Annotated in this window: 65 protein-coding genes and 6 pseudogenes (1 of these 71 cut by a window edge); 48 read left to right on the forward strand and 23 right to left on the reverse strand. The window is 38.2% G+C overall.

Annotated features, from left to right (window positions below):
* The 4 genes from EP737_RS12540 to EP737_RS12555 form a co-directional block, all read left to right on the forward strand.
* Window positions 1-258, forward strand: partial view of a tyrosine-type recombinase/integrase gene (locus tag EP737_RS12540; RefSeq protein ID WP_129728318.1) — the end only. Its footprint begins 918 nt before the window's first position; the window shows 258 of its 1176 coding nt (coding positions 919-1176); its start codon lies beyond the left edge, outside the window; the stop codon is at window positions 256-258.
* A gap of 371 nt (window positions 259-629) precedes the next feature.
* Window positions 630-2405, forward strand: a complete 1776-nt coding sequence (locus tag EP737_RS12545) for a PhoX family protein (RefSeq protein ID WP_129728319.1) — start codon at window positions 630-632, stop codon at window positions 2403-2405.
* Between the two features lie 860 nt (window positions 2406-3265).
* Window positions 3266-4219, forward strand: a complete 954-nt coding sequence (locus EP737_RS12550; protein ID WP_129728320.1) for a sugar ABC transporter substrate-binding protein — start codon at window positions 3266-3268, stop codon at window positions 4217-4219.
* A 517-nt stretch (window positions 4220-4736) separates the two neighbouring features.
* On the forward strand, window positions 4737-5327 hold the full coding sequence (locus EP737_RS12555) for a hypothetical protein (RefSeq protein ID WP_129728321.1): 591 nt from the start codon (window positions 4737-4739) through the stop codon (window positions 5325-5327).
* 479 nt (window positions 5328-5806) lie between these two features.
* Here the strand turns inward: EP737_RS12555 and ltrA are convergent, their stop codons facing one another.
* Window positions 5807-7624: a group II intron reverse transcriptase/maturase gene (ltrA, locus tag EP737_RS12565; RefSeq protein WP_129728322.1), complete on the reverse strand. Its 1818-nt coding sequence runs from the start codon at window positions 7622-7624 to the stop codon at window positions 5807-5809.
* A 1130-nt stretch (window positions 7625-8754) separates the two neighbouring features.
* Here ltrA and EP737_RS12570 point away from each other — a divergent pair.
* From EP737_RS12570 to EP737_RS12580, 3 genes are all read left to right on the forward strand, one after another.
* Entirely contained in the window at window positions 8755-9393 is a 639-nt protein-coding gene (locus EP737_RS12570) for a TetR/AcrR family transcriptional regulator (protein ID WP_129728323.1), read from the forward strand.
* A 72-nt stretch (window positions 9394-9465) separates the two neighbouring features.
* Complete coding sequence (locus EP737_RS12575; protein ID WP_129728324.1) at window positions 9466-12660, forward strand: bifunctional cytochrome P450/NADPH--P450 reductase; 3195 nt, start codon at window positions 9466-9468, stop codon at window positions 12658-12660.
* Between the two features lie 315 nt (window positions 12661-12975).
* Window positions 12976-13599, forward strand: a complete 624-nt coding sequence (locus tag EP737_RS12580) for a Gfo/Idh/MocA family protein (protein WP_129728325.1) — start codon at window positions 12976-12978, stop codon at window positions 13597-13599.
* Window positions 13600-13817: 218 nt separating this feature from the next.
* Here EP737_RS12580 and EP737_RS12585 read toward each other — a convergent pair whose 3' ends face one another.
* The 4 genes from EP737_RS12585 to EP737_RS12600 all read right to left on the reverse strand — a co-directional run bounded on the left by EP737_RS12585 (window position 13818) and on the right by EP737_RS12600 (window position 17696).
* The gene (locus EP737_RS12585; RefSeq protein WP_129728326.1) at window positions 13818-15011 is read right to left on the reverse strand and encodes a hypothetical protein; all 1194 of its coding nucleotides are present in this window, start codon (window positions 15009-15011) and stop codon (window positions 13818-13820) included.
* A 415-nt stretch (window positions 15012-15426) separates the two neighbouring features.
* Window positions 15427-16173, reverse strand: coding sequence for an amino acid ABC transporter ATP-binding protein (locus EP737_RS12590; RefSeq protein WP_129728327.1), 747 nt, complete (start codon window positions 16171-16173; stop codon window positions 15427-15429).
* A gap of 15 nt (window positions 16174-16188) precedes the next feature.
* Complete coding sequence (locus EP737_RS12595) at window positions 16189-16848, reverse strand: amino acid ABC transporter permease (RefSeq protein WP_129728328.1); 660 nt, start codon at window positions 16846-16848, stop codon at window positions 16189-16191.
* Window positions 16849-16913: 65 nt separating this feature from the next.
* The gene (locus EP737_RS12600) at window positions 16914-17696 is read right to left on the reverse strand and encodes an amino acid ABC transporter substrate-binding protein (protein ID WP_129728329.1); all 783 of its coding nucleotides are present in this window, start codon (window positions 17694-17696) and stop codon (window positions 16914-16916) included.
* A gap of 301 nt (window positions 17697-17997) precedes the next feature.
* Between EP737_RS12600 and dacB the strand changes: the two genes are divergently transcribed.
* Both dacB and EP737_RS12610 read left to right on the forward strand, forming a co-directional pair.
* Window positions 17998-19452, forward strand: a complete 1455-nt coding sequence (gene dacB, locus EP737_RS12605; RefSeq protein WP_425455903.1) for a D-alanyl-D-alanine carboxypeptidase/D-alanyl-D-alanine endopeptidase — start codon at window positions 17998-18000, stop codon at window positions 19450-19452.
* A gap of 185 nt (window positions 19453-19637) precedes the next feature.
* Window positions 19638-27971 carry a glycoside hydrolase family 94 protein gene (locus tag EP737_RS12610; RefSeq protein ID WP_129728331.1) on the forward strand — a complete coding sequence of 2778 codons (8334 nt, stop codon included), beginning with the start codon at window positions 19638-19640 and terminating at the stop codon, window positions 27969-27971.
* A gap of 357 nt (window positions 27972-28328) precedes the next feature.
* Here the strand turns inward: EP737_RS12610 and EP737_RS26265 are convergent.
* Both EP737_RS26265 and EP737_RS12615 read right to left on the reverse strand, forming a co-directional pair.
* Window positions 28329-28730, reverse strand: a pseudogene (locus EP737_RS26265) (hypothetical protein); the annotation flags it as partial.
* Between the two features lie 17 nt (window positions 28731-28747).
* Window positions 28748-29788 carry a LacI family DNA-binding transcriptional regulator gene (locus tag EP737_RS12615; protein WP_129728332.1) on the reverse strand — a complete coding sequence of 347 codons (1041 nt, stop codon included), beginning with the start codon at window positions 29786-29788 and terminating at the stop codon, window positions 28748-28750.
* 690 nt (window positions 29789-30478) lie between these two features.
* Between EP737_RS12615 and EP737_RS12620 the strand changes: the two genes are divergently transcribed.
* From EP737_RS12620 to EP737_RS12705, 19 genes are all read left to right on the forward strand, one after another.
* Window positions 30479-34285, forward strand: a complete 3807-nt coding sequence (locus EP737_RS12620; RefSeq protein ID WP_129728333.1) for a GH32 C-terminal domain-containing protein — start codon at window positions 30479-30481, stop codon at window positions 34283-34285.
* A gap of 284 nt (window positions 34286-34569) precedes the next feature.
* Window positions 34570-36366, forward strand: a complete 1797-nt coding sequence (locus tag EP737_RS12625) for a cache domain-containing sensor histidine kinase (RefSeq protein ID WP_129728334.1) — start codon at window positions 34570-34572, stop codon at window positions 36364-36366.
* Window positions 36341-37939, forward strand: a complete 1599-nt coding sequence (locus EP737_RS12630) for a response regulator transcription factor (RefSeq protein WP_246040243.1) — start codon at window positions 36341-36343, stop codon at window positions 37937-37939. Before EP737_RS12625 ends, EP737_RS12630 begins: the two co-directional genes overlap by 26 nt.
* A 31-nt stretch (window positions 37940-37970) precedes the next feature.
* On the forward strand, window positions 37971-39305 hold the full coding sequence (locus EP737_RS12635; protein WP_129728335.1) for an ABC transporter substrate-binding protein: 1335 nt from the start codon (window positions 37971-37973) through the stop codon (window positions 39303-39305).
* 598 nt (window positions 39306-39903) lie between these two features.
* Window positions 39904-40809 (forward strand): ABC transporter permease, encoded by a 906-nt coding sequence (locus tag EP737_RS12640; protein ID WP_246040248.1) that lies wholly within the window; start codon window positions 39904-39906, stop codon window positions 40807-40809.
* Window positions 40810-40826: 17 nt separating this feature from the next.
* The gene (locus EP737_RS12645; RefSeq protein WP_129728337.1) at window positions 40827-41708 is read left to right on the forward strand and encodes a carbohydrate ABC transporter permease; all 882 of its coding nucleotides are present in this window, start codon (window positions 40827-40829) and stop codon (window positions 41706-41708) included.
* Window positions 41709-41766: 58 nt separating this feature from the next.
* A complete protein-coding gene (locus EP737_RS12650) occupies window positions 41767-43389 on the forward strand; it encodes an ABC transporter substrate-binding protein (RefSeq protein ID WP_129728338.1) in 1623 nt (540 codons plus the stop codon).
* 119 nt (window positions 43390-43508) lie between these two features.
* Window positions 43509-44987 carry a glycoside hydrolase family 32 protein gene (locus tag EP737_RS12655; RefSeq protein WP_129728374.1) on the forward strand — a complete coding sequence of 493 codons (1479 nt, stop codon included), beginning with the start codon at window positions 43509-43511 and terminating at the stop codon, window positions 44985-44987.
* A 151-nt stretch (window positions 44988-45138) separates the two neighbouring features.
* Window positions 45139-46134 carry a carbohydrate kinase family protein gene (locus EP737_RS12660; RefSeq protein WP_129728375.1) on the forward strand — a complete coding sequence of 332 codons (996 nt, stop codon included), beginning with the start codon at window positions 45139-45141 and terminating at the stop codon, window positions 46132-46134.
* Window positions 46135-46197: 63 nt separating this feature from the next.
* Complete coding sequence (locus EP737_RS12665; RefSeq protein ID WP_129728339.1) at window positions 46198-47313, forward strand: Gfo/Idh/MocA family protein; 1116 nt, start codon at window positions 46198-46200, stop codon at window positions 47311-47313.
* A gap of 175 nt (window positions 47314-47488) precedes the next feature.
* Window positions 47489-49261, forward strand: a complete 1773-nt coding sequence (locus tag EP737_RS12670; RefSeq protein ID WP_129728340.1) for an ABC transporter ATP-binding protein — start codon at window positions 47489-47491, stop codon at window positions 49259-49261.
* Entirely contained in the window at window positions 49242-51026 is a 1785-nt protein-coding gene (locus tag EP737_RS12675; protein ID WP_129728341.1) for an ABC transporter ATP-binding protein, read from the forward strand. Before EP737_RS12670 ends, EP737_RS12675 begins: the two co-directional genes overlap by 20 nt.
* Before the next feature lie 125 nt (window positions 51027-51151).
* On the forward strand, window positions 51152-51418 hold the full coding sequence (locus EP737_RS12680) for a phosphocarrier protein HPr (protein ID WP_129728342.1): 267 nt from the start codon (window positions 51152-51154) through the stop codon (window positions 51416-51418).
* A gap of 1182 nt (window positions 51419-52600) precedes the next feature.
* Window positions 52601-52705: a DUF2961 domain-containing protein gene (locus EP737_RS26560; RefSeq protein WP_281278894.1), complete on the forward strand. Its 105-nt coding sequence runs from the start codon at window positions 52601-52603 to the stop codon at window positions 52703-52705.
* Window positions 52706-52730: 25 nt separating this feature from the next.
* Window positions 52731-53114, forward strand: a complete 384-nt coding sequence (locus EP737_RS12685; RefSeq protein WP_281278895.1) for a DUF2961 domain-containing protein — start codon at window positions 52731-52733, stop codon at window positions 53112-53114.
* 36 nt (window positions 53115-53150) lie between these two features.
* Window positions 53151-54503: an ABC transporter substrate-binding protein gene (locus EP737_RS12690; RefSeq protein ID WP_246040244.1), complete on the forward strand. Its 1353-nt coding sequence runs from the start codon at window positions 53151-53153 to the stop codon at window positions 54501-54503.
* Window positions 54504-54734: 231 nt separating this feature from the next.
* Entirely contained in the window at window positions 54735-55625 is an 891-nt protein-coding gene (locus EP737_RS12695) for a carbohydrate ABC transporter permease (RefSeq protein WP_129728343.1), read from the forward strand.
* 21 nt (window positions 55626-55646) lie between these two features.
* Window positions 55647-56543, forward strand: a complete 897-nt coding sequence (locus tag EP737_RS12700; protein ID WP_129728344.1) for a carbohydrate ABC transporter permease — start codon at window positions 55647-55649, stop codon at window positions 56541-56543.
* A gap of 381 nt (window positions 56544-56924) precedes the next feature.
* Window positions 56925-58268, forward strand: coding sequence for a NosD domain-containing protein (locus EP737_RS12705; RefSeq protein ID WP_129728345.1), 1344 nt, complete (start codon window positions 56925-56927; stop codon window positions 58266-58268).
* A 189-nt stretch (window positions 58269-58457) separates the two neighbouring features.
* On the opposite strand, the gene EP737_RS12710 is transcribed toward EP737_RS12705, so the two are convergent.
* Complete coding sequence (locus tag EP737_RS12710; RefSeq protein ID WP_165350777.1) at window positions 58458-58760, reverse strand: integrase core domain-containing protein; 303 nt, start codon at window positions 58758-58760, stop codon at window positions 58458-58460.
* A 98-nt stretch (window positions 58761-58858) separates the two neighbouring features.
* On the opposite strand from EP737_RS12710, the pseudogene EP737_RS12715 reads away from it, so the two are divergent.
* The 11 genes and pseudogenes from EP737_RS12715 to EP737_RS26275 form a co-directional block, all read left to right on the forward strand.
* Window positions 58859-59470 (forward strand): annotated as a pseudogene (locus EP737_RS12715) (transposase); the annotation flags it as partial.
* A gap of 13 nt (window positions 59471-59483) precedes the next feature.
* Window positions 59484-61214, forward strand: a complete 1731-nt coding sequence (locus EP737_RS12720; protein ID WP_129728347.1) for a sensor histidine kinase — start codon at window positions 59484-59486, stop codon at window positions 61212-61214.
* Window positions 61215-61250: 36 nt separating this feature from the next.
* A complete protein-coding gene (locus EP737_RS12725; RefSeq protein WP_129728348.1) occupies window positions 61251-62804 on the forward strand; it encodes a response regulator in 1554 nt (517 codons plus the stop codon).
* Window positions 62805-63389: 585 nt separating this feature from the next.
* Window positions 63390-64010, forward strand: a complete 621-nt coding sequence (locus EP737_RS12730; protein ID WP_129728349.1) for a YesL family protein — start codon at window positions 63390-63392, stop codon at window positions 64008-64010.
* 377 nt (window positions 64011-64387) lie between these two features.
* On the forward strand, window positions 64388-65410 hold the full coding sequence (locus tag EP737_RS12735) for a LacI family DNA-binding transcriptional regulator (protein ID WP_129728350.1): 1023 nt from the start codon (window positions 64388-64390) through the stop codon (window positions 65408-65410).
* Window positions 65411-65454: 44 nt separating this feature from the next.
* Window positions 65455-66774 carry an ABC transporter substrate-binding protein gene (locus EP737_RS12740; RefSeq protein ID WP_129728351.1) on the forward strand — a complete coding sequence of 440 codons (1320 nt, stop codon included), beginning with the start codon at window positions 65455-65457 and terminating at the stop codon, window positions 66772-66774.
* Window positions 66775-66843: 69 nt separating this feature from the next.
* Window positions 66844-67725 carry a carbohydrate ABC transporter permease gene (locus tag EP737_RS12745; protein WP_129728352.1) on the forward strand — a complete coding sequence of 294 codons (882 nt, stop codon included), beginning with the start codon at window positions 66844-66846 and terminating at the stop codon, window positions 67723-67725.
* 19 nt (window positions 67726-67744) lie between these two features.
* Window positions 67745-68641 carry a carbohydrate ABC transporter permease gene (locus EP737_RS12750; RefSeq protein ID WP_246040245.1) on the forward strand — a complete coding sequence of 299 codons (897 nt, stop codon included), beginning with the start codon at window positions 67745-67747 and terminating at the stop codon, window positions 68639-68641.
* Window positions 68625-70037 (forward strand): glycoside hydrolase family 172 protein, encoded by a 1413-nt coding sequence (locus EP737_RS12755; protein ID WP_246040246.1) that lies wholly within the window; start codon window positions 68625-68627, stop codon window positions 70035-70037. The genes EP737_RS12750 and EP737_RS12755 overlap by 17 nt, the downstream gene beginning before the upstream one ends.
* A 311-nt stretch (window positions 70038-70348) precedes the next feature.
* Window positions 70349-70591: pseudogene (locus tag EP737_RS26270) on the forward strand (glycoside hydrolase family 32 protein); the annotation flags it as partial.
* Window positions 70592-70834, forward strand: a pseudogene (locus EP737_RS26275) (ROK family protein); the annotation flags it as partial.
* A 100-nt stretch (window positions 70835-70934) separates the two neighbouring features.
* Here EP737_RS26275 and EP737_RS12765 read toward each other — a convergent pair.
* Window positions 70935-71458 (reverse strand): annotated as a pseudogene (locus EP737_RS12765) (IS6 family transposase); the annotation flags it as partial.
* Between the two features lie 141 nt (window positions 71459-71599).
* On the opposite strand from EP737_RS12765, the gene EP737_RS12770 reads away from it, so the two are divergent.
* The 3 genes from EP737_RS12770 (at window position 71600) to EP737_RS12780 (ending at window position 75617) form a co-directional block, all read left to right on the forward strand.
* A complete protein-coding gene (locus tag EP737_RS12770) occupies window positions 71600-73150 on the forward strand; it encodes a spore germination protein (protein WP_165350778.1) in 1551 nt (516 codons plus the stop codon).
* A gap of 76 nt (window positions 73151-73226) precedes the next feature.
* Window positions 73227-74438 carry a Ger(x)C family spore germination protein gene (locus tag EP737_RS12775; RefSeq protein ID WP_129728355.1) on the forward strand — a complete coding sequence of 404 codons (1212 nt, stop codon included), beginning with the start codon at window positions 73227-73229 and terminating at the stop codon, window positions 74436-74438.
* Between the two features lie 30 nt (window positions 74439-74468).
* Entirely contained in the window at window positions 74469-75617 is a 1149-nt protein-coding gene (locus tag EP737_RS12780) for a GerAB/ArcD/ProY family transporter (protein ID WP_205650933.1), read from the forward strand.
* Here the strand turns inward: EP737_RS12780 and EP737_RS27025 are convergent.
* Both EP737_RS27025 and EP737_RS12785 read right to left on the reverse strand, forming a co-directional pair.
* Entirely contained in the window at window positions 75614-75850 is a 237-nt protein-coding gene (locus EP737_RS27025) for a YczF family membrane protein (protein WP_484068189.1), read from the reverse strand. The two genes, EP737_RS12780 and EP737_RS27025, sit on opposite strands and share 4 nt — an antisense overlap.
* Before the next feature lie 474 nt (window positions 75851-76324).
* On the reverse strand, window positions 76325-77422 hold the full coding sequence (locus EP737_RS12785) for an ABC transporter ATP-binding protein (RefSeq protein WP_129728357.1): 1098 nt from the start codon (window positions 77420-77422) through the stop codon (window positions 76325-76327).
* A 907-nt stretch (window positions 77423-78329) separates the two neighbouring features.
* Here EP737_RS12785 and EP737_RS12790 point away from each other — a divergent pair.
* The 4 genes from EP737_RS12790 (at window position 78330) to EP737_RS26895 (ending at window position 82343) form a co-directional block, all read left to right on the forward strand.
* Entirely contained in the window at window positions 78330-79319 is a 990-nt protein-coding gene (locus tag EP737_RS12790; RefSeq protein ID WP_129728358.1) for a sugar ABC transporter substrate-binding protein, read from the forward strand.
* 358 nt (window positions 79320-79677) lie between these two features.
* Window positions 79678-80943: a glutamate/aspartate:proton symporter GltP gene (gltP, locus tag EP737_RS12795; RefSeq protein ID WP_129728359.1), complete on the forward strand. Its 1266-nt coding sequence runs from the start codon at window positions 79678-79680 to the stop codon at window positions 80941-80943.
* Between the two features lie 377 nt (window positions 80944-81320).
* The gene (locus EP737_RS12800; protein WP_129728360.1) at window positions 81321-82010 is read left to right on the forward strand and encodes a transposase; all 690 of its coding nucleotides are present in this window, start codon (window positions 81321-81323) and stop codon (window positions 82008-82010) included.
* Window positions 82011-82016: 6 nt separating this feature from the next.
* On the forward strand, window positions 82017-82343 hold the full coding sequence (locus EP737_RS26895) for an RNA-guided endonuclease InsQ/TnpB family protein (RefSeq protein WP_129728361.1): 327 nt from the start codon (window positions 82017-82019) through the stop codon (window positions 82341-82343).
* A 500-nt stretch (window positions 82344-82843) separates the two neighbouring features.
* Here EP737_RS26895 and xerS read toward each other — a convergent pair whose 3' ends face one another.
* From xerS to EP737_RS12850, 9 genes are all read right to left on the reverse strand, one after another.
* Window positions 82844-83941: a tyrosine recombinase XerS gene (gene xerS, locus EP737_RS12810; RefSeq protein ID WP_281278896.1), complete on the reverse strand. Its 1098-nt coding sequence runs from the start codon at window positions 83939-83941 to the stop codon at window positions 82844-82846.
* A gap of 537 nt (window positions 83942-84478) precedes the next feature.
* A complete protein-coding gene (locus EP737_RS12815; protein ID WP_129728362.1) occupies window positions 84479-84787 on the reverse strand; it encodes a nucleotidyltransferase domain-containing protein in 309 nt (102 codons plus the stop codon).
* Complete coding sequence (locus tag EP737_RS12820) at window positions 84784-85185, reverse strand: nucleotidyltransferase substrate binding protein (RefSeq protein WP_129728363.1); 402 nt, start codon at window positions 85183-85185, stop codon at window positions 84784-84786. Before EP737_RS12820 ends, EP737_RS12815 begins: the two co-directional genes overlap by 4 nt.
* A 667-nt stretch (window positions 85186-85852) precedes the next feature.
* Window positions 85853-87874, reverse strand: a complete 2022-nt coding sequence (locus EP737_RS12825) for a YhgE/Pip domain-containing protein (protein WP_129728364.1) — start codon at window positions 87872-87874, stop codon at window positions 85853-85855.
* 414 nt (window positions 87875-88288) lie between these two features.
* A complete protein-coding gene (locus EP737_RS12830; protein WP_129728365.1) occupies window positions 88289-90004 on the reverse strand; it encodes an IS200/IS605 family accessory protein TnpB-related protein in 1716 nt (571 codons plus the stop codon).
* A 417-nt stretch (window positions 90005-90421) separates the two neighbouring features.
* Window positions 90422-91372: a TRM11 family SAM-dependent methyltransferase gene (locus EP737_RS12835; protein ID WP_129728380.1), complete on the reverse strand. Its 951-nt coding sequence runs from the start codon at window positions 91370-91372 to the stop codon at window positions 90422-90424.
* A gap of 265 nt (window positions 91373-91637) precedes the next feature.
* Complete coding sequence (locus EP737_RS12840; RefSeq protein ID WP_129728366.1) at window positions 91638-91838, reverse strand: cold-shock protein; 201 nt, start codon at window positions 91836-91838, stop codon at window positions 91638-91640.
* Window positions 91839-92254: 416 nt separating this feature from the next.
* Window positions 92255-93196, reverse strand: coding sequence for an aldo/keto reductase (locus EP737_RS12845; RefSeq protein ID WP_129728367.1), 942 nt, complete (start codon window positions 93194-93196; stop codon window positions 92255-92257).
* A 19-nt stretch (window positions 93197-93215) separates the two neighbouring features.
* Window positions 93216-94211: a Gfo/Idh/MocA family protein gene (locus EP737_RS12850; protein WP_129728368.1), complete on the reverse strand. Its 996-nt coding sequence runs from the start codon at window positions 94209-94211 to the stop codon at window positions 93216-93218.
* A 123-nt stretch (window positions 94212-94334) separates the two neighbouring features.
* Here EP737_RS12850 and EP737_RS12855 point away from each other — a divergent pair, with 123 nt between their 5' ends.
* Window positions 94335-95183, forward strand: a complete 849-nt coding sequence (locus EP737_RS12855) for an AraC family transcriptional regulator (RefSeq protein WP_129728369.1) — start codon at window positions 94335-94337, stop codon at window positions 95181-95183.
* 403 nt (window positions 95184-95586) lie between these two features.
* A complete protein-coding gene (locus EP737_RS25590) occupies window positions 95587-95751 on the forward strand; it encodes a hypothetical protein (protein ID WP_165350779.1) in 165 nt (54 codons plus the stop codon).
* 399 nt (window positions 95752-96150) lie between these two features.
* Here EP737_RS25590 and EP737_RS12860 read toward each other — a convergent pair whose 3' ends face one another.
* The 3 genes and pseudogenes from EP737_RS12860 to EP737_RS12870 form a co-directional block, all read right to left on the reverse strand.
* Window positions 96151-97653 carry a malate:quinone oxidoreductase gene (locus EP737_RS12860; protein WP_129728370.1) on the reverse strand — a complete coding sequence of 501 codons (1503 nt, stop codon included), beginning with the start codon at window positions 97651-97653 and terminating at the stop codon, window positions 96151-96153.
* Window positions 97654-98285: 632 nt separating this feature from the next.
* Window positions 98286-99875: a phosphoenolpyruvate carboxykinase (ATP) gene (gene pckA / locus EP737_RS12865; RefSeq protein WP_129728371.1), complete on the reverse strand. Its 1590-nt coding sequence runs from the start codon at window positions 99873-99875 to the stop codon at window positions 98286-98288.
* A 61-nt stretch (window positions 99876-99936) separates the two neighbouring features.
* A pseudogene (locus EP737_RS12870) lies at window positions 99937-100137 on the reverse strand (type I glyceraldehyde-3-phosphate dehydrogenase); the annotation flags it as partial.

Consider the following 100137-nt stretch of genomic DNA (forward strand, 5'->3'; position numbering starts at 1 on the left):
CGAATACTCTCCAATCAAGTAACGGAGATGGTAGCAAAAACAGGATTAGAATTCTTAAAATATCGAGAGAATCCTGTAACAGCCCATACATTTCGGCATGCATTCGCAATTATGTCCGTAGAAGAAGGGAATGCAGATTTGTATCATTTAATGCACACCTTGGGACATGAAAGTATAAAAACAAGTCAAATTTATTTAGAGAAGTATATGAAACGTAAGAATAATGTGGGTGTGGGATTTGCTGATAAGCTTAAATAATGAAGTTGTTTTCCTATACTGAAATGTTTCCACACTCGGCGCATGTGGAATCCTGTTCACTACTTATTAGAGTAAGTTAATTAAAGATGTAACAGTAGCATAAAGGTCCCATTCTGAGGGACCTTTATTTAAATAGGGAATCCTTGCATCAATGGCAAATCAATTGGTAGTTCAATTCTATGAATTGGATTGCTTTTTTTGTTTGTACGCCAAGCATGTCTGTATATATGGTGTGTGTAATGTAAATTACAAAAAGTTTTATGAAACATTTACATTATGTTTATCATTATATAACAGGTGATTAATACTAGTCTTCTAAAATTGGAGGGAAGCAAATGATTGGAAAAACTATAAACTAGGAGTGAAGAGAATTGAAAAAGTACCTTATACCTACACTGGCAGCATCTTTTTTACTTTCTTCCGTCGGTTCCATTTTAGCTGCACCTGCTCAACCACAGAAAATCAAATCGGTAGAATTCATTGGAATGGATGCACCAAAAACGGATGATGAGAAAAATAACCTGATGTATTCAAAGGCTTCTGTAGAAGTTACATATGTTAATGGAAGCAAGAAAACACTTCCTCTAAGCTATGAAACATTGTTCAGGCCTGGTGATGTCATCAATGGTAACACAGCCGGTGTCACGATAAATGCAAAGGGTCAAATTATGACTAAGGCAGATGGTACACCGTATACATCAACTGCACCTGACATGAATAGTTTAATGAAGGTACCTGGGTTACCAGCAAACACGTATTATTTAATCAGCCACTATGAATCAATGCCTAAAAACCAGAATGGGCTTGAAAACCCGGGAACGATGAGTCTAAGTACTGTAAAAATGGATCCGGAAACGGGCGAACTTACAGTTGTTGATATTAAACCAATTGATTTTTCTTCCGTTCACGGCATTTGGAAACCTTGTGCCGGATTGTTGACTCCTTGGAATACGCATCTTGGTTCCGAAGAGACCGATCCGGATGCAAGGGCACATGAAGCGAATCCGAAAACATCATCGGTAACCAAGTATATGCAAAACTATTATAACGATCCAACCATTGTAGGTAATCCTTATTATTATGGCCATGTCCCAGAAGTTACTGTAAATGCAAATGGGGATACAAGTGTTGTAAAGCATTACAGCATGGGTCGTATGGCATTTGAGCGGGTGAAGGTGATGCCTGATAATCGAACGGTGATTTATGGCATTGACAGCAATCCGGGCGGATTCTTTATGTATGTGGCTGACAAGGAAAAAGATTTATCAGCCGGTACACTATATGCTGCAAAGTGGATTCAGACTGGTACAGACAATGGCGGCTCGGCAAATCTTGAATGGATTAAGCTTGGTCATGCAACAGATGCAGAAATTCAAAAAATGGCTGATACCCTTAAATTCAGTGATATTTTCGACGTGACTGATGATGCAGTTAAAGGACAAGCAGAAGGGTACACACCAGTCAAAACACCTGCTAACGGCAAAAAAGTGGAATGGTTGAAAGTGAAGCCGGGAATGGAAAAAGCGGCTGCTTTCTTAGAAACACACCGCTATGCGGCTTACGTTGGTGCAACAGTAGAATTTAATAAGATGGAAGGTCTCGATTTCAACGAAAAAGACAATAAGGCATACGTGGCCATCTCCTATCAGGAAAACACAATGCTTGCTGAACCGACCGCACCTGCTGATGATATTCAATTACCGAAAATCAGTGCAGGCGGAGTATATGAGATTTCCTTCAAACCAAATCGTAAAACAAATGATGGCGGAAAAATTGACAGTCATTATGTGCCTGTAAGTATGGCAGGTCTTGTAATGGGTGAGGACTTAGTTACTCCAGATCAAGATGGGAATACAGCTAACGTAGACAAGATTGCCAACCCGGATAACATTGTCTATTCTCAAGAAATGAGAACTTTATTTATTGCTGAAGATTCTGATCATCATGAAAATAATTATACCTGGGCTTACAATGTAGATACCAAGAAGCTTTCCCGAATTCTTTCCGTTCCAGGCGGCGGGGAATCCACTGGATTACAAATGGTCGAAAATCTGGATGGTCATACTTATCTCATGAACAGTTCACAAAACCCGGGATATGTAGGGTACATCGCTGGGCTTCCATCTTTGGATGTAGACAATAAGTAAAAAAACGCTAAATAAGTATATATTTTGAGCAGTCTTGTAATTGTAAGCAAGACTGCTCCTTTTTTTATAGGGATGAAAACCTTAGGCTAGGCCTAGGGTTTCAAAAAGCTTTCAACGTGGTTTTACGTCAAAAAACAATAATAGCTTAGCAACTTGGAATTGTTTATTTACGAAATAAGGGTAAGTACCCAATAGGGGATTTCCTTATTTGAATAGTTGTATTTTATTAGATTATAATTAATTAAACAAGAAGATTGTGAATACTTTCACTAATGGGGTTTTAATGCCAAAAGCATCAATCCTAAATAAACAGATTATAAACAATAATTAATTTATAAATTATTCCCACCAACATCTCATGTGTTGCCGCACCCTGGACATGTGGAGTGCTGTTCGCTGCTTGTAAGAAAAGATTAATAAGGGATGTAATAGTGAGTAAGGAGGCTTTCCATTCAAGTGAGTGCGATTTGTGATGTGAATCAAGAACTTTTAAACAAAATTGGTAAGCAGGAAGGAATTAGCTAGAAGAGGATGTCTCAAAAGGTAGCGCTATGATCTACCTTTTGAGATATCCTCTTTACGTTTAGGAGATTTGTAAAAAGTTAATGTTTTTAAAATTTTAGCTTGTCCGAAAACGCTTCCTGTTGATAAAGTCATAGGAAGGTATTGAAGAAACATTTCTGCCCGAACTGAGGTTGCATCCACACATAAATTGTCGGAAGTAGTATCATAACCACAGTTGAAAGGGATATCGAGATTCTATACTTCTAAAAAATCATATTTGCATCTGAATCTGCTTGTCCTCAACGTGATAAAATCGAAAAAATTTAATGATATCCCTTTTAGGAGGAAAATAAATAATGAAAAAGAAATGGGTCATCCTATTAATTAGCTCGATTCTTCTAGCTACTGTAATAGGATGTATAGTCAAATTCCTTAAAAAAGACAATCGACCTAAAGTGGTTGTTGTTTTACAAGACCTAGATACACAGTATTGGAATATTGTGAAAGCAGGAGCGGAAAAGGGATTTCAAGAGTTTGATATAGATGGTAAAGTTGTGGCACCTGGTTTCAAATCAGAAAAAGATGTACAAGAGTATGTTTTAAAAAATGTTCTTAAAGAACAGCCGGATGCATTAATTGTCTCTCCATTCCAATCACCTGCAGTCATGTCTGCCTTAAAGAAATTTGCTCAACATAAGATTCCCGTATTACTAGTAGATACAGATATTCCTTTGGAACATAAAACTGCTTATATTGGTACCAATAACCTTGAATTAGGCAAAAAGGCAGGGGAACTATTAGCTTCAGGGCTGCAGCCTGGAGACGAAGTGGCCCTTATTGGCGGGTCTTTAAACGGTCCAGTTTCAGTTGAACGGATACAGGGAGCTACATCTAGTTTAGAAGATGCAGGAATTAAAATTGTAGCAAAACAAGTGGATTTACCAAATGAAGCTTTGCCGGCTAGGAAAGCAATGACAACAATTTTACAGAATTATCCTGATGTAAAAGGTATCTTTGCTACAAGTGACATTCTGGCGCTAAGTGCTGTAAAGGTAATTAAGGAGCAAGGATATAAAATACCAGTCATCGGAGCAGATGGAATTATTAAAATGAATGAGTTAATAAAAGATGGAACATTACCTGGTACAGTAGCACAAAACCCTTATGATATGGGGTATATAAGTGTTGAAACTGCACGGAAAGTGCTAGAGGGAGAACAATTTAGAAAAAGTGTTGATACTGGTGTAGATCTTATTACCAAAGATAATGTGAAGCAGAAACTGGATTTCCTGAAAGAATTGTTGAAGTGAAGTATCGCCATTGGGCATTCATTAATACAGTTATGAGGTTTTTATTGGAAGTAACTAGGTTAGATCAGGAAGTAACACATAAGGGGTGTATATCGCGAAAACCGGGATGTGATAGCTTCGCAATTCAGCTATGACACTTGTTTAAAAACCGTAAGTCCCAGTAGGGTAAACCCTGTTGGGACCTTTTTGTTTTCATGATTTGGTAATAACAGTTATCGTATCGAACATACAATAGGGTGTATTTCATATTTGTGCTACCAAAATTGTACTAACGATACCAAGGTAATGTTTGCTTCCATCACATTTACGAAGTGTCAAAGACAGGTGGATGTTTTTAGCCATTATTTACAAGAAGCCGTATCCCTCTTTTCTAGCCCTTCTCTTTACATGGATTTGTTTATAAAAAAGTTTTAGCGCTATGCATTTCTATATTCCATTTTTATTACCTCTCTTTATATAAACAAAAAACAGCAATTGAGAAGAGGATACGGAAGCTTGTTTATTCAGGGGGGAGTCGATGTTATTAATTATAAGTATATTAATAGTATTAGGTTATACTGCTTACTTGATTTGCAAAATTTATTTCAATACAGATAAATTAATAGGAACGACAGGGATGATTATAGTGATGTCATTGGGAATGGTGTCTAGTTTGGTTATTGGATTAATCTCTGGCATTGTTTATAACAATAATTTAACTACTTCAACGATGATTGCAATCATTTCAAGTTTGATTGTTGGATACTTTTTAGGCAACAAGTTAGGCTTATTGGTTACAATTGAAGGAATGGCAGCTTCACTTATGGGTAGCATGATGGGAGCAATGCTGGGAGTAATGTTGCCTTCAGGGAAATATCAGATAATGTTAGTATTTATGGATTTCCTATATATTATTGTTGCATCTTTAATCTTTCTTCTAATTAGTAATATTGTAAGAAAAAGTAGTGATAAAGCTCCGACTATTATTAATTCTTACACTTTAATATCCATAATGGTTATTTTATCAGTTATTGTATTGATAGCTGCTTTTTATAATGGTAATTATTTCAAAAAACAGATTAATGATCGCCCTGTGGAAAGCAAAATGTATGAGCATTCTCATCATTAAAAGGACAATAGCTTAATTTTATTCAAAAAAAGAAGCTAAATCAGATGACTATACTGTACTCGTTAACCATAAACATATGAACTCATTTAAAATTTTCACCTCTATGTAAAATTGTATCATAAAGGGAAGTTATAGATATATAGATTTTGAGCAATGTTTTGATACGAAGTAAAAGTTATTAAATCGTTACAAATTTGCTTAAAATAAAAAATCTCAAAAACAATCGTTTTTGAGATTCATAACACAGATAAAATGTCACCCTTAAACTTACTTTAATGTGGCTTTTTATTTCGAGAGTCGAATATTCAAGAAACGCGCCCGATTGTTGAAGATCGTTATTATAGTGATAGGTAAGCTTTTGAAGTTATCGCCAGCTTTTCCCTCACCTCACACCGTACGGGCGAGTTTCCTCGCATACGGCGTTCCAACTAATCCAATTCATTCAATATTTTTATGTGTATGCAAGATGAAATGTAGAATCAGATTGCTTCGTTCAGACATTGCTCACGCAATTTATTGACCTCTTCGAGTTGCTTTTTATTTAACTTGAGTACACTTAAAAGCACTTGTATTTTCTCTTGATTACTCATATGAATGAGGTGGTGAACAGATTCGTGCAATATCATTAAATTCCCGTATGAATCATCTTTTGTGAGATGGTACGGTGTTTTATGATGACAATGCCAATCGTTCGGTCCTAATTCAATTCCTGTGACGGCACATTTCCCGTATTGTGCGATAAACCGGCTAATCCGATTATCATTGTATTCGATGGAACGGCTCGGTATAAATTGTTTCATCACATAGGTGAGTGTGTGTTTATTAATTGCCCGCAAGTTTTGATGAATTTTATCTCTACCTGCGGTAGTATAATTACAGATTGTTTGAGAGAAATTTAGATTTACCTTACATCGTTGGGCATGGATTGGAACAAGCACTATTTCTTTTATTTTATAGAGCTTACATTCATATCCTTTATACCGTTTCTGTAAGGATTTTGTGAGGTCTTGAAACGTTGCCTCTTTTCTCATTTCTTTTAAACGATTATATAATGCTTTATTAAGACGATTGTTCAACTCATTTAAGTCTTTCGTGATGTGTGACGCTGCGGAATAATAATTTTGAATCCCCATTATAACCGTATTAAAACGCCAAACATTCTCAGCTGATTGATGTTTCTGAATGGCTTTGATTGCTTGTTTTAATTTTATCTGTGCATTTTTGAGAGCTTTCTTTGTCATGTGTGAGCGGGCAACATAGAGAATTCTTTTATTCGTCCTTTTCCGATGTGCTTTAAGACGGTATCCTAAAAACTCTGATGAGTTTTTCTTTAGATTTACCACTTTTGATTTTTCTTCACTAATCTCAAGATGTAACCTTTTTTGAAGGAAATCCTTGATTGCATAATACATTTTAATCGCTTGTGAACGAGTACGACAAAGAATTTTGAAGTCGTCCGCATATCTCACAATATAGCAGTGTTTTAATTTGGTTTGTTTCAAGGCGTTATATCTGCCACTATGTGATTGGTAGGATTTCTTTGTATCAAGACTTTCCCATTGATTACTGACCCACCAATCTAATTCGTTTAGTACGATGTTAGATAATAGAGGTGATAAAATACAACCTTGCGGTGTACCTTTCGTTGGGAAGCCTTCTCCAATGATTTCAGCTTTTAAAAGACGCGAAATAATAGACAACAGTGCTTTATCTCGAATGCCTAATGACCACATTTGTTTTAACAATTTAGCATGGTCCACATTGTCGAAAAATCCTTTTATGTCAACATCTACACAATGATATAAGCATGCCCTGTTAATGAGCGTTTCAAATCTAGCTTTCGCATGATGTGTATTGCGATTCGGTCTAAAACCATAGCTATGTTTATAAAATCTTGCTTCACAAATCGGTTCAAGCACTTGTAAGATACACTGTTGGAACAGCCTATCCCAAATAGTCGGAATCCCTAAGGGACGTGTTTTTCCATTTGCCTTAGGAATAAAGACCCGCCGAACGGCTTGGGGTGTGTAGTGTTCAAACATTCGTTGTATCGTCGATATGACCTCTGATACAGATAGTCGCTTTATATCTTCAATCGTTAATCCATCATATCCAGCCGTTTTACTACCAGTATTTCGTTTAATATTGCGATAAGCTAACCGAATATTTTCATCGGATTGTATTAAATCGAGTAAACCATAAAAATTTTGACCATTAGCACTTCGAGCATATAAGGAATCCAAATGACTTTGCATATCATAATACTCGTTGTGTCTCAGTTTCTTTCGTTTTAACAAGTCGGTGGCTCCTTTCGGAGCTGAACCTCTATTAGTCTTACAAGAACCTTATTAATCGTTTAAGAACTGTCTTGCATGGTTGAATGAGTCTTTTATTAGTCTAGTGGCTATCCCTCCACGTTCATTACACGCTTCATTGGTACTGTACCACCACTTTCACTGATATGAAGAAAAGTTATACAGTCGCTATTCTCACGCCTATTTTCCTTTCCAACGCCTCATTGAGAGTAAGCTCTCCGCGTTATCAGCTTACAACGTTGAGTTACATCTATTATGGAACAAACTTAGGTGCTTCCTATGAGCCTGTTAGCCTTGCATGTGCCTGTAACACAAGATGGATTTTCATATTCTTCATTCTTACTCATCCACAGCTAACCCTACATTTAGTAGTAAATACATTTCTATATAACGCGCGTCTAGACCCGTACATTCAGAAGTTCGTCAGCAATACAGCATCTTATTGTATTTACATTGCATTCTCACCATATCTGTTCAACCCAAGCACCATGATTTACACCACCCCATCGGGTAGGCTTTCGTCAGCCGGACTGTTACGGTAAATTCTCATGCCTATTAGCCGAGCTTATAACACACTTTTTCTTACTAAACAGCGTGCTATTCGACGCAGGGGGAGCCTTTCAGAGCGTTACCTCCTCATTCGACTCCTCGACATAACCCTTCAGTTTTAGAAATCTAAAACTGCCTGACCTTTACCAAAATTGTGTGTCCACATTTCATTTGAGCCAGGAACATTTCGCACAAAGTAAAGCACCCGTTCAGTTCACGCGGAAACATAGCTCCACTGCTTGCAAGTTGTAATACTAGAAGGACCATCGTGAGGAATCGGCTTGGATTGCCCAATCCTATACCCAGCATCATAATCATGAGCATATAGGGAAAGGATAAGGACGGAAGTAAGATGAATAATTCCATATGATTAACTTCTAATTCCAATCCTTTTACATCAATATGTCCATGATTTCATACCATCTACCTCCTCTTTTACTTTCGGTTTGATTCGTTTATAAAGATGGAACTTTCGTATTTCTCTTGACTTTATTAATCATTTGATTAATAATAAACATAATATTAATTAATCGATTGATTAATTATAGAAAGGAACTTCTATTATGAATAATGCTGATATTAAAAAAGCACCCGGAAGACCTGTCAAAGATAAAGAAGTGGCAAAAATGGAGCTTTTAGACTCTGCTACTAAGCTTTTTTCCACAAAGGGATTTGAGGAAACGAGTCTTCGCGAAATTGCCCTGGATGCTAATGTAAATATGGCTCTTGTAAAGTACCATTTTGGCTCAAAATTAGACTTATGGAAAGAAGTGATATCAAAACTCTCCCATAAGGTGCTGCAAACCAATGATTTCACTTTAGAGGATGTAAATGATGCTTCTGATATGAGAGTCTTATTAGTCGAATTGTTTGACAAGCTGGTTGACATGAGTTTTCAACATCGAGAATTCAGTTTGTTTATCATTAACGAAACCGTTCAACAAGGTGAAAGATTTGACCATTTATTTGCTAGATTAATCAAGCCTTTTCACGAACAAAATTATCCTTTTATTGTAAAAGGGATTGAATTAGGTGTTCTCGCGGACCAGCATCCGGAGGAACTCATTGTCATGTTGTTGTCATCCGTTGCATACCAGCAGGCCACCCCTCATGTTATGAGAAATTTCACGGATATAACAAAAGATGAAGAGAAATGGAAACAAGTGATTAAGCACAGCTTAAAAGTAAACTTTATCAAGTAATACCGATAGTCAGAGGTTTTCAAATAAAGATAATTAATAAAAACAACATACTTTTTTGAAAGGGTGGTTTTAATGGAAAAATTGACTGCTATCCCTCAACCGAAAACCTATGGCCCGCTTGGTAATATTCCATTAATCGATAGAGATAAACCGATTTTATCGTTTGTCAAACTAGCAGAAGAGTACGGTCCCATTTTTCGACTTCAAACTCCAGGAGGTACCGCCATTATTGTTTCTGGACATGAACTGGTAGCAGAAGTCTGTGACCAGTCACGGTTCGATAAAAGTGTAGAAGGTGCTTTAGCAAAGGTTCGTCCCTTTGGTGGAGACGGGTTATTTACAAGCGGGACCCACGAGCCTAACTGGAGAAAAGCCCATAATATTCTGATGCCTACATTCAGCCAGCGGGCAATGAAGGATTACCATGCCATGATGATCGATATTGCCGTACAGCTCGTTCAAAAATGGGCACGGCTTAATCCGAATGAAGAGGTGGATGTCCCGGAGGATATGACCCGTCTTACATTGGACACGATTGGTCTATGCGGTTTTAATTACCGATTTAACAGTTATTATCGTGAGACTCCTCATCCTTTTATCGTCAGCATGGTCCGTGCTCTAGATGAAGCGATGCATCAATTACAGCGACTGGATATACAGGACAAACTCATGGTGAGAACGAAACGTCAATTTCAGCATGATATCCAAACCATGTTTTCTTTAGTGGATCAAATTATTGCTGAACGTAAGGCCAATGGAAACCAGGAAGAAAATGATTTGCTTTCCCGTATGTTAAATGTGAAGGATCCAGAAACAGGCGAAAAACTGGATGATGAAAATATTCGTTTCCAAATCATCACCTTTTTAATAGCCGGGCACGAGACAACAAGTGGATTGTTATCCTTTGCAATTTATTTCTTATTGAAAAATCCGGATAAATTGAGAAAAGCCTATGAAGAGGTAGATCGTGTATTAACAGGTCCCACTCCGACATATCAACAAGTTCTGCAGCTTAAGTATATCCGGATGATTTTAAATGAATCGCTGCGTCTATGGCCTACCGCACCAGCATTCAACCTTTACGCAAAAGAAGACACGGTGATTGGCGGGAAATACCCAATTAAGAAAGAAGAAGATCGCATTACCGTTCTTATTCCAAAGCTGCATCGGGATAAAGACGCATGGGGAGACAATGCGGAAGAATTTCATCCTGAACGGTTTGAAGACCCAAACAAAGTCCCTCATCATGCTTATAAGCCATTTGGAAATGGCCAACGGGCATGTATCGGTATGCAGTTTGCCCTTCATGAGGCCACTCTCGTACTGGGAATGCTTCTCCAGCATTTCGAATTGATCGATTATCAAAACTATCAGCTGGATGTCAAGCAAACATTAACGCTAAAGCCAGGTGATTTTAAGATAAGGATTCGATCCCGAAATCAAGCTGCCATCCGTCCATCTGTCCTAACACCTGTAGCGGAGACGCCGGAGAATCACAAGTTGGAACAGCAAGTTCAGAATGCAGCTTCTCTCCAAGGACTCAATAATCGTCCGCTTCTTGTTCTTTACGGTTCTGATACTGGAACTGCTGAAGGTGTAGCACGGGAACTTGCGGATACAGCGAGTTTGCATGGCGTACGGACTGAAGTATCGCCTTTAAATGACCGAATTGGTAACTTACCGAAAGAGGGGGCAGTTCTCATTGTTACTTCCTCTTATAACGGAAAGCCACCGAGCAATGCTGGACAATTCGTACAATGGCTTGAAGAACTACAACCTGGTGAGCTACAAGGTGTTCATTATGCGGTGTTTGGCTGTGGAGATCATAACTGGGCCAGTACTTATCAGCATGTCCCGAGATTCATTGATGAGCAGCTTGCCCAAAAAGGAGCAACCCGATTTTCGGCACTCGGGGAGGGCGATGCAAGCGGAGACTTTGAGGAGCAGTTTGGCCAATGGAAACGCAGCATGTGGTCGGATGCGATGAAAACTTTTGGATTAGAGCTCAATGAAAATGTAGAAAAAGAACGCAGTACCTTAAGCCTTCAGTTTATCGGTGGTCCTGGAGGGTCTCCTCTTGCTCATTCGTACGAAGCAGTGAATGCAACTATTGTGGAAAATCGCGAACTCCAATCAGCTGGCAGTGATCGGAGCACTCGGCATATCGAGGTGACCTTACCGCAAGGAGTTACTTATCACGAAGGAGACCATCTCGGAGTGCTTCCGCACAACAGTGAGGAAAATGTCAGCCGCATTCTCCGTAGGTATAATTTGAATGGAAACGATCAAGTAGTGCTGACAGCAAGTGGACGAAACGCAGCTCATCTGCCACTCGATGTGCCTGTTAGTTTACATGATCTTCTTAGCTATAGTGTGGAAGTGCAGGAAGCAGCAACCAGAGCACAAATACGGGAACTGGCGTCGTTTACGGTTTGTCCTCCGCACAAACGCGAATTAGAAGATTTAGTGGAAGAGGGAATTTACCAGGAGCAAATATTAAAGAAACGTATTTCCCTGTTAGATCTTCTCGAAAAGTACGAAGCATGTGAAATGCCGTTTGAGCGGTTTTTAGAACTTCTCCCTGCACTCAAACCACGTTACTATTCTATTTCAAGCTCACCACTCGTTGCCCAAGATCGCCTGAGTATTACAGTCGGTGTTGTAAGCGGACCTGCATGGAGTGGACGAGGCGAATATAAAGGGGTCGCTTCTAACTATTTAGCTCAACGTCACAACGAAGACAATATTGCTTGTTTTATTCGTACTCCACAATCCGGTTTTCAGTTGCCAAAAGATCCAGAAACGCCAATTATCATGGTTGGACCAGGAACTGGGATTGCACCATTTAGAGGTTTTTTACAAGCCCGCCGTGTTCAAAAACAAAAAGGGGTAAAGTTAGGAGAAGCTCATCTATATTTCGGTTGTCGTCATCCCGAACAAGATTATCTTTATCGTACAGAACTGGAAAAAGATGAAATGGATGGCTTACTATCCTTGCACACAGCTTTTTCTCGCTCAGAAGGACATCCCAAAACATATGTACAGCACTTAATGAAACAAGATGGAGCTAAATTAATTTCATTATTAGATAATGGAGCTCACCTCTATATATGCGGTGATGGAAGTCGAATGGCTCCAGATGTAGAAGATACTCTTTGTCAGGCTTACCAAGAACATCATGGGGTCAGTGAACAAGAGGCAAAAAATTGGTTGAATCAGTTACAACGTGAAGGACGATATGGAAAAGATGTTTGGGCTGGAATCTAATTTTTCTTATTAAATAAGTAATTTACTCAAAGTCCCGTATACTTTATTGAATACGGGATTTTTGTTTACTCTTCTTTAGCTAACCCCGTTACTTTAAGTACATTCCTTCACAATCTTTTCTATATAATTTAACCTAAATACACAATTTTCTTTTTTAGGGTTATTCCACAATCTGGCCCGATTGCTGAATAATTGGTATTTTCCCAGGTGACCCCTCAACCCTCGAATCGTTTCCAAACCCCTCTTTACATTTTTTTCTATCTATCATGCCGTTTTTGGACTTATCTCGGACTTACCCCTATTAAAGCTAAAGAATTGCTAGATCGAAATGAAATTGGGAAACTGTTGACCTTTCGTACATTCCTAGGTGTTGGTGATAAAGAGGAGTCCGTCAGTGAAGATTGGAAAAGTTCCATTGCCGAAGTGGGATCCCACCGAATTGACTTAATGCGCTATCTCATCGACTCGGATGTTAAAAGAGTATTCGCTCATTTAACAAATTTAAATCCAAATTTAAAAGCCTCGGGTGATGATAACGCGATGACTATTCTGGAATATCAAAACGGTGTAAGAGGTGTGCTCATTTCTAGCCGAACAAGTTATAACGGTAATGATCGCATGACTCAATTGTTTGGCACGGAAGGAGCGATTACCCTATATGGGGAAAAGCATTCTGTGATCGTGGAGAAGGAAAATGGAGAAAAAAATGTTTATACCTTTGCAAATGAACTGCCCCAATCTGTCATGGAACCAACTACTATTGTCGGAGAATTTCTTGATGCCATTGAAAATGATACAGAACCAATCATTACGGGAAAAGATGGGCTAGCGGTTATGAAGACATTGGATGCTATTTATCTTTCGAATTCCGAAGAAAGATGGGTTGATTTAGATGAAGTTGAAATAGAAACTGATCTTACTAGTCGAGAGAGAAAATGACTTGAGAATCAATGACCAAACTAAATTATTGTCATACATGATCAATCGTGTAAAAGCAGCTTATGATCAAATTCCAAGCAATCGGTTAATGATCGCACCCGGATGTGCTTTGCCAAATGGGTGTTGACATGCCTGCACCCCAATTGTTAGACAAAAAAAGCTAACGATTGGGGTGCAGTTCAGAATCAAGTTTGCCTTTTTAATGGTTACCTATCAATTTATCTATATTTCTTTAGCGGTGCAAAAAAAGCTTCAGATTTATCTAGGCTTACTTGTTCTTCCTTAATCAGATTGGTTTTTCCAGATGCGAAGTCGACAATCTTATATGTAAATACTTCGTAGTAGGTTTCAACATCAGCATTATTGTACCAGGAGATGATGAAGGTATCCTTACTGATTGGATAAATATGGTCTCCGCTGTGAGAAAAGTCGCTGGTACCATCAGAGTTTTTCACTTCCACCATTTTTCCATCATGGATATAGAATATCTTGCTACTATAAGAATTGGAGGCCTCCGTCTGATTCACAACGATTAGGTTTGGAGCATCTCCAATCACCTCACCGCTGTTCTTGTTCATGTTAAACACCCAATCTCCAATTTTAACGTCTTGAGGGATGTCGTTAATCAACAGTTTATAGCTACCCTCGCGAATAGTGTCCCCTTCCTGTGCACCTGCCCAAGACATATCTGAAAGATACGTTTTATCTTGCTCGGCCACGATTTTCACATTTGCTCTCTTCCCATTTGTATCCTTCACATTATCCCAATTATATACTTCTTTTGTGGGATCAATTTTTGATGATTGTGCGGCTGCATTTCCGGACTCTTGCAGTGATTTTAGCTGTGAAATGACCTCTCCATTTTTATCAATATATGCAAGCAAACCGATATTCTTCGCATAGTATGTACGACCCCCATCGTCTGCTTCAATCACCACAACATGTTCAAACTTCCCTGCCGGTGTTTGATAAGAGTCTAGTAGTTCAGCGATTTTATAATTGGTGCAATCCTCCGGGTCCGTACATACTTCCCATGAAGCACCAACTTTAATAGGATAAACAATCGCAGTGTAGCCTTCACTATCGACAATCCCAACAAAAAGACCTTCATTACTCTCCTGATAAATATTTTGCTGTGTACCGGATTCACCTAAGTCCATATTCCATATTTGTTCACTGCCATTATCTTTTTCAATTGTTTCAATTGAAACGTATCCATTACTATATTCATATGTATATGTTTTACTTGGATCTCGTAGGAATGATGCTTCTTTAAACGGGTCCGTCTCTTTTACTTTTGGTTTTTCAACAGTTTGTTTTTTCTCCGATGTGTTCTGAATTGTTACCTTGTTATTACAAGCTGTGAGTACCATTACTAGAATCAATAGTAATGGAAATAATCGTTTTTTCATTCTGTTACTCTCCATCCCTTTAAAAAGTTATCAAATCATCATTAAATATAGTAACAAGAATATACACTCAACGCTAGAGAAAAAGTACCAAGTACCTAGTGGATATGTTTTCCAAAAATTATATTTGCATCAGAACCCTATTTAATCCCCTTTGAATAGAATGTACTGTTCATACAATTCTTAACTGCATGAGAGAGGGGGTACTTTGCACTCCAGCCTTTTATATGTTTCCTTGCACTCTAGCCTTTTATATGTTTCCTTGCACTTTAAGCGAAAAAGGGCAGATTTCACGAACGGGTGAAATCTGCCTGAAAATGTAGAAAAACCGATTTGGGTTACATATTGAATCTAGTTGAGGTATAAATCTATGAAGCAATCTTTGTGCTTGCTTGCTTGTCCCAAAACGCGGCAGCAATTATTTCAAACTGCGGTTTAGGAACGTTTTTGTCCGGTCAAATTGCGGTTTCATAAACAGCTGTTCAGGGGACCCAGATTCGACAACTTCTCCATTGTCCATGAACATGACCTTATTTGCAACTTCCTTGGCAAAGCCCATCTCATGGGTTACGACAATCATTGTCATTTGCTCTTGCGCAAGATCCTTCATTACTTGTAATACTTCACCAGTTAATTCTGGATCCAAGGCTGAGGTAGGCTCATCAAACAACAAGATTTCCGGGTTCATCATCAGCGCCCTTGCAATGGCAACCCTTTGTTTTTGGCCACCAGACAGGTTCGCAGGATAAGCTGCTGCCCGGTTAGTGAGACCGATTTTTTCCAGCAGCTCTTGGCTTCGCTGTTGAATCTCAGCCGAAGTTTCCTTTTTTAGCATTTTCGGAGCAAGCTCCAAGTTTTCTTTGACAGTCAGATGAGGAAAGAGGTTAAAATGCTGAAACACCATTCCCATTTTTCCTGTGATTTGTTTAATCTCATGAGGCTTTGCGTATACGCCATCTTTCACCAAATGATTGCCGGACAAACAAATGCTGCCGCCGTCAATTTCTTCAAGGTGGATCAGACTGCGAAGCATCGTGCTTTTGCCAGAACCAGAGGGACCGATGACTGCTACTACATCGTTTTTATTTACATCAAAGGTAATTTGTTTTAATACATCAAGCTTACCGTACGACTTTTTTAAATTGGATACCTCAATGATCGCCATATTCATCACTCCTTCTTATTCAAATTTGAACCGGTTCTCAAGCCATTTAAAGAACAACGTTAATACGAGGGTCATGAACAAATAAATAAGACCGGCAAGGAAAAATGGCATAATAGTAAAGTCGCGGTTAACAGCCGTTTGGGCAAAGTGCAGCAATTCAGGTACAGCAACCGCATAAAGCAACGCCGTATCCTTAACGAGTGTGACAGATTCATTTGCTACAGCTGGCAGGGCAATGCGGAACATTTGCGGCAGGATAATCTTTATCATCGTCTGCCATTTGTTTAAGCCGAGAACCTGAGATGCCTCATATTGACCTTTATCAATAGCCAGGAGACCGCCACGAAAGATTTCTGCAAAGTAGGCTGCATAGTTTAAAATAAAACCAATACAGGCAGCGACAAAACGATCCAGTACCAAATATTCGCCAACTACAGGCAGCATCGGCAGCCCGAAACAGATAAATAACAGCTGGAGCAAGAGCGGGGTTCCGCGCAGCAGATAAACATAGCCCTGAGCAAACAGGGAAAGAGGTTTAAATTGGCTCTTTATAGCGAGTGTTAATAAGAACCCTAGCGGAATTGACACTACAATGGCAATCAAAAATAAGAGGATTGTCATTTGTGCCCCTTCCAAAAGGGGTGCAAGAATTGAAGTAACATAATCAAAAGACATAAAGAGATTCCTCCAAAAACAAAACAGGGTTTCCAAAGGAAACCTGTTTTGTCTTATATTCATTATTACTTTAATACTTTATCTTCACCAAACCACTTTTTCGAAATTTCAGCGGCCGTGCCGTCTTCATTTAGCTTATCAAGCGCTGTTTGAAGTTGTTTCAATAATTCTTCATTTCCTTTTTTGACACCTATTCCATACTCTTCTGGAGCAAGAGACTCATCTAGCACCTTAAATGTGCTTTTTTCTTTCGTCATATAGTAATCAATCACAATTTCATCAATAATGACTGCATCCAAACGCCCGCTTTTTAAGTCGTTTAAGGCAGAAACATTATCGGCAAATTCTGTTACCGTCTTGATTTTAGATTTGATTGGATCAGCATTCAAGGCATCCGATGCTGAAGAAAGTGATTGAAGGCCTACAACCTTTCCTTCTAAGTCAGCTAATTTAGTAATTTTGGAGTCAGCTAACGTAACAACAACCTGAGCATTCTTTAAATAAGGTTTTGTGAACAGAACTTTCTTTTTACGTGCATCTGTAATGGTATACCCGTTCCAAATAAGATCAATTCGGCCGCTGCTTAGCTCAGCTTCTTTTGTTTGCCAATCAATCGGTTGAAATTTGACTTCTTTTCCCATCTTTTCCGCAGCTGCTTTCGCATAGTCAATGTCAAACCCAACAATTTCATTATTTTCATCTCGGAATCCCATCGGTGCAAATTTATCATCGATTCCGATTACCAGCGTATTGTTCGTTTTCTCAGCTGTTTCCGGTGATTTAGAGCACCCGGCGATAACTGTGAATACCGCTGCTATTACTAAGATAATAGTTGCTAACTGTTTCATGTTTGTACAATACCACCTTTAATTGAACGTTATTTTGCTTTAATGCATTAATATATCAGTAAACTATAACAGTTTAACACTATAATACTATAAATTCAATATGAAGTAGATTGTATATGCCTCCTTGCTTAGCAAGGGATGGAGGAGGAAGAGCAAGTGCAATCCAAACGAGTCTATCAGAAAACAACACTCTTGATTGGGTTCGTATCTATCCAGCACGTTTCCAGTGGTGTAATAGAATCGAGTGAACAGGAAAAGATATGTACTAAAAACAATTTGGAAGTGGAAACAGTTGAACATTATACGAAAAAGCGGCATACATATCTTGGTATTTTCAATTTTGGCGGCCTTTTTACCGCCTTCCTCCCATTCATATGCAAATGAATCAGATCAAAGTTTGCAAGCAGAGATCAATCAAATCTTAGAGGAAGAACCACTTTTAAAAGGAGGGCTTGCGGGAATAAGCATTCGATCGGCAAATACTGGGGAAATCTTATATGAGCATAATGGAGATATCCGGATGAGGCCTGCTTCAAATATGAAGCTCCTTACCTCAGCAGTAGCCTTATCAGTCTTAGGTGAAGAGCATCAATTTAAGACTGAAGTCAGAATAGAAGGAAAGAGAAAGGGAAATATCCTAAAGGGAAATCTGTATGTAAAAGGTTTTGGCGATCCAACACTTTTAAGAGAAGATCTCAATCAAATGGCTAAACATATTGCCAATTCTGGAATCAGTATCATCGAAGGAGACCTCATAGGAGACGATAGCTGGTTCGACGATGTTCGTTTATCTCCTGATTTAATCTGGAGTGATGAGTACGCCTATTATGGATCTCAAATTTCGGCACTTACAGTTTCTCCAAATAAAGATTTTGATTCTGGTACGATCCTTGTCGAGGTATCTCCAGGTTTGGAAGTAGGGGATCCCGCACAAATTCAGCTCTCACACAAAACAAATGATATACATATCATCAATCAAGCAGTGACCATATCTTCTGATGGAGAAACGGAGCTTACAATTGATCGAAAACACGGTTCAAATACCATAATCGTTAAGGGCTTTCTGCCTATCGGAGCAAAAATTGAAAAAGAATGGATAGCAGTTTGGGAACCGACTCAATTTGCCCTTGATCTCTTTAAGCAAGAATTAGCAAAACAAGGGATCAAACTTTTGGGAACTGCTAAGGTTGGAGAGACACCTAAGGATGCTTATATCCTTACAAGTCATCTATCTATTCCCTTGTCTGAACTTCTCATACCTTTTATGAAGCTTAGCAATAACGGACATGCGGAAATTTTAGTTAAGGAAATGGGGAAAATAAGGAAAGGAGAAGGCAGCTGGGAAAAAGGGCTAGCAGTGTTAAATGAGCAGCTGCCCAAGCTAGGTGTAAATCCAAATGCATTAGTGATCAGAGACGGTTCAGGCGTTTCTCATGTTAACTTAATTCCCGCTAATGAAATTTCGAACCTTCTGTTTCATGTTCAAAAGGAAAAATGGTTTCCCTCTTTCTTAAAATCCTTGCCTGTCGCTGGTAATAGCGACAGGATGATAGGAGGAGGCTTGAGAAAACGAATGGAATCTCTAAACGTAAAAGCAAAAACAGGAACCCTTACAACTGTTACTTCCTTATCTGGTTATGTGGAAACGAAAAAAGAAGAAACACTGATATTTTCCATTTTATTAAATAACCTGCTTGATGAAGAAAAAGGAAAAGAAATCGAGGATAAAATAGTAGAAATCATCGCAAATCATTAAATATATGCAAGAGAGCTGTAGATAAACATTCAGCTCTTTTTTTATTAAAAAACAGGCGAGAATCCCCCTTTCTCATCATCGAATACAAATTAACATATAGAATCATTCCGTATATTTTCCAGCCACAATGGGTAGTTTTATCAATATGACACGTTGTTAGAAAACCTATTTTGGGGGAAATATAAATGATTTTTAATAAAGAGCAGCTAAGAGAAGAAGCACATAAAGCGGCATTAAAGCACGATCCTTTCATAAGTCGAAAGCTTTCTGCACGCTTTATACGGTCTAACGAATCCGACTTAGAGAAGTTACGCAGCTTTGTTAACGACTTAAGAGATAATCGTTCCTCCTGTTCACAGCCTGCTGAGGAATGGTTATTAGATAATGCTGAGTTTTTGGAAGAGCAAGTACTTGTAGTAAACCAAAATTTAACGAAAAGTTTTGTTAATTCTTTACCCCACCTCAAAAAAACGGGGGATTCCAGGGTTTTTTCTATTTGTACAGATTATCTCCAATTTAACGACGGGCATTTGGATATGGATTCATTTATTTCCTATCTTCAGTCCTATCAGGAAGTTTCCGTACTGACAATTGCTGAGGTTTGGGCGATACCGCTTATTATGAGGGTGGCTTTGATTCGTCGTCTGGCCGACATCATGGATACAGTCAAGGAAAGACGCGATGTTTGTTTGTTGGCTGAAGAGCTGCTTTCCGGTATCAAGGTATCGGAGATCACTCCCGAAAAAATGAAGCAAGTATTAGAAGAAGCTGGACAAGAAATGCCTCTTTCCGGTCCAATGATTGTCCATTTAGTGAAACATCTGCGCGAGCGAGCGGATTATACAGCGACAGTTGGGGAATGGCTCATTTGTAAATTGGAGAATGGACCCGAGAGCCTTGATCACATATTGTCATATGAATTTCAGCTCCAAGCAGCTTTTCAAGTGACAACAGGAAATCTAATTACAAGTATGCGTAAGCTCTCTCGCTGGGATTGGAAGGAAACCTTTGAGCAAATTAGCATGGTTGAACAGTCGCTGCGGAAAGAGCGAACAGGCTTTTATACGCAATTGGACTTCTCGAGTCGTGATACTCTCCGAAAGAGGGTCGAGCAGCTAGCGAGACGCTTAAACCTACCCGAAAACCTTGTGGCAGCAAAGGCAGTGGAGCTCGCGGATACATATGGAGAGAATCCATCTGTGGAGCAAGCAAGAGCAGAGGGAAATAGCGAGGAAAGAAATCAGCCAATGTTTGTTGCATATTACTTATTAGAACCCAATGGCATTATGCAATTGAGACAAGCGCTAAAGATATGCGGCAAACCCCGGGCTCTTCCAGAAACAGGGTTAATGCGCCGTGCTACGGGGACGTATTTTAATATGCTGGCAGCTTATTTCGTTATTGTCTTATTTGGCCTTTCAATTTGGATAGGCTGGGGTGAATTTTTTTCATCGTTGCAATGGCTAGCGATCCTAGTAGTTCTCTTGTTCCCTGCGATGGAGTGGGCGGTTACTGCAGCTCATTGGTTCATTGAACGAGTCAAAAGTCCAATCCCATTATTGCGATGTGATTTTTCAAAAGGGATTCCCGCTGATGCGAAAACGATGGTTGTGATTCCAGTTATCTGGTCATCCATAGCTGAAGTGAAGGAGTTAGCGGAACGGCTTGAATTGCATTATTTGGCGAATCGAGACGCCAATCTCCATTTTGGATTATTGGGTGACTTCAAGGATGCGGGGACAGAGTCTCTCGAACAGGATGAATTTATTTTAACAGCAGCAAAACAAGAAATTAAGAGATTGCGGAATACCTATCCCAACACAAACTTTCATCTCTTTCAGCGAAAGCGGCAATGGAACCCGTCTGAGGGTATATGGATGGGATGGGAGCGAAAGAGGGGAAAGCTCGTAGAATTTGTGGAGCTGCTAAAAGGGAGAAAGGATACCAGCTTTGCTTTTATCGAAGCAGATTTGACTTTACTTAAGGATGTCCGTTATATCGTTACTCTCGATTCTGATACGCAGCTGCCACTTGAAAGTGCTCAACGAATGATTGGGACACTGTATTTACCATATAATCAGCCGATTCTAAATGAAGCGAAGACTCGAGTAGTAGAAGGATATGGTGTGCTTCAACCAAGAATTAGTATGAGTCATGAGGCCTCGATGAAATCGCGTTTTGCCCGTCTTTGGTCAACAGATTCAGGGGTTGACCCATATGCATTTGCTGTTTCTGACCCGTATCAGGATGGGCTTGGTCAAGGGATTTTTACCGGAAAAGGAATATTCGATGTTGATACGTTTTATCAAGTCATATGTGAACGGGTTCCAGATAACCTGGTGTTAAGTCATGATTTGCTTGAAGGCGGATTCCTGCGTGCAGGTCTACTATCAGATATCGAATTAATTGATCATCATCCGGCGAAGTTCATTGCCTTTCAAAAGCGGCAGCATCGCTGGGTAAGAGGAGATTGGCAACTTTTACTTTGGTTGCTGCCAAGATTAAATAACCGAAGGGGTGAACTGGCACCAGTTGATTTGTCTGTGCTGACTCGTTGGCAAATTATTGATAATATGCGGCGGAGTCTATTGTCTACGACACAGTTTATCACCCTTCTTTTAGCAGTTACAGTCCTTCCAGGTTCACCTTTTCGCTGGATAGCTTTGGTGGCTGCAACTTGGTTCCTGCCAGTTCTTCGCCAGCTTTTCACCGTTAAGCCCGGTTTAATGAATCTGCGCGGTATTTTGAACACGGCGGGTCAAGTTTTGTTTGGGATTGTCACCCTGCCGTTTCAAGCTGTCCTTTTGCTCGATGCAATTGGCAGAACGTTGTATCGTTTAATATTTTCAAAAAAACGATTGCTCGAATGGGTTACATCAGATGAGGAGAATCGCAATAGTGAAAAGAATGGTGCTCCTATCCTCCAAGGCATGTTGGGAGGCTATGGGCTTTGTATTCTGTTTTTGGCGGCAATATTATTTAATGACTCTATAGTGGTTCGAATCATTGGGTTTACACTAATTGTGATGTGGGTAAGCGCTCCATTTGTGATTAAGTGGTTAAACGAGCCTTTTCCACAGGATCATATTACTTTTTCAGATGATGAGAGGGAAGAACTAACGAACTTGGCTCAGGAAATATGGGCTTTTTATGAAGATTACGTTACTGAAAAAGAGAACTGGCTGCCGCCTGACAATGTGCAGATGGCACCGCCAAACGGGGTGGCCCATCGCACCTCTCCTACCAACATTGGCTTGTATCTTACTTGCGCTTTAGCAGCAAGAGATTTTGCGTTTATTGATACCCCAGGGTTAATTTTACGGCTGGAGCGTACATTAGAGACGCTTGAGCGGATGGAAAAATGGGAAGGGCATTTATACAACTGGTATGACACAGAGACACTGAATCCGTTATTACCAAGGTATGTATCAACAGTTGATTCAGGAAACTTAGTTGGCTGTCTTATTACCGTAAAAGAAGGGTTGGCAGAGTGGCTTGAACCCTACAATAAAAAGAAACATCCGACTGACTACTCTCATAATGATGAAATGCTGAAAATTGCTTTTTCTGAAGAAATCGCACCGGATGTCTCGGGAAGACCGAATGGCAAGAAGGCAAGCGTTAATTGGCAGGAGAGGGGTCACCTGTTGCTTGAACGTATCGAAAAATTGATTCAAGAAACTAATTTCCGGCCTCTATTTGATTATAAAGCCAATCTATTTACTTTAGGGTATCATGCTGATCGAAACACCCGAGATGAAGTGCTTTATGATTTAATGGCCTCTGAGGCAAGAATTGCAAGCTTTGTCGCGATTGCACTTGGTCAAGTGTCAGTCTCCCACTGGCATGTACTTGGAAGAACGATGACCAAAGTTGGGAAACACCCCGTCCTCTTATCCTGGACTGGGACGATGTTTGAATATTTAATGCCATGGCTGTTAATGAGGACGTACCGTAATACATTATGGGAAAAAACATACGCAGCGGCTGTTGATCGCCAAATTGAATATGCACACCAGCGAGGAGTCCCGTTCGGGATCTCTGAATCGGGCTACTATGCGTTTGATTATCAAATGAATTATCAATATCGGGCCTTCGGTGTTCCGGGCCTCGGATTCAAACGGGGACTTGAGCAGGACTTGGTCATCGCGCCTTACGCCACAATCATGGCGCTGCCTTTTGCAAAGACTCAGGCTTTAACTGCTTTAAAAAAAATGGAGGAGTTAAATGGCCGAGGAAAATATGGATTTTATGAAGCAATGGATTTTACACAAGAACGGCTGCCGAATGGGAAGCGCCATGAGGTAATTCAAAGTTTTATGGCCCATCACCAAGGAATGAGCTTACTAACTCTGGCGAACCTATTACAGCCAAAAACAATGGTGAAGAGATTTCATCGCAATAAACAAATACGTTCAGCGGAATTGCTCTTACAAGAAAGAATTCCGAAAAACCCTAAGTATATTAAGCATCCAGCTTTGGGGCGTGTACACGAGCCTTATCCGAGAAACGCTCAGGATGTTGCAACAGTAAGGGAATATATTTCGCCTGACACAAGGGTTCCTGAGGTCAACGTTCTTTCAAATGGTTCGTTCACAACAGTCGTAACAAATACCGGCAGTGGTTTTAACCAGTACAAAGGTTTATTAGTCTCTAGATGGCGTGAAGACCCAGTAATGGATCCGTGGGGGAGCTATGTCTATATTAGGGATGTCTCCCAAGATAAGCTATGGTCGCCATCTTACCAACCATGTAAACTGGAAGCTTCGGAACAACGTGTAGAATTTGAGCTAGACCGTGCAACGTTTATGCGTGTTGATGGGGATATTAAGACTAATATGGAGATTTGCGTTTCGTCAGAATGGAATGCGGAGCTGCGCAGAATCACTTTGACAAATAGCGGTGAACAATCAAAAGTTCTGGAGGTTACAACTTTTGTTGAGCCAGCTTTGTCAAACCCAATAGCAGATGTTGCTCATACTGCCTTTAGCAAGCTGTTTATACGGACTGCTTTCGATGCTGAATCAGGCTGCCTTGTAGCTGGCCGAAGACCTCGCGAAGCGAAGGACCAGGCACTTTGGTCAGCCCATTCACTTATGGTTGACGGTAATACTCTTGGGACGATTGAATTTGAAACAGACCGCTCCAGCTTCATTGGTCGGGGCTATCAACTATCAGAGCCCAAAGGAATCCGGACTCGCCTTCGTGGCAAGGTTGGCTCTGTGGCCGACCCAGCCTTTGTGATGAGACGGCGCATCTGCATTGAACCAGGTAAACAAATTCGATTGGTTGCCGTTACCTCAGTTAGTGAGACAAGGGAAGATGCGATCGAAATTGTGCGCAAGTTTACTCCTGATCAAGCAGTTGAACGGGCGTTTCAATTATCATGGAATCGAGCACAGATCGAAATTCGCAATCTGCATTTAACGAATCGAGAGGCAACTGATTTTCAAAGGCTGGCAGGACAAATTTTATATACATCCCCGCTGAAGAAGGATCGGATGAACAATATTTTAAGCAATACAAAAGGCCAGTCTGGACTCTGGGGCTTTGGGGTATCTGGTGATCGACCGGTCGCCCTCCTGCGAGTTGAAGACCGCAGCCAAATGCCGTTCGTTGTAAAAATGTTAGCGGGTCATGAATACATCCGGCGGCTTGGTCTTTTATTCGACCTCGTTCTCCTTAACGAATCGGAGGAAGGCTATCACCAACACTTGCAAGAGGCACTTCAGCAGGCGGCAGAGCATGGCGTTGATCGTTTTGGAGCAGGTTTGTCCGGTGTATATGTCGTTGCCTCTAATCAATTGGGTGAGCAGGATAAAGCATTGTTACGGGCAGTAGCTCGGATCGAACTCCGTGCAGGCGGAGCCAGTTTAGCAACGCAAATGCGATTGCCTAAGGTTGGCACGGAAAATGAGCTACAAAAGGTTGAAACAACGAGTGAATTGCCAAAGCAACTTATTCCGCTTCCCTCAGCTACGGATAAGACTTTTTCTTCCGGACAAGCAATCCAAGAAGAAACGAAAGAATGGTTATTTTTTAATGGCTGGGGCGGATTTTCTCCTGATGGAAAAGAGTACCGGATCATGATAAAAAATGGAAATCATTTACCGGCACCGTGGATTAATGTCCTTGCCAATCCTAATTTTGGCTGCCTCATTTCCGAGATGGGAACGGGTTATACATGGTGGCGAAACAGCCGTGAATGCAAGCTAACACCTTGGTCGAATGATCCCGTTCTGGATCCACCGACGGAAACAGGCTATTTAAGGGATGAGGCAAGTGGTGCGGTGTGGTCCTTCACACCATCCACAGTCCATTCAAAGGATCCATATAAGGTAACGCATGGTAAAGGATTTACAAAGTTTGACCACGAAAGAAACGGCATTAAACATGAAATGCTTGTATTCGTGCCATTAAAAGATCCTGTAAAAATCATCCGGCTGACGCTGCAGAACAAGACCTCAGAGCAAAGGCAAATTTCTTTGACCTATTATGCCGAGTGGGTTTTAGGAGTACAGCGCCAAGCAAATGCACCATTTATTGTGACCGAATGGATTGAGTCTGAGCGGCTTATGATAGCCAAGAACATGTATCAAGAAATTTTCCGGGATGCGACTGCATTTTTGGGGATTTATCCACAACAAGATACAGATACAGGTTCCGAGGCTGCTTCGGAGCAAGCAAGTGGTTCTGTTTCTGCTTCCGATCATTCTTACAATCTAACGTGGACGGCAGACCGCGAGGAATTTATCGGACGAAATGGCAGTATGGAATATCCAGCGGCAATGGGGCGTGTTGGCTTGTCGTGTCGGACAGGCACGCATTACGAATCTTGTGGTGCGGTTCAGACTAAGCTCACCCTACAGCCAGGTGAGGAACAGGTTGTCTATATTTTATTGGGCTGTGACGATTCTAAAGAGAACGTCTTACAGTTAGCTAAGAAATACAGTCAACCTTCAGCTTGTGAGCAAGCGATGGAGGAGGTTTCTGCTTTTTGGGACCGTCATTTAGGCCAAATTCAAGTGTCAACGCCGTCGAAGGAAACGGACTTTTTGTTAAACGGGTGGTTATTATATCAATCGCTCGCTTGTCGAATATGGGCAAGAACTGCTTTTTATCAAGCTGGAGGAGCATTTGGCTTTCGCGATCAATTGCAAGATTCACTTGCGCTCTTGCATACAATGCCGGAAAAAACAAGGTCACAAATCATCCTCCACGCATCCCATCAATATGTAGAGGGCGATGTGCAACATTGGTGGCATGAAGAAACAGAACGTGGAATTCGAACGACATTTTCAGATGATTTATTATGGATGCCATATGTGGTGTCACGTTATATCGAGCATACTGGTGATCGAACGGTTTTGGACGAAGTAGCACCATTTCTAACGAGTGAACCGCTTACTGAGGATGAACATGAACGCTATGAACCGACCGTACGCTCTTCTGAAACGGGCACGGTATATGAGCACTGCCTAAGAGCAATTGATCGGTCTTTAAGCCGGATTGGGGAGCATGGATTGCCATTAATCGGAGTGGGAGATTGGAATGATGGCATGAATCAGGTTGGTGTGAAAGGACGAGGCGAAAGCGTCTGGCTTGGCTGGTTTATTTGTGACGTATTGAACCGTTTCACTGAAATTTGCGGTCAGCGCGGCGATGTTGAACGTGTGAAAGCATTTAAGGAAATGTACCAGCAGTTAGCCGAATCTCTTAACGAGCACGGTTGGGATGGTCAGTGGTACCGACGTGCTTTTACCGATGCAGGACAATGGCTCGGCTCAGTTGAAAATGAGGAGTGCCGAATTGACGCTATTGCTCAATCATGGTCAGTTATCTCAGGAGCAGCACCAAGGGACCGTGCTATACAAGCAATGAATTCGTTCGATCGGGAGCTGGTGGAACAGGATCTGGCTATTATTAAGCTATTGACCCCAGCTTTCGATCGGACCGAGCCAAGCCCTGGGTACATTCAAGGCTACCCGCCAGGAATTAGGGAGAACGGTGCCCAGTATACTCATGGAGTTATTTGGGGCATCATTGCTTCGTGTCAGCTTGGCAACGGTGATAAAGCAATGGAGATGTTTACAATGCTTAATCCGATAACTCATACCCGTACCGACCAAGAAGTAAAAAGGTATGTGGGTGAACCTTATGCGATTGCCGCTGATGTGTATACGGCAGAACCAAATCACGGACATGCAGGGTGGACGTGGTATACGGGGGCATCAGGATGGTTCTATCAGGCTGGAATTGAGTGGATACTTGGGATTCGGCGACGAGAAACTCGTCTTTATCTTGATCCGCGTATACCAAGCGAGTGGCCAGGTTTTTCGGTGACTTACCGATTTGGTGGTACGCATTATAGAATTACTGTTATGAATAATTCTGGTGGTGAAAGTGGATTAACTGTTGATGGTGTGCAAGTTCCGATTTCGGAAAAAGACACTTCTGCAGGACCATATGTGGAATTGCTGGATGATGGGCACGATCATCATGTGGAATTAAGAATGTAGAAATGATTAATCAAAGCTAAGGAGAGTTGATTTCCTTAGCTTTTTTTCATTTGAATAGCACTTTTAGTTAAGGAATTGACCGCAAATTAATAGCCATCAGAGAGTAAATGACCTCTCCTTTGAATAGGTGGTAGCGTTTTCCTACTTTTATTGGTAACTCCAATGATTGGCAGTCGATTTATTTACTACTGTACACAGCAAACGGTAAAGGGACATTTACACTTATCAGTTGTTCGTGACATTGATCTAACCAACTTACCTCTATGCAGTGCTTTAAAGGTGAACATCGCTCACTTATAGACATTAATTATGAAGGTGAACCCGAGATGGAGGAGAGCTATCATAAATGAATTAATTTTAAGGGAAAATAAAAACAGCAAGAGGAAACTTTAAGGGAAAGGAGTTTACATTTAGTTTCGCAATCCGCTTGAGGTTCACCGCGAAAATGACCATGGCCCCCTGTAATTCCATGCCAAGGAGGCCGAGAAGGATGCAACATTATACCTGTGCTGGTGTTTTAGCTCACTGTTCTGGGACGCTTCCTAATCTGCCTGTTCCGTACTTTTGATGGATACAGAATACGTTTTGCTTTTGGCTCCCTTTTTGTAACACCCTTCTTGAAACGGACATGTCTGGCACTTCTTCACATCAAAGGAATACCTAAGGGTCGAGTTCTTTCCGTTTCCCGTCTTTCCATTACGCGTTTCTTTCTGGTTGCCAGATGCTGGCCTTACACACAAACATACCAGCATCTTTATTCTATACAATTGCTTGTATTATCGGCTTATTAAGGGTGTTGAATCCCGAATGATTGGCTCTGTGAACATATGAGAAACCTGGTGGGGTTGATCCGGATTATTAATTCTAGATAGCAGCATTTCTGCTGCTTTAATCCCCATCTCATAACTATAAATATGGACACTTGTTAAAGGTGGCTCTACAATACCTGCTTCTGGTCCATTATCAAAGCCACAGATGGCCACATCTTTAGGGATAGAGAGGTTCATGTTTTTCAGTGCCTTCATCATGTTTACCGCTATAAAATCATTGACACAGACAAAAGCAGAAGGGAGGGTTGTAATTTTCTGCAGGCGATCTTCTATCCAGTCAGGCCTAAAGAAGAGAGAATCATCTCCCACTATACATTGTGAAAGTTCCAGAGGGATTCCGGCCTCTATTAAAGCACGATTAAAGCCGAGCCATCTCTCGTTAAAACTAAGACAATGACTATAATCTCCAATGAATCCAAAACTTGAGTATCCGTTTTCAATTAGTTTTTTGGTAAGTTGATAGGTGCTGTGCTGATTCTCCATTAAGAGCAAATCGGCTTTGAATTTAGGATAACAAATGTTTGCGGCACAATCTACAAAGATTGTAGGGATACCAAGACTCATAACGAGATTACTATAGTTTAAATCAAATAATTCAATACAGATAATACCGTCAACATTCGCCGCGTCGAAATTATTAGGTAAGGTTAAAGACTTTTGGTCAATATCTCTTACAATATGAAAGGACAGATTGTATCCTTGAGAACTAATTTGCTTTTCAAGCCCACTTATCAATCTTGAACCAAAATGAGATGTGTTAGGCAAATTTGCTGTTAATAATGCGATATTCCCTGAATTCTTGGAGAGTAGCGTACTGCTATCCATAAGAGCAAATTGTTTATATTTTAACTCAATTGCTTTTTTTATGACCTTGTTTCGTGTTTCTTCAGGGATATTGTTGCTTCCGTTTAAAGCTTTGGAAGCCGTATTTCTGGAAATCCCAAGCGCATCGGCGATATCTTGAATAGTTATTTTTTCCTTCGCCATGTATCTAAGTTCACCCTTGCTTTTTATAGTCTTTAATTAAGTAAAGATTTCAATAAGCATAATCTTATTTTGTTATATCAAATGTATATTAGATCGTGAAAAATGGCAACTGGAGTTTTACAAATAGACAATTTAGTTTACAAATGTAAAATAAAAAGAGTCGAAACGCCCCTTTGTTTGATGGTGTGTTAATAAGTTTTCTGTGTTTCTTCAGGAGTTTTCTTTAGATTATTTGTTATTGAAAATCTAAAAAACATTTAGTGTATAAAAAATATAATGATAGGATGATCATTTTGTTGAATTTTATATTTACAAATGTAAAATACTAATTTTACAAAAATCATTGACGTAATTTCATAGCTTTGATAAATTGTAATTGCAGCAAGTAAGGGGGAAATGAAAGCCCTTTATTTCCCTTGCTGTGGATGGATATAGCAATCACATCGAAGAGCTGAATATATTGTGGCTTCTTGTCTCGTACAGCGGGCTGAATTGCGGGATCATACATAATCAATGATAAAGCGCTGGGCCAGCAAATCAGGAGCCTACGCCCCAAGAACAAGAATAAATGCACAAATATTGACAAGATTGATGAAGTGAGATCAGAGAAAATTCTATGATCTTCCTCTATCAAGGAGTTTTGCTGATGCCATTTTTGGGATAAACCTATTATGGAAGAGAGGGTAGAGGATGAAATCAACTTGGACAAAATGGACTTCTGTATTTGTGCCAACCGTACTTATCATTGCCTCCGTGGGAACGCTTCTTGTTCATCCTGTGACAGGCAGGGCACTTGAATCGAATGAACCAGTAAGTAAAGAAACGAGGGAGGGATCGACCATTTTTGAAAGCGTATCCAAAGCAGCTACTAATCTAACAGATTGGCAAATCAAAGGGAAAGGAACGCTAGAGGACACAGAACAGGGACTTTTGCTTACTTCAGAACCGAAAGAGAATGTTATGGCTATATCAAGTGTTATATCTGAAAATTTTATTTATGAAGCAGATGTAAAAGTAATAGACAAGAATGCTGATGCCACGTTAGTATTCCGTTCTAGTGAAGATGGCTGGGACTCATACATGCTGCAAATCGTTCCAAATGCAGGAATCATTCGTCTTCGTGACGCTCGTGATGACAAGAAATTAAAAGAGGAACGCCAAGTGACGCTACAAGAGGGCGGAATCTATCATCTAAAGGTGAAGGTGATAGGAGATAATATTAAAGTTTATTGGGGGAATAAGTATACTCCAATTATTGATATTAATGATACTACATATAAGAAGGGATTTCTTGGCCTTAATGTGTGGAATGGAGCAGCATTGTTTCAAAATGTAAAAGTGAGCGAACTTTCAACAAACCTAGGTTCATCCCTATATAAAGAAGGGAACTGGGAACCATCTATTAAAGGTCTGAAGGGAAGTGCTGTTGATGGTGTGAAAGCCAAACAAATCTACAATACTAGTACAAGTGACTTTGTGCTTGAAGGTAATGTTTTGTTCGATCAAAATTCATCAGAAGCAGCACTTGCATTTCGTACGAATGAACAAGGAACAGCTGGTTACCAGGCCGCACTTATTAAAGAAGGAAGCACTGTCAAAGCACAATTGAAGAAAGCTGACGGTACGGTTCTCCAAACATCCGACCGCACCTATAAAAATCAAGAGGGTACCAAACACCACCTTGAAGTGATAACAAACGGCAATCAAATCGAGCTTTATGTTGATGGATATTCTGAGGCAGCTGTAAAGGTTACGGATATCAGTTATGAAACTGGATTTGCTGGGTTTACTGTAACATCGGGTTCTGCTTACTTCCAGGATATTTATCTTGTCCCAACATCCAGCTATTACAAAGAAAAGTATAGACCAGATTTTCATTATACTCCAGCCCGTGGCTCTGTAAGTGATCCGAATGGGCTAGTCTACTACGAAGGCGAGTATCATTTATTCCATCAAGATGGCGGGACTTGGGCTCATGCAGTAAGTAAAGATATGGTGAATTGGAAACGCCTCCCCATTGCTTTGCCATGGAATGAGCACGGGCATGTTTGGTCCGGTTCTGCTGTAGCTGATCTGAATAATACATCCGGTTTATTCACTAATTCTGGTGGTAAAGGTCTTATTGCGTACTATACTTCCTTTAATCCAGATGAACCTAATGGTAATCAGCGTATTGGTCTTGCTTACAGTTCTGATCAGGGACGAACTTGGGAGTATTCAACGGAGCATCCAATTGTCATTGAAAATCCAGGCAAGAATGGAGAAGATCCAGGGGGCTGGGACTTCCGTGATCCTAAGGTAGTACGAGATGATGCAAACAATCGATGGGTCATGGTTGTATCTGGAGGAGATCACATTCGCTTCTTTACTTCCACTAACCTAATTGATTGGAAGCTTACTGATAATTTTGGTTATGGAAATTATGTTCGCGGCGGTGTATGGGAATGCCCTGACCTCTTCGAACTTCAGGTAGACGGGACAGAGGAGAAAAAATGGGTCCTAATGATAAGCACAGGGGCAAATCCGAAGACACAAGGATCCGATGCGGAGTATTTTATAGGGCATTTGACAGCTGATGGCAAATTCATCAATGATAATGCAGCAGGTAAAGTGTTAAAAACGGATTACGGAAAAGAGTTCTACGCCTCAATGTCCTTCTCTAATATGCCGGATAACCGCCGTGTGATGATGGCATGGATGACCAACTGGGATTATCCATTCGCTTTCCCGACTACAGGCTGGAAGGGAGAACTGACCATTCCAAGGGAAGTAAGATTGGTGAAAACGGACGAAGGGATAAGACTTGCACAAGTTCCAATTAAAGAACTACAGGCGATTCGCAGTACCATTTTCCAAACGCAGAACAAAATAGTAAATCCGGATAATGCTTCAAACTTGTTGAAAGGAATCTCTTCAGGAGCCTTTGAAATAGAAGCTGAGGTTGAAATTCCTTCTACTAGCACAATAACCGAATTTGGTTTTCAAGTTCGTGAAAGTACTGATCAAAAAACAGTCGTTGGATACAAAACAGCAGATCAGCAAATATTTGTTGACCGTGCTAGGTCAGGAGAAACTGATTTCTCCAGCCTTTTTACCACTCTACATGAAGCTCCATTAAAACCGGATAATAAACGTATTAAAATGAATATATTTGTAGATGATTCGGCCATTGAAATATTTGCGAATGATGGAAAAGTTGTTTTTTCTGATGTTATTTTTCCTGATCCTTCAAGCCGTAGCATGAACTTCTACACCAAGGGAGGCGATGTGAATATTGTCTCATTGAAAGTACATTCCCTTGCAAACACTTGGAATCAAAATGCGGATGAGGATACCAGAATTGTAATGGATACAAATCAAAGAGAGATGAGTATTGGCGATGCTCTAACATTGTTTGCTTCCGCGGGGAACGGAAAAGGAAAGGGAACTCAGCCAATTATATGGAAATCTAGCAATTCGGATGTGGTGAAGGTTGATTCCTCTACTAACTCCAAGGCGGTACTTAAAGCTGGAAGTAAAGGAGAAGCGATAATTACAGCCTCTACACCAAATGGAAAGACCTCAGCAAATGTCGTTGTAAGAGTGTACGAAGGTGAATTCTATACTAATCTGACTGGATGGAAATCAGATCTCTCTGCCTCCAAATGGACAATTACTGAAAACGGAATTCGTGGTACGTATACAAGTGATGCAAACTATATTGCAAAGAAAACTGCAGGAGACTTTACTTATGAAGCGGATATGATACTGGGACAAGCAGGAGGAGCAGGTTCCATTTTGTTCCGGGCAAGTGAAGATGGAAGAAGCGGCTATTATTTCAACCTTGATCCGAATATGAAGGCTTTCCGTCTTTTCTATAAGATTGACGGTGGCTTTGAGGAACGTATGGTAATTGGGAAAGTTCCTGCTTTTATTCAGCCTGGAAAGGTATATAAGGTGAAAATTGAAGCGAAAGGTCCTCACATCCAGATTTATGTGGATGGTCAGAAAATCATGGATTTACGGGATGGAACCTTTGCAGAAGGCCATTTTGGTTTAAATGTATTTGGAGGTCAAGCTTCCTATCAGAATGTCAATGTCAGCAATGTATCAGAAGCCAACTTAGTCGTAACAAGCTTCACGAACGTAGCAACAGGCAAAGCAATTTATACTGCTAATTCTCAGAACGGTGAGCCTGTGACTGCGGCTGATGCAGATAAAGCTACAAGCTGGATTTTAATTCCAACAGGCGATGAGTATGGTTCCTATTCCATACGTACAGAGGGCGGCAAAGCGCTTGATTTGGATACAGGGCAAAATAAAATTCAACTGTATAACTATCTTGGTTATAATAATCAGCGCTGGATTATTACCAAAAATGATAATGGAACTGTAAGAATCACTTCTGTTCATAATGGCAAGCCACTCGAAATATCAGGAGAGGGAATTTTGGCACTTAATGATGGGAATCCCGATCTAGAACGCCAGCAATGGATACTTTCGTCTGATATACAATAACAAAGGAAATGAGAAAAAATATCGTTTGTTAAAAAGCACGTATTGGTTCCTACTAACCAATGGGGCATTTTTAAAAAGATAAGAATGTATAGAATCCTAGTCTACCACGGTCAGTTTGACTGTGGTATTCTTATTTGACTCAGCGCTGGAAATAATTAATACTGAAAAATTCCGTAGTAAGTTAGGAAGGTGTATGTTTCAATTAATATAATGATTTGAAAATGTAATCATCTCTTTTTTGATTATATCATGTAGGGAGTTTCTTATTGTTTGGGGGGAGGTACATGTTTTTTTCTTTACGAAATCGTTTAATGCTTATATTCACCTTGCTGTTAACGATTCCATTTATTATTTTATCAATCATTATCCCAAATTGGTTTACATCTATTATGAAAGAGCAGGTTCAGGATTCAACTGTAGAAATGATGGATCAGTACTCACTTTATATTAATTCAGTAACGACACAAGCAGAAGAGTTTGGAAAACAGGTTCTTGTGAATCAAACAACGCAAGATTGGATGAAGCTAGAAAAGGATTCTGCTGGTTCGCTTAAGGAACAGAGTTTGTTAACGAAAAACCAACTCAAAAAGCAGTTGTCCTCCATCACAATTAATAATTCAAATGGAATTTCCATCTCCGTCGTTCTTAATGATGGGACAGGCATTTGGGGGAATAATCCTTCTCTGCAGAATACGCGGTGGTTTAAAGATTTTTCAGAGCATGATCAGCGATGGGTAAAAGCACATATAGATCCATTTCAGCCATTTCAAGGTATGCAAAATAGCTACCTTCTTCCGTTGTTTGATATGTATACATTTGAAAGGTATGGAGTGATTAAAGTGAATGTTCCCACATCCTTGCTCCAAAATGCGTTAAATAAAATTACTCTTGGAAAAAATGGTCGTGTTTATTTGTTGGACAAGCAGGGGACAAATGTATTACTTGGTCAAGTAAAGACTCCTAAGGATGTATTACAAAAAAGCTTGGCAGAAATAACGAATGGTAAGAGGGAAAAAGGTTTAATAGAAACTGCTTATAAAGGAGAGCAGTATCTCGTTTTTTTTCAAAAGTTAAGAGTGGGTGATTGGATTTTAATTAGTGAAGTAACGAAGTCTGAATTGTTTTCAAAAATTGAGCAGTTGCAACGAAATTTGTTGCTCATAAGCGCTATTATTTTTATTTTAACAATCATAGCTTCCTTTATGCTTTCTTCCAATATCGTAAGCCCTCTTGGCAAGCTTACAAAGGCCATGAGATTTGTTGAACGTGGTGAATTTGCTGGAGCCAAACGCTTTATGCCTACTATTAAATCTGATAATCATGAGGTTGGGTATGTTATAAAAATGTTTAGTCAGACAATTGATCGATTAAAGCATTTGATAGAAACGGAATATGAGGCAAATATTCGCAGAAAAGATGCAGAATACAAAGCGTTATTATTACAAATCAATCCCCATTTTTTGAATAATACTCTTGAGATTATTGGAGGATTGGCTGCCCAGGGAAAAAGTAAGGACGTAATGAATGTGAGTGTTTATTTAGGCCGGATGATGAGATATTCATTGAATACCCAAAGTGATGTAGTGAACTTGGGAGAAGAAATCAATTATATCCGAAATTTCACTAATATATTAAAGCTGCGTTATGAGGATACAATTTCTATCGTGATTGAAGAGGATGCTGAAACGAAAGAACTTCCGATCATTAAATTTATTCTACAGCCGCTCGTGGAAAACGCAGTTAAATATGGTTTTGTAGGAAATAAAGAGGTTGAAATAAAAATCAAAACGGAGAAGGCTGGAAATCAAATATTTATTTCAGTAGAAGATAATGGTGTAGGAATGTCTGAAGAAGTGATCGCAAACTTATTGAACCAAGAAAAGAATAATGAAACAAGAAATGTATTAGAGAGCAGAGGAAGCAGTATTGGGCTTAAAAATGTAATTGGGAGACTGCAGCTTTACTATGGCCGAAATTTTTCGTATGGAATTGAATCTGAAAAGAATATGGGAACAAGGATTACATTCCGCATAAACTTGCATAGGGGTGATAGCCATGATGAAAGTCATAATAACGGATGATGAGATTCAAATTCGTAAGGGCTTACGAATGAAGGTGGATTGGGAGGAAGAGGGCTTTCAAATTGTTGCAGAGGCTTCTGATGGTCAAGAGGCACTCGAATTGCTTCGAAGCATGGATGTTGATGTGGTCATTACAGATATGCGAATGCCTATTATGAATGGTATTGAATTAGCTAAACATTGTCATGAACAATTTCCAAAAGTAAAAGTAATTGTTTTATCGGGATACTCTGATTTTGAATATGTGCGAGGTTCTATGAAGGAAGGGGTTAAAGACTATTTATTAAAGCCTGTTGCCCCTGATGAATTAGTAGAGGTGTTGAGAAAAATCCGTGCAGAAGTTGAGGATGAAAAGAGAAAGCAGGCTGAATCAACTCGGCTGCATCAGCTTGTTCACACACAGCTGCAACAAGTACAAGAGCAATATTTACTGCATTTAGTCAAAGGGGAGTGGCTGCAGCTTAATATAGTGATTGATAGATTGCATCAGCTGCAGCTAGAAAATCTTGCAACCGAAAATGCTGCAGTCCAGTTTGTAACAGTGGAAATTAGGAAGCGTGACGGGGGTTCAAATAGATTAAAGGAACTCTGGCTCCCTTTTCAGATGTTATGCAAAGAAATAGCGAAAGAGCATACAGGAACATATTCGTTTTACGACCCAAGCTATGCATTTGTCGTTCATTTTTTATATCTTGTAGATTCTAGGAGTCTGGATAGTGTTTCTAGTTTAGTCGAGAAGATTCAACAAAACGTAAAAACCTTTCTGAATCTAGAAACGGCAATAGGAATTGGGAATGCTGTGACAGGTCTTGCAGAGCTTAAAAATGGCTATATTTCAAGCTTACTTTCCTGGAGTCAAAGTCAATTGGGCTCAAAATCACAGGTGATCGATGCGACGGTCATGAAGGAAGAACTATTTAAGTTTTCACCTGATTTAGAGAAAAGGTTAACAAATGCGATTGAGAATGTGAATTTTGAGGCTTTTAAACAGAATATTCACAATGCGCTAGGAAACACCGAAGACCAATCCATTTTGTCCTTTTCATTTGTTGCTAATCGAGTACTATTTTTATTAGGCTCACTGGCTAGAAAATATGATGCTGAAACAAAAGACATTCAGAACACGATGTGGAGTTGTCAGCAGAGCATTTGGGGGCTCAATTCTCAATGTAAAGTCATAGAGCAGCTCATCCAATTAGCACAGTCCATTATTGAAAAGGTGCGTCTGACCCGTTTTTCGAATGGAAAATTAATCATTGATAATGTTCGACATTACTTGGATCAGCATTATGCAAGTGAAATCTCTCTTACTTCGTTATCTGAATTATTTCATATCAATAGTGCGTACTTATCAGAGACTTTTAAAAATTATGTTGGACAAAATTTTAGCGATTATCTTGTTAATTTGCGAATGGATAAAGCTCAGCAATTTCTGAAAGATAAAGAACTTAAAATCATTGATGTAGCAAACTTAGTGGGGTTTTCCAACTCCGGCTACTTTAGTACGGTATTTAAAAAACATTTTGGTCAAACACCTGTTGAATTCCGTAATTCCATAAATACAGCTGAATGATGAAATGAAACTTGGAAAGAAGGGAATGTAGATGAAAAAATCGTTAATAATAAGTGTTTTTGCCCTTATCTTATTTTGTAGCGCTGGGTATGCATTGTCGTTTTTTAATACATTCTCTAGCCACCCAAAAGATGCAGATGATGAAACGAGTGTTTCAAACAAGGTGCAATTGACCTTCTGGCGAAATTACGGAAACCCGGCAGAAAATAAAGCATATGAAGACATAGTTTCTGCTTTTGAAGCGCTGCATCCTAACATCATGATTGACATGAAGCTCATACCCTATGGTGACTACGAATTAAAGTTGCGAACTGAATCTGCTGCTGGAACTCCCCCTGATATTATGGCTATAGATAGTCCTAACTTGGCTCTTTATGCAAATGCAGGAGCACTATTGTCTTTAGACCAGTACATGAAAAAGGAAGGGAATATTGAGGATATTCCTGAATCTACGCTAAGAGGAATGAGATTTCATGAAGAAATTTACCTTGCTCCTCTTGTTGAATCCAGTGTTGCTCTATTTTACAACAAGCATCTTTTCAGAGAGGCCGGAGTTCCTTTTCCATCGGAGGATCCAAATAAACCTCTGACATGGGACGAGGTATTGGAAATTGCCAAAAGAATAAATAATCCAGATAAGGGAGTCTATGGGATTGACCCAGCACAAGGGTTTGGCGAAGGGGAAACTGCCGCTTATTTTAAAATGCCGCTCCTTTGGCAGTTCGGCGCAAGTGTTTTAAGCCCTGATGGAACCACTGCCAGTGGATATTTAGATTCAAAAGAAGCGTTAGAGGCATTACAATTTTATCAAGATTTATATCATAGGGATGGAGTTGCGGCAATTGAATTACCTCCCCGAACCTTTGAAACGGGCAAACTTGCTATGACTGTACTTGGCTCTTGGGGATTAACAGATTTGGTAAATAATAATCCGAATTTTAAGCTAGGAGAGGACTTTGGAATTGCTCCTTTGCCAAAGGCTAAATATCAGGTTGTTCCAAACGGAGGATGGTCACTCGGAATCTCATCCAAGTCTCAATACCCAAAGGAAGCTTGGGAGTTTGTCAAATATGCTACAAGCTATGAAGGAATAAAAACATATGTAAAGGAAACTGGGGATATTCCTGTAAGATACTCTGTAGCAAAAGATTTTCCTGAATTTAATGAATACCCTAAAAATATATTTTGGCAACAAACACAAAAGTTTGCACGGAACCGCCCGGTTACTCCCGCTTATCCTGTTGTAAGCGATGCAATCAAGACATTATTTGAGGAAGTCGGAATCGGTAGAAAAGATGTAGCAGCTTCAGCGAAGGAAGCAGTAGAAAAAATTAATATAGGTCTAAAAGAAATTCAGAAACCGTAACATAGGTAACCCTCTAGTTAAGCAACTAGGGGGTTTTTTGTATTTTTTGGAAAATGATAACTGTTTAAGTTGGGGCAAATTTGAGATGGAGGGAAACTTTAAGAATAAGGTATAAGTGCAGCTTGGCGATTGCTATCCAAGTTGTCTTGATGGGATGCATTTTATGTTTCAAGGTGTATCCCTTGCTGATTCAGCGAGGGTGGAGTGTAGGAATATTGGATTTTGGTTTTTTTTGCAACCGATTTCAAATGCCGAAAATTTTAAATATCCTTAACCAAAGATATTAAAATCTTCCTTCTAATCATTTTGTTATACTCAAAACATGTTAAGCAACACCAACGAAAGGGGGCAACAACAACGAGAGAGGGAAAAGCATTCATGGGAAAATGTAACCGATTTCTAGGAAGATGTTCCTCGGTTCTTTTTTCATAAAAGGCACACACCCTATAACATGATTTTCCCATTCTCAATGTGTGGATGCCGAAAATCTTTTGTTTAAGTTATTAGATAGGAGGTTAAGCGATTGCAAAAATTATTAAATGTTAATGAAAAGGAAGTCGTACAACAGGCCGAAACTCAAAAGAAAACAGGATCGAAAATAAGGAGTCAAATTGATTATATAAAGAAGAATTATTTTCTTTATCTACTCATTGCACCAGCTGTTATTCTTACTATCATCTTTAAATATGTACCGATGTACGGGGCAATTATTGCTTTTAAAGATTTTAGTCCGATGAAAGGTATTGCAGGCAGTGATTGGGTTGGGCTCAAGCATTTCAAGGACTTTCTTACTTCACCAAACTTCGTTCCGATTTTGATGAATACCATCAAACTTAGCTTGTTTGGTCTCATACTTGGTTTTCCGGTACCAATTATATTGGCACTCATGCTGAATCAATTACGAAGAGCAGCTATTAAAAAGAATATTCAACTCGTGTTATATGCACCAAATTTTATATCTGTGGTAGTTATTGTTGGGATGACATTCATTTTCTTATCACCAAACGGTCCAATTAATCACATTGTTACCTCTATAACAGGAGAACCAATCATGTTCATGTCAGACCCAGGATATTTCCGAACAGTCTATATTTTATCTGGAATTTGGCAAGCAGCAGGTTGGTCATCCATTATTTACGTAGCTGCATTAGCAAATGTTGATCCGGAATTACACAACGCAGCTACGATTGATGGAGCAAATCTTCTGCAAAGAATCATCCATATCGACCTGCCGACGCTGAAACCATTAATGGCTATTACTCTTATTTTAGGTGCAGGCGGTATTATGGCGATCGGTTTTGAAAAAGCATATTTGATGCAAACAGCAATGAATTTACCAACATCTGAAATTATACCCACCTATGTATATAAGCAGGGTTTACAGGCAGGGGATTACGCTTATTCATCAGCCATTGGTTTATTCGATTCAGTGATTAACGTTATCTTACTCGTTGTGGTGAATGTGGTCGTGAAGAAATTGAATGAAGGAGAAGGCTTATATTAACGTAAAGGAGTCTTGATATGAAAATAAAGCACTCTCGTGTAGATCGAATGATATTGGGTGTTAATAATATCTTTCTATGCTTAGCGGTTTTAATTGTGTTAGTTCCCTTGGTCTATATAGTAATTGCATCATTTATGAATCCGACAGTGTTATTAAATAAAGGTATATCCTTTAATGTTTCAGATTGGAGTCTCAAAGGTTATAAGATCATTTTATCAAATCCTGCGATGGTACGAGGCTTTATGAATTCCATTCTGTATTCGGTAGGATTTGCTGTTATAACTGTTATGGTTTCCATTTCTGCTGCCTATCCTTTATCAGTTAAGGGTTTCGTTGGAAAAAATGTCTTTATGACAATGTTTGTAATTACGATGTTCTTTAGCGGCGGTTTAATTCCAACATACTTGGTAGTAAAAAACCTAGGAATGCTAAATACTGTATGGGCAATTTTACTGCCTGGTGCTATAAATGTTTGGAACATTATTTTAGCTAGAACCTTCTTTAAGGGAATTCCAAATGAATTGTATGAAGCAGCCAGAGTGGATGGTGCCTCAGATTTGCTAATCTTTTTTAAATTAGTGTTACCGCTTTCGAAACCGATCATCTTCGTTTTAGCATTGTACGCATTTGTCGGTCAATGGAACTCTTATTTTGATGCAATGATTTATCTCGAAGATCCAAGTTTGCATCCACTACAACTCGTTTTAAGATCGATATTAATTCAAAACCAAGCAAGTCCGGGGATGATTAGCGATCAACTGGCAATGGCCGAACTGAAAAAGCTTTCGGAAATGATTAAATACTCATCTATTGTAATTTCTAGTTTACCGCTAATTGTAATGTATCCGTTTTTCCAAAAGTACTTTGAAAAAGGTGTTATGGTTGGTTCTTTGAAGTAATGAACGAATAAAATTCACTTTTGCAAATGCTTACAAATGACACGTAGGAGGAAGCTTTATGAAAAATGTAAAAAAGGTAATGTTTACTTCGCTTGCTGCTATATTAGTAGCTTCTGGCTGCAGCAATAGTAAAACTAACAGTAGCAATGGAGAATCAGCATCAAAAGATTATAAGCTATCACAAGTTAATTTTCCTTTAAAGGAAAAGGTTTCCTTGAATTTTATGACACAAAGCTCACCATTGGCTCCCTCTGATCCAAATAAAAAATTAATTTATCAGCGTCTAGAAGATCAAACAGGTATCCATGTGAATTGGAAGAACTACACATCTGATGCCTTCGTTGAAAAAAGAAACCTAGCAGTTGCGAGTGGCGATCTACCTGATGCAATTATAGATGCAGGCTATAGCGACTATGATTTATTGAAATTAGCTAAAGATGGTACCATCGTTCCTATTGAAGATTTAATTGATAAAGACATGCCAAACTTAAAGAAGGTTCTAGAGGAAGCACCTCAGTATAAAGCGATGATGACTGCCCCTGATGGACATATTTACTCCTTCCCTTGGATTGAAGAATTAGGGACAGGTAAAGAAAGCATACAGTCCGTCGACTGCTTTCCTTGGATTAACGTAGAATGGCTAAATAAGCTAGGATTAAAAATGCCTACAACTACGGATGAATTAGAAAAAGTATTAATTGCTTTTAAAACAAAAGATCCAAATGGAAATGGGAAAGCTGATGAAATCCCAATGTCCTTCATGATTAATAAGGGAGGGGAAGATCTATCCTTTTTATTCGGCTCCTTTGGTCTAGGTGATAACTGGGATCACACCGTTGTAAGCAATGATGGAAAGGTCATCTACACAGCAGCAGATCCGGGATATAAAGAAGGAATTAAATTCCTTAATAAATTGTATAAAGAAGGCTTACTAGATGTTGAGGCATTTGACCAGGATTGGAATACGTATCTTGCAAAGGGTAAGGATGAGCGTTATGGATTGTATTTCACATGGGATAAAGGGAATATTACAGGGATGAATGACAAATATGACCTAATGTCGCCGCTAGCGGGTCCAGATGGCCATGTTAATGTAGCGAGAACAAATGGAATGGGCTTTGATAGAGGACGAGCGGTTATTACGAGTGCTAATAAAAACCTTGAATTAACTGCAAAATGGATTGATCAATTATATGAACCGCATCAGTCTGTACAAGATAACTGGGGTACTTATGGAGATAAAACACAACAAAATATCTTTGAATTAGACAAAACTACAGGAATGTTAAAGCATTTACCTCTACAAGGGACAGCACCAGTAGAGTTAAGACAAAAAACGAGTATTGGTGGTCCGTTAGCGGTTCTAGATACGTATTATGGCAAGGTTACTACGAAACCAGAGGATGCTGCTTGGAGATTAGACTTAATGAAAAAAGTTATGGTTCCTCATATGACAGCCGATAATATTTATCCAAAAGTATTTTTCTCATTAGATGAACTAAAGAAACTTTCTACTATCGAAGCAGATTTGACTGCTTATGTGAATCGAAAACGTGCTGAATGGATTACAAATGGAAAAGTTGATGAGGAATGGTCAAGCTATCAAGCTGAACTAGATCGATTAGGATTAAAAGAGTGGTTGCAAATTAAACAAGCAGGATACGACAGAAATAAAAAATAATAGATTCATAAAAGGCTCTTGGATTGGGGATATACAGCACAAAGGTACATCCTCAATCTGCTTTTATTAACGGTTAGTACCTTCATTAATATAAAACGTATGAAAAGGAGAAAAAAATGATGACAGAACTGTATAAAGAAAAGTATCGCCCCCAATTTCATTTTTCACCAGAAGAAAAGTGGATGAATGACCCAAACGGAATGGTATTTTTTAACGATGAGTACCACCTTTTCTATCAATACCACCCATTCGGCACAACTTGGGGGCCGATGCACTGGGGGCACGCGGTTAGTAAAGACTTAATTCATTGGGAACAACTGCCGATTGCATTGTATCCAGATGAGCATGGAGCCATTTTTTCAGGAAGTGCGGTTGTGGATTGGAACAATACATCTGGCTTTTTTGATAATCAGCCTGGGTTAGTTGCCATTTATACAAGTGCTGGTACGTACCCAGACTCGGATCGTCCGCGTCAAAGACAAAGTCTTGCATACAGCAAGGACAATGGGAGAACTTGGGTTACGTATGAAGGGAATCCTGTGCTTTCTGATGTGAATATTACTGATTATCGTGATCCAAAAGTGTTTTGGCATGATGAAACGAATAAATGGGTGATGGTATTAGCTACTGGACAATCAATAACTATTTATACATCCCCTAACCTAAGGGACTGGGAGTATGGGAGTGAGTTTGAAAACAAAGCTGGATTACATGGCGGCGTTTGGGAGTGTCCAGACCTCTTTAAATTGTCAGTAGATGGTGATGAAAACAATCAAAAATGGGTGATGTTTCTAAGTCTTGGTGATGATCCAAAAACTAAAGAAGGATCAAGAACACAATATTTTATCGGTGATTTTAATGGAACTACCTTTGTAAATGAAAATCCTGATGAAACAATCCTTTGGTTGGATTATGGCAGGGATAATTATGCAGGTGTAAGCTGGTCTGACATACCATCACTAGATGGAAGAAGAATTTATCTTGGCTGGATGAGCAACTGGCGTTATGCGAATCAAGTTCCAACTCAAGAATGGCGAAGCGCGATGACGTTACCAAGAGAACTATCCTTAACCTCTAGTGAAGATGGAATTCGTCTGGTTCAGAAGCCTGTATCAGAAATAGCTTCCATTCGAAAAGCTACAGAAGCTTATCAAAATCTTACAATTGAATCCAACAATCCTTCTTCTTTTAACATGTTCAGTCAGTTAATGGAAGTGAATGTTGAATTCGAAAAACTAAATGCAAGCTCCTTTGGTATTGTGATTCAAGGTTCTGAAACGGAAAAGACGATTATTAGTTATGACGTGGTAAAGGAGACATTATCAGTTGACCGAACCAATTCTGGAGAAAATAGCTTTTCAGAGTCATTTCCGGCAATACAAGAAGCTTCATTGAAGATGGAAAATGGCAGGATTAGCCTTCAAATCTTTATTGATGCTTCATCCATAGAGGTGTTTGCGAATGATGGCAAGGTAGCTGTTACGAGCTTATTGTTCCCAAATCATCCATATGAAACAATCACTTTGTTTTCAAACGAAGGAAATACAGATGTGCCTTTATGCACATTAACTGAACTTGATTCAATATGGAGTAAGTAATTCATTCTTTTAAAAAATAGGCAGAGCTCTAATCGAAATAATCTGGTTAGAGCTTTGTTTTTGTGAAAATGTTCCAAATTAATATCTGAGAATCCTCTTGATATAGAGGAGCATGTTTAAAGTGAATAATCTAAAAGGACGGTTGAGAGTTATGAGCACAAATTCAGCAGTAGTTTGTATTGGAGAATTGTTAATCGATTTTTTCTGTACAGATGTGGATATTGATTTAGTCGAAGGTCAAAATTTTGAGAAACAAGCAGGGGGCGCGCCTGCTAACGTTTGTGCAGCGATTGTGAAATTAGGGGGTAGTGCTCTATTCAGTGGTAAGGTTGGCAATGATCCATTTGGGCATTTTTTAAAGAAAACCCTAGATGAATTGAATATTGATACCTCTATGCTTGTGCTAGATGATGAGCATCCAACTACGTTAGCTTTTGTTTCGTTAAAGGCAAGTGGAGAGAGGGATTTTGTTTTTAATCGTGGCGCAGATGCCTTCTTAACTGAAAACGATCTGAATAAAGAAAAAATCATGAATCATCACATTATTCATTTTGGTTCAGCAACTGCTCTATTAACTAATCCATTTCAATCCACCTATTTAAAGCTGATGCATATAGCAAAGGAACAAGGTAAGTTTATATCATTTGATCCTAACTTTCGAAGTGATCTTTGGAAAGGAAGAGAGGATAGCTTTGTTTATTTAGCTAAAAAGGGAGTGGCTCTAGCTGATTTTGTAAAAGTGAGTGATGATGAATTAAAAATTATAACAGGGTTGAATGATTTAGAAGAAGGAATTAAGGCTCTTCATAAAATAGGAGCAAAGGCAGTTGCTGTAACGTTAGGAAAAAAAGGGACATTTATCTCAAATGGGCAAAACTTTGAAACAGTTCCTAGTATTGAAGTGGAGGCAATCGATTCTACTGGTGCTGGAGACGCCTTCGTAGGGGCTACCCTTTACCAGTTAGCGAAAGAAACAGAGCCAAAAAGAATTTTAGAAGACTTTGAACATCTAAAACAAATCATCTACTTTAGTAACAAAGTAGGGGCAATGGTTTGCACGAAGATAGGCGCAATTTCTGCGATACCACCCCTTGAGGAAGTTGTCAGTTTTGAAGATCTACTCGTGAATAGCTCAAATTTGGTTTGACATAAGTAAAGCCGTGCATGTCCATCATCTTATTAATTACTGAATTGAGAGGAAGGTATATCAATGAAATTAGGTTTTATTGGTTGTGGTGTTATTTCGATCGCGCATGTTGAAGGCTTGGAGGAGTTAAAGAGAAAAGGGTTAGAAACATTTGAATTGTCAGCCGTTTGTGATATTCAGCAGGAAAGAGCTGACAATTTTGCTTTAGAGGTGGAAAAACGATTAGGTAAGCGCCCTGCTGTATATACGGATTATCGTATGATGTTGGAGAAAGAACAATTAGATGCCGTGTCCGTTTTGATTAACCATGACCTGCATCATACAGTAGCAGAAGATTGCTTTGCTGCAGGCGTTCATGTGCAAATGCAAAAGCCATTAGCTATTTCCCCTTCTTTTGGTCGAAAAATGATCGCTGATGCAAAGAAGTACAATCGAGTGTTAACTTTATCCGAACCAAGTGTATTAGGGGCGGAAAATGTTGCGATAGCGAGAGCCGTAAAAGAAGGTGTGATAGGATCTGTATCTTTAATTATGGATTATGCAACTGTCACATTGAATCGAGGATTTTTTGCTGGTACGCCGTGGCGGCATATGAAAGGTCAAGCTGGAGCAGGATGGATTAATGATCATGGTGTTCATCGAACTCATTTCTTTACTGAAATCAATGGTTCAATTGATGAGGTGTTCGCCTATACAGAAGTTTTTGAAAAAGAGTTAAGTAATGGGAAGGTGACAATTAACCCTACTGCAGAAGACACAGCAGTGACAGTATTCAAATTTAAAAATGGTGGACTTGGACATTGGATGTGTGCAACATCAACTCATGGTGAAGGAACCGGCGGAGTGTGGGTTTATGGAAGTAAAGGATGCCTCCGCCCAGGACAACATGTAGCTCTTGAAGACGGGAGCAAGATTCTGATGTCAGAATTGATTGAACGTTATGCCCCGGACATTGTTGAACATCCATTTGCTCATTCCTATGTGGAATTATGGGAAGCAATTACTGAAAATAAGACACCTATTTCGAGTGCTGAGAAAGGTCTAGAAGCATTAAGTGTTGTATTTGCTGCGCTTGAATCGGCAACGATCCGTCAGCCGGTTAAAGTTCAAGACATACTAAATGGTAAAAAACATACCTATGAAGATACAGTTTTTGAAGAGATGAAATTACCAGTATAGTATTCCGTCTGAATAGACAATAAAAGGAAAGAGCTATACCCAAGGAATCTAAGTGAGTGATGAACGTGAACTACAGACGTGGTGTTAATTACCACGTCTTATGTGTCGGAAATCTCCTAATAGTGGAAGAGTTATACTTATGTGATTGATACACCAAGGAAGGAGGAATTGAAGAATGCAAAGCTTACGATGGATATGGGGATATATTAAGAAATTCCAAGCTAGATATTTCATGGGACTTTTACTCGTCTTGGTCGTTTCTAGCTTAAATATGCTTAATCCTTACTTTGCAGGGAAGATCGTGGATAGGGTCATCTACGGTCATAATGAAGATTTGTTATGGCCTTTGCTGGGGGCAATGGTTGGCGTAACGTTTTGTAAAGCTGCTATCCGTTACGGTTATCAACTGATGTTCGAAAGCGTCTCACAAAGTGTGATATTCAAAATCAGGGAGCAGCTGTATAATCGCCTCCAACGATTAGATTTCAGCTTTTATGATAGGACAAAAACAGGAGATATTATGGCCCGAATGACGGGTGATATAGAGGCATTACGGCATTTTACTGCGTGGAGCATTTATATAATCTTTGAAAATATTACCACATTATTGTTCGCTATTGGATTTATGTTTTATATTCATGTTCCCTTGGCACTTACACTGTTGACTGTTACTCCTATCATTGGATTGTTTGCTTATAGGCTATCGTATGACGTTAAACCTACATTTTCGGCAATTCGAGAACAGTTTTCAAAATTAAACTCAGTTGTACAGGAAAACATAAGTGGAAACCGGGTTGTAAAAGCTTTTGCCAGAGAAGATTATGAAATTGAAAAGTTTTCTATAGAAAATAATGCTTTTAAGGAGAAAAATCTCGAGTCCGCAAAAGTTTGGGAAAAGTATTTACCGATTCTTGACTCACTTGCCGGATTGCTTACAGTTTTAATGATTTTTGCAGGCGGGATTATGGTGATTCGAGGTTCTCTTACGATTGGGGAACTAGTTATGTTTAATTCACTTATTTGGGCCTTGAATAATCCAATGCGTATGGCTGGTTGGCTAATCAATGATGTGCAAAGATTTATTGCCTCCGCAGAGAAAATTGAAGACTTGATGAATACAGAACCCCAAATAGTAAATCCCGCTAATTCTAAAAAGATAAACACTTCTCTTGGTGTAGTGGAATTTAATCATGTTAACTTTGGCTATGGTGAAGAGCAGGTATTAACCGATATCAGTTTTAAAGCAATGCCCGGGCAAACAGTAGCACTGATTGGACCGACTGGTGCTGGAAAATCGACGGTAATCAACCTTCTTTGCCGATTTTATGACACTGACAGGGGAGAAGTTCTGGTTGGTGAACATAACGTTAAGGATTGGAATATACGAGAATTGCGAGAAAATATGGCAATGGTGATGCAGGATATCTTTCTTTTTTCAGATACGATTGAAGGCAATATTGCCTATGGAGTTCCTGATGCCTCCTTTGAATCGGTTCAAACAGCGGCAAAAATGGCTGAAGCTCATGAATTCATTACCCGTTTGCCGGATGGATATGACACGATTATCGGTGAAAGAGGAGTGGGTCTTTCAGGCGGGCAAAAACAGCGGATTGCTCTTGCGCGGGCACTGTTAAAGGATTCGGCCATTCTGATCCTCGATGATACAACCTCCAGTGTTGATATGGAAACGGAGCTTCATATCCAAAAAACTCTGAGGACCTTTAATCAGGGCAAAACCTGCTTTATTATTGCACATCGCATTTCTTCTGTTAAAGAGGCAGATTTGATTTTGGTAATGGAAAACGGCAGAATCATCGAAAGAGGAAAGCATACAGAATTGCTTATGAAAAAGGGCTACTACTATAACGTATATAAAAATCAATATGGAAATTTTGATGGAATGCATCGTGAGGAGGAAGTGATCGTAAATGGCACGCAACAAATTTGATGTTGACGAGGAACTGGAGTCTCCCTTTAGACTCGTTCATTTTAAAAGATTGCTAGGTTATTTGACCCCTCACAAAAAACAGATGATTCTCACTGTTTTCTTGATGCTCATGGCGAGTGGGGCAAACCTCATTGGTCCGTATTTGATTAAGCTTGCTATTGATGAAAAAATTCCAGGTAATGATATGTTGGGTCTTGCTATGCTGGCAGGCATTTATTTAATAGCTATCATTGTTACCAGGCTGTGTATGAAGTATAGGGTTAGAATAATGTCACAAGTCGGGCAGGGAGTAATCCAGCATATTCGAGAAGATTTATTTACCCAATTGCAGAAACTTTCCTTTTCGTATTATGACAGTCGGCCCCATGGTAAGATTCTAGTCAGGGTGGTAAATTATGTGAATTCCTTGAGTGATTTACTTTCCAATGGAATCATTAACCTGATTACTGATCTCTTCAGTCTTACGGTTATTGTTGGTTTTATGATTGTCATTGATGTAAAACTGACGCTTATGGGGATGGCAGGATTTCCAATTCTTGCAATCATTATATTTGTTATAAAGAATGCTCAGCGGAGGGCTTGGCAAGATTTAAGCAACAAGCAATCAAACATGAATGCATATATTCATGAAAGTATCAATGGGATTAAGGTCACTCAAGCATTTATCAGGGAAGAAGAAAATAAGAAAATTTTCAATGAAGTATCTGGCAGTTACCGAAGCTCATGGATGAAGGCTGTTAGAATCCAGTTCCTGCTATCGCCGTCAATTGAGAATATCTCAGCTCTTACCGTATCCTTCATCTATGTAATTGGGATATCCTCCATTGGAGAGGAAATTACTGTAGGGTCTTTGATCGCCTTTATTGGGTATATGTGGATGTTTTGGATGCCGTTATCCAACATAGGGAATTTTTATAACGCTATCATCAATGCGATGGCCTACTTGGAACGAATCTTTGAAACGATTGATGAAAAACCAGCTATGATAAATGATCCTCATGCCGTTATACTTCCAACGATTAAAGGAAAGGTAGAGTTTGAGGATGTTGTTTTTGGTTATGAACGAGAAGAAAAGATTCTTGACCATATCCATTTTAAGGTGAATCCGGGAGATACAATTGCGCTTGTTGGAGCGACAGGATCTGGGAAAACCACCATTGTTAGTTTAATTAGCCGATTTTACGATGTAAAAAGCGGACAAATAAAAATTGATGGGATTGACATCAAGACTGTCAACATCCCATCTCTTAGAAAGCAAATGGGTATTATGCTTCAGGATCCATTTATTTTTTCAGGGACTATCATGGATAACATCCGCTATGGTCGACTTGATGCAACCGATGAAGAAGTAATCAAAGCAGCTAAAGCAGTGCAGGCCCATACATTTATCAGCCGTATGAAGGATGGGTATCAAACTGAAGTGAACGAGAAAGGCACAAGGCTTTCTTCCGGGCAAAGACAGCTCATCTCATTTGCCAGAGTGCTATTAGCTAATCCTAGAGTTTTGATTCTAGACGAAGCAACATCAAGCATTGATACAGAAACGGAGCTTGCTTTGCAGAAGGGGTTGGAGAATTTACTTTTAGGCAGAACATCCTTTATTATTGCGCACCGGCTCTCTACTATCCAGAAGGCTACCAAAATCTTATTTATTGAGAAGGGCAGAATTCTAGAAGAGGGAACACACGAGGGGTTAACGAAAAAGAAGGGTCATTACTGGAAGCTGTGTAATTCTCAAAGCTACTCTTTAGAGATAGGGTCATAACAGTGTAAATGAAAAACAAAAAAAGATTACGATATGTATATGGAATATGTTCAATAAAAATGGAGTCGTTTCTGACGAAGACAATCTTGCAAGTACTTTAAAGTAAGTAAAGGAGGCTCATAAACATGGTAGAAAAACAATTCGTAGTCATAGCAGATTCAGGAATTTATGCTCGTCCAGCAACAAAATTGGTACAAGCAGCCAGCAATTTCCATGCTGGTATTAACTTAGAATACAATGGTACAACAGTTAACTTAAAATCAGTTATGGGTGTTATGTCTTTGGGTATTCCCAAAAATGTTACTATCAAAATTACTGCTGAAGGATCCGATGCAGCAAATGCAATCTCTACTTTACAAGACATAATGCAAAAAGAAGGTCTAGTAAAATAATAAAAAAGGAAATGTTAGAGAGCGTCTTTCCTATCCAAACAAAGAAACAGCTCTTTAAAGCTATCTCTTGGTAGGTCTGGCCTCTAAATGGGGTCCCGGGATATTATATATGCTAAGAATATGCTGGATTTTTATACAAACTGCTGGAACTATCCAATCTGTCAAAGGTTACTGTGATAGGTTTGTATAAAGAGATGTGTATACTAAAAGACAACGGCAGGGATGAGAACTCTTTGCCGTTTCTGTGTTTTAGAGAAAATTTACTGCTGAGAATGCTGGGTTATGTTAACTGGACATGTATGAGATATACAATATGAAGAATGGGGGATTCTTCATATAAAATACGAACTTATAAAAAGGTATTATCCAGTAGGAGGAGTTCAAATTGATAAAAAATGAAATCATGCAAGCTTATGACAAACTTGCATTAGATTATGAATACAATGTAGACTATCTTAGGGTGAATACATAGAAAAATGTAGAAAAGTTTTTGTTTCTTTTTTTTATGAAAGGAAGCAATTGATCTATTTAAAAAAGGAAGTTAAGAAAAGAAGGTAGACGATTAATCTTATTGACCTCCTGAAAGAAACGAATTTTCAAACACTATCTACGTATGGAAGATTGGGATGAAAACGACTCAAAAGCAATTTCTCTCTTATCTTTTGGGATTTAGAACGAATTATTCTTAGCATATATTTTTGCTAGGATATGATCCAGATCCTTAATTGATTGGATTCTAAAAATATATGACGTTTTTAAAAAATATTAGAATTTCCAAACTCCTAAAATACTTTTAATATTGTATATGTAAACGTTATCAATTAACAAAACTTTGAAAGAGGTGATGCATTATTGAAATAGGTCTATTTAATAAAATCATTTATTTTTTTGAACTGCTATTAGTCATCGGTATTCTATTTTAGGTTTAATTTGAAAGCGTTTTCGTAAAATATAAAAAGAAAATGAAGGAATAATCCCTTCATTACAAATGAAAAGTGTGTACCTTTTAAAATTGCCTGATTAAATCATAACAAATTTATGAAAAAAGTAAAAGATTCTAATGTAAAGAATATGAAAGGGGAAAAAAGCATGAACGTATGAGAACCAAATAGTCCTTTAGGGGGATTACCAATCATAAAAGATGCGCGTACAAAACGGGAGTCAAGTTGGGATCTTCCAGGTGTGAATCTAACTGGGGACGAAAACTATGTGATTTTAGATGCAGAAGGAAAAGGACACTATGTTGGATATGTGTTAAACATTGACAACTTTGATGCATCGAATTAAGAGTTTACATGGCCGGGAGAAGGGGATGATATGTTCTTTATCGATGGTGAACAATGGCCTCCATCCATTATCCATTCGTGGTACAGGGACTGAAGATTACTTTAATGCAGCGTGGGGATTCCCAAGTGGAGAGTATGCCGGGCCATATCATGGTATTTCATTAGGAAGAGGTGTACAGGAACACTTTGGAAAATGGAGCCTGTATCGTTTCCATATTGGAGACCCAATCCGTTTCAATACATCTATTCGAGCAACCATTGAACATGGGCATGCCAATGTTCAAGGAAATGAATTTTCAAGTGTAGCATATTGGTATCAGCTTGAGCCTCATAAACCATTGCCGGAACTTCCACCTGTGAAAGAACAGTTACCTAGAAGATGGCCAGAACACGACTTATGGGATAGATAATGTTTTGTAGAAAAAACTTTCAAGGGGGAAATAGATTTGTTTAAAAGAAAAGCTATTGCAGGTTTGATGACATGCTCAATGCTTCTTTCTGCTTTCCTCACCGGATGTTCTGGTACCCAGACTTCCGGTGATGCACAAAATAGTAAAGGTAACTCAAATGGTAATAGTGACAAATCTTTAACGGTACTTGTTGAAGGTGGGAGTCCTGCCTTTAAAGTAGCTGAGAAAACCGCAGATGAATTTAAAAAATCAACTGGTTACGAAGTGAAAATTGAGTCTGTTCCTTATGTCGGTGTGTATGACAAGCTGAAGGCAGAAGTTGCTTCACGAGCAGGGTCTTATGATGTTGCAACCATTGATATTCTCTGGTTTCCTTCACTTGCAAGTGGATTACTCCCTCTTGATAATCTAATGACAGATGAAGTGAAAAACGATCTTTTCCCTGGACTTATCGATGGCGGTAGCTATAAAGGACACACATATGGAATGCCTGTTTGGACAAATGCGAAAACGTTAATTTACCGTAAAGATTTATTTGAAGATGAAGCTAATAAGAAAGCGTTTAAAGAACAGTATGGTTATGAACTTCAACCACCAAAAACGTGGAAGGAATATGAAGATACAGCTAAGTTTTTTACACGTGATACAAATAGAGATGGACAAATTGATCAATATGGAACAACTGTTTTTGGCGCAAACAACGGTGATACAGTTGCGAGTTGGTTAGATATGGCGGCACAAGCGGGAGCCAAGCCATTAGTTGTGGATAATGGTAAGGTACTTATCAACACTAAACCTTATGTCCAAGCACTCGAATTATTGACAAATATGTTAAAGAAGGATAAGTCTGTTCCTCCTGGTGCTCTTGAAATTTCTTCAGCAGAAACTGCTGAGTTATTCCAGAGTGGAAAGGACGCAATGATGCTAGCTTGGGGACACTTTTATGTACCATCAAATGACCCGAGCAAATCAAAAGTTGCTGGTAAAGTTGGGGTTGCACCAATGATTGCTGGTTCTGAAGGAATTGGCGCTGTTCCAGGTCCATGGTATCAAGTGGTGCCGAAATCATCTAAGAAACAAGAAATTGCTAAGAAGTACATTCAATTTCTTTATGATAAAAATGCATTATATATGGAAGCGCTAGGTGTAGCGGCAAGAAAATCAGTATTTGAAGAATACAGTAAAAAAGCAGGATATGAACATTTAGAACCACTAATGGCAACTCTATCTGGGAAGCAGACTCAAAATCGTCCTGCTATTAAAGAATGGCAGCAAATTGAAAGTGAAGCATTAATTCCTGCTGTGCAATATGCATTATCAGGCGAAAAAACACCGCAGGAAGCACTTGATTGGGCTGCAACTATTATTAAAGGTATTGTACAACAATAAGGATAAAGAAACTGTACCATACTTTACAAAAAATGCTTGTATTTAATTGATAACAGACAGAATTCTCCTCAAAATCATGTTGTAGTTAATCTAACTTTTGTGAATGAGGAGATTCTGTTCTTTATCTATCGAAGAGAGGGAATAGATTATTAAGTAGATTTGCAACTGAATTCCCCGCTTATTTATTAAACAAAATAAAATGTTATTTCGATTTAGGAAGAGGTGGTCAATATGAAAATGAAAAATGGAATGCTAGCCTTCTTGTTTTTTTTGCCCGCAGCAGTTGTCTTACTCATGTTTTTCGTCTATCCGATTTTTCTACTCATAAAAGACAGTCTATTTACGTTTGATTTAAATGATCCGTCCTTAAAAGAATTTGTAGGGATCAAACATTATATCGATACCTTTACCTCTGCACGTTTCCTACAATCAGCACTTAATACGGTTATCTTTATCGTTGTGGCTGTAGGATTTGAGTTTACAATAGGTCTTATTTTAGCCTTATTGTTAAGTAATGGTTTTAAGGGCAGTCAAATTATTCGAACATTATTGTTAAGTCCATTAATGTTAGCTCCGTTAGTATCAGGATTAATATGGAAATTCATGCTCAATGATCAATTCGGTATCATAAACTGGGGACTTTACAAACTGGGAATTCTTTCAGATCCTCATCAAATTTTATGGTTATCCGATTCAAAGTTTTCTCTATTGTCTACTATTATTGCAGATGTTTGGTTAACAACGCCGTTTATGATGCTTATTTTTCTTGCTGGGATTCAAGGAATTCCAAAGAGTTTATATGAATCGGCACAAATTGATGGTGCGAATAAATGGCAAACATTTCGCTATATTATCATCCCTTCTTTAGTACCAGTTGCGACTGTTGCGCTCGTCATTCGAATCATTGATGCAGCAAGAACATTTGACATTGTATGGGTATTAACGCAAGGAGGACCCGGTTTTTCATCTGAAGTATTAAGTACGTATATGTACAAAACGTTAACAAGGTATGGCGCTGTTGGTGAATCTAGTGCAATGGCAGTTATCTTTATTGTCCTGCTGCTTGCATTAAGTTCTTTCTTTATGACAAGAATGTGGTCTCCAGGTAAAAAACATGCTTAATAATGGAGAGGTGATTTCAATATGTTAGATAGACTTTTAAGTAATTCTAGACCAACAAAAACACCAGTGATAAATAAGATAGTAGAAAAGCTGAGTTTAAAAAATACTTGGCAGCTATTTGTTATCTTATTGACTTGTATGATTGCTCTTGTATTTTTAGGGCCATATATTTATTTACTTCTTACTTCTTTAAAGCCATCTGCAGAAGCAGTAAGTTCACCACCCACATTATGGCCTTCAAAATTTTCTTTAGAAAATTACTTTGCAATGTTTAAACAATTACCTATCGGAAACTATTTCCTTAACAGTTTAATTACAGCAATAATTAGTATGGTGTTAAGTGTCTTTATAGGATCATTGGCAGCTTACGGTTTTTCACGATTTTCATCAAGAGTGAGTAATATCTTTTTGCTTATAACGTTAGCGATACGTATGGTTCCAATGATTAGCATTGCGATACCAATGTATATGATTATCAATGATATGGGATTAGTTGATACAAAACTTGCGTTAATTTTAGTTTATACCAGCATTAATGTTCCTTTTGCAATCTGGATGATGATTGGTTTCTTCGACGGAATTTCCAAGGAGCTTGATGAAGCAGCTCGTATTGATGGATGCAGCCGTTTGGGAGCGTTTCTTCGTATTATTCTCCCTGTATCGCTTCCGGGACTTGCCACGACAGCTATATTTACCTTTATGTTAGCGTGGAATGACTTTTTATTTGCCTTACTTTTAACGAGTACAAATACTAAAACGGCAACAGTAGGGATTTCACAGTTTTTAACAGCTTATAATCTTGATTTGGGACCTATGACAGCAGCTGCTATTACATTTAGCTTACCGGTTATGCTTTTTTCACTTTTAGTTCAACGGTATATCGTAAGCGGAATGACTCTGGGAGCTGTAAAGGAATAGAAGCGTCTTACTAATAAATAACTACGACAACTATACCTTTCATTTCTAGAGATTACTAATAAACAATATATACAGGAATTAATCTAATAGGAGTCACCGTATTATTTTGAGAAAAATGCGCAATAACTAAACACTTCCTATGTGGGTGTTTACTAGGATTGGTAATCGGTAATCCTGTTCAAATCCTATTAATAAGAAATTATCAATGGACAAACATATCACAAAATCCACAATATAAGGTATCTATATAAGCATTCAATAATATAAACATTATCAGAAAAGTTGCAGGAAAAGTACGAATTCGTAAGGCTTTACTTCTAGCTATATCAAGGAAAAAGTAGTTTATGAACAAACACACTAAATTGATAGGAGAATTTACTTATGGCTAGTAAAAATTATTACGACGTAACAGAGTGGCCTGTCGGTAATCCGTATGAGGATATTGGTGAGGTAATCAATAGCATTATAGCAGATATTAAAAGTAGGCAAACGGACACTGATGTGAATAAAGGCGGAAAGCCGGGTGCGGTTATCTATATTCCACCGGGAGATTATCATCTTGTCAGTCAAGTAGTTATAGACATCAGTTATCTTAAAATTATGGGTTCTGGACACGGGTTTACATCTTCGAGTATTCGTTTTAATACTTCTGGGAATGAATGGGCGGATTTGCATGAATTGTGGCCGGGAGGAAGTCGCATACTCGTAGATATTCCCCTAGAAGTAAATGACGAGGAATATAAAGGAGCTGCATTTTATGTTGAACGAAGTGGAAATCCCCGAATAAGTTCGGTAGAGTTTTCTGACTTTTGTATTGATGGTTTGCATTTTATTGAAGATGGTTCAGGAGCAACAAATCCGGAAAACACATACACTAACGGGAAAACGGGTATTTATGTTGCAAGTGCTTGTGACTCATTTCGGATTACAGGCATGGGGTTTGTGTATTTAGAGCATGGAATTACTATTTATCATGCAGATGCACTGACTATACATGATAATTTCATAGCTGAATGTGGTAACTGTATAGAACTACGAGGTTGGGGACAGGCTTCAAAAATAACCGATAACTTGATAGGAGCCGGTTTTAAAGGATATTCAATTTACGCTCAAAATTTTGGTGGACTTTTGATTACAGCGAATAATGTTTTTCCACGAGGTGCGAGCAGTATCTATTTTGATGGTGTGACACGTTCCAGTATCACAAATAATAGACTTCATTCATTTTATCCAGGAATGGTGGTATTCAGGGAAAATTGTTCGGAAAACTTGGTTTCTTCAAATCACTTTTTACGTGACCATGAACCCTGGACTCCTTTTGTGGGAATAGACAATGGTTTAGATGATTTGTATGGTCTCCTCTATATCAGTGGCAATAATAATTCTGTAATTGCTAATCACTTTTCTGAAGTAATTAATACTCAGAACATCAAGCCGGTAGGTGCAACACCTGTAATCATACGTATTGTTTCGGGTAATGGAAATTATATTTCTAATAATCATGTTGTTGCCACGGAGGTTCATGCCAAGATAAGTGATTCTTGTTTCTCTGCGCAAGTAGACGCTTTGTTGACTACCGAAGCATCAGAGCCGCTTACCGTAACAACAGTATTGGTAGAAAAAGAATCGCTTCAAAATACGATTCTTGATTCGGGAAGTGATGCACAGGTTGTTATGGACAAGACTGTAAATGCATTCAGAGCCACTCCAACGCCAGGAGCATAAATAATATATTCAACTATGTTTTTGTGGTAGTTTTTGTTCCAAAGTTTCAATTGCAAGTCGGACACTTGAATTATTTCGTTTGTCATTTAATTTTTTGGGTGCTTTCTAGCGATGGAAGTGCCTCTTTTTATAGTGTTTCCCATATTTGGATAAATGCCAATAAAGTAGACAGAAAAAAGGAATGTTTCTTTAGGGAGACTGCCAGAAAATGTCTCCTTTTAAGTTTGCAGAAAGCATGATAATGGCAGAATGAGGTCTTCTAGGATTATAAAACCCTTCAATATATTCGAAACAAGCCAGTTTCACTTCTTTTAACGAAGTAAATTTTTTACGATTCAGTTCTTCTTTCTTCATATATTTGAAAAAAGGTTCTATTACTGCATTATCCCAGGGATAAGCGAGCTTTGAATAAGATGGAACGATGGCTAAATGGTCTTGTAATTGACGGAGTTCAGAAGAAAGGTACTGTGAGCCTCTATCTGTCTTTTCCATAAAAAAATCCTTTATAATGGATTGGAGGCAGTAATCCATCCAAATCCAAAATAAAGGACAAACCCATGGATAAGATTACAAGAAAAACTGCATTTAAGCAATGGGCGATGTTCCGGCAAACCAAGTCCGGCATCAAGCTTCATCTGCGGCTCGTGTTCATGGAAAATGGCTGTTCCTACCCTGATCAGGCGGTCTTGACGAACGCCAAGGAACATGATCGCGGCCAACTGGAAGTGCTGGTTGATGACAAGGAATGCATGTATGTGTTCGACCGCGGCTACCTGGATTACGAGCGATTCGACCGCATGAGGGACGAGGGCTATTTCTTTGTTTCCCGCCTGTGAAAGAACGCAGTCGTACGGTCACTCGAACACTTCGAACTACCGGAAGACTCTGTCGTAATGTCGGATGAAATGATTGTGATCGGCACTGCGCAGAACCGGTTCGATTTATCCGCGGACGAAATCGCTGAACTGTACAAGTCCCGCTAGGCCATTGAACTGTTCTTCAAATGGGTAAAACAGCACTTGAACATCAAGAAGTTCTACACGCAAAGTCAGCAGGGTGTACACAATCAGGTGTACATTGCGTTGATCGTCTACTACCTGAACGTCCTTGCGCAATTGCGGACGAACAGCAAGCGAACCTACTTGCAGATCAGCCGCTATCTGAAGGCTTCCTTATGGAAGTCCGCGCATATTAAACAGTAATGAGGGATGTCATATGAGTAAAAATTGGTCCGTTAAGCGAAAAGTTATTCTATTAGCCCTTTTTTCAACATTAATTCCATTATTCATAATTGGTCCAGTTACTTTTTTATATTTAAACAAAGTTATTGAAAATAAGGTTTCGATAACAACTTCAAATTTTTTAAGTGCAGTGGATTGGAACATTAATACATTCGTTACTGATATAGAGAATGTTTCCAATATAATTTTCTCTTCAGATGATATTCAAGGCTATTTAAGTTACAAAAAAGTGTCACCAAGGTTATATATCTTAGAAACACTCTCAAAAAACCTTTTGAGAAATATTACTATTGTTAACAAACCATATATTAATGCAGTATACATCGGGAATGGACAACATGAATTTCTAAAATTAAATAAAGGTGAAAGCAATTATACAGGTAATATTTATAATCATATTAAAGATGCAAGTTGGTATAAAGTTTTAAAACAAAGTGACTGGGCGGGTGTTTGGGTTAAAGGAAATGAAACAAGCCTTGTAAAAGGGGATAAAAGCCCATTAATGTTTGGCAGAATTATTAGAGACATCGGTACGTCAGAGGAGATTGGCGTATCTATTATAAGTGTTGATAAAGCTGTTTTTAATAATATGTTCAAAGACATTAAAACAGATGGCGATATTTTAATAATGGACAATAAAAATATAATTTATTTTAGTGGAAGTGAGAAAAAATTTAAAACAAAGGAACTAGCTAACATACTAGAAAATACAGGCGATCAAAGTAAGGTAATAAAAAAAATTAATGGAACAAAGTATAGTGTAAATTTTCACACAAACGTAAAAACAAATTGGAAGATTGTTAGCATCATTCCTTACCAAAATATTGTTAAAGAAGTTAATTATATACGAATTATCAATGTGTTATTATTGGTTACTTCCTTTTTTATATCAGTGCTTAGCGCTTTATTAATATCAAAAAAAATTACAAAGCAACTTACGTTATTAAGAATAGTAGCGAAAAAAATGGAATCAAGGGAATATATCTCTGGTATAACATTTGATAATGGAGATGAAATTGGGAATATAGGTAATCGTTTTGTCGAACTGTACAATCGAAATAATGAGTTAACCGTAAAGCTATATGAATCACAATTAAAGGAAAAAGAAGCAGAATTATTAGCATTACAAAGTCATATTAATCCACATTTTTTATATAATACGCTGAACTCTATATTCTGGATGGCAGAAAAGGCAAAGGTAAAGCCTATTGCCAAAATGGCGGTAAGCTTGTCCAAGTTGTTTCAACTGACACTAAATAACGGTAAGCATATTACATCGGTAAAAAATGAAATTGAACAAGTAAAAAGTTATCTACAGATACAAAACATTCGATTTGATAATAAGATTGAATATTTGATTGATGTTGACCCATCCATTCTCGATGAAAAAATAATTAAATTGCTTTTGCAGCCTATTGTAGAAAATGCTGTTCAACATGGCCTGGAACAACAAAAAGATCAAGGCAAAATAGTTATTAAAGGGGTAAAAAAAGAAGGAATGATGGTGTTTGAAGTAACCGATAATGGAGTTGGATTTAATAGTGAAGAGATTTTTTCGAAAAATCAAGGATATGCTTTAAAAAATATTAATGAGAGAATTAAGCTTTATTATGGCCCTGAATTTGGATTAAGCATTACAAGTAAATCAAATATAGGAACAAAGGTTGTTTTAACGATTGGAATTAAAAGTGAGGAGTATGTATGATGTAGAGTGGTGTAAATATATAAGAGGTGAAAAAAGATGTATAAACTTCTAATAGTAGATGATGAAAAGATTGTAATTGAGGGCTTAAAATCTGCAATTAACTGGGAAGAACATCAAATTGGGACTGTCGAAACTGCTTCAGACGGACAAGAAGCGTTTCAGTGCATTATAAATAATCCCCCTCATATTGTGTTAGCTGATATCCAAATGCCCGGATTAAATGGTTTGGATTTAATACAAAAGGTTAAAAAAATTCATCCTGATATTGTATTTATTATTATTAGTGGTTATACAGAATTTGATTATGCTAAAAGAGCGCTTAAATTAGAAGCGGCTGATTATTTAGTAAAGCCTATAGAACTTGATGAAATTGTCAGTGCAGTAAAAAAGGGGATCATTAAATATGAAAAAATGAAAGTGGAAAAGGAAAACAATGATCAGATTCAAAAATATCAAATGGAGTTAGAAGAAAAGCATGTGTTGGATCTTATTTTAGGTCGAAATATTGATAACTTTGAAGTAAGCAATAAATTTAAAGGCTGGAAAATATTAATTGCTGGTTTTAAAAGTGCAACATGGAAAAACAATATTGAAAAGGATGGTCAGGGAATAGTTAATCGTTTGAAAATACCTTTTGAAGAAAGAGGATATGAAACATTTATTTACATCATTGAAGACTTTATTGTTATAATGTATGCCAATTCTATTCAAAAAGAAGTTCAAGACTACTTTTTAATTGAATTTTCATCTCTTCTACAACATGAATTGAATGTGTCTCCTATTATCGGGGTTAGTAATACTTATTATGATTCTTCATACATTCGTCAATCATATCAAGAAGCAAAAGAAGCATTCCAAATAGGGATTTATTTAAATCAATTGGTTACTCATTACAAAGATTTAGAAAAGATAAATAATACTGTTGGCAATGAGATTATTGATAAAATCGATCATTACTTTAAAAAAAATAAGTTTAATTTAGATAAAATAAACTTATTAATCCATGATATATTCAGTTATTCAATTGATAATATGCTTTCTCCAGTAAAATCTAAATATTTACATTTTAAGCTTGCTAATTATATTTTCGAATATGTTCAGCATGAATTTGAATTAGAAATTGAAAGTATTTTAGGAAATGAATATCAGTTATATGAAGAACTGAATAGATTGCAATCGATTGGAGAAATTAGCCATTGGATTGAAAATTTGGTTAATAAAATTTTTGATTATGTGAATGATAACAGGGTTTCATATAAGGATAAATTGATTTTAGATGTGAAAAGCTATTTGCAAAAAAATTTCAACCAATCAATTATTTTGGATGAAATAGCGGAAGGTTTTCATATAAGTCCACCTTATCTCAGCAGTTTATTTTCAAAAAAAGTTGGCATGACTATTTTTGAATATATTACTAATATTAGAATAAATAAAGCGAAAGAGTTATTACGAACAACAAATTATAAAATCTTGGACATATGTAATGAGGTTGGTTACAAAGATCCAAAATATTTTAACCAAGTTTTTAAAAAACAGGTGGATCTAACACCAAGCCAGTACCGTTCTGAACATTTAATCAGAAATAAATAAATATGGGGTCCAGTCCCGAAAATGCGGATTTACAACGTTAAGACTTTTGAGACAGGTCATATGAGGCACTAACAAGCCTGATTTGGCGCAAAACAGATTAAGTATCAATAGACTAAACCCTATTGATAGAAGGATTTCTACCTTAACGTTGTAAATCTGCATAATCTGATGATCCCCCATGCCTATCAAGTTAAGCACAGAACTTTTCAAAATGTCCCAGTACCAGGTAAAGTAGGCCTAACAATCGATAAGACCGTGTTCCAACAAAAAGGAACACGGTCATACAAATTAGGGGGTATATAAACAATGCCCCTTCAATTAAAATAGCCATCATAGGTAAGAAAGAGAAAACAACTGTAAAGGGAGAGCTAACAAACAACGCAATCATTTATCTATACACCTTCACTTCAATTTGATAGTTACATAATATTAAAAATTAACAATGAACTCTACCTTTTAAAATGTCCTTTACAAAGGGATAAGTGGGTCGTAAAATTGAAATACAAAATTGCGAAGTGTTCTTTAACTCTTTATTTTATCGTTTATTTTGTTATTTCCAGAAAACTCAAAAAGGAGGGGAAGCAGATGAACAAAGGTGTACTAAGTAAGATACATGGATTTTCTACATGGTTTTCTAATTTAGTATATATAAACATTTTGTGGTTAACTTTTATATTATTAGGTGGCGTATTTCTTGGATTTTTCCCTGCCACAATAGCAATGCTTTTTATCATAAGAAAGTTAATGGTAGAAAAAGACGATTTTAGTATAAGAAAGGAGTTTATTAGCGCTTTTAAGAGAGAGTTCAGAAAGAGTAACCAACTATTTTACCCATTTATTTTATGTGGCTTTATTATAATCATGGATATCCGTTTTATTTCATCATTAAATTTTATGTATAGTCATTCAGTCGTTAAATTATTTTACATCCTTGTGTTTTTATTAGTTATGATTTTCTTATATAGTCTCGTCGTTTATATCAACGGTGTTGTAGGGAAAAGAGAAATTCTAAAGAAAGCTATCCATCTCTTAATAAATAATCCAATGATAAACTTATACATTTTAACAGGTGTACTTTTGCTACAATTCTTGGTAGTAAAGATCACAGGAGCATTCTTTATGTTCTCTGGCTCATTGTTTAGCTGGTTCTTGTTAATTACAGTGTCCAAAACTACAAAAAACTCTATAAGTAATATTGACAAGTAGTGGAAATTACCCTAAAATCAGAATTAAAGAAAGCGGTTACAATATTTATTATCCTCTTGGTATCTTTCTAGAAATGTATTTAATCGATTAAATGGAATTTTAACAGGTGTTAACAAAGGTTTTTTATTTATCACTTTATTTAATCGATTAAATGATGGTGTCTCTATAGTTTTTGTAAGGATTTTTATTTATCAATTCATTTAATCGATTAAATGGAGGTGTTATCGAGCATATATAAATTTTTATTTATCACTTTATTTAATCGATTTAATAATTTTATTAGATGTTTTAACTCTTTACTAATAATCTATTGAACTGAAAGCAAGAAATAGTTCCTTTATTTCGAAAGGGAGAAAAAAGTTTAGGAGTGAATTCTTTTGGAAACAAAGAAAGCAAACATTAGGGATGTTGCAAATAAGGCTAATGTATCTACGGCGACTGTTTCAAATGTAATGAACTCTTCCAGATTTGTAAAAGAAGAAACTAGAATGAAGGTTCTTAAAGCAATGGAGGAGTTGAATTATAGACCTAGTACAGTTGCAAAATCCTTAAGGGGGAAAGATACGAAAGTTATAGGTCTAATCATACCAATTCAGCAGAAAGATACATCGGGAGAATTCTTCATTTCACTTTCAAATGGAGTTGAAAACGCTTTAAGTGAGGCGGGATATAGGCTGTTAATTAGTAATTCCAATGAAAATATCAGTAATGAGTTAGATCAAATTGATATGTATAACACACAGTTTGTGGATTATATTGATGGATTGATTATCGCTCCCACTTCCAATACTGAAGACGAAGTAGATAATTCATTACACATTAGATGTCCTGTAGTTTATGTAGATAGAAAGCCAAATTTAAAAGATAGGTTAGATTTAGTTTACACCGATAATTATTTTGTAACTTATGAAGCCATTGAAATGATGTTCAGGAAGAAAAGAAGTAGGATAGCCTTTATTTCTGGTCCTATTGATGTATCAAGTACAATTGAGCGTTTTGAGGCATATAAAGATGTCCTAAGGAAATATCGAATTGAGTTAAATGAAGAACTAGTCTTTGTAGGGGAATCTTCATTTGAGTCTGGATACGAAATAGCTGGTCGATTATTAGATAATCATGATGTTGATGGTATCGTAGTAGTAAATAATACAATTTCCATGGGAGTATACAAATACTTAAAAGAAAAGAATATTCAAATTCCGAAAGATATTTCATTCCTGTCTTATGATGATTTTCCTTGGATGGAACTAACAGATCCGTCTATTACAACTATAAGACAACCGGCATTTGAAATGGGACAGGCTGCGGCTAAACTTTTGCTAGAGAAGCTAGAAGATGATAGGAAAGAGCCGAAGGAAATTTGCATTGAATCATCTATAGTAATTAGGAATTCTTTGTAAGTAGCTACACTTTAGATCTTAAATTAGATAAAGGGGGACTTAATATGAAAAGAAGTCGAAACATCATTTTCAGTTTGCTATTGTTTCTAGGTTTATTCCTATCCGCTTGTAGTAGTAACAGTGGGACTAGTTCTACTTCAGGGTCCAAATCATCTGCCGATGGTACCACAACTATCAATTTTGCAATTCATGTAGCAAATCCAAAAGATCAAGAACCTGCATTTTATCAAGTGATAAAAAAATTCGAAGCTGCAAACCCAGATATTAAAGTTAATCTGATTGGAAAAGAACAACAAGAACATGTAAAAAGTATTAAAATGGCATCCCAATCTGATAAACTTCCAGATGTTTTCTGGATGCTACCAAGTTCAGCTGCAGAGCTAGAAAAGGCAGACATGTTAATGGATTTAACAGATTTTATTGAAAAAAATCCAGAAATTAAGAATTCTCTCAGAAAAAACATGTTAAACACCTATAAGGATAGTGGTAAATTATATGGCTTACCGTATCAACCGTTAGTAACAGGTTTGTTTTATAACAAAGCACTTTTTGATAAATATGGAGTGAAGGTTCCAGAGACTTTTGAGGATCTAGTAGAAGCAACAAAAGTATTCGAAAAGAATGGCATTACAACAATTGCTAAAGGTGCTAAAGATGATTATTCAGTATGGGCTTTTCTAACAATGCTATCTAGATATGGATATTTTGATAAGATTAATTCCATTCTTGCTGGAAGAGAGAGCTATGATAATGCAGATTTCGTAAAATACTATGAAAAGATCGATGAACTAAGAAAAGTAGGTGCATTTCCTAAGAACGTAACAACACAATCCTATTTTCAAGCGGTTGAGCAATTTTTAAGCGGTAAGGCAGCGATGCTGGATTCCGGTATGTGGGATGTTCAAAAAATTGAAAAAAGCGCTATTGGTAAAGATGTAGGGTTTTGGTGGGGGCCAACATTTGCTGATGGTGTAGGCGACCAGAAGATAAGCTCAGTTGTACCAGCTGCACCTTTACTTGTCAGCAAAAAAGCTGGAGAAGATAAAGCTAAAAAAGAAGCGATATATAAGTTGCTAAAATTCTACTATGGTACAGAAGGTACACAAATTATGGTGGAGAACCAAGTTCCGCCTATGACAAATGTTACAGTGAATGTTGATGAAACTCAACATCCGGTATTTAAAAAGTTAGTTGATCAGATGCAACTTCAAGATTGGAAGAGTCAACCAAATCAACCGGATTTAGTTATTCCAGAAGCGATTGCCACTTCTATCTATGACAGTATTTATGGCGTAATTAATGGAACATACACTCCTAAGCAAGCTGTTAAAGTTGTTGAAGATAAGATTTCAGCAACCAAATAATTCTCAAAGGACTCATGCAATAAGATAAATCCTATTGCATGAGTCTAATATAAAGGGGTGGATGGAACAATGCGATGGTTTAGTAGCAACGGTAAAAAGATAGTAATGCTGTTACCAACGATACTAGTGTATTTAACGTATATCATGATGCCTATTGTAATTGCAATATATTATAGCTTGACTAACTTCTCGGGAATTGGAACACCAAAGTATGTTGGAATGTCTAATTACCAGCGGTTGTTCAGTGATCCGATTTTTCTAATAGCATTAAAGAATACCTTTATTATTCTAGTAGTCACTATAGCTATCCTTATACCAGGTGCGTTCCTACTTGCATTGCTATTGAATAAAAAGGCAAAAGGAGTAGGCGCATTAAGAGCAATTAACTATTCTCCTTCAATTATTGCACCAATCATGGTTGGATTGATCTGGGTATTTATCTTAGATCCTAAGATTGGTCTTATCAATTCCTTCTTGACGAAGATTGGATTAAGTAGTTTAGCCTTTGACTGGATTGGAGGAGAGACATTAACACCGTATTCAGTTGCAATTGTACAAAGTTGGCAAAGCCTCGGGTATATTGCCACAATATTTTTAGCTGGACTGACATTAATTCCAGAAGAACTCTATGAGGCCGCTGATATTGACGGAGCGAGTAAATTCCACCAATTGATTAATATCACAATTCCTTTACTAAATGAAACTTTCAAGTTGAACACCATTTTAGTTATTACACTTTGTTTTAAAATTTTTGAAACCGTTCTCCAACTAACAAACGGTGGACCTAACCATCTGTCAGATGTATTGGTGACTTATATGTACAGTACAACCTTTACTTCTGGAGAGTATGGTTATGGGATGTCAATTGCGGTTGCATCATTAATAGCAACGATTTTATTTGCAGGGGCTTTTCTTGGAATTCACACATTAGGGAGAAGAGTAAATAATTAAGGGAAGGAGTGTAAAGCAGGTGAATTTAAATGATACTTATATTGCATCAGTTAATCGTAATAACCTCCAAGTGTCAGGTAATCGTAAGAAAAATAGAACAAAAATACTAGCATATATCCTTACTTATGGTATCACTTTTCTTGTAATGATTCCTTTTATTTGGATGATAGTATTGTCATTTAAGGATAATCAATCCATTCTTACAAATCCATTTTCATTGCCTAAGAGTTTGAGCTTAGACAACTATAAACGAACTTTTGAGACTTTAAATATGGGCTTGCTTTATAAGAATACCTTTATTATTGCAGCAATTTCAATATTCTTAGAAATGATTATCACCTTTATGAGTTCTTTTGCAATTAGCAGAATGATATTTAAAAGGGAGAAATTAAAAAACGGTTTGTATTATTTCTTAATTATCGGACTTGCGATTCCGCCGTTTATCTTACTATTCCCAATCTACCGAATTACAATTCTATTGGGAATAGAAAATACTTATTTATCGCTTATATTACCATACGTTGCAACTTCCATCTCATTTAATACTCTGTTATTTATAGGGTTCTTAAAGGACTTCCCTTCAGAGCTTGAAGAAGCTGCTGTTATTGATGGTTGTAACTTATTTACACTATGTACAAAGGTTGTATTCCCGGTAATCAAGCCGGTTGTAATCACTATATTTATCTTCAACATTCTTTATATATGGAATGAGTATCCATTTGCAGCAACATTAATCAGTGATCCTTCCCACATGACAATTCCATTAGCAATATCGGAATTTAAAGGAAGATATAACATTGATTACGGTGGAATTGTCTCAGCAAGCTTACTGTTTATAATTCCACAGTTGGTATTCTATGGAATATTCCAGAAATACATTATTGAGGGAATGACTGCTGGTGCAGTTAAAGGATAAAAACCTAATTTATGGAGGGAAAAATACTATGACCACTATTTCAAGAGCAAATCAAACTATTTCAAATGGATTCATGCAAAACTTAACAAGACATGCAGATGTGAGATCAGCAAGACTTTCAAGCTCTGATCAAACAGGAAGAAACCAAGATTATTGGTTAATTCCACCACATGAGTCAGTAGTATTAGGTGAGATTGCAGGTCCAGGTTGTTTAACACATTTTTGGATGACTTCCTTCTGTAGAAAAATTATGGGACCAAGCATTGTAGATCCTGCATTAGGAAGTAATGTAGCACCAGTAAACGAAATCCACAATGCGTTAGGGGTTACTTGGGAAGAACAAGATCCTTTCTATTACCGAAAAGCATTAATTAAAATCACTTGGGATGACCAAGATACACCAAGCGTATTGGCACCATTTGGAGATTTCTTCTGCGTTGGTCATTCGCTACCAGGTAACTTTGAATCAGCACCATTTAACGTATCTGTTAAGCCAGAGGAAGCTAATAAATTTGGTGCACCTGCTGCATTGAACTGCTTTTTCCCAATGCCATTTAACAAAAAAGCTAAAATTGAGATTGTTAATGAAAATGATCTTCCATTTGGTCTATACTTCTATATCGATTACGAGCTATATAAGCAAGAATTGCCAGAAGATACAGTATACTTCCATGCTCATTGGCACCGTGAAAATCCTTGCGAAGGCTGGGGAAATGATCTTCAAGTAAACAGCCCTGCAGTGCAAAGCGTTGCAAACTTAACTGGCGATGATAACTATGTCATCTTAGAAACAGAAGGAAAAGGACATTATGTTGGTTGTAATCTATCCGTAAACCATTTCCAAGGAAGTTGGTGGGGTGAAGGTGATGATATGATCTTTATTGATGGAGAAAAGGTACCGAGCATTAATGGAACAGGTAGTGAGGATTATTTTGGACATGCTTGGGGAATGCAAAAAAATGCCTTCTTGTATAATGGCTCAATTATTCATGAAAGCGACAAACCAGGTTACCAAGTTTCTTATAGATTCCATATTGCAGATCCAATTCATTTCTCTGAAAGCATTAAAGTTACATTAGAACATGGGCATGCAAATCATTTATCTGATGATTGGTCTTCAACTGCTTACTGGTATCAAACTTTGCCGTCTCCGAAACTTGATATTCTTCCGGTAGAGGAAAGACTTCCGCATGTTGCACAAATGCCTAATGTAACTCAAAAAGCAAAACCGGAGTTGAATGAAGAGCAACAAAAAGCTTATGAATTTGCAAAGAAACTAGAAGAATCATACGTAAGCGAAAAGAAAAATCAAATGGAACTAAAATATAACAAAACAAGACAGTCCTCTTTAGGTAATATTGATCACGCTAAACGTGTGAAAGATACTCTAAAGTAAGTTTCATAAATAGCTAGTTTATAACGTGTAATAGAAGAAAGATTTTTATAAAACAGAGTGAAATTTCCGACATTGTGAACGTTATAGGAACGATCACAGGAGGGAATTTCACTTGTTTATGTAGTGCCCTAAGGAATCTTCGGATACGAAAGCATATAGTGTTCCTGTATTGGATAAGATGTAAAGCTGATATATTCAACCCCGTTAACCTCAAAAACCTCATCTAGAATTGTGCAGCTAACGTAGATATGTAAGCGCTTATCAATTCGTGAAAATCTCCATAAATAAAGGAAATTAGGAGGATAGAAAGCATGGTAAATACAAGTCATCAGGCAGCTCTTGAAAAAGCAAACCAAGAAATAGCAGATAAAAAGGATATTGTGAAAGAAACCCCTTATCGATTGAATTACCATTTTATGGCGCCCGTTGGATGGATTAACGATCCTAACGGTCTTGTGCAATATAAGGGAGAGTATCAACTTTTTTATCAATATTACCCGTATGCTTCTAGCTGGGGTCCAATGCATTGGGGTCATGCAAAGAGTAAATATCTAGCTCAAGCACTAGTAAGTTATACGTTGACATTAAGGCCGGAAAGAATCATTTTAGGCGGTGGTGTCATGAAGCAAAAACAACTATTTCCACTAATTCGTAGTGAGTTTGTTAAATTGATGAATAACTATGTTCCAACGCCTGATGTAAATCAATATATTGTTGACCCCGGTTTAGGTGATAATGCGGGAGTTATGGGTTGTCTATTACTAGCCGCAGAAAGTTGTGAAAAAGTAATTAATTAGTCATGTTTAGTTTATTTTGCCCCATAATCGAATAAAACGGTTCTGGTGCAAAGATAATTTATAAAAAGCATAGGATATGAATTTTCTGCTAACTTACGGATTATGATACGATACCGAACAGTTTATCAATGAATTCTTTTCGATTTTGGGCAGATTTCATCCCTTGATGAACCTGCTTCTTTTTAATCATATGCATCGCTTCTATGCTACTCAGTATGTAAGTAGCTGTACGAAATGATTTCAATCCTAACATAGAACGAACCCGCTTCTTTATAAAACAATGATCCTGTTCCACGATATTGTTTAAATATTTCTTTTGTCTGAGTTGCATGCCTGAAGGCATGCTTTTTTCTTCTTGTAATTCTTGAATCGCTACGGGATATGCTAGACTTTTATCTACTGTAATCACACGGGGAGAGGATACATACGAAGAAGTCAAGTTTTTTTTGAAAAGGCACTTGACTGATATGGCATTTCTATCTTTGCTAAGATAAAAATCAATGGTGTTTCCTTTGGAATCTACTGTGCGATATAGATACATTCATTCCCCTCTTTTATCTTAATATAGGTCTCATCGACTCTCCATAAGTCATTCGTTTGTCTAAGATGACGACGGATGGTTCTGGTGCAAAAATTTCAGCTAACTTGAAACTAATCTATAATCCTTGGACATACCTGTTCCTCCCTGAAGATATTTTCCAGAGAGAAAAGTATATAATTAGGAAATGAAGGAAAAATAAGGTTGAAATGACGGGAGGGTTCTATTTGGATATATTCGGTAAAAATTTTTATAAGAATAAGAAAAAGATTTCCTTTAATAATCCAAGTGATTCCCTCCTTAATGAACGTCAACTGAATGCTGATTTAAAAGAGGATTTATACATTCTTAAACATGAATTTGGGAACACTGCTGACTTAATCATTCGAGAGTTTACAATCAGTATTACAGAACCAATCAAGGCAGCAGCGATTTATATAGAAAGTTTAGCCAATGATGAACTCGTTAATGAATTCATTACTCATTCTCACTCCTTGATGGCTCAATCAACCGAAATCGTTGAGATAGGACACGATCAAATATCCTATATCCAAACCATCTTTGATTCGACAAAAGAAATTGCTAGTACTGCTGGAAATGTAGGCGTAACCAATAACTGGGGAGAAGTTATTTCATCCCTATTAGATGGGAATACGATTATATTATTTGACGGCTGTTATGATGCGTTGAATATTAGTACAACCGGTGGTAATTATAGAGCGATATCCGAACCTACCACACAAGCGGTGGTAAGGGGTTCCAAAGAAAGTTTTATTGAATCCATTAGTGCCAACACGGCTATGATTCGTCGTCGGATCAAAAATGAAAAACTAAGAGTAGAGAAAATGAAAATAGGTGATATATCCAATACAGATGTAGCCATCATCTATATGGAAGGTATCGCGCAAGAGCGTACCGTAGCTGAAGTAAAACAGCAATTAGAAAATATTAATACTGATGCCATCTTAGAATCCAATCATATTGAAGAATTGATTCAAGATAAAAAGTTTACACCATTTCCTACTGTACTCAATACGGAAAGACCTGATCAGATCTCTAGAAGTTTATTGAAAGGTAAAGTAGCCATTTTTGTAGAAGGAACACCATTTGCACTCCTTGTGCCTGGTGTATTTTCTGAGTTCTTTAAAACAGCTGAAGACTATACTGAAAACTATGCTGTAAGTAGTCTTATAAGGATATTGCGATATATAGCTTTTCATTTTTCCCTATTCAGTTCGCCACTTTACATTGCAGTGACTACTTATCACCAAGAAATTATTCCGACAAAATTTCTAATCAGTCTAATTGCCCAGCGTGAAGAAGTTCCTTATCCAGCTATTGTTGAGGCTCTGTTATTGGAATTTACCTTTGAAATTCTGAGGGAAGCTGGAATTCGTATCCCTCGAGCCATTGGACCAACGATTTCCATTGCCGGTGCTTTAGTAATTGGTGAAGCAGCTGTATCTGCAGGTCTTGTTTCCCCTACTATGACTATTGTTGTTGCACTGACAGCTATTTCAAATTTCGCCATTCCTTCATACAGCATGGCGAACACTACTAGAATACTTCGTTTTACATTTATGATATTAGCTTCCTTTTCAGGGCTTTATGGGGTCGTTTTAGGATATTTTGCTGTAGTGGCTCATTTATGCAGCTTACGTTCATTTGGGATTCATTATTTGTCCCCATTTGCTCCTTTTTATCTAGAGAAACAAAAAGAGGCAATCCTCCGTTTCCCATTTTCACTTCTAGATCAAGACAGTAAGAAGAATCGTTAAGGAAAAGGCTTACTAGGAATAATAAAAGGAGCATCCAGTTACTGAAATCCTGAATATTTGTAAAGAGGGAAGTTATATGAAGCAGAATTGGTTGAAGGTGATGTCGATATTCTTATACTCCCTATTTGTGGTCGCATTCCTTACTGGTTGTTGGAATCAAAAAGAATTAAATGACATTGCCATGGTTACGAGCGTTGGGGTAGATAAAGTACCGGATGAAGATAGTTATCTTTTTACGTTTCAAATTATTATCCCTAAACAGGTGTCCTCTGTACAAGGAGGTGGTGGGGGCGAACAAGCCCCTGTAACTGTTATTTCGCAAAAGGGAAAAACATTATTTGAAGCAGTCCGTGAAGCAACTCAAAAAATACCGAATCAACTGTATTTCCCTCATACGCGTTTATTTGTTTTTAGTGAAGATGCGGCAAAAGATGGGCTAAAGGATTTTTGGGATATTTTCGAGAGAGAGCACGAACTGCGTCCTCTAACGACTATCTTCATTGCCAAAGGAATAAAGGCAAAGACTGTTCTTACTATTATGAATCCAATTGAAAGACTTCCGTCTGATGCCCTATTAGAAAAGAGTAAAATGGCTGCAGGGAGATCGGCTTTGAGTATTCGTGTTGATATTGATGATATAGTCAAAGCCATTGGAACAGTAGGCAAAGAGCCATTTATCGGTGGTGTGAAAGTGATTGGAAGTGCTCAAGCGGCAAAGGCTGAAAATATTAAACAGATTGAACCGAAGGCTATTATTGCAACTGGTGATATCGCTCTTTTCCGTGGTGAAAAACTCCAGGGCTGGCTAAAAGATGGTTCAGCTAGGGGGCTATTATGGGTGCTGGGAAAGGTTAAAACTACTGTTGTTAATATTACATGTAAAAATAAAGAAGATCATATTAATGTCGAAATAGTTCGTTCAAAGGCTCAAATTCATCCTACAATGAAAAATGGAAGATTAAAAATGAAAGTTATGATAAGTGCTGAGGCAAGCGTAGGAGAAATGGGATGTTTCATTGATTTGACCGATCCTCATGAAATTGCTTGGATTCAAGAGAAAGTGGAAAAGAAAATTAAAAAAGAGGCTAATGAAGCAATCTTTATTGCCCAAAAACATCAAAGCGACGTTTTTGGTTTAGGGACTACTATTTATCGCTCTCATCCGGAACAGTGGAAAAAATTGGGGAAGGATTGGAATCGCCATTTTAGCAAGACTGAGGTTGAAGTGAAGTCACATGTGTATATTCGTCGTTCTGGCTTGCGAAATAAACCACTTAAGAACCAGTAACATCCTTCAATATAGAATCTACCGAGAGGATTGAACAGATCTGCAAATGTGCGGGCGGAAAAAGGAAGGCTGATTCGGATGGGAAATGTAAAGATTAACGCATTGCAAATGTTTTGTCTTATCGTTTTATTTGCTCTTGGTACAGCATTAGTGGTCAGTTATGGTGCGGAGGCAAAACGAGATGCTTGGCTGGCTATTTTACTTTGTGGGCCTGTTGGCGGATCGCTCATATTTATGATCTATAGTTGTCTGCATCGGCTTTATCCAAATCTCTCTTTTGTCCTGTATACTCAACAAATAGTAGGAAAATGGATAGGCTGGCTACTGGGAGTGGTGTTCATTATTTACTTTCTCCATGAGGCTGCACGGGATCTTCGTGATTATGGCGATTTGCTTACTGTATCTATGTTTACTGAAACACCATTATTTATGGTGCATGTAATGATGATTCTTACCCTGATCTATGTTCTGTACCTTGGAATTGAAGTTCTAGGGAGACTTGCCGAAATCTCTGTTGTGATCATTTTAGGGTTAGGTATTATAGCGACTATTTCAGTGTTATTGTCAGGAAAGGCAGATATTAATCAGTTATTTCCCATTCTAGAACATGGATTGAAGGGAATGGTATCCCAATCATTTCCAAGTTTATTTGTCATACCCTGGGGAGAAATGTCGGCTTTTACCTTGATTTTGCCTCATTTAAATAACCCACGGTCAGTGATGAGAACAGGATTGTCGGCTATCCTTTTTAGTGTGGTAGTCTTGAGTTTTACAATTCTTTTGAATATTTCAGTTCTTGGTGTTGATGTTTTCACCCGATCTAACTTTGCTTTACTAGAGACCATTAGAAGAGTAAGTCTCATGGAATTTATTGAACGTTTAGATCCCATTGTTCTCTTAACACTTATTATCGGTGATTTCTTTAAAGTTGGTATTTTTTTCTATGCCACAGTCATTGGGGCATCGGACCTGTTTAAGGTAAAGAATCATAAAACCCTTATTCTCCCCGTCGGAATCATTATACTATTAGCATCACTGACGGTCGCAGGAAACTTTGCCGAACATATAAAAATTGGAGGGGGGTTACTCCCGCTTTATGCTCATATTCCAATATCCGTCATCATTCCCTTATTGTTATTGATAGTAGCACTGATTCGTAAGCATTTTAGAACGTCCTAACTTTTTATTTGCGATCTTCTTTTATAAAAAGGATACAGAATAGCTATTAAAAAAAATAAGAGGAAACAACTTAAAATAATGTATTCTGCTGTACTCATCATTTGGTATTGACTCATAATATTTGCAATGACAGTGTTTGATTTAAGACCAATTAAAAGTAGAAGAAAAAAATCGAAGAGATGAATCAGTAGCATCAATAAAAGAAAGATCAATAATACTTTCAATAAAATCATACTCCTTAAGAAAAGATGGAATCTAAGTAAGAATGAAAGGGAAAGTTTCTCTTTATAATGTAGCCAGTATATTGAGGGGTTATGTGAACTCAATAGTATGAATAGGATTTAATTATCCATCAATTCAATTATCGGAAAACAGAAGGATTCATCCATGAGACAAATACAACTATGTACCAGTTATTTGTTCAACAGCATGAATTGAAAGAGATTTCCAGTACGGAGAGGTTGCAATCATTAAGAGCTTGCTAAAGAATCCGAATTAAGGGAGGTAATAAAAGATAGATTTTGTCTCTAGCTTAGCGAAAGGAAATCAAGGTTTTAACTTGCAGAAAATGTATTAGTGGCCAGTATCCAAGTTTTAAGACAAATAAGAACACTCCTCGGGACTTACTTGGGAGCAAAATTTTTCTATTAAGGTTCAGTAAATAACAATAACCCGTCTCTCATTTTCAGAGACGGGTTATTGTTATTTTATCGAATGCGTTGCTCGCTGTTAGAGTCAAAGAAATGAACTTTGTTCATGTTAAAGCCTAGTGTTACTGTTTGACCAGGTTTGAAATCCGTACGTGCATCAACGCGCGCTACGAAATCTTGACCGCCGATTTGGGAGTAGAGCATAGACTCTGCGCCTAGCAACTCGGATACCTCAATTTTTGCGTTTACAACGGAGCCTTGTGCTGCGTTAATGAATACAGGCTCATCATGAATGTCCTCTGGACGAATTCCCATAATTACTTCTTGTCCTACATAGCCTTGTTCACGAAGCATTTTCATTTTACCTTCTGGAACAGATAAGACAACATTGTCTAACTTGAAGCCTTTGTCTGTTAATGCACCACGGAAGAAGTTCATCGCAGGAGAACCGATAAACCCGCCTACGAATACATTTTCTGGCTTTTCGTACACTTCTTTTGGTGTTCCGACCTGTTGAATGAGTCCGTCCTTCATAACTACAAGACGAGTTGCCATTGTCATCGCTTCTGTTTGGTCATGCGTTACGTAAATCGTTGTTGTACCTAAGCGTTGGTGAAGCTTAGAAATTTCTGCGCGCATGGATACACGAAGCTTTGCATCAAGGTTAGATAAAGGCTCGTCCATTAAGAATACTTTTGCGTCACGAACGATCGCGCGTCCTAATGCAACACGCTGACGCTGACCGCCGGAAAGAGCTTTTGGTTTACGATCTAAGTATTGCTCAAGTCCCAGGATACGAGCAGCTTCTTTTACTCGTTTATCAATCTCCGCTTTATCAAATTTGCGAAGCTTTAGACCGAATGCCATATTATCATATACGCTCATGTGAGGATATAACGCGTAGTTTTGGAATACCATCGCGATGTCACGGTCTTTTGGCGCTACATCGTTCACACGTCTGCCATCAATAGAGAAATCACCTTTAGAGATTTCTTCTAATCCTGCGATCATGCGAAGTGTTGTGGACTTACCACAGCCAGATGGGCCTACGAATACGATGAATTCTTTATCTGCAATATGAAGATTGAAGTCTGTTACTGCTGTTACATTATTATCGTAAATTTTATAAATATTATCCAATTTTAATTCAGCCATTTTGATTGCCCCCTGCATAAACTGAAATCGTTTTCCTTGTTACTAAGTGTATCCTAAGGGGTCCAAGCTGGAAATAGGAAAATTGAATGAAAAAAACCGCTTTCATTTGTGCAACGTTTACAAACTCAAGAGGAGGAATCTTACAGAAGTAAGGTCATATATACAGTTCTAGTGCAAGTATGACTTTTTAGAAGTATATCTTCTTACGAGTTTTTTTGAACCATTTTCAACTTATACCTAAATGTGGTTTTTTTGGACGGAGGCAGTAACCAAACGTTTTGTTATTAGTCAATACATTTTATGAATAATCGTGAGTGATATATAGGATTCTTGATGATTTAGAGTTCTCCAGTTCCGCGTTATTCCGAAGAGTATGAAAAGCGTTGTGTTGGAGAGTTCTATTTTATATTTGTTACCACCTTTCAATGTTTAAAAGAAACTAAAAATGTTGAATATCAATAACCAAAGATTTGAAACGTTATATTTTAAGTAATTTGTTATAGTGGGGAACAGATAGATAGCTGGCAGTTACTGAATCCTGTAGATGAGGGCTGTTAGAATTCAATTTTTGTTAGGGATTAGTGAAAGTCTCCCAGTTCTTACCGTATCCTTTTAGCCTTTGGTCGTATTATCCAAGATCTCTTCCATTGGGGAAAGGGTTATTATAGGGGCTGTGATTGTTTCTTTTGGATACATATAGGTTTTATGGATACCAATAGCTAATATAGGTGATTTTTATAGTACTTATTATTATCAATGTGATGGGATATTTGGAATAAATCTTTGAAACTATTAATGGAAAATCAGCTAAAACAAGTCATCCCCTAGGTTTTCTTAATACGCGATAGTTTAATGAAATCCTTTCTAGATCTCATTTGTCTATAGCACCATGAGGAGAGGGTGAATAATGAAAAAGAGATGGATCATCCTTTTGCTTTGTGTTTTTTTTCTTGCTTCCTTAGTAGGATATGCAGTTAAGCTCCTTAAAGAAGATGATAAGCCTAAAGTGGTCGTTGTTTTAAATGAATTAAACACACAGTATTGGAACATTATTAAAGCAGGGGCAGAAAAGGGGTTTCGGGATTTTGGTATAGATGGTAAAGTGATCGCAACTCGTGACGGATTTGTTGAAGAACAGAACAGGATATTAGAAACTGTTCTTAAAGAAAAACCAGATGTATTAATTGTCTCTCCAATTCTTTCATCTAATCTTCCTATCTTAAAGGAGTTTGACGAACATCATATTCCCGTATTGTTAGTAGATACAGATGCTCCTTTGGAAAATAAAACGGCTTATATTGGTACCGATAACTTTGAGCTGGGCAAAAAAGCAGGGGAATTACTAGCATCAGGGTTACAACCTGGAGATGAAGTGGCCTTTATCTTTTCTGATGGGGATTTAATCCATCCAGTTTTCAGTGAACGGATCAAAGGAGCTAAATTTAGTTTAGAAGATGCAGGAATTAAAATTGATAAATTTAATTTAGATGATGTAGGAAGTAGAATTGCAACAGAAACAGTAACGTTACCCAATGAAATTTTATCTGTTAAAAAAGTAATGACAACGATTTTACGAAAGCATCCTGATGTTAAAGGTGTATTTGCCTTAAATGACATAAGGGCACTAAGTGCTCTAGAGGTTATTAAGGAACATGGGTATAACATGCCGGTCATGGGAGCAGATGGAACTAGTGACATGGTTGAGTTAATCGAAGATGGAACTTTAAATAGTACAATAGCACAAAACCCTTATGATATGGGGTATATAAGCGTGGAAACTGCATTAAAGGTGATAAAAGGAGAAAAAGTGGCAAAAAATATTGATACTGGTATAGATATTATCACCAAGGATAATGCGAAACTGAAGCTAGACTTCCTGAAACAATTGTTGAGATGAAGTCTAGCTATTGGTATTTCTTTTTTGACAGGTTAGAAGGTAGGTAACTTAATTCATAGATGAAAAGGATATTGAGTTTCTATGTTTCTAAAAAATCATGTTTGCACCAGAGCCATTTTTCCTCACCTTGATGACGACGAACGCTAACCCCGTTTCAATATTTTAAATAATTAGAGAATTAAAATATTATTTTTGTAGTTTTTTGTTTGTTTATGTAGTTTTTATTATACATTAAAGATATGTTGTTCTAGAGCAATAGCAATGAATGAAAGCGCTTAAATTCATCTGTAAGATTTTTTCTGAGCTTCTGAAGGAATAGGAGATTCACAAGGTAGTAAGGAAGGGAGAAGGGACAAATATGAAAAAAATAGGGTTGGCTTGGCAAATTTTAATTGGTCTCATTGTAGGTATTGCTGTAGGTGCCATATTTTATGGAAATCCTGCAATTGCTACCTATTTACAGCCGATTGGCGATATCTTCATTCGTCTTATTAAAATGATTGTTGTTCCAATCGTTGTGTCAAGTATCGTAGTAGGTGTTGCCGGTGTCGGCGATGTGAAAAAACTTGGCAAACTGGGCGGTAAAACCATATTATATTTCGAAATCATCACAACAATTGCAATTGCACTAGGATTATTGGTTGCAAATGTATTCCATCCTGGTTCTGGCGTAGATATGAAACAATTGCAAAAAACAGATATTTCTACGTATGTGAGCACAAGTGAGCAAGTACAAAGTCATTCTATGGCCGATACTTTTGTAAATATTATTCCTAAAAATATTATGGATGCATTGGCAAAAGGCGACATGCTTGCAATTATTTTCTTCTCTGTTTTATTTGGACTTGGAGTAGCTGTAATTGGAGAAAGAGGCAAGCCAGTGCTTCATTTCTTCCAAGGTGTAGCAGATGCGATGTTCTATGTAACAAATCAAGTGATGAAGTTCGCTCCATTTGGTGTATTTGCACTGATTGGTGTAACGGTTTCTAAGTTTGGCGTTGGATCACTTATCCCTTTAGGAAAACTAGTACTAGTAGTATACGGTTCTATGATTTTCTTTGTTGTCGTTGTATTGGGCATCGTAGCGAAAATAGCTGGAATCAATATCTTCCAGTTCCTGAAAATTCTAAAAGACGAACTGCTTTTGGCCTACTCTACAGCGAGTTCAGAGACTGTTTTACCAAAAATCATGGAGAAGATGGAGAAATTCGGATGTCCGAAGGCTATCTCATCCTTTGTTATTCCGACAGGTTACTCGTTTAACCTAGATGGATCAACACTATATCAAGCCATTGCAGCCATTTTCTTAGCGCAAATGTATGGTATTGATATGCCGATTTCCCAGCAAATTACGCTTCTTCTTGTGCTGATGGTAACTTCTAAAGGGATTGCTGGTGTACCGGGCGTTTCTTTCGTTGTATTATTAGCAACACTCGGCTCTGTAGGTATTCCTGCAGAAGGATTAGCGTTTATTGCAGGTATCGACCGTATTCTTGATATGGCTCGTACAGCTGTAAACGTAGTGGGAAATTCTCTCGCAGCGGTCGTGATGTCCAAGTGGGAAGGCGAATACAACAAAACAAAAGGCCAAGAGTATTTAAGAGAAACGCAAAAGGTATCTTAATAATCAATACGTTTTATGAATGCTCATGAGTAATATCTAAGGTACTCTTTATAATTTAGAGTTCTTCCGCAATGAGTTTTCCAAAAGTTATGGAAAGCGTTGTGTTGGAGAGCTCTATTTTCTATTTGTTACCGCCTTTCAATGTTTAAAGGAAACTAAAAATACTGAATATCTATAACCAAAGATTTGAAATGGTATATCTTAAGCAATTTGTTATAGTGGGGAACAGATAGATAGCTGGTTTATATGAGCATTTAGAAGGGATTGGATTTGAAGGTGGTTTTATTCGTTATAAAGTTCCTTCTTATACAACAATTACTGCCCAGTATGATTATTTAGATACAAGCAATGATTCTTTTGTCTACAATGATGCGAAAATGAGGTTTCAAGCAGCGATTCAGAAATACAATGAGGAATATGCAAAAAAGCCTATGCAGTATAAAAAGTCTGTACGTAAAAAAATGAAAACCATGGGTTATATTCCTACTTTTCGAGATATCAAAGGTGTTCCTAAATTCCATAGTAAGAAGCAAGGGAAGTTTAGTTATACGACAAACCAAACAAACGGAAATATAAAAATAAGACAAGAAAACGGAGAATGTTTTTTATGTATTCCGAAATTTAAAGAAGGAATTTTTATGATTCTACATCGAGATGTTCCAGCGGATGGTGTGATTAAAAAGGCGACGGTAAAGCGTGAGGGAACTCGATATATGGTCTCCTTGTCCATCGATTATCCGTTCCAGGTACCTCAACCTCAAGAGGATCTATCTCCTGATGATGTAATAGGTTTAGATTATAGTCAGGAACACCTGTATGTAGATAGCAATGGTCACATTGCCGGTTATACTAGATACCATAAGATCATGGAAAACCGTCAACGGCGTATGAATCAATCCCTTGCTCGTAAGAAGAACAATGCCAAGACAGATGAAAACGGTACTATTTTATACAGCAAAAACTATCAAAAACAAGTATGGGAATATCAAAAAGTGATGACAAAAGTAAAAAACAAAAGAAGAGATACTCTCCACAAGATGACGAATCAGATAACCAATGATTATTAGGCTGTTGTGGTAGAAGATATCGATTTACGAAACCTGGCACAATGCTTACGTTTAGGGAAAAAGCTACATGACAACGGATTTGGGCTGTTCCGTACGATGCTAAAATATAAATGTGAAAGAAGAGGCAAACATTATCTGGTTGCTGACAAGTATTTTGCATCCAGCAAAACTTGTAGTTGTTGCGGAAACAAGAAAGATACACTCACTTTGTCTGAACGGATATACAACTGTACCGAATGTGGGACAAAAATTGATAGAGATTATAATGCAGCACGCAACTTGAGACAGTATGGAATTCGTATGTTGCATGAAAGGAACGGGCTGTCTGCATAATTTGTATCAATTTCTAAATAGCGGTAGGAACGCCGCGAATGCAAGGCTATGGACATGAACCGTTAGGTTTGTGAGTGAAGTAGCAATAAAAGAGAAAGATGTTGTTTGTCTTTCGAAGCCCCCACTTCAAGATGCGCAGCGGATAAGTGGTGGGTAGTTCACTTCTTATACTACCGTGATAGGATATTTGGAACAAATCTTTAAAACCATTAACGGAAAATCAGCTACGATAAGTCATTCCTCAGATTTTCTTAATACGAGATACTTTACTGAAATTCTTTCTAGCTTTCATCTATCGATAGCATCACGAGGGGGGCAAATAATGAAAAAGGATGGATTGCCCCTTTGTTTTGTGTTTTTTTCTTACTCCTGGACATTTATACAATCATATAATGAGTAATAGCACTGTGTTCTTGAATTCTCCCTTTGGATAAAAAATAAGAGGCTTAAATTAATTGCCTCTTATTTTTTATCGGAATGTAGTGAGTAACTGTTGAAATTCAATCTTCATCCAAACGTTCTAATGACTGTTTTAATGTTTCATTTCCTAGCTGTGTATATAATACAGTCGTGTCTGTAGAAGAATGCCCTAGTTGCATCATCACTTGTAAGGAATCCTTTTCCTTGTTGTAGAAGTTCGTTGCAAACGTATGCCGCAGCTTATGGGGAGTAAGCCGGATGTTAAAGGCTTTTGTATATTTATCCACCATATTTTGGATAGCGCGTATGGACATAGCTTGACATGATCCGTTCTGTAATGTTAGAAATACAGACTGCTCATCGTCTGTGGCTTTATATCGCTCTTTACGTACCTGTAGATAAGCTTGTAAATCTAAAAGGGCGGAGGGGGTGATCCAAATAGAATCCTCTTTGCCACCTTTACGAATGATAGATATGAGTCTTTCATTTTCATTAATCTTATCTAATTTTAAGTCAGCTAATTCTCCTACACGTATTCCTGATCCAAGGAATAGGGAAAGGATGGCCAAATCACGTTCCCGATCTCTACGATAATAAATTTCCTTTCTCGTACCAGCTATGAGTTGTTCATACTCTGTTGCTACAAATTCCAATAGCTTGCGATCATCATCATTATGTAGTATTTTACTGCGCATACGACTGGCTCTTGCATTAATGGTTTCTTTCTCTTTTGTTATTTCCACTTTTGCCATAACATTACGATAGAAGTATGGTTCGCCAGTCTTTTCATCTTCTGTTATCGTAGTCAGGTAATGAAAGAGGGATTTTAAGGCTGATATAGAACGGAGAACAGTTGCTTTTTTTAATTTTTGATTCTTAATATCCTCCTTATCTGAATTCATTTTCTTTCGTCGGTTGAGATGTTTTATATAGTTTTCTACGTCTTTACGACGTAACAGCTCCAGAACAGAGTATGGAACATCACCGATAACTGGCTGCTCAGTAAGCCCCTCTGCTATAAGCCATTGCAGAAAATGCTTATAATCATGTACATACCCGAGTAGGGTAGAGGGGGAGGCTGAGTCTTCCTTTGCGTCAATGTACTCTTGGATATACCAGGGTAACTCTTGCATATTTGCACGCAAACGCTCTAGGTGAATAGATTGTTCTCTACGCAAAATAGCCCCTCCTTATATAGTCGATTTTTCTCGAAATATATCGATTTTCGCATTAAATACAATTTTAATGCATAATAGTTTACATAATAATTTTATGGTTATCTATATTTTCTAAGACAGACACAATCTATTTTAAGAAAATGTGGTTTAAATTTGAAGGAAGGGAGGGGGAGTCAGGCCCAAGCATAAGCCCCCGTGTTTTCCTCCTGAATTGTAATAGTTCCTGTACTCAAGCTTCGTAGGATAGTACCTGTTTGACAAATGGGGAAAGCTTTGTAATTAAAAATTCCTTTATGAGTGTTACTTGTTCACACGTGGCCATGTTGGTCACCCCAATTATAAAGTAGCCATAGGCATACATAGCTTAGGTTCATATTATGATTATACTGCGTCAACTGCCCAGAAGTGCAAAAGATTCTTGCAAACTTCCTTCCTTCGAGTGGTGCTTACATCAGGACAGGTTAACAGCTATCCAATAAGGGAAGTCATACTTCCTTTGTTACTTCTTCAATACGTCTAGAGGAAAGACACCATTAATTAGGATTGTGGAACTCGTTTAAATAAAAGCTGCCCTTTATGAATAATGTTATCCAACAATACAGGGTTGCTAAGGGTGTTGAGATGGACGATGTCAATTTTATGAAGAGTAAAGACTTCCTCCTGAACCTGTAGGGCTAGTAGATTGAACTCTTTATCAGAAATTCCAGTTGTTCTGATAGCAATATCATAATCAGATCGTTCGCTAGCAGTACCATTAGAGCGAGAGCCAAATAGATGTATTTCTTCTACACCTGGATATGAGGTAAGCAAAGAAATAACTTGTTGCAGTACGTTATCCTGTATCATATAGATTGTAACCTTTCTTTTAAGGAGTGAAATAATGCATCTAGAACGTGTACATGCTGCGTTGTAATGCGCTCACATACGAGGAAAGCCATCTGTTCATCGTATGTATGGGATGTCATGTTACGATCCGTAATCATACTAAGCCAATCGTCCGCACTGTTAATCAGGCCAACGCTGTAAGCTTCTTTAAATACAGTGCGTGGCGAATTCACTTCCGTAATGCCTTCATATTCTAAAAAAGATTTCATTAGCTTCCATGCCATTTCATATGTAAACTCGAAACGTTGAATGATTCCATCGAGTACAATAGATTGTTCTAGCGGAAGTTGGACAGCTTCTTGTAAACGATAAAGTGCCTTTTCGTAATTCTCTAGTTTATACCTTAGTTTTTCTGTCATTTTTTGCACCTCACCATCTCATTATGTTTCGCAATGTATTTTACTACAAGTGCCGAGTTCTAGAACAATCGGTGCTCACGCTCGCAAATTGTTATTGTAGGTAGATATATACAATTATACCACTTTGTTTTATTTTTATCACTTTAATTATGCGTTAAATTAATATTTAATGCGAAATTGGAAAGGATTGAGTTATAACCTCATGTCTATAATCTTTCCCTTCTCTTTTATCTCAAGTTAGAAAATATCCTGCTAAGGAATAAAGACATTCATACATTTCTTAATTATCTGTATATAGCACTGTGGAATTTTAAAATAACAGTTTAATGGATGAACCGTACCCGTAGTTCTTAAAGGAGTTTTCTATAGAAGTATTTTATTTATCTATATAAGTCCATTTTAATGTTTCGACATATTTAAGAGCCCAATTTGGTTTACCCCTGTTTTCGTAACCAATTTGGAAGTCGAACGACTATTACTAAATTGTAGTGAAAGCACGCTATCCTTTTTGTTGAAATCACTGATAAGGATAGCGTTTTTTATAAATACTCCTTAGATCCCTTCTCTTTTGCCGCGTAAAAAGATTCAATGTACAGGAGATTAAATGAAGTAATTGAGCATATCTCCCTGTATTCCCAGGACTTTTTACTTTATGAACCCCCATGTTTCAATCCAGTTTACTATCCCCCCTGTTTAGTACGACTTCCTGACTCAGAGATCGTTTTAGCAACAGAGCAATGCCAAAACAAATGATAATAAATACACTAAGGGCTAAAGCATTTTGTATCACGATTTCGGGGATCATACCGCCGACTGCCTCACGCAGCATACTCACCGCATGGGTGAATGGCATAAAGGGACTAATCTTCTGAAAGAAAGGAGATGTCATGCTAACCGGAAAAGTTGCTCCTGAGCTAGATATTTGAAGGACGAGGAAAATCAACGCCATACCATTCCCTATATTGCCAAATACCGAACGTAACGTATAAGTAATCACGACAAACACCATGCTAATAAAAACTGCGAGCAATACAAACCAGAGTTTATCCACGATATACACATGGAGTAAAAACAAATTCCCCAATGCTATAATAACTGCCTGGAAGACACCAACAGTAAGGAACGTCAAAAGCCTGCCAAAATAGATGTGATGATTTCTGTATACACGTTCTGAGTTCCGTACGTCTACGGGCAGAGAAGAAATTAAAATGGTTCCCCCAACCCATAATGCCAGCATCGTATATAGTGGCGTCATAGCTGCACCATAGTTTGGAATCGGGTATATTCGCTTTGTATGCAATGAGATGGGATTCGCTAAGAAACTGCTCTCTTTTTGTGGGTCGTGCATAAGGAAAGAAATAACATCACCTATGTTGACACTGCCCTGAAATTTGCGGATTTGATCTGCTGCGTTTCTGATCTTCTGTTCAAAACTAGGTAAGTCGTTTCGAGCAAAATCTGCGACCTTATGAACTGCGTCCTCAAATGCAGGAAGCTTTTCTTGAACCAAATCTGCCGCTTTTCTAATATCATCTTCAAGCTTAGGTAAATCATTTCGTACGAACGTAGCAGCCTGGTGGATTTTTTGTTCTACGGCTGGTAAATCATTTTCCACAAAGCTTGCTGCCGCGTTGATTCCTTTGACAACTTGATCTACCCTTTGTTGAAGGTCTGCACGGATTGTTCCTATCGTATCATGAATCTTTACAAGATCTTCTTGAAGACGCGCCAACTGTTCTTGATTTCCTGAGGTATCGGCTTGTGAATCATTAGTTGCTTTTGTATTCTCAATTGCTTGTTTTATATTTGCTTCAATAGCAGACAAGTTTGTCTCTATTTCTGTCATGATTGCTGTGGTACGCTGCATATCTGCCACTTTCCCTTGCAATTCTACAATTTTATTGCCTGCTTCTTGTACGAGTGGCAAGCTCGCTTCCACCTTTAGAATGCTGTCACCTGCTTTTTGAATGTCAGGTATTCTTTGTTTGAGTCCAATAATTTTTTGTGCTTTTTGCCGAATGTCCGGCAACTTTTGCTCCAATTCAATTGCTTTATTCCCCATTTCTTCAATCTGCGGCAATGCTTGTTCTAACTCCAAAATGCGTGTTTCTGCATTCTGAATAGATGGCAACTTTTGTTGAAGTTCTACACCGGCAGTATGAAATCCAGAAAAAATAGCATCACCAACAGTTTTGGTAAAAGCCTGACTAATTTGTGAGGTTATACTAGAGGCCCCTGAGCTTGCAATTTTTGGTGCAACAGCATTTATTTTTTCATTCACACCAAACTCAATGACGGGTTGTTGGGGATTTACTTCTAAAATACTAGTCAATTTCTTGGAGAAGTCTTTTGGAATCAACAAATATGCGTAATAGTCCCCATACTTCACCCCTCTCTCAGCCTCTTTACGACTGACAAAGACCCAACCAAGCTTAGGATTTTTTTTGAGGTTTTTAACAGTATCTTCTCCCACATTGATAGGCTTCCCTTGTACCTCTGCTCCTTCATCGTCATTACTGACAGCAACTCGAATACCAGCCGTATTGCTATATGGATCCCAAACGGCTTTAATATTAATCCATGCATAAGCAGAGGGGAGAAGCATAATTGCTGCGACTAATAACGCCAATTTAGGTGTTGTAAATACACTTTGTAAATCTGTTTTATAGATATACCAAATGCTTTTCATCTCTCTCCTCCTACCCTTGTTTTAAATAGCCTTCCTGTTGTCTTATCCCCCTTTATTCTTCTCTAAACACTTTCTCTATATTTATAAAGACGTGCAGGATTGAACTACTCCCACCTACTCGCTAACGCTCCTTGAGGTGGGGGATTCTGTATTTTCTTCCTAAGAAGCGAAATACAGAGCCGTTCAACAGGCTTCTCATAGGACAAATAGGGAGAGCTCACACTTCCTTGTACGTGACAAAGCCACCGAAGTAACCTTGTCTCATACAAGTAGTGATAGTTGCTTCTCTTTTTTCACCCTATACGTGTTGCAATGTTCTTGCACCAATGCACCCACCATTCTGGAGCTAGATCCTCTGGCCTTTGCGGCAAAATGATGGTGATGCAAGAACAGATGATGCCATTCCAAACGAAGTCAGGCTTCCCTTTCTTCTAACCAAATTTTTGGTACATACTTCTGCAAACTATCACGTTCTACTTGTGTCAGCCCATAATTACAAATCTCTTTATTGAATAATGGATAAGATTGGCCCGATACATGATAGAATACGTGCGGACGAAGCGCTTTGAATGCTTTTGTCAACACACTCCATTGTTTCCAGTGATGCTCCCCATCCTTGCGTTCTGTATAGATTCGCAACAGCTTTGGTACCTGCTCCTTCAGATTCATGCCGCGTCTGCCAATGACGTAGGACGCCGCTTGATGGATCGAAATATGCATCTGTTTCATATACTTCATCTTCCCGATCTGGCTTGTGAAGGCAGGATTCACCTCAAATACAGCGATTCCCATTTTGGCCGCTCGGCTGTGAATACCATCCTGCATCTTTTTATAGGCAAACAGGCTCATTCTTCGATTTTGCTTCCGATTGCGGTAACGTCCGGCAGACTTGGAGAGGGTTGTATCCAATGCTTCTAACACAATCGGCTTATTCCTTTGAACGGCGATGTCCACCAAACGAATCGCTTCTGCTTCTAGAATTTTGGTGATTTGTCCGCTTCGTTTTCCTGCTAAGGAGAAATAGAGACAAGAGGAGGAAAGTAATTGTCCTTGTCCATTCACGTTGGAGAAGGCAATATGATTGTAGTTGACGTCCACACCGATGACACCATCTGCTTTTGCGTGATTGAGATGAGGATGTTCTGGCTCTTCTACGATACATTTGATGATATAGTACGTACCATGGTCTTCGATGGACCAACCGATTGGCTTGCCATCCTTCTTTTTGTTCTGACAGGAAAGCTGCCTGGCGATGGATTCTTGCACCTGATCTTGTCCATAAGGAAAATACACATACGGAAGTACAAGTGCTCGCCCTGTTGTACTTCTGATATGTAGAGTTTGGCTTGGCGCATCATATTGGAACACAAAGTTCCCATACTTCGCATCCTTCCGTCCAGAAAGCGTCATCTTGGCGTTTCTTTTGTAACAGAATGCATGTCTCCACGCCACATAACTCTTTTGATCCTTACACATTGTATATTGCTTACGAAAGAAGGAACGAGAGCCGAACAAAACCGAAGGAATCTCTCGTCTTAGTTTCTCCTTTTTCTGCTCCTGCCGAAGGAGACGATGCCGGAGTTGTCCGATTCTTGCCTTGAGGCGTTTGATTTCTTTATCTAGATGTCGGTGTTCAAACAGGTAGGGGGAGAACCAAACCTGTGTCTCGTTCTTACGATGAAGCGCATATACCACACCGGAAGCTGTTTGATGCATCCGGTACCCCATTCTCTTATGCAATTTCGGTTTTCTATCCACAATGGATTGCTTCATGTTTCGCAATGCCGTCAGCTTGCTGCGTTCCTTTTTTAATTTCTTTTGAATCGATTTCATGACAATGTCTACCTGTTTGACATACAACGCTTGTAGTTCCTTTTGCGATGTCCGAAGGGCGTTTGCTTGTTGGACTGCGCTATTCGTATAGTAGTTATCCAGTTGAAATCGTTTCTTAATCGCAAGGTGAAGCGTGCCTTCATACGGCTTGTTCCCCGTGCGTAGATGTTTTGTTTGCCAAGCATAAGCCATGCGCACGGCTCTATTATAGAGACGGAGAGAATGAGAAAGTTCCTGATTCACATCGTGGGGGACCTTGTGTTTATAGATTCGATTGGAAAAATAACACTTCTTCATTCCTTCCTCCTCCCTTCTGGTTCATTTTGGTAATTATATATTACCAAAGGAACATATGTTTGTCTAGTGAGGTTTTCCTATTCAAACATGCTAGGCGAATCGCCTAGTCGACATTCATCCTCCACTTACCACTGGGCTACGCCCATCACGTGCTTGAAGTGGAGGTCTTCTGTCGGAAAATGATAAACTCTGCTATGTAAGCAAATGTTATTTCATCGTTGGCAGTATTATTAAATGCATAATCTAAACTCCCAAAGTTTTCTAGGCTATTTGAGTTTTTAAACAACAAAAAAATAAAAAAGCTCTTAGCATATTTAAAAATCCGCTAAGAACTATATATTCTAATTATGATTGGAATATAGCTCGGTACGAGTGTCCAAGCCTCAGTACGTTGGGGAGAATTGGTAATGAATCTTATTAAATCTTACCAGATGATTTTTCACAAACGATAATCTGCCGAGTGAATGTTCCCTTTTTTACAACACAGCGGTCTACGATTTCGAATCCAGCTTTTATTATTATGGAATCGATTGGTTCAAGTGTTACGATTACCACTTTATCCGTAAATCTCCAGGCACTTTCGAGCATTTCAAGTTGCTCCTCAGGTGTTATTACAGAAAATAAATTATAGGGCATATCAATAATTGCCACATCATAACTGCTAGAAATGCTTCGGATGTCCTTACGAGTCACTTCCCCTACTAAGCCAAAATGTGCTATATTCTCTCGTGCTCCAGGAAGTACTAAGGGATTGATATCACTACCGACAATGTCAATTCCCATCGACAATGCTTCGACTAATACTGTTCCAATTCCGCAGCAAGGATCAATTGCTTTTATTCCAGTTGGATCAGGAACAGCAATGTTAGCTACTGCTCTGGCCACACGTGTACTGAGTGATGTGGAATAACTATGCGGCTTTTTCTGATGGTGTAACCAGGCCGCCTTGTTCTTGTGATAATGACCAAATACCCATCGGCCATTTATCTTCATAATTCCAAATAACAATTCCGGATTCAATAGGTTTGGTTCACCAGGAATATGCAAGCCAATCTCCCGCTCAATCGTACGCCGTTGTTCAAAATCTACTTTCTCGGATTCAGCAAGATTCCCATTTTGAATGAAAATAACTTTAAATGTCGCTTCTATTATAGGTAGGTCTTGTACTTGCTTTATGATATCTTGTAAATGATAACCCTCGTAGATTACATCGATCCTTTCCCTTATAAATGGACTTCGGCTTGGATCAACTTTCAAGTTACTTTCCAATGTACTTGATTGTGAATCCTTCCCAAACAAAGAGCGCATCTCTAAAGCACACAAAGCGTCCTCTCCTTCTCGGTATGCATAATTATAAATATGTAACATTGGCTCCATCTTAATACCATCCACCCTATTCATTCATTAAAGTTGATATAGATAAAGTATATGTTTAAATCATCAACCGCTTTTTGTTAACGAAAACTCGCGCCGATTGGCGAGCCCTGCCTTTGAGCGAAGACAGAGGCGAAGTTGCACTTATACTTTGCTCCTAAAATTTCTCACTACGTCGAATTGTCTTCTGGTTAGAAATTTATACTTTCTTAAAGTGAAATAAAAAAGGACTCTAATATGATATAGAGCCCTTTCATCATTAAGCTTTCTTTACGTTAGTAGCTTGAAGTCCGCGTTGACCTTGTTCAGTGTCAAAAGTTACTTTTTGACCTTCATCTAAAGATTTAAACCCTTCGCCTTGGATAGCTGAGAAATGTACGAATACATCTTGTCCACCTTCAGTTTCGATGAAACCAAAACCTTTTTCTGCGTTAAACCACTTTACTGTACCTTGTTGCATGTGTATTTCCTCCTGTGTGGCTATAATCCACGATTTATTACTATAATTGCTCAATTAGATATCAAAGACGAAAAGTTTAAATACTTATTCTATCTCTACAGACCGAACAAAAATAATGCTTGTTCAGCATAACAGATAAACTTTAGAAAAGCAAATATTGTTGTTCTATAGAAAATTTATACGGCTAGTTTTCCATTAATAGGAAAACCGGCCGTATAAATCATAATTAAGAATCCTATAGTAAACGGTTTAACAATAAAAGCGTGAATTCGCATGTGAATTCACGCTAAAGTCTCATTGTGATTTACTTTTTTGCCCCCGAATCAGAACCCGTTAATATGATATAGAGCCCTTTCATCATTAAGCTTTTTTTACGTTAGTAACTTGAAGTTCCACGTTGACCTTGTTATGAGTGTTTATCTCACACTTATTTCAACGTGTTCCAACCATCTTAATTCCTCTTGCGTTAAAACAATTTTCGATCCTTCATAACAAGAGATCAACTCTACTTCATTTTGCGCACCGATAAGGGCACATGTCGGAAATGGTTGATTAAGAACATAGGCAAGGGCAATTTGAATTGTGCTGACACCTTTTTCTTTTGCCAATTGTTCAGCCCGGTGCAGACGTTCCCAGTTGTCATCACTGTAGAAAACGCGAACAAGATCTTCATTGCTGTGATCTTCCGGCGTGAAGTGACCTGTAAAGAAACCTCTTGCTTGGGAAGACCACGATAAAATGGGAAGCTGACATTCTTTATGCCACTCACAATCAGCACCATCAGCTGATACACAGCCTGCCCAAAATGGTTCATTCGCTTTGGCTAAGCTTAAATTTGGACTACTAAAAGTAAAGCCAACTAATCCATTAGCAGCCGCATATTCATTCGCTTCCTGCAACCGTTGAGTCGTCCAATTCGACCCGCCAATCGCCCTAAATCTTCCAGCGATAATATGTTCATTTAAGGCATTAATAATGATGCTAACCGGGACATTCTGGTCATCACGATGCAGCGCATATAAATCGATATAATCTGTTCCAAGTCTTTCTAAGCTCTGAAAAAGATCCCTTGAAATTGCTTCAGGATTTACGCGGGGTCCGTTCTGATCATGGTGAGCACCCTTCGTCAAAATGACGACGTCTTCACGATTGTTTCGGTCTTTCATCCATTGGCCAATTGCCAGTTCACTCTCTCCGCCACAGTAAATATGGGCAGTATCAATCGTATTCCCGCCTATTGCAACATAACGGTCCAGCACATTGCAAACTTTTTCATAAACGCTTGGCCTAAAATAATCAGAGCCTTGAATCAGAGTCGTTACTGGTTTTGATAAACCTGTAATCGTAATCGCTTTCATTACTTTGACCTCCAATTAATTAAATTTCAACACGGCGGTGTTCTCTAGCTGATGTTAAACAAGCATTCAAAACTTTCATATTTAGGACGGCATCGGTCGCTGGAAAAGGAAGTGGTTCTCCGTTCCGAATGCTTCTTCCTAATGCGTCCGCTTGCAGGGCATATTGGTTCAAGCGAGGGACTTCCACTTCTCTGCGTCCGTCCTCTGTATATACAAAAAAGTTATCTCGTTCATCCTGATTCACTACAAAAGCGCTAGGCACTTCAATTCGTCCTTCTGTCCCCAAAACTTCGAGCGTATTTCTGAAATCTGCCCACATTCCGCAATCAAAGGTTAAAGCCACACCGCGATTAAACTCCAAAATGCCAGAGGCCATCATATCTACATGATCATGCTCTTCAGAAAATAAAGCGTGAACAGTTGCAGCTTGCGGCTCTTCGTTTAACAACATGCGCGCTGCACTAATCGGATAAACACCAACATCATATAATGAGCCACCGCCCCACTCTTGTTGATAACGAACATTGCTCATGTCCTTTGAATTGTTAAAGGTAAATGTACTATGAATTCCGCGAAGCTCTCCTATTTCACCCGATTTAACAATGTCGCAAATTGTGGTATACCGTGGATGATACCGGTACATAAACGCTTCAGCAAATACAACGCCAGCGTTTTCGCAAGCCTCTACCATTTCTTGTGCTTCATCTGCATTGATTGCTAATGGCTTCTCGCATAATACATGTTTGCCGGCTTCTGCTGCACGAATAGCCCATTCTTTATGCAGATGGTTAGGCAGCGGAATGTAAACGGCTTCAATAGTAGGATCAGTAAGCAATGCTTCATAACTTCCATAAGCTATCGGTATATTCAATTGTTGAGCTGTTTGCTTGGCCTTGTCCAATCCGCGACTAGCAATCGCAGCGACTTCTCCTGTTTCAGATTGCTGGATTCCTGGTATAACTGAGCGTTTCGCAATTCCGGCGCACCCGATAATACCCCAACGAATTTTTTTCATTCCGTTCCTCTCCTCCATGTAAATAATACTATATTGTCATTATATTAAACTCATAATAAAATAAAAATAACATCTTTTTGCCCTACATATGAAACAATATTGCTATGGAAAGAGTGATAGCAAATGCAAAGACAATATTTATTACCCACACTTAATGATCATGAATATATGGTCCTCCCAGAATCAATCGGATGGTATTGGGATGAGCCCGAACATCAGGTAGACCGAAAAGTGGGAACGCTTAATAATTTTAGTATCCATTTTGTTGTCTCTGGATCTGGTTTTGTAGAAATTGACGGAAAACAATTTTCCTTGAAGGGCGGGGATGCTTTTCTGTATTTTCCTATGCAGGAACAGCGTTATTACAGCAGCCGTCATGACCCGTGGAATATTCGGTGGGTTCATTTTTATGGAAGTATCCTCAATCCATTTTTATCGGAAAAAGGGTTTCATCGACATTCGCTTTGGAATGTTCAACCTATTCAGCCATTAGAAGAAGCACATGAACAGCTTCTCCTTGAAGCAGAGAAGAATAGTTTTTTGCATTTGTCCCGTTTGTCCACTCTTACCTATACCTTCTTAATGGAGTTTATTACAAATGTAGTGCCTCGAACATCTGATCGAAGGCAGGAATTAGACGATCGAATTCAATCTTTGCTACCCTTAATGCAAAGTAAAGCTTGTGAACCATTTGAATTGGATTTCTGGGCAGAACAAGCAGGTGTGAGCACCTATTATTTTTGCCGCCTTTTTAAACGAGCTACACAAATGACGCCAATGGCGTTTATTACATTATGCCGGCTTCAAATGAGCAAGCAATGGCTGCTGGATAAGAAAGAAATGACCATTAAAGAAATTGCTCTAAAGGCGGGCTATCCGAGTATAAGTTATTTTAATAAACGTTTTTTAGAACACGAAGGAATGACGCCTACCAGTTACCGCCAGCTGTATCCTTTTAAAACACAGAAATAGGAAGGTACTTTGTTACCTCTTCTTATATATTAGTATCGATTTGATTAGTCTTTATACATGATCAAAAATCCAGATTTCCATTTATATGACTTATGATAAATAGCTTCAAGACAGTCCACCTTTCGAATTTTCCTCTGAATGTTAGACTGTCTTTTTTCATTTAATCCTTTCAAATCCTGAGCATTGTTCTAGTGAATCAGATCCACTTGCGATTTCGGTATATACGTTTGAATGTTACTGTCCCACACGATTCCGATGTTACCTCCTCTTTCAAGACCCTTAGGGCAACCACTCTAAAAGAACTTGAATTCCAAAGTTCGGCACCCTAGGAATTTCCTTTTCAAACGGATTTCGTTTACAATGATGTAAAAAGGGATGAACGCCCAAGAAATGAGGGATCCTCATGAGATGCGGATCAAAATGCTTTGTTGTTGAAATGGAGATAAAGGGAGAAAAGCAAATCAAGTCAGTCACCGCGAGAACATCTGTGGACGCAAGAAAAACCATTCGAGGAGAATATGGAGCAGGGGCTTATATCCTATCGGTTACAGAAGAGAAAAAGAAATAGTAATCCCAATCGATGTTAGCAGCACTATACAAAACAACTGTTTCTCTCTCTTTTCATAATCAGGATGTTTAGCTTTAGTGAACCTCTTGTTCAAATGAATGGGCTAAGCTCTCAGATTACAGTCGTTGTTATGACACTGGATACTGGTCATTTAATTTGCCCTAGAGGTGTTCTTGGTTATAATAGATGTTCTTGGTTATAATAACGGGTGTAATGATCTATGATTTCAAGTACAATGTTATATTTCACTGTTACTTGTGGCTGGATTCACCGCAGCCTCTCTAACTGCACAATTGAAAAAAGAACCTTCAATCCAAAGATAGATCAAAGGTTCTATGTTTTATTTTCAATGTCGCTTAAACGTTTCATTAAAATGCCTTTGTTTCTATATCCAAAGAATTAACTATAGGCTAATTCTTTTTCGTCTAGACCTAGCGTCTGTGCTGTTAAAGTATGAATTTCTTGGAAAAGCTCTGGGTTTTCCACTAGCGACACGCCAAAAGAAGGAATCATTTCTTTTATTTTTGGTTCCCACTCTTTCATATGTTGCGGGAAGCATTTTTCTAATACCTCAAGCATAACGTGAACGGCAGTAGAAGCACCTGGAGAAGCACCGAGTAATGCAGCTATCGAGCCATCAGCGGCACTAACAACTTCTGTACCAAATTGAAGTGTTCCTTTACCGCCGGCCTCAGTATCTTTGATAACTTGCACACGTTGGCCCGCTACCACTATATCCCAATCCTCGCTTTTGGCGTTCGGAATAAACTCGCGTAATTCTTCCATGCGATCTTCGTTGGATAACATAACTTGCTGAATCAGGTATTTTGTTAATGACATCTCTTTTGCGCCCGCCGCCAACATAGTGAAGACATTATTCGGTTTTACGGAATTTATCAAATCAAAATTGGAACCAGTTTTTAAGAACTTTGGTGAGAAGCCGGCAAACGGTCCAAACAGCAATGTTTTTTCGTTGTCCATATATCTTGTATCAAGATGCGGAACAGACATTGGAGGAGCACCAACCTTAGCTTTACCGTATACTTTTGCATGATGCTGTGCTGCAACTTCTGGATTATTACATACCATAAATAGTCCGCTTACTGGGAAGCCGCCAATATTTTTCGATTCAGGAATACCAGTTTTTTGTAGCAAAAGCAGACTTCCGCCCCCACCGCCGATAAAGACGAACTTTGCACTATGGTATTCAATTTTACCGCTATCGATATCATGCACTTTCACTTCCCAAGAGCCGTCGCTAGCACGTTTAATATCCTTAACACTATGCTTGTAGTTTACCTCGACGTTTTCACTCTTTAAGTGGTCAAACAACATACGTGTTAAGGCACCAAAGTTAATATCAGTTCCAGAATCGATTTTTGTTGCCGCTATCGGCTCATTCGATGTACGGCCTTCCATGATAAGCGGAATCCATTCCTTCAGCTTTTCTGGATCATTGGAAAATTCCATCCCTTGAAACAGCGGATTGTTTGACAGCATTTCAAAACGTTTTTTCAAAAACGATACATTTTTCCCCCCTTGTACTAAACTCATGTGAGGTATTGGCATGATAAAGTCCTGCGGATTACGAATCACATTGTTGTTTACAAGATAAGACCAAAACTGTCTTGAAAGCTGAAACTGTTCATTAATTTTTATAGCTTTGCTAATATCTATAGATCCGTCAGATTTTTCGGATGTATAGTTAAGCTCGCACAGTGCAGCATGGCCTGTACCCGCATTATTCCATTCGTTAGAGCTTTCTTCTCCTGCATTTGCGAGTTTCTCAAACACCTTGATTTCCCATTCCGGTGCTAATTCTTTTAGTAATGATCCCAAAGTCGCGCTCATGACTCCCGCACCAATTAAGATAACGTCTGTTTTTTTCTGTATGTTGCTCATGATAACCTTCCTTCATCCTCTATATTTGCAAAAAGAGTAAGCACTCCTGCTTAGTTGTTACAAACAGTAAGGCGCCGCCTAGGAACACATCTTTTCGATCTCAATTATAACTGCATCATAATCTATTATAATTATTTATAGATTAAAATATCTACTATTATCTGATAATTATAAACCATTTAAAGCCGGTAAAGAAGTGGGAAGTCTCTCCACAAAACCCTAGAAACACACAAAAACCAAGGCACTCAGCTTCTCACAAAGGTTAAGACTTTTGGTTTGCCCAATGTAATAATTGAATCTCTCTTTAGTATTATCCTTAGTATGATGTCAATTTCACTATCAATCCTTTGTTCGATGTTACCTTCTTTAATTGCTTTCTATTATTGATTTTTCTTGAAGATTCATATATATGTAACTTTTTAAGACCTTTTGTAATTTAAAGAAAACTCGCCGATTGGTGCCTCCTGCCCGTGGGCGAAGACAAAGGTGTAGTTGCTACAGTGTAACAAATACATTTGATTAATGTACTTTGCAACTAAAATAAGTAAGCAGTCTATATAGACTGCTTACAAAAAGTTCCTTGCTCTGTTTTCTTTTGCTTTATTGTATTAGCTTCGTCGCTTCCGTCCAGCTTATATGCTCAAAGGTCCGCCGAGCTCAACAATCTCTTCAGATACGCCTGTGAACTTTTTGAAGTTTTCTTTGAACTTGCTGGCAAGATCTAATGCCTTGGCCTTATAAGCTTCTTTGTCAGCCCAGGTTTGTTCTGGCATTAATACGCCATCAGGTACACCTGGAACATGGAGCGGAATTTCCAGACCGAAGATATCATCCTTTCCAGTTTCCACGTTGTCTAATTCACCGTTAAGTGCTGCTTTTACCATAGCGCGTGTGTAGGAAAGATTCATACGCTGACCTACGCCATATTCACCGCCGGTCCAGCCTGTGTTCACTAAGAATACGTTTGCATTGTGTTTTTCAATTTTTTCTCCGAGCATTTCTGCATAACGAGATGCGTTAAGCGGTAAAAACGGAGAACCAAAGCATGTTGAAAACGTGACTTGCGGAGAAGTAATCCCCCGCTCTGTTCCGGCTAGCTTACTCGTGTAACCGCTTAAGAAATGGTACATGGCTTGTTCTTTGGATAGCTTGCTGATTGGAGGCAATACGCCGAACGCATCAGCTGTTAAGAACACAATGGTATTGGGATGTCCGGCAACGCTTGGAAGCATAATATTATCGATTGCGTCAATGGGATACGCGGCACGTGTATTTTCAGTTAGCGATATATCGTCGTAGTTAGCAAGTCTAGTATTCTCGTCAATCTTCACATTTTCTAATACAGAACCGAATCGAATCGCATCAAAGATTTGCGGCTCCTTCTCGCGAGATAGATTCACACATTTTGCGTAGCAGCCGCCTTCAATATTAAACACACCGTCATCAGACCAGCCATGCTCGTCATCACCGATTAGCTGGCGGTCTGGATCTGCAGATAGCGTTGTCTTTCCTGTTCCGGATAAGCCAAAGAACAATGCTACATCGCCCTCTTCACCCACATTTGCAGAACAGTGCATGGATAAAATGTCTTGTTCTGGCAACAAGTAGTTCATCACAGAGAAAATGGATTTCTTCATTTCACCTGCATATTCAGTACCGCCGATCAGTACAATGCGCTTTTCAAACGAAACGATGATAAACGTTTCAGAATTTGTGCCGTCAAGAATTGGATCTGCTTTAAATGTCGGAGCAGATACGATTGTAAATTGTGCATCGTGTTTAGCGAGCTCCACCTCTGTCGGGCGAATAAACAATTGGTGGGCAAATAAGTTATGCCAAGCATATTCATTGATCACTTGAATAGAAAGACGGCAGCTGGGATCCGCTCCAGCAAAACCTTTAAATACGAAGAGTTCTTCTTTTTCTTGTAAGTATTCTAATACCTTTGTGTAGAGACGTTCAAAATGCTGTTGGGAAATCGGTTGGTTTACAGGGCCCCAATCGATTTTATCTGCAGTGGATGCTTCTTTTACAATGAATTTATCTTTAGGAGAACGACCTGTGTATGTACCGGTTGCAACAGAAACAGCACCAGTGGAAGTTAATGTTCCTTCTTCTCTCATTAATACTTTTTCTATTAGCTGCGAAACACTTAATTGAACCTGTGCATTGCTTCTATTTAATAATTCATGTAATTCTATTTGGGCAGTCACAGTACTCATATCTATACCATCCTTTATCTTTTTTATAAAAATTTCTATCAATAGTTATCGGGTCAACCCTTTAAATATGTTGCATATGTTTCCGGCCAGCCAACTCACCTGCTACTAGCTTTACAAGATCGACTACGCGGCAGGAGTAGCCCCACTCGTTATCGTACCAAGCAAGAACTTTGATCTTACGGGTTCCCATCACAATTGTTGATAAACCATCAATAATGGCTGAACTTGGATTTGTATTAAAATCTACAGACACAAGCGGTGC

The organism is Ectobacillus funiculus, assembly GCF_004138295.1.
Classification (GTDB): domain Bacteria; phylum Bacillota; class Bacilli; order Bacillales; family Bacillaceae_G; genus Ectobacillus; species Ectobacillus funiculus.

Coding starts and splice junctions, on each gene's coding strand:
- EP737_RS12550 (WP_129728320.1), top strand. CDS start 3,266: ATGAAAAAGAAATGGGTCATCCTATTAATTAGCTCGATTCTTCTAGCT.
- EP737_RS12555 (WP_129728321.1), top strand. CDS start 4,737: ATGTTATTAATTATAAGTATATTAATAGTATTAGGTTATACTGCTTAC.
- EP737_RS12570 (WP_129728323.1), top strand. CDS start 8,755: ATGAATAATGCTGATATTAAAAAAGCACCCGGAAGACCTGTCAAAGAT.
- EP737_RS12575 (WP_129728324.1), top strand. CDS start 9,466: ATGGAAAAATTGACTGCTATCCCTCAACCGAAAACCTATGGCCCGCTT.
- EP737_RS12585 (WP_129728326.1), bottom strand. CDS start 15,011: ATGAAAAAACGATTATTTCCATTACTATTGATTCTAGTAATGGTACTC.
- EP737_RS12590 (WP_129728327.1), bottom strand. CDS start 16,173: ATGGCGATCATTGAGGTATCCAATTTAAAAAAGTCGTACGGTAAGCTT.
- EP737_RS12595 (WP_129728328.1), bottom strand. CDS start 16,848: ATGTCTTTTGATTATGTTACTTCAATTCTTGCACCCCTTTTGGAAGGG.
- EP737_RS12600 (WP_129728329.1), bottom strand. CDS start 17,696: ATGAAACAGTTAGCAACTATTATCTTAGTAATAGCAGCGGTATTCACA.
- EP737_RS12610 (WP_129728331.1), top strand. CDS start 19,638: ATGATTTTTAATAAAGAGCAGCTAAGAGAAGAAGCACATAAAGCGGCA.
- EP737_RS12615 (WP_129728332.1), bottom strand. CDS start 29,788: ATGGCGAAGGAAAAAATAACTATTCAAGATATCGCCGATGCGCTTGGG.
- EP737_RS12620 (WP_129728333.1), top strand. CDS start 30,479: ATGAAATCAACTTGGACAAAATGGACTTCTGTATTTGTGCCAACCGTA.
- EP737_RS12625 (WP_129728334.1), top strand. CDS start 34,570: ATGTTTTTTTCTTTACGAAATCGTTTAATGCTTATATTCACCTTGCTG.
- EP737_RS12630 (WP_246040243.1), top strand. CDS start 36,341: ATGATGAAAGTCATAATAACGGATGATGAGATTCAAATTCGTAAGGGC.
- EP737_RS12635 (WP_129728335.1), top strand. CDS start 37,971: ATGAAAAAATCGTTAATAATAAGTGTTTTTGCCCTTATCTTATTTTGT.
- EP737_RS12645 (WP_129728337.1), top strand. CDS start 40,827: ATGAAAATAAAGCACTCTCGTGTAGATCGAATGATATTGGGTGTTAAT.
- EP737_RS12650 (WP_129728338.1), top strand. CDS start 41,767: ATGAAAAATGTAAAAAAGGTAATGTTTACTTCGCTTGCTGCTATATTA.
- EP737_RS12655 (WP_129728374.1), top strand. CDS start 43,509: ATGACAGAACTGTATAAAGAAAAGTATCGCCCCCAATTTCATTTTTCA.
- EP737_RS12660 (WP_129728375.1), top strand. CDS start 45,139: ATGAGCACAAATTCAGCAGTAGTTTGTATTGGAGAATTGTTAATCGAT.
- EP737_RS12665 (WP_129728339.1), top strand. CDS start 46,198: ATGAAATTAGGTTTTATTGGTTGTGGTGTTATTTCGATCGCGCATGTT.
- EP737_RS12670 (WP_129728340.1), top strand. CDS start 47,489: ATGCAAAGCTTACGATGGATATGGGGATATATTAAGAAATTCCAAGCT.
- EP737_RS12675 (WP_129728341.1), top strand. CDS start 49,242: ATGGCACGCAACAAATTTGATGTTGACGAGGAACTGGAGTCTCCCTTT.
- EP737_RS12680 (WP_129728342.1), top strand. CDS start 51,152: ATGGTAGAAAAACAATTCGTAGTCATAGCAGATTCAGGAATTTATGCT.
- EP737_RS12685 (WP_281278895.1), top strand. CDS start 52,731: ATGATATGTTCTTTATCGATGGTGAACAATGGCCTCCATCCATTATCC.
- EP737_RS12695 (WP_129728343.1), top strand. CDS start 54,735: ATGAAAATGAAAAATGGAATGCTAGCCTTCTTGTTTTTTTTGCCCGCA.
- EP737_RS12700 (WP_129728344.1), top strand. CDS start 55,647: ATGTTAGATAGACTTTTAAGTAATTCTAGACCAACAAAAACACCAGTG.
- EP737_RS12705 (WP_129728345.1), top strand. CDS start 56,925: ATGGCTAGTAAAAATTATTACGACGTAACAGAGTGGCCTGTCGGTAAT.
- EP737_RS12710 (WP_165350777.1), bottom strand. CDS start 58,760: ATGGAAAAGACAGATAGAGGCTCACAGTACCTTTCTTCTGAACTCCGT.
- EP737_RS12720 (WP_129728347.1), top strand. CDS start 59,484: ATGAGTAAAAATTGGTCCGTTAAGCGAAAAGTTATTCTATTAGCCCTT.
- EP737_RS12725 (WP_129728348.1), top strand. CDS start 61,251: ATGTATAAACTTCTAATAGTAGATGATGAAAAGATTGTAATTGAGGGC.
- EP737_RS12730 (WP_129728349.1), top strand. CDS start 63,390: ATGAACAAAGGTGTACTAAGTAAGATACATGGATTTTCTACATGGTTT.
- EP737_RS12740 (WP_129728351.1), top strand. CDS start 65,455: ATGAAAAGAAGTCGAAACATCATTTTCAGTTTGCTATTGTTTCTAGGT.
- EP737_RS12745 (WP_129728352.1), top strand. CDS start 66,844: ATGCGATGGTTTAGTAGCAACGGTAAAAAGATAGTAATGCTGTTACCA.
- EP737_RS12775 (WP_129728355.1), top strand. CDS start 73,227: ATGAAGCAGAATTGGTTGAAGGTGATGTCGATATTCTTATACTCCCTA.
- EP737_RS27025 (WP_484068189.1), bottom strand. CDS start 75,850: ATGATTTTATTGAAAGTATTATTGATCTTTCTTTTATTGATGCTACTG.
- EP737_RS12785 (WP_129728357.1), bottom strand. CDS start 77,422: ATGGCTGAATTAAAATTGGATAATATTTATAAAATTTACGATAATAAT.
- EP737_RS12790 (WP_129728358.1), top strand. CDS start 78,330: ATGAAAAAGAGATGGATCATCCTTTTGCTTTGTGTTTTTTTTCTTGCT.
- gltP (WP_129728359.1), top strand. CDS start 79,678: ATGAAAAAAATAGGGTTGGCTTGGCAAATTTTAATTGGTCTCATTGTA.
- EP737_RS12800 (WP_129728360.1), top strand. CDS start 81,321: ATGAGGTTTCAAGCAGCGATTCAGAAATACAATGAGGAATATGCAAAA.
- EP737_RS12815 (WP_129728362.1), bottom strand. CDS start 84,787: ATGATACAGGATAACGTACTGCAACAAGTTATTTCTTTGCTTACCTCA.
- EP737_RS12820 (WP_129728363.1), bottom strand. CDS start 85,185: ATGACAGAAAAACTAAGGTATAAACTAGAGAATTACGAAAAGGCACTT.
- EP737_RS12825 (WP_129728364.1), bottom strand. CDS start 87,874: ATGAAAAGCATTTGGTATATCTATAAAACAGATTTACAAAGTGTATTT.
- EP737_RS12830 (WP_129728365.1), bottom strand. CDS start 90,004: ATGAAGAAGTGTTATTTTTCCAATCGAATCTATAAACACAAGGTCCCC.
- EP737_RS12835 (WP_129728380.1), bottom strand. CDS start 91,372: ATGTTACATATTTATAATTATGCATACCGAGAAGGAGAGGACGCTTTG.
- EP737_RS12840 (WP_129728366.1), bottom strand. CDS start 91,838: ATGCAACAAGGTACAGTAAAGTGGTTTAACGCAGAAAAAGGTTTTGGT.
- EP737_RS12845 (WP_129728367.1), bottom strand. CDS start 93,196: ATGAAAGCGATTACGATTACAGGTTTATCAAAACCAGTAACGACTCTG.
- EP737_RS12850 (WP_129728368.1), bottom strand. CDS start 94,211: ATGAAAAAAATTCGTTGGGGTATTATCGGGTGCGCCGGAATTGCGAAA.
- EP737_RS12855 (WP_129728369.1), top strand. CDS start 94,335: ATGCAAAGACAATATTTATTACCCACACTTAATGATCATGAATATATG.
- EP737_RS25590 (WP_165350779.1), top strand. CDS start 95,587: ATGAGATGCGGATCAAAATGCTTTGTTGTTGAAATGGAGATAAAGGGA.
- EP737_RS12860 (WP_129728370.1), bottom strand. CDS start 97,653: ATGAGCAACATACAGAAAAAAACAGACGTTATCTTAATTGGTGCGGGA.
- pckA (WP_129728371.1), bottom strand. CDS start 99,875: ATGAGTACTGTGACTGCCCAAATAGAATTACATGAATTATTAAATAGA.